This is a genomic window from Allobosea sp. FBZP-16, from assembly GCF_002831785.1.
Taxonomy (GTDB): domain Bacteria; phylum Pseudomonadota; class Alphaproteobacteria; order Rhizobiales; family Beijerinckiaceae; genus Allobosea; species Allobosea lupini.
This window is the reverse complement of the sequence record NZ_LNCQ01000045.1, coordinates 110852-223356: the sequence shown is the minus strand read 5'-3', so window position 1 is coordinate 223356 and position 112505 is coordinate 110852. Positions and strand designations below refer to the sequence as shown.

Annotated in this window: 103 protein-coding genes and 1 tRNA gene (2 of these 104 running past the window's edge); 61 read left to right on the top strand and 43 right to left on the bottom strand. The window is 67.1% G+C overall.

Annotated elements, in window-relative coordinates:
• The 4 genes from acnA to CXY91_RS23315 all read left to right on the top strand — a co-directional run.
• A protein-coding gene (acnA, locus tag CXY91_RS23330; protein WP_100963815.1) for an aconitate hydratase AcnA crosses the window boundary here: on the top strand, positions 1-1997 show its 3' portion. It extends 709 nt beyond the left edge of the window; 1997 of the gene's 2706 nt are visible here — the last part of the coding sequence; its start codon lies off the left edge, out of view; its stop codon occupies positions 1995-1997.
• The gene (locus CXY91_RS23325; protein ID WP_100963771.1) at positions 1994-3355 is read left to right on the top strand and encodes a dihydroorotase; all 1362 of its coding nucleotides are present in this window, start codon (positions 1994-1996) and stop codon (positions 3353-3355) included. The genes acnA and CXY91_RS23325 overlap by 4 nt, the downstream gene beginning before the upstream one ends.
• Positions 3356-3375: 20 nt before the next feature.
• Positions 3376-4107 carry an isochorismatase family protein gene (locus tag CXY91_RS23320; protein ID WP_100963769.1) on the top strand — a complete coding sequence of 244 codons (732 nt, stop codon included), beginning with the start codon at positions 3376-3378 and terminating at the stop codon, positions 4105-4107.
• 126 nt (positions 4108-4233) lie between these two features.
• Positions 4234-4632, top strand: coding sequence for a RidA family protein (locus CXY91_RS23315; protein WP_100963766.1), 399 nt, complete (start codon positions 4234-4236; stop codon positions 4630-4632).
• A 12-nt stretch (positions 4633-4644) separates the two neighbouring features.
• Here CXY91_RS23315 and CXY91_RS23310 read toward each other — a convergent pair whose 3' ends face one another.
• The 6 genes from CXY91_RS23310 to CXY91_RS23285 all read right to left on the bottom strand — a co-directional run bounded on the left by CXY91_RS23310 (position 4645) and on the right by CXY91_RS23285 (position 10852).
• On the bottom strand, positions 4645-5382 hold the full coding sequence (locus CXY91_RS23310) for a maleate cis-trans isomerase family protein (RefSeq protein WP_100963764.1): 738 nt from the start codon (positions 5380-5382) through the stop codon (positions 4645-4647).
• Between the two features lie 8 nt (positions 5383-5390).
• Positions 5391-6569 carry an FAD-dependent oxidoreductase gene (locus CXY91_RS23305; RefSeq protein WP_158673558.1) on the bottom strand — a complete coding sequence of 393 codons (1179 nt, stop codon included), beginning with the start codon at positions 6567-6569 and terminating at the stop codon, positions 5391-5393.
• A 93-nt stretch (positions 6570-6662) separates the two neighbouring features.
• Entirely contained in the window at positions 6663-7751 is a 1089-nt protein-coding gene (locus tag CXY91_RS23300; protein ID WP_100963761.1) for an ABC transporter ATP-binding protein, read from the bottom strand.
• An 8-nt stretch (positions 7752-7759) separates the two neighbouring features.
• Complete coding sequence (locus CXY91_RS23295) at positions 7760-8605, bottom strand: ABC transporter permease (protein WP_100963759.1); 846 nt, start codon at positions 8603-8605, stop codon at positions 7760-7762.
• Positions 8606-8608: 3 nt separating this feature from the next.
• Complete coding sequence (locus tag CXY91_RS23290) at positions 8609-9787, bottom strand: ABC transporter permease (protein WP_100963756.1); 1179 nt, start codon at positions 9785-9787, stop codon at positions 8609-8611.
• 27 nt (positions 9788-9814) lie between these two features.
• Complete coding sequence (locus tag CXY91_RS23285; protein ID WP_158673557.1) at positions 9815-10852, bottom strand: ABC transporter substrate-binding protein; 1038 nt, start codon at positions 10850-10852, stop codon at positions 9815-9817.
• 176 nt (positions 10853-11028) lie between these two features.
• On the opposite strand from CXY91_RS23285, the gene CXY91_RS23280 reads away from it, so the two are divergent.
• Positions 11029-12579 carry an aldehyde dehydrogenase gene (locus CXY91_RS23280; RefSeq protein ID WP_100963752.1) on the top strand — a complete coding sequence of 517 codons (1551 nt, stop codon included), beginning with the start codon at positions 11029-11031 and terminating at the stop codon, positions 12577-12579.
• Positions 12580-12602: 23 nt separating this feature from the next.
• Here CXY91_RS23280 and CXY91_RS23275 read toward each other — a convergent pair whose 3' ends face one another.
• On the bottom strand, positions 12603-13415 hold the full coding sequence (locus CXY91_RS23275; protein ID WP_100963750.1) for a GntR family transcriptional regulator: 813 nt from the start codon (positions 13413-13415) through the stop codon (positions 12603-12605).
• Between the two features lie 177 nt (positions 13416-13592).
• On the opposite strand from CXY91_RS23275, the gene CXY91_RS23270 reads away from it, so the two are divergent.
• Positions 13593-14897 carry an aspartate aminotransferase family protein gene (locus CXY91_RS23270; protein ID WP_158673556.1) on the top strand — a complete coding sequence of 435 codons (1305 nt, stop codon included), beginning with the start codon at positions 13593-13595 and terminating at the stop codon, positions 14895-14897.
• A 34-nt stretch (positions 14898-14931) separates the two neighbouring features.
• Here CXY91_RS23270 and hemC read toward each other — a convergent pair whose 3' ends face one another.
• Entirely contained in the window at positions 14932-15876 is a 945-nt protein-coding gene (gene hemC / locus CXY91_RS23265; protein WP_091836732.1) for a hydroxymethylbilane synthase, read from the bottom strand.
• Between the two features lie 334 nt (positions 15877-16210).
• On the opposite strand from hemC, the gene CXY91_RS23260 reads away from it, so the two are divergent.
• The 3 genes from CXY91_RS23260 to rpiB all read left to right on the top strand — a co-directional run bounded on the left by CXY91_RS23260 (position 16211) and on the right by rpiB (position 20387).
• Positions 16211-17116: an ABC transporter substrate-binding protein gene (locus CXY91_RS23260; RefSeq protein WP_158673555.1), complete on the top strand. Its 906-nt coding sequence runs from the start codon at positions 16211-16213 to the stop codon at positions 17114-17116.
• Positions 17113-19791, top strand: coding sequence for an ATP-binding protein (locus CXY91_RS23255; protein WP_100963744.1), 2679 nt, complete (start codon positions 17113-17115; stop codon positions 19789-19791). Before CXY91_RS23260 ends, CXY91_RS23255 begins: the two co-directional genes overlap by 4 nt.
• 146 nt (positions 19792-19937) lie before the next feature.
• Positions 19938-20387, top strand: coding sequence for a ribose 5-phosphate isomerase B (rpiB, locus tag CXY91_RS23250; RefSeq protein ID WP_100963742.1), 450 nt, complete (start codon positions 19938-19940; stop codon positions 20385-20387).
• Here rpiB and CXY91_RS23245 read toward each other — a convergent pair.
• From CXY91_RS23245 to CXY91_RS23225, 5 genes are all read right to left on the bottom strand, one after another.
• On the bottom strand, positions 20384-21100 hold the full coding sequence (locus tag CXY91_RS23245) for a response regulator (protein ID WP_100963740.1): 717 nt from the start codon (positions 21098-21100) through the stop codon (positions 20384-20386). The two genes, rpiB and CXY91_RS23245, sit on opposite strands and share 4 nt — an antisense overlap.
• Before the next feature lie 232 nt (positions 21101-21332).
• Complete coding sequence (locus tag CXY91_RS23240) at positions 21333-22277, bottom strand: ABC transporter permease (protein ID WP_100963738.1); 945 nt, start codon at positions 22275-22277, stop codon at positions 21333-21335.
• Positions 22243-23202, bottom strand: a complete 960-nt coding sequence (locus CXY91_RS23235) for an ABC transporter permease (protein ID WP_091836719.1) — start codon at positions 23200-23202, stop codon at positions 22243-22245. The genes CXY91_RS23240 and CXY91_RS23235 overlap by 35 nt, the downstream gene beginning before the upstream one ends.
• Before the next feature lie 146 nt (positions 23203-23348).
• A complete protein-coding gene (locus CXY91_RS23230) occupies positions 23349-25136 on the bottom strand; it encodes a peptide ABC transporter substrate-binding protein (protein ID WP_091836717.1) in 1788 nt (595 codons plus the stop codon).
• A 133-nt stretch (positions 25137-25269) separates the two neighbouring features.
• Positions 25270-26154, bottom strand: a complete 885-nt coding sequence (locus tag CXY91_RS23225) for a LysR family transcriptional regulator (RefSeq protein WP_100963736.1) — start codon at positions 26152-26154, stop codon at positions 25270-25272.
• A 144-nt stretch (positions 26155-26298) separates the two neighbouring features.
• Here CXY91_RS23225 and CXY91_RS23220 point away from each other — a divergent pair, with 144 nt between their 5' ends.
• The 25 genes from CXY91_RS23220 to CXY91_RS23100 all read left to right on the top strand — a co-directional run bounded on the left by CXY91_RS23220 (position 26299) and on the right by CXY91_RS23100 (position 53926).
• The gene (locus CXY91_RS23220) at positions 26299-27858 is read left to right on the top strand and encodes an ABC transporter substrate-binding protein (protein WP_091836713.1); all 1560 of its coding nucleotides are present in this window, start codon (positions 26299-26301) and stop codon (positions 27856-27858) included.
• Positions 27859-27886: 28 nt separating this feature from the next.
• On the top strand, positions 27887-28831 hold the full coding sequence (locus CXY91_RS23215; protein ID WP_100963734.1) for an ABC transporter permease: 945 nt from the start codon (positions 27887-27889) through the stop codon (positions 28829-28831).
• Positions 28828-29712, top strand: a complete 885-nt coding sequence (locus tag CXY91_RS23210) for an ABC transporter permease (protein ID WP_100963732.1) — start codon at positions 28828-28830, stop codon at positions 29710-29712. Before CXY91_RS23215 ends, CXY91_RS23210 begins: the two co-directional genes overlap by 4 nt.
• Positions 29709-30674, top strand: coding sequence for an ABC transporter ATP-binding protein (locus CXY91_RS23205; RefSeq protein WP_100963730.1), 966 nt, complete (start codon positions 29709-29711; stop codon positions 30672-30674). The genes CXY91_RS23210 and CXY91_RS23205 overlap by 4 nt, the downstream gene beginning before the upstream one ends.
• On the top strand, positions 30671-31543 hold the full coding sequence (locus CXY91_RS23200; RefSeq protein WP_100963728.1) for an ATP-binding cassette domain-containing protein: 873 nt from the start codon (positions 30671-30673) through the stop codon (positions 31541-31543). Before CXY91_RS23205 ends, CXY91_RS23200 begins: the two co-directional genes overlap by 4 nt.
• Positions 31530-33605 (top strand): hydantoinase/oxoprolinase family protein, encoded by a 2076-nt coding sequence (locus CXY91_RS23195; RefSeq protein ID WP_100963726.1) that lies wholly within the window; start codon positions 31530-31532, stop codon positions 33603-33605. The genes CXY91_RS23200 and CXY91_RS23195 overlap by 14 nt, the downstream gene beginning before the upstream one ends.
• Positions 33602-35344 (top strand): hydantoinase B/oxoprolinase family protein, encoded by a 1743-nt coding sequence (locus CXY91_RS23190; RefSeq protein ID WP_100963724.1) that lies wholly within the window; start codon positions 33602-33604, stop codon positions 35342-35344. The genes CXY91_RS23195 and CXY91_RS23190 overlap by 4 nt, the downstream gene beginning before the upstream one ends.
• A complete protein-coding gene (locus CXY91_RS23185) occupies positions 35341-36498 on the top strand; it encodes a DSD1 family PLP-dependent enzyme (protein WP_100963722.1) in 1158 nt (385 codons plus the stop codon). Before CXY91_RS23190 ends, CXY91_RS23185 begins: the two co-directional genes overlap by 4 nt.
• Before the next feature lie 565 nt (positions 36499-37063).
• Positions 37064-38815 carry an ABC transporter permease gene (locus tag CXY91_RS23180; protein ID WP_100963720.1) on the top strand — a complete coding sequence of 584 codons (1752 nt, stop codon included), beginning with the start codon at positions 37064-37066 and terminating at the stop codon, positions 38813-38815.
• Between the two features lie 24 nt (positions 38816-38839).
• Positions 38840-40171 (top strand): ABC transporter ATP-binding protein, encoded by a 1332-nt coding sequence (locus CXY91_RS23175; protein WP_100963719.1) that lies wholly within the window; start codon positions 38840-38842, stop codon positions 40169-40171.
• Positions 40172-40248: 77 nt separating this feature from the next.
• Complete coding sequence (locus CXY91_RS23170; RefSeq protein WP_100963717.1) at positions 40249-41325, top strand: sensor histidine kinase; 1077 nt, start codon at positions 40249-40251, stop codon at positions 41323-41325.
• Complete coding sequence (locus tag CXY91_RS23165) at positions 41318-41944, top strand: response regulator transcription factor (protein WP_100963715.1); 627 nt, start codon at positions 41318-41320, stop codon at positions 41942-41944. Before CXY91_RS23170 ends, CXY91_RS23165 begins: the two co-directional genes overlap by 8 nt.
• On the top strand, positions 41941-42861 hold the full coding sequence (locus CXY91_RS23160; protein WP_100963713.1) for a LysR family transcriptional regulator: 921 nt from the start codon (positions 41941-41943) through the stop codon (positions 42859-42861). The genes CXY91_RS23165 and CXY91_RS23160 overlap by 4 nt, the downstream gene beginning before the upstream one ends.
• A gap of 86 nt (positions 42862-42947) precedes the next feature.
• Entirely contained in the window at positions 42948-43781 is an 834-nt protein-coding gene (locus CXY91_RS23155; protein ID WP_091836682.1) for a DUF1932 domain-containing protein, read from the top strand.
• Positions 43778-44764: a Bug family tripartite tricarboxylate transporter substrate binding protein gene (locus CXY91_RS23150; RefSeq protein WP_100963711.1), complete on the top strand. Its 987-nt coding sequence runs from the start codon at positions 43778-43780 to the stop codon at positions 44762-44764. The genes CXY91_RS23155 and CXY91_RS23150 overlap by 4 nt, the downstream gene beginning before the upstream one ends.
• Positions 44765-44767: 3 nt before the next feature.
• The gene (locus tag CXY91_RS23145) at positions 44768-45868 is read left to right on the top strand and encodes a 4-oxalomesaconate tautomerase (protein WP_100963709.1); all 1101 of its coding nucleotides are present in this window, start codon (positions 44768-44770) and stop codon (positions 45866-45868) included.
• On the top strand, positions 45865-46587 hold the full coding sequence (locus CXY91_RS23140) for a PIG-L deacetylase family protein (protein WP_100963707.1): 723 nt from the start codon (positions 45865-45867) through the stop codon (positions 46585-46587). The genes CXY91_RS23145 and CXY91_RS23140 overlap by 4 nt, the downstream gene beginning before the upstream one ends.
• Positions 46584-47273, top strand: a complete 690-nt coding sequence (locus CXY91_RS23135; RefSeq protein ID WP_100963705.1) for a 4-carboxy-4-hydroxy-2-oxoadipate aldolase/oxaloacetate decarboxylase — start codon at positions 46584-46586, stop codon at positions 47271-47273. The genes CXY91_RS23140 and CXY91_RS23135 overlap by 4 nt, the downstream gene beginning before the upstream one ends.
• A gap of 51 nt (positions 47274-47324) precedes the next feature.
• The gene (locus CXY91_RS23130; RefSeq protein WP_100963703.1) at positions 47325-48497 is read left to right on the top strand and encodes an ABC transporter substrate-binding protein; all 1173 of its coding nucleotides are present in this window, start codon (positions 47325-47327) and stop codon (positions 48495-48497) included.
• 21 nt (positions 48498-48518) lie between these two features.
• On the top strand, positions 48519-49376 hold the full coding sequence (locus CXY91_RS23125; RefSeq protein ID WP_100963701.1) for a branched-chain amino acid ABC transporter permease: 858 nt from the start codon (positions 48519-48521) through the stop codon (positions 49374-49376).
• A complete protein-coding gene (locus CXY91_RS23120; protein ID WP_100963699.1) occupies positions 49373-50380 on the top strand; it encodes a branched-chain amino acid ABC transporter permease in 1008 nt (335 codons plus the stop codon). Before CXY91_RS23125 ends, CXY91_RS23120 begins: the two co-directional genes overlap by 4 nt.
• Positions 50377-51129, top strand: coding sequence for an ABC transporter ATP-binding protein (locus CXY91_RS23115; protein WP_100963697.1), 753 nt, complete (start codon positions 50377-50379; stop codon positions 51127-51129). Before CXY91_RS23120 ends, CXY91_RS23115 begins: the two co-directional genes overlap by 4 nt.
• Positions 51122-51829 carry an ABC transporter ATP-binding protein gene (locus CXY91_RS23110; protein WP_100963695.1) on the top strand — a complete coding sequence of 236 codons (708 nt, stop codon included), beginning with the start codon at positions 51122-51124 and terminating at the stop codon, positions 51827-51829. Before CXY91_RS23115 ends, CXY91_RS23110 begins: the two co-directional genes overlap by 8 nt.
• A gap of 31 nt (positions 51830-51860) precedes the next feature.
• Positions 51861-52970: a 5-methyltetrahydropteroyltriglutamate--homocysteine S-methyltransferase gene (locus CXY91_RS23105; RefSeq protein WP_100963693.1), complete on the top strand. Its 1110-nt coding sequence runs from the start codon at positions 51861-51863 to the stop codon at positions 52968-52970.
• Entirely contained in the window at positions 52967-53926 is a 960-nt protein-coding gene (locus CXY91_RS23100) for a catechol 2,3-dioxygenase (RefSeq protein ID WP_100963691.1), read from the top strand. Before CXY91_RS23105 ends, CXY91_RS23100 begins: the two co-directional genes overlap by 4 nt.
• A gap of 160 nt (positions 53927-54086) precedes the next feature.
• On the opposite strand, the gene CXY91_RS23095 is transcribed toward CXY91_RS23100, so the two are convergent.
• The 4 genes from CXY91_RS23095 to CXY91_RS23080 are packed head-to-tail and all read right to left on the bottom strand — an operon-like array spanning position 54087 to position 61170.
• Complete coding sequence (locus CXY91_RS23095; protein ID WP_100963689.1) at positions 54087-54758, bottom strand: AroM family protein; 672 nt, start codon at positions 54756-54758, stop codon at positions 54087-54089.
• A 58-nt stretch (positions 54759-54816) separates the two neighbouring features.
• Entirely contained in the window at positions 54817-56490 is a 1674-nt protein-coding gene (locus CXY91_RS23090; RefSeq protein WP_100963687.1) for an OPT/YSL family transporter, read from the bottom strand.
• 49 nt (positions 56491-56539) lie between these two features.
• Entirely contained in the window at positions 56540-60388 is a 3849-nt protein-coding gene (locus CXY91_RS23085; protein WP_100963685.1) for a hydantoinase B/oxoprolinase family protein, read from the bottom strand.
• The gene (locus CXY91_RS23080) at positions 60385-61170 is read right to left on the bottom strand and encodes an IclR family transcriptional regulator (RefSeq protein ID WP_091836648.1); all 786 of its coding nucleotides are present in this window, start codon (positions 61168-61170) and stop codon (positions 60385-60387) included. The genes CXY91_RS23085 and CXY91_RS23080 overlap by 4 nt, the downstream gene beginning before the upstream one ends.
• Before the next feature lie 408 nt (positions 61171-61578).
• Between CXY91_RS23080 and CXY91_RS23075 the strand changes: the two genes are divergently transcribed.
• The 11 genes from CXY91_RS23075 to CXY91_RS23025 are packed head-to-tail and all read left to right on the top strand — an operon-like array spanning position 61579 to position 71902.
• Entirely contained in the window at positions 61579-62271 is a 693-nt protein-coding gene (locus CXY91_RS23075; protein ID WP_100963683.1) for an MtnX-like HAD-IB family phosphatase, read from the top strand.
• Positions 62264-63712 (top strand): aspartate aminotransferase family protein, encoded by a 1449-nt coding sequence (locus CXY91_RS23070; RefSeq protein WP_100963681.1) that lies wholly within the window; start codon positions 62264-62266, stop codon positions 63710-63712. The genes CXY91_RS23075 and CXY91_RS23070 overlap by 8 nt, the downstream gene beginning before the upstream one ends.
• A 16-nt stretch (positions 63713-63728) precedes the next feature.
• A complete protein-coding gene (locus CXY91_RS23065) occupies positions 63729-64652 on the top strand; it encodes an arginase family protein (protein WP_100963679.1) in 924 nt (307 codons plus the stop codon).
• Positions 64649-65011, top strand: a complete 363-nt coding sequence (locus CXY91_RS23060; RefSeq protein ID WP_100963677.1) for an EamA family transporter — start codon at positions 64649-64651, stop codon at positions 65009-65011. Before CXY91_RS23065 ends, CXY91_RS23060 begins: the two co-directional genes overlap by 4 nt.
• Before the next feature lie 13 nt (positions 65012-65024).
• Positions 65025-65870 carry an alpha/beta hydrolase gene (locus CXY91_RS23055; RefSeq protein WP_100963675.1) on the top strand — a complete coding sequence of 282 codons (846 nt, stop codon included), beginning with the start codon at positions 65025-65027 and terminating at the stop codon, positions 65868-65870.
• Entirely contained in the window at positions 65867-67027 is a 1161-nt protein-coding gene (locus tag CXY91_RS23050) for a GNAT family N-acetyltransferase (RefSeq protein ID WP_100963673.1), read from the top strand. Before CXY91_RS23055 ends, CXY91_RS23050 begins: the two co-directional genes overlap by 4 nt.
• Positions 67024-67416, top strand: coding sequence for a DMT family transporter (locus tag CXY91_RS23045; RefSeq protein WP_100963671.1), 393 nt, complete (start codon positions 67024-67026; stop codon positions 67414-67416). Before CXY91_RS23050 ends, CXY91_RS23045 begins: the two co-directional genes overlap by 4 nt.
• Entirely contained in the window at positions 67413-67847 is a 435-nt protein-coding gene (locus CXY91_RS23040) for a DUF2147 domain-containing protein (RefSeq protein WP_100963669.1), read from the top strand. Before CXY91_RS23045 ends, CXY91_RS23040 begins: the two co-directional genes overlap by 4 nt.
• Before the next feature lie 40 nt (positions 67848-67887).
• Positions 67888-69615 carry a sensor histidine kinase gene (locus CXY91_RS23035; protein ID WP_100963667.1) on the top strand — a complete coding sequence of 576 codons (1728 nt, stop codon included), beginning with the start codon at positions 67888-67890 and terminating at the stop codon, positions 69613-69615.
• Positions 69612-70988 carry a sigma-54-dependent transcriptional regulator gene (locus CXY91_RS23030; protein WP_100963665.1) on the top strand — a complete coding sequence of 459 codons (1377 nt, stop codon included), beginning with the start codon at positions 69612-69614 and terminating at the stop codon, positions 70986-70988. Before CXY91_RS23035 ends, CXY91_RS23030 begins: the two co-directional genes overlap by 4 nt.
• Positions 70989-71011: 23 nt before the next feature.
• On the top strand, positions 71012-71902 hold the full coding sequence (locus CXY91_RS23025) for a MipA/OmpV family protein (protein WP_100963663.1): 891 nt from the start codon (positions 71012-71014) through the stop codon (positions 71900-71902).
• A gap of 8 nt (positions 71903-71910) precedes the next feature.
• Here CXY91_RS23025 and CXY91_RS23020 read toward each other — a convergent pair whose 3' ends face one another.
• The 6 genes from CXY91_RS23020 to CXY91_RS22995 form a co-directional block, all read right to left on the bottom strand.
• Positions 71911-72972, bottom strand: coding sequence for an ABC transporter ATP-binding protein (locus CXY91_RS23020; RefSeq protein ID WP_091836620.1), 1062 nt, complete (start codon positions 72970-72972; stop codon positions 71911-71913).
• 15 nt (positions 72973-72987) lie between these two features.
• Positions 72988-75174 carry an ABC transporter permease gene (locus tag CXY91_RS23015; RefSeq protein WP_100963661.1) on the bottom strand — a complete coding sequence of 729 codons (2187 nt, stop codon included), beginning with the start codon at positions 75172-75174 and terminating at the stop codon, positions 72988-72990.
• Between the two features lie 55 nt (positions 75175-75229).
• Complete coding sequence (locus CXY91_RS23010; RefSeq protein ID WP_091836615.1) at positions 75230-76267, bottom strand: ABC transporter substrate-binding protein; 1038 nt, start codon at positions 76265-76267, stop codon at positions 75230-75232.
• Between the two features lie 68 nt (positions 76268-76335).
• The gene (locus tag CXY91_RS23005; protein ID WP_100963659.1) at positions 76336-77136 is read right to left on the bottom strand and encodes an inositol monophosphatase family protein; all 801 of its coding nucleotides are present in this window, start codon (positions 77134-77136) and stop codon (positions 76336-76338) included.
• Entirely contained in the window at positions 77133-78137 is a 1005-nt protein-coding gene (gene iolG / locus CXY91_RS23000) for an inositol 2-dehydrogenase (protein ID WP_100963657.1), read from the bottom strand. The genes CXY91_RS23005 and iolG overlap by 4 nt, the downstream gene beginning before the upstream one ends.
• Positions 78138-78173: 36 nt before the next feature.
• Complete coding sequence (locus CXY91_RS22995) at positions 78174-78974, bottom strand: SDR family oxidoreductase (protein WP_248307610.1); 801 nt, start codon at positions 78972-78974, stop codon at positions 78174-78176.
• A 124-nt stretch (positions 78975-79098) separates the two neighbouring features.
• Here CXY91_RS22995 and CXY91_RS22990 point away from each other — a divergent pair, with 124 nt between their 5' ends.
• The 7 genes from CXY91_RS22990 (at position 79099) to CXY91_RS22960 (ending at position 86611) form a co-directional block, all read left to right on the top strand.
• Complete coding sequence (locus CXY91_RS22990; RefSeq protein ID WP_100963653.1) at positions 79099-79947, top strand: MurR/RpiR family transcriptional regulator; 849 nt, start codon at positions 79099-79101, stop codon at positions 79945-79947.
• A complete protein-coding gene (locus tag CXY91_RS22985) occupies positions 79940-81841 on the top strand; it encodes a bifunctional 5-dehydro-2-deoxygluconokinase/5-dehydro-2-deoxyphosphogluconate aldolase (protein ID WP_100963651.1) in 1902 nt (633 codons plus the stop codon). The genes CXY91_RS22990 and CXY91_RS22985 overlap by 8 nt, the downstream gene beginning before the upstream one ends.
• Before the next feature lie 11 nt (positions 81842-81852).
• Positions 81853-83694 (top strand): 3D-(3,5/4)-trihydroxycyclohexane-1,2-dione acylhydrolase (decyclizing), encoded by a 1842-nt coding sequence (gene iolD, locus CXY91_RS22980; RefSeq protein ID WP_100963649.1) that lies wholly within the window; start codon positions 81853-81855, stop codon positions 83692-83694.
• 14 nt (positions 83695-83708) lie between these two features.
• Positions 83709-84608, top strand: coding sequence for a myo-inosose-2 dehydratase (gene iolE, locus CXY91_RS22975; protein WP_100963647.1), 900 nt, complete (start codon positions 83709-83711; stop codon positions 84606-84608).
• 14 nt (positions 84609-84622) lie between these two features.
• Positions 84623-85426: a 5-deoxy-glucuronate isomerase gene (gene iolB / locus CXY91_RS22970; protein WP_100963645.1), complete on the top strand. Its 804-nt coding sequence runs from the start codon at positions 84623-84625 to the stop codon at positions 85424-85426.
• Complete coding sequence (locus tag CXY91_RS22965) at positions 85423-86175, top strand: hypothetical protein (protein ID WP_248307609.1); 753 nt, start codon at positions 85423-85425, stop codon at positions 86173-86175. Before iolB ends, CXY91_RS22965 begins: the two co-directional genes overlap by 4 nt.
• Positions 86176-86335: 160 nt before the next feature.
• Positions 86336-86611, top strand: coding sequence for a hypothetical protein (locus tag CXY91_RS22960; RefSeq protein ID WP_100963641.1), 276 nt, complete (start codon positions 86336-86338; stop codon positions 86609-86611).
• A gap of 17 nt (positions 86612-86628) precedes the next feature.
• Here CXY91_RS22960 and CXY91_RS22955 read toward each other — a convergent pair whose 3' ends face one another.
• The gene (locus tag CXY91_RS22955; protein ID WP_091836592.1) at positions 86629-87270 is read right to left on the bottom strand and encodes a hypothetical protein; all 642 of its coding nucleotides are present in this window, start codon (positions 87268-87270) and stop codon (positions 86629-86631) included.
• Between the two features lie 76 nt (positions 87271-87346).
• Positions 87347-87553 (bottom strand): hypothetical protein, encoded by a 207-nt coding sequence (locus CXY91_RS22950; RefSeq protein WP_091836590.1) that lies wholly within the window; start codon positions 87551-87553, stop codon positions 87347-87349.
• Positions 87554-87688: 135 nt separating this feature from the next.
• Between CXY91_RS22950 and CXY91_RS22945 the strand changes: the two genes are divergently transcribed.
• On the top strand, positions 87689-88144 hold the full coding sequence (locus CXY91_RS22945) for a hypothetical protein (RefSeq protein WP_091836588.1): 456 nt from the start codon (positions 87689-87691) through the stop codon (positions 88142-88144).
• Positions 88145-88214: 70 nt separating this feature from the next.
• Here the strand turns inward: CXY91_RS22945 and CXY91_RS22940 are convergent, their stop codons facing one another.
• The 3 genes from CXY91_RS22940 to CXY91_RS22930 form a co-directional block, all read right to left on the bottom strand.
• Positions 88215-89567, bottom strand: coding sequence for an amidohydrolase family protein (locus tag CXY91_RS22940; protein WP_248307608.1), 1353 nt, complete (start codon positions 89565-89567; stop codon positions 88215-88217).
• 189 nt (positions 89568-89756) lie between these two features.
• Positions 89757-90614, bottom strand: a complete 858-nt coding sequence (locus CXY91_RS22935) for a LysR family transcriptional regulator (protein ID WP_100963637.1) — start codon at positions 90612-90614, stop codon at positions 89757-89759.
• A 133-nt stretch (positions 90615-90747) separates the two neighbouring features.
• Positions 90748-90823: transfer RNA gene (locus tag CXY91_RS22930), tRNA-Ala, on the bottom strand.
• Positions 90824-90932: 109 nt separating this feature from the next.
• Here CXY91_RS22930 and CXY91_RS22925 point away from each other — a divergent pair.
• The 4 genes from CXY91_RS22925 to CXY91_RS31180 all read left to right on the top strand — a co-directional run bounded on the left by CXY91_RS22925 (position 90933) and on the right by CXY91_RS31180 (position 93172).
• Positions 90933-91223, top strand: a complete 291-nt coding sequence (locus tag CXY91_RS22925; protein WP_091836582.1) for a YggT family protein — start codon at positions 90933-90935, stop codon at positions 91221-91223.
• A 5-nt stretch (positions 91224-91228) separates the two neighbouring features.
• The gene (locus CXY91_RS22920; protein WP_100963635.1) at positions 91229-91543 is read left to right on the top strand and encodes a DUF167 family protein; all 315 of its coding nucleotides are present in this window, start codon (positions 91229-91231) and stop codon (positions 91541-91543) included.
• A 70-nt stretch (positions 91544-91613) separates the two neighbouring features.
• Positions 91614-92333: a carbonic anhydrase gene (locus CXY91_RS22915; protein WP_091836577.1), complete on the top strand. Its 720-nt coding sequence runs from the start codon at positions 91614-91616 to the stop codon at positions 92331-92333.
• Positions 92334-92512: 179 nt separating this feature from the next.
• Complete coding sequence (locus tag CXY91_RS31180; RefSeq protein WP_091836574.1) at positions 92513-93172, top strand: cold-shock protein; 660 nt, start codon at positions 92513-92515, stop codon at positions 93170-93172.
• A gap of 101 nt (positions 93173-93273) precedes the next feature.
• On the opposite strand, the gene CXY91_RS22905 is transcribed toward CXY91_RS31180, so the two are convergent.
• From CXY91_RS22905 to CXY91_RS22880, 6 genes are all read right to left on the bottom strand, one after another.
• Positions 93274-93813 carry an MOSC domain-containing protein gene (locus CXY91_RS22905; protein ID WP_100963633.1) on the bottom strand — a complete coding sequence of 180 codons (540 nt, stop codon included), beginning with the start codon at positions 93811-93813 and terminating at the stop codon, positions 93274-93276.
• A gap of 126 nt (positions 93814-93939) precedes the next feature.
• Positions 93940-94428 (bottom strand): bacterioferritin, encoded by a 489-nt coding sequence (gene bfr, locus CXY91_RS22900; protein WP_057191938.1) that lies wholly within the window; start codon positions 94426-94428, stop codon positions 93940-93942.
• 110 nt (positions 94429-94538) lie between these two features.
• Positions 94539-94826 (bottom strand): (2Fe-2S)-binding protein, encoded by a 288-nt coding sequence (locus tag CXY91_RS22895; protein WP_091836568.1) that lies wholly within the window; start codon positions 94824-94826, stop codon positions 94539-94541.
• Complete coding sequence (gene irrA / locus CXY91_RS22890) at positions 94823-95356, bottom strand: iron response transcriptional regulator IrrA (protein WP_100963631.1); 534 nt, start codon at positions 95354-95356, stop codon at positions 94823-94825. Before irrA ends, CXY91_RS22895 begins: the two co-directional genes overlap by 4 nt.
• A 171-nt stretch (positions 95357-95527) precedes the next feature.
• Positions 95528-97117 (bottom strand): DHA2 family efflux MFS transporter permease subunit, encoded by a 1590-nt coding sequence (locus tag CXY91_RS22885; protein ID WP_100963629.1) that lies wholly within the window; start codon positions 97115-97117, stop codon positions 95528-95530.
• A gap of 169 nt (positions 97118-97286) precedes the next feature.
• Positions 97287-98492, bottom strand: a complete 1206-nt coding sequence (locus CXY91_RS22880; protein ID WP_100963627.1) for an HlyD family secretion protein — start codon at positions 98490-98492, stop codon at positions 97287-97289.
• A gap of 149 nt (positions 98493-98641) precedes the next feature.
• Between CXY91_RS22880 and CXY91_RS22875 the strand changes: the two genes are divergently transcribed.
• On the top strand, positions 98642-99310 hold the full coding sequence (locus CXY91_RS22875) for a TetR/AcrR family transcriptional regulator (protein ID WP_100963625.1): 669 nt from the start codon (positions 98642-98644) through the stop codon (positions 99308-99310).
• Between the two features lie 25 nt (positions 99311-99335).
• Here the strand turns inward: CXY91_RS22875 and CXY91_RS22870 are convergent, their stop codons facing one another.
• Entirely contained in the window at positions 99336-100283 is a 948-nt protein-coding gene (locus CXY91_RS22870) for a DMT family transporter (RefSeq protein ID WP_244543877.1), read from the bottom strand.
• Positions 100284-100434: 151 nt separating this feature from the next.
• On the bottom strand, positions 100435-101469 hold the full coding sequence (locus CXY91_RS22865) for an aspartate-semialdehyde dehydrogenase (protein WP_100963623.1): 1035 nt from the start codon (positions 101467-101469) through the stop codon (positions 100435-100437).
• A gap of 449 nt (positions 101470-101918) precedes the next feature.
• Here CXY91_RS22865 and CXY91_RS22860 point away from each other — a divergent pair, with 449 nt between their 5' ends.
• Together CXY91_RS22860 and CXY91_RS22855 are read left to right on the top strand one after the other, a co-directional pair.
• The gene (locus tag CXY91_RS22860) at positions 101919-102995 is read left to right on the top strand and encodes a hypothetical protein (protein ID WP_158673554.1); all 1077 of its coding nucleotides are present in this window, start codon (positions 101919-101921) and stop codon (positions 102993-102995) included.
• 123 nt (positions 102996-103118) lie between these two features.
• Positions 103119-103424, top strand: a complete 306-nt coding sequence (locus tag CXY91_RS22855) for a hypothetical protein (RefSeq protein ID WP_091836552.1) — start codon at positions 103119-103121, stop codon at positions 103422-103424.
• A gap of 56 nt (positions 103425-103480) precedes the next feature.
• On the opposite strand, the gene CXY91_RS22850 is transcribed toward CXY91_RS22855, so the two are convergent.
• The 7 genes from CXY91_RS22850 to CXY91_RS22820 form a co-directional block, all read right to left on the bottom strand.
• A complete protein-coding gene (locus CXY91_RS22850) occupies positions 103481-104917 on the bottom strand; it encodes a homospermidine synthase (RefSeq protein ID WP_100963618.1) in 1437 nt (478 codons plus the stop codon).
• Positions 104918-105015: 98 nt separating this feature from the next.
• Positions 105016-105846: a phosphodiesterase gene (locus CXY91_RS22845; protein WP_100963616.1), complete on the bottom strand. Its 831-nt coding sequence runs from the start codon at positions 105844-105846 to the stop codon at positions 105016-105018.
• Positions 105847-105976: 130 nt separating this feature from the next.
• Entirely contained in the window at positions 105977-107311 is a 1335-nt protein-coding gene (locus CXY91_RS22840; protein WP_100963614.1) for an ABC transporter substrate-binding protein, read from the bottom strand.
• Between the two features lie 12 nt (positions 107312-107323).
• Positions 107324-108175 (bottom strand): carbohydrate ABC transporter permease, encoded by an 852-nt coding sequence (locus CXY91_RS22835; protein ID WP_100963612.1) that lies wholly within the window; start codon positions 108173-108175, stop codon positions 107324-107326.
• Positions 108172-109113, bottom strand: coding sequence for a carbohydrate ABC transporter permease (locus CXY91_RS22830; protein ID WP_100963610.1), 942 nt, complete (start codon positions 109111-109113; stop codon positions 108172-108174). The genes CXY91_RS22835 and CXY91_RS22830 overlap by 4 nt, the downstream gene beginning before the upstream one ends.
• A 159-nt stretch (positions 109114-109272) precedes the next feature.
• Positions 109273-109809, bottom strand: a complete 537-nt coding sequence (locus tag CXY91_RS22825) for a GNAT family N-acetyltransferase (RefSeq protein WP_100963608.1) — start codon at positions 109807-109809, stop codon at positions 109273-109275.
• A 228-nt stretch (positions 109810-110037) separates the two neighbouring features.
• Positions 110038-111183: a type III PLP-dependent enzyme gene (locus tag CXY91_RS22820; protein ID WP_091836537.1), complete on the bottom strand. Its 1146-nt coding sequence runs from the start codon at positions 111181-111183 to the stop codon at positions 110038-110040.
• Between the two features lie 666 nt (positions 111184-111849).
• On the opposite strand from CXY91_RS22820, the gene CXY91_RS22815 reads away from it, so the two are divergent.
• Positions 111850-112505, top strand: the beginning of a protein-coding gene (locus CXY91_RS22815; protein ID WP_100963606.1) for an OpgD/OpgG family glucan biosynthesis protein. Its footprint extends 922 nt past the window's final position; 656 of the gene's 1578 nt are visible here — the first part of the coding sequence; the start codon lies at positions 111850-111852; the stop codon falls past the right edge of the window.

Genomic DNA, 112505 nt, shown 5'->3' with positions numbered 1-112505 from the left:
TCTTCCCGGTGCCGGAATTCGTCGGTGTCAGGCTCGTCGGGGCTTTACCACCGGGCGCGACCACCACCGACCTCGTCCTCACCGTCACCGAGCGGCTGCGGCGCGAGCGCGTCGTCGCGACGGTGATCGAATATTTCGGGCCGGGCGCGGCGACTTTGTCGGTCCCGTCCCGGGCGACGCTCGCCAATATGGCGCCGGAATACGGCGCGACCGCCGGCTTCTTCCCGATTGATGCGCAGACGCTTCGCTATCTTTCCCGCACGCGCTCGCCGGAGCAGGCCGCCTTCGTCGAGGCCTATGCGCGGGCCAACGCCATGTTCCGCGAGCCGGGCCAGCCCGACCCGGACTATTCCCGCGTGATCGAGATCGACCTCGGCAAGGTTGGCCGCAGCGTCGCCGGGCCGCGCCGGCCGCAGGATCGGCTCGACCTTGCCGCCGTCGCGACGGATTTTGTAGGCCGGCTGCCGCAGCCGCTTGCGGACGGCGGTTTTGCCGCCGACCCTGCTGCGGCCGTTCCGGTTTCGACACCAGCGGGTTCGGCCGAGCTGCGGCATGGCGCGCTGGCGATCGCGGCGATCACCGCCTGCACCAACACCTCCAATCCGGCGGTGATGATGGCGGCCGGGTTGTTGGCGCGTAATGCGGTGGCTGCCGGGCTCACCGTTCCGGACTGGGTCAAGACCTCGCTGGCGCCGGGCTCGCGCGTGGTGACGCGCTATCTCGACGAACTCGGCCTGCTGGCGCCGCTGGAGCGGCTCGGCTTCGGCGTCGTCGGCTATGGCTGCACCACCTGCGGCGGCAAGTCCGGCCCGCTGCTGCCGGTGATGGCGCAGGCGATCGATGCCGGCGGGCTGGTCGCCGCCGCTGCGCTCTCGGGCAACCGCAATTTCGAGGGCCGCATCCATCGCCAGGTGCGGGCCAACTACATCATGTCGCCGCCGCTGGTCGTCGCCTTCGCGCTGGCCGGGCGGATCGACATCGATCTCGAAAGCGAGCCGCTCAACGGGGCGGATGCGCGGAACCCGGTCCGGCTCGCCGATCTCTGGCCGGACGAGACTGAGATCGCCACGCTGGCGGCACGTGCCGGCGATGCGCGCCTGTTCCGCGAGGTCTATGGCGACCTGCCGTCGAGTCTGCTCTGGGATGAACTCGCGGCGCCGAGCGGGCTGCGCTTCGGCTGGAACCCGCAATCGAGCTATCTGGTCGAGCCGCCCTTCCTGGAGCTTGCCCGCGAGCGGGCGCGCGAGGGTGTGCCGGAGCGCCTGACGGGTGCGCGCGTGCTCGGCGCCTATGGCGACTCGCTGACCACCGACCACATCTCGCCGAGCGGCGAGATCCCGGTCGACAGCCCGGCGGGGCGCTATCTGATCGGGCTCGGCATCGAGCCGAAGGCGTTCAACACCTATGTCGGCCGGCGCTGCAATCACGAGGTGATGGCGCGCGCCACCTTCGCCAACCTGCGCATCAAGAACCAGATGGTGCCCGGCCGCGAGGGCGGCTGGACCAAGCTCCAGCCGGAAGGCGAGGTCGTCTCCATCCACGAGGCCGCGACCGCCTATGGCGAGCGCGGCGTGCCGCTCATCGTGCTGGGCGGCAAGGACTATGGCATGGGCTCCAGCCGCGACTGGGCGGCCAAGGGCTCGGCCCTGCTCGGCGTGCGCGCCGTCATCGCCGAGGGCTATGAGCGCATCCACCGCTCCAACCTGATCGGCATGGGCGTGGTGCCGCTGCGCTTTGCCGACGGCGAAGGCTGGCGCCAGCTCGGGCTCGACGGCAGCGAGCGCTTCGATATCGAGGGGATCGTCGCCGCGATTGACGGGGCCGCCCCGGCCATTGTCATCGCCACCGGCGCTGCCGGTTCGATCCGCTTTTCGGTCACGGCCGATGTCTCGACCCGGAGCGAGCGCGCCTGCCTGCGCGCCGGCGGCATCATGGCCGAGGTCCTCGCCTTCTTCACCCGGCGCACTGCGCCGGCCCTGGTTACGGAGCATCCATGAGTTTCGATCTGTTGCTGGCGGGGGGCGAGATCGTCTTCCCGGGCGTCGGGGTCCGCACCGGCTCGGTCGCGGTCAAGGATGGGCGCATCGCCGCCCTGCTGGCGCCGGGCGAGCAGGCCAGCGCCAAAGAGGTGATCGACTGCCGCGGCAAATGGGTGATGCCGGGGCTGATCGACCCGCATACCCATATCGGCTTCGGCTCGAACGAGACCGATTTCGAGACGGAATCGCGCTCGGCTGCCATCGGCGGCGTCACCGGGATGATGACCTTCCACCGGTCCAACGATCTGCGCCAGTCGACCGGGCCGTGGAAGGAGCGCGGCGAGAGCCAGTCGCTGATCGATTTCGGCTTCCATTTCGGCGTCACCAGCAAGCTGCACATCGACACGCTGCCGGAATGCGCCGAGCGCTTCGGCGTGACCTCGATCAAGGTCTACCTGATGTACAAGGGCGCCTCGGGCGCGGCGAAGGGCTTCACCGAGATCGATGACGGGTTGCTCTACCGGGCGCTGCTGCAGGGGGCGCGCATCAAGGGCGGCGTCGTCGGCGTGCATTGTGAGAATGTCGAGGTCATCCCGGTCTTCCGCGAGCCGCTGAAGGCAGCCGGCCGCAACGACCTGCCAGTCTGGGACGAGCAGAGCCCCGGCTTCCTCGAGGCCGAGAACGTGTTCCGCGTGATCTATTTCGGCGAGAAGGCGCAGTGCCCGGTCAATATCGTGCACATGTCGAGCGCCGAGAGCCTGGAGATCGTGCGCCGGGCGAAGCGGCCGAGCCGGGCGCCGATCCATGTCGAGACCTGCAGCCATTACCTTTCGCTGACCAGCCAGTCGCCGATCGGCTTCCTCGGCAAGGTCAATCCGCCGCTGCGGTCTGGGAACGATGTCGAGGCGCTGTGGGAGGGCGTGCGCGACGGCACGATCTCGACCATCGGCTCCGACCATGTGCCGCGCAAGCGCGAGACCAAGGGGCCGGACATCTGGAAGGCCAGCGCCGGCTTCCCCGGCCTCGGCACGCTGCTGCCGATCCTGATCCATGAGGGCGTGCACAGGCGCGGGCTGCCGATCGAGCAGATCGCCGCCGCGACCAGCGCCAATGTCGCGAAGCTCTATTCGATCGCGAACAAGGGCCACATCGCCGTCGGCATGGATGCCGACCTCGTCGTCGTCGATCCCGACAGAGAAGTTCTGGTCGATCCGGCGACGCAGGAATCGCACTCCGACTACTCGCCTTATGAGGGCATGCGCTTCAAGGGCGCGCCGGTACGCACGATCCTGCGCGGCCGGATCATCGCCAGCGACGGCGCCGTCGATCCCGATGCCCGCGCGACGCCGGCCGGCCGCTACCTGCACCGCTCCTGAAGACCAAGGGCTCAAAGACGATGACCAAGCGAATCTGGGACGATTTCCTGACCGAGCGCGACAAGCAGGTCTATGCGCAGGCCGGCTATGGCAAGCGCGGCGGCTTCGGCAAGCGTCCGGCCCTGTTCATCATCGACGCCCAGTACAATTTCTGCGGCGACAAGCCTGAGGACATCCTGGAAGGTCTGAAGCAGTACCGCACCCATTGCGGTCCCGAGGCCTGGGCGGCGGTCGAGCACATCGTGCCGCTGCTGGAACTGGCGCGCGAGAAGAACATCCCTGTCTTCTACACCGAGAGCGCCCGCCGGCCGGACATGATCGATTCCGGCGTCCAGGTCGGCAAGAACCATCGCGGCACCGAGAAGACCTCGACCGAGGGCACGCACGCGACCCAGACCGTCGCGCCGCTGGCGCCGCGCCCGCAGGACATCCGCATCGGCAAGCGCAAGCCGTCCTGCTTCTTCGGCACCATCTTCATGAGCCATCTCAACTTCTTCGACGTCGATACACTGATCCTCACCGGCTGCACCACCTCGGGCTGCCTGCGGGCGACGGCGGTCGATGCCTATTCCTATAACTTCAAGGTGGTGATCCCGGAGGAGACCGCGTTCGACCGTTTCCAGGCGAGCCACGCGATCAACCTGTTCGACCTCAACTGCAAATATGCCGACGTGATCCCATCGGCCGAGGTCAAGGACTATCTCGGCGGCCTCGCCGTCCGCGACGACCTGCCGACCGGTGTGCAGGGCTGAAGCGCGGCCGTCATTCTTGGCCGAAGCGCAGCGCAGAGCCGGGAATCTCTGGACGAATGTGCTCCAGAGCCCCATTTGGCACGAGATGCTCGGAACAGGCCCGAGCATGACGCCTGAGAGGATTCAATGGCCGATCGCGAGATCATCGTCCCGGAATCGATGCGCGCCATCGTCGAGCGGGCCGGCTATGCGCCGGCGGTGCGCGTCGGCGAGATCGTCTATGTCGTTGGCCAGGTCGGTCGCACCGCCGATCTCCAGGTGATCGAGGACCCGGCGGAGCAGTTCGCCGCCGCCTGGGAGAATGTCCGGATCGTGCTGGAAGCCGCCGGCTGCAGCTTCGCCGACATGGTCGATGTCACGACCTACCATGTCGGGATGGCGCGCCACATGGACGTGTTCCGCGAGGTCAAGAACCGCCTCGTCCCGCGCGAAGGCTATGCCTGGACCCGGATCGGTGTCTCCGAGCTGGCCCATCCCGGCCTGCTGGTCGAGATCAAATGCATCGCCCATCGGCCTGGCGGCTGAGGCGGGCCTGGCTCAGTCCAGCGTCGCGCTCAGCTGTGAGCAGGCTCGCGCTAACAGCGCGCCGGGCTTCACGCCAGCCTGCTTCATCATCCACCAGGCACAGCAGAGATTGGACGAGAGCAGCGGCGGGGCCGAGCCCTCGGCGCGTCCCAGCATGGCCGGCAGAGTGATCATGCCGGTACCGCTCATAACGATGGCGTCGATGCCGGTGGTCTCGACCTGGCGCAAGGCGTCCTCGACCTCTTCCGTGGTCAGTTCATAGGCGCGGAAGGTCTCGGAGACCTTGACGACCTGCGCGACGGTGAAACCGGCGCCGGCCCAGTAGCTCGTAGCCTCCTCGGTCAGCCAGGCCGGATATGGCGAAAACAGGCAGATGCGCTTCGCGCCGATCGCCTTCAGCGCATGGCGGATCGCGCCGCTTGCGGTCTCTACGGGAAAGCCCGCTGCCTCGGAGAGGCATGCGGCCAGGGCATCGTCGGCGCTGGCGCCGAGCCGGTAGCTCGGCCCGGTCAGCGCGACTGTCGCGGCATCGAGCTTCAGGCTGCCGAAGCTCTTCAGCGCCGGCTGGTAGGAGGCGATATAGGCGCGGTTGCGCTGCTCCAGCGTCGTGTCCGGCATCACCGGCAGGCGCGTGGCGTAGACCCGCGCGCCCGAGGAGATCAGCCGGTTCATCTCCGGCTCGACGGTCGGGTTGGCCGGCGGGACGAGGACACCGAGCGCCGGCTGCGTGGCGAGTTGAGACAGATCCATGGCGTCCCTCAGGCGGCGCGGGCCGGGCGTTCGAGCATGTCGAGCATCGCGGCGGTGGCGAGATAGTCGATGGCGCTGCTGCGCGAGGCGGCGAGATCGCGCACCTTCTGCAGCCAGTCCGCGCCGCCGGCGACATTGCGGTCGGTGCGCGGGATCAGCATCTCCTCGGCGATGCGCTTGCGCTCGGTTGCGGCCGCAACGACGAGCTCCGGCCGGTGCTCGCGCAAGGCGCGGATCATCGCCTCGGCCAGCGCCTTCGCGTCGTGGATGCCGCAATTCATGTTCATGCCGCCGCGGGTGTTGGTGACGTGGGCGCTGTCGCCGGCGAGGAAGGCGTGGCCGACATGGTAGTGCGAGGCGACCCGGCGGCTGGCGCCGTAGACGTCGCGTCCCAGAACGGTCGGCGGCTTAGTCCAGCTCGGCATGACCTCGCGGATGCGGTCGGCGAACCAGCCGTCCTGCAGCGCGGTCTCGTCCGGCACGTCGCCGGGCACGCGGATGATGATGCGCCAGCAATCCGGCATCTTGAGGAAGCTCAGGGACTTCGAGCCATTGTGCAGATAGGTGATCGGCGCGATCCCCGGCAGCACGGTGTCGAGATCGTCCGAGGTCATCACGCGCAGGACCTTGTGCGGATAGACCATGCCGTCGAAGGCGATGCCGAGCGCCTCGCGCACGGCACTGCGGGCGCCGTCGGTGCCGAGCAGGTAGTCGGCTCTGATGGTTAGCGGCGCGCCATCGCGGTCGGCAGTGACGGTGACGCCATTCTCGTCTTGCGTCAGCGCCTCGAAACCGGCGCCGAACAGTACGCGGGCATTGGGAAGCGCTTCGATCTGCGCCAGCAGCAGTGGCGTCAGGCGGGCTTGCTCCAGATGCAGCCGGAAGGGGAAGGGGGTGCGCTCGGCGAGGTCGGCGAGGACGAACTCGGCGAAGGGGCCGTCCGGCGTACGGTACTGGATACGCTTGACGATCTCGCCCTCGGCCAGCATCGGCGCGAGCACGCCGAGCTCATCGAGGATCTCCAGCGTCGCTGGGTGGAAGGTCGAGGCCTTGGAGGCGGCTGTGAGGGCGGCGCGCTTTTCGAGCACGACGACGTCGACGCCCGCTTTGGCAAGGATCAGGGCGGCGACGAGGCCGACCGGCCCGGCGCCGGCTACGATCACTTGCGTTGTCAGGCTGGCAGTCATGAGCATCCTCCGCAGCGGCGCCATGCGTCGCGCATTTATTTGTATTAAGTATGCTACTTAATATGTTTTGGCAAGAGCGGCCGGGAGCGGCCCTCAGGTCTCTTCCGGGCCGAGCGCGAGGCAGTTCGCCGTTGCCCAGCCGACCGGGATGCGCTCGCCGCGCTGCAGAGCGGGCAGGCCGTCGCGGAAGGTCAGGCGGGCGGTGAAGCTGTCGGAGCCGCCGACGCGCAGGCGCAGGCGGGTGTGGTCTCCGTAATAAATGAGTTCCTCGATCACGGCATTGAAGCGGTTCTCGCCGGCGGCGGCGGGGCCGATCAGGACCTTTTCGGGGCGAAGCGCCAATACGGCTTGTGCGCCGACCGGCAGGTCGGTGCCGGCCATGGCGCGGACCTCGCTGCCATCGGAGAGGCGCAGGCGACACTGGGCGCCGTCGCGGGCGACAATGCTCCCGTCGAGCCTGTTGTTCTCGCCGATGAAGGAGGCGACGAAGGCGTTGGCCGGCTTCTCGTAGATCTCGTTCGGTGGCGCCAGTTGCTGGATGCGGCCATGATGGAAGACGGCGACGCGGTTCGACATGGTCAGCGCCTCGCCCTGGTCATGGGTAACGTAGACCACGGTGACGCCGAGCTGCTCGTGGATGTGCTTGATCTCGAGCTGCATGTGCTCGCGCAACTGCTTGTCGAGCGCGCCGAGCGGCTCGTCCATCAGCACGAGCTTGGGCCGGAAGACGAGGGCCCGGGCGAGCGCGACGCGCTGCTGCTGGCCGCCGGAAAGCTGCGTCGGGCGCCGATCGGCGAGATGGCCGAGCTTGACCATGTCGAGCGCGCCGCGAACCCGCTCCTCGCGCTCCGCCCGGCCGACGCTCTGCATCTCCATCGGGAAGGAGAGGTTGGCGGCGACGCTCATATGCGGGAACAGCGCATAGTTCTGGAAGACCACGCCGATGCCGCGCCGATGGGCCGGGACATTGTTAAGCGGGCGGCCGTCGAAGGTGATGGTGCCGCCGGACGGGTCCTCGAAGCCGGCCAGCATCATCAGCGTCGTGGTCTTGCCCGAGCCGGAGGGGCCGAGCAGCGTGACGAACTCGCCGCGCTCGACGGCGAAGTCGAGCGACTTCACGACCTGCGTCGTGCCGTCATAGCTCTTGGTGACCTTGTCGAAGACGATGATGGGGTCGCTCATGCCAATACTCATGCGGTCGGGCCGGAGGGGGAGGCCCCGCGTGCCTGCGCGCGCTTCCGGATGAATTCGTTGAGGGCCAGCAGCAGCACCGAGAAGAGGATCAGCAGCACGGCGGCGGCGGCGATGGTCGGGCTCAGGAATTCGCGCAGGCCGGCATACATCTGGCGCGGCAGGGTGAACTGGCCCGGGCTGGCGATGAACAGCGCCACGATCAGTTCGTCGAAGGATGTGGCGAAGGCGAAGAGCGCGCCGGTCGCTACGCCCGGCGCGATCAGCGGCAGCACGACGCGGCGGAAGGCGATCGCCGGATTGGCGCCGAGGCTGGCGGCGGCGCGCAGCAGGTTCTGGTCGAAGGTCTGCAGCGAGGCCAGCACCGTCAGCAGCACGAAGGGCACCGACAGCACGGTGTGGGCGAGGATCAGCCCGGTCAGCGTCGAGCCGAGGCCGACGAGCGACAGCGAGAAATACATGGCGATCGCGGTGACGATGACCGGCGTCACCATCGGCAGCGACAGGATGGCGAGCAGCAGCGCCTTGCCGGGGAAGCGGCCAAGGAAGATGCCGAAGGCGGCGAGCGTGCCGAGCAGGGTCGCCAGGATCATGGTGGCGATGCCGACGACGAAGCTGTTCCAGGTGGCACCGAGCCAGCGGCTCGACGTGAAGAAGTCCTCGTACCAGCGCAGCGAGTAGCCTGGCGTCGGCAGCACCAGCAACTCGCCCGAGGAGAGCGAGAGCGGGAAGACGACGACGATCGGCGCGACCAGGAAGAGCAGGATCAGGGCCGTGGCGAGCGCCAGTGCGAAGCGCCCGACCGAGAGCTTGCGCGCAGGGGAGGAGGGAGCGGTGCCTGCCATCGCTCAGACCTTCACATTGCCGGAGCGGAAGCCGGGCACGATCAGCCGCGCGACGATGACGAGCAGCGCGGTCATCGCCATCAGCAGCGTCGCGAGCGCGGCAGCCATGCCCCAGTTCACCGAGGTGTTGGTGAAGAAGGCGATGAAGTAGCTGACCATCTGGTCGCCGGAACCGCCGACGAGGGCGGGCGTGATGTAGAAGCCGACCGAGAGCATGAACACCATCAGCGATCCCGCAGCGACGCCCGGCATGGTCAGCGGCAGGTAGATCCGCAGGAAGCGGCGCCAGCCCGGCGCGCCGAGCGAAGCGGCGGCGCGCATATAGTCGGGCTTGATGCCCTTCATCACGCCGTAGAGCGGCAGGATGGCGAAGGGCAGCAGCACATGGACCATGGCGAGATAGACGGCAAAGCGGGTGAAGATCATCGTCAGTGGCTGGTTGACGATGTCGAACGCCATCAGCAGCGCGTTGATCGGCCCCTCGCGCTGCAGGATGATGAACCAGGCGGTGGTCCGCACCAGGATCGAGGTCCAGAACGGGATCAGCACCAGCATCATCCCGGCATTGGCCCAGCCCTGCGGCAGGATCGAGAGCGTGTAGGCGACGGGATAGGCCAGCAGCGCGCAGATCACCGTGACGATCAGGCTGATCTCGAAGGTGCGCCAGAACAGCGGCAGGAAGACCGCATCCTCGGCGCCGGCGTGGACGATGCCCTTGTCGGTCGGGCGCATATCGAGCGAACGCAGCAGATAGAGCGAGGTCCAGGGGCCGGTGGCGCGCTTGAACATGCGCCAGAGCTCAGGTTCGCCCCAGCGCGGATTGAGCGCGATCAGGCCCCCCTTGATCGGAGGAGCCAATCGTGCGGAGGCGCGGGCAGCCTGCAGCAACAAGCTGCGAAGGCCGGTCTCCTCGAAGTTCAGGCGGCTGAGGACGGCTCCGGCCTCCTGGTTCTGCTGCGCGGCGCGCAGTTCCTCGACGATGGCGGCGAAGGCTTCGTCGGGCGGCAGGTCCTTGCCGTCCCAGGCGCGTAGGAGCGCCGCGGTGCGGGGCAGGGCGGTCGAGAACTCGGAATCGTCGACCGCCCGATAGAGCGTCGCCCCGAGCGGGACGAGGAAACTCAGCGTGACCAGGAGCAGGAGGGGCGCGATCAGCGCCGCCGCCAGCAGGTTCCGTCGTGACATGCCGAGTCCCCGTGCCCGCGCGCCGGCTTACTTCGCCAGCCAGGCGTTGAAGCGGGCCTCGAGATCCTCACCGTGCTCGACCCAGAACTCGGTGTTGATGAAGAGCCCTTCCTTGGCGTGGTTGGCGACCATGCCGGGGTTCTTCTTGATGATCTCGGGGTTGTTGGCGACGGCGGCGTTGGCCGGCGACACCGCCCAGTCCTGCGCCAGGTTGGTCAGCGGCTTCTCGTCGGTCATGTAGCTGATCAGCTTCATGCCCTCGGCCTTGTTCGGCGAGTTGCGCACCACCGTCCAGTAGTCGAACGAGAACAGCAGCGTGTTCCATTGCACCGGGTACTTGGCGCCGCCCTCATTGGCGCGGATCGTGCGCCCGACATAGCCGACGGCATAGGCGGCCTCGCCCGAGCCGACCAGCTGGAGCGGCTGCGTGCCCGACTTCCACCAGACGACATGCGGCTTGATCTGGTCGAGCTTGGCGAAGGCGCGCTTCTGCCCGTCCGGCGTGGCCAGTACCTTGTAGACATCCGCGGCCGGCACGCCATCGGCGATCAGGGCGATCTCGAGCGTCATCTTGGCGCCGGAACGGAGCGAGCGCTTGCCGGGGAACTTCTGGACGTCCCAGAGCTCGGCATAGTTCGCCGGGCCGGTGGGATTCCGGGCCTGGTCGTAGAACAGGCTGACGCCCCAGCCGACGGCGCCGGCGCCGCAGGCGGTGGTGCCGCCGGGAATGAACTTCTTCTGGTCGATGACGCTCCAGTCGAGCTTCTCGAAGACGCCGTCCTCGCAGCCGCGGGCGAGCTCGGGCGCCTCGACCATGATCACGTCGTAGGTGACGTCGTTCGACTTCACCATCGAATAGATCTTGGCCATCTCGCCATTGTAGACGTCGTCGGCGACCTTGACGCCCTTTTCCGTCGCATAGCCCTGGAACAGGTGCTTGCGGGCATTGTCCTGAAAACCGCCCCCGAAGCCGACGACCATCAGGTCGCGTGCCTGGGCAGGAGCCGCTGCCGAGGCCAGTCCGAGCGCGAACAGCCCCGCGCAGGCAAATCTCGTCGTCTTCATGCTCATCCCCTCGTTCTTATGGATATCAAGCCCGGGTTTCGACGGCCATCGACGGTAGTCCTGCTGCCGCGTTAAGCCGCCTGCCACCCACGTGACAAGCGTATTGGTATTTTTGATATGATGATGATACATATCTGTCAACGGCTACCCGACGCCGTGCTCTCCAGGGACCTCCGATGACCGCAGCCACGCTCTCGCTCGATCCGATCTCGCCGGCGATCCGCCCGACCCAGCAGGATTCGGACCAGCGCTATCGCTATCAGCACTATATCGACGGGGCTTTCATCGATCCGGCGAGCAATGCGTGGCTGGAGACGTCGGACCCCGTGACAGGCGAGGACTGGGCCTGGGTGGCGCGCGGCGATGCCGCCGATGTCGAGCGGGCGGTCACGGCGGCGCATCGCGCCTTCTCGGAAGGAGCCTGGCCTGCGCTATCGGCTTCGGGGCGCGGCGCGCTGATGCGCAAGCTGGGCGACCTCATCACCGAGAACGCCGACTGGCTGGCGCGGGTCGAGATGCGCGACAATGGCAAGCTCTTCGCCGAGCTCACGATGCAGATGCGCTATATGGCGAACTATTATTACTACTATGGCGGGCTGGCCGATAAGATCGAAGGCACGGTGATCCCGACCGACAAGCCCGGCGTGTTCAACTACACCAGGCCGGAGCCGATCGGCGTCGTCGCCTGCATCATGCCGTGGAACTCACCGCTGCCGCTGACCAGCCTGAAATTGGCGCCGGCGCTGGCGGCCGGCTGCACCGTCGTGCTGAAGCCGTCCGAGTTCACCTCGGCCTCGCTGCTCGAATTCGTCAAGCTGGTCGAGGCGGCCGGCTTCCCCAAGGGCGTCGTCAACGTCATCACCGGCTATGGCGCCGAGGTCGGCGACGCGCTGATCAGCCACAAGCTGGTCGAGCGCATCGCCTTCACCGGCGGGCCCGAAGCCGGGCGGATGATCAACGAGAAGGCCGCCCGCCATATGAAGCGAGTGACGCTGGAGCTCGGCGGCAAGTCGCCGAACATCGTCTTCGACGACGCCGAACTCGACCAGGCGATCAAAGGCGCGGTCGCCGGCATCTTTGCGGCCTCGGGCCAGACCTGCGTCGCCGGCTCGCGCCTGCTGGTGCAGGACACGATCCACGACGCCTTCGTCGAGCGGCTGAAAGCCTTCATCGCCGATGTCAGGTTCGGCCATCCCTCCGATCCGGCAACGCAGGTCGCGCCGATCTCGACCAGGCCGCAGCTCGAGAAGATCAAGTCCTATGTCGAGATCGCCAAGTCCGAGGGCGCGCGCCTCGTCGCCGGCGGCGAGCCGGCGTCGGTGCCCGCTTATCCGAAGGGGCTGTTCTTCAAGCCGACCATCTTCGTCGACGTGAAGAACAGCATGCGCATCGCCCAGGAGGAGGTGTTCGGCCCGGTGCTGTCGGTGATCCGCTTCAAGGACGAGGACGAGGCGGTCCGCATCGCCAACGATACGCAGTTCGGCTTGGCTGCGGGCATCTGGACGCAGTCGATGCGCCGGGCGCTGACCATGGCGAACCGGGTCCGCGCCGGCACGGTCTGGGTCAACAACTACCGCTCGACCAGCACGACCTCGCCTTTCGGCGGCTTCAAGATGAGCGGCGTCGGCCGCGAGGGCGGCATCGCCGGCATCCGCGAGTACATGGAGACCAAGAGCGTCTGGATCTCGACGGCGACGGACATCCCGAACCCGTTCATCCGGCGCTGAAGCGCCAGCACGGGAGCGGCGTCCTAAGCGACGCCGCTGTCGGTGATCATTGCCTTCCAGGGCGTGCCCAGGTTCTGGCCGTCGATCGAGTACTGCACGCGGTATTCGTAGCGGTCGGGCCGGTAGAGCGCCTGCAGCAGTTCGATCAGCCGCGCGTTCTCGTCGCGGACATGGCGGGTCATCGCCACCAGTGGCGTGCCGATCGCAACGTCGAGATGCGGCGCCACATCGGAATCGGCGAGCACGGCCGTGATCTTCTCCTCGAACCGGGCGAGCTTGACGCCCGCGGCGGCGAGCGTGGCGGAGACCGGCAGCGACGAGATCGCGGTGCGCGGCACCAGCGGAGCGAGGTCGGCGGGGAGATAGCAGAGCGTGTGCGAGATCGGTGAGCGCTCGTCGCTGCGGACGCGCTCGATCCGCAGGAGTTCCATGCCTTCGGCGATCTCGAAGGTCTGGGCAAGCAACGGCGAGGGCCGGACGAAATCATAGGCTAGCAAAGCGACCTTCGTCTTGCGGGCGAGCGATATCTGGTTGTTGAGAAGCTGGCTCGCGGGCTCGCCCGCCTCGTTCGCCGGCGTCAGCGGAAAGGTGCCGCGACCGCGCTGGCGCAGGACGCGCCCCTCGCGCTCCAGCCTCTCCATCGCCTTGCGGATGGTGACCCGCGATACGCTGAAGGTCTCGGCGAGGTCGTCCTCGCTCGGGATCGGGGAGCCCTGCGGGTAGGAGCCGTCCATGATCTTCTGGAGCAGCATGACGTAGACGCGGTGATAGAGCGGGATGACGTCCCGTTCCGACGAAGGCCGCTCAGCCGCCGTACCCGTCTGCGGTCTCGCCATGGATTGCCTTTCCGGATTCGCCGTGGGGAATCGCTAGCATGTATGGTCTGGAATACCAATCAGGCCGCTGCTCGCGGAAGTATGTTGTATTATGTTTATATCATTGATACTTATTCTTCAGTTTTGATGCCCGATCGACGCCCGATCGACGCCCGATCGACGCCTATGAGAGATGCGATGAGTGACAGCCTCGACGCCGCAGACCGCCAGCGCTTCGCCGGCTCCTATGCGCATCGCAAGAGCGCGCTGTCCCATCTCGCCTATGGCGTCTCCTCGACCCCGCGTGCGACGCAGAACCCGGTGGCAATTGCGGTCGAGCGCGGCGAGGGCGCCCATCTCGTCGACGTCGACGGCAACCGTTTCATCGACTACGCCCTCGGCTACGGTCCGCTGATCCTTGGCCACACGCCGCCTTCGGTTATCGCTGCCGTCCAGGACGAGCTCGGCCGTGGCTTGCGGACGGCGAGCGTACATCGCGGCGAGGCGGAGCTGGCCGAGCTGATCGCGGCTTGCGTGCCATCAGCCGAGCAGACCAGCTTCGTCAGCACCGGCACCGAGGCGATCCAGCTCGCCTTGCGCGTCGCGCGCGCCACGACGGGCCGCGTCAAGATCATCAAGTTCCGGGCCAACTATCATGGCTGGGCCGACGGCATCCATGTCGGCAATGCGATCGGGCAGGACGGCGCCTCGGCGCTTGGCCAGGATCCGCAGGCGGCGCAGAGCGTGACGCTGGTGGATTGGGGCGATGCCGGGCAGGTCGAGGCGGTGCTCGATGCCAGTTTCGCTGCCGTCATCGTCGAGCCTGCCGCGATCAATGGCGGCTGCTTCGAGCCGCCTGCCGGCTTCCTGGAGCGCCTGCGGACGGCGACGCAGCGCTGCGGTGCGCTGCTGATCTTCGACGAGGTGATCACCGGCTTCCGCCTCGCCCTCGGCGGCGCGCAGGAACGCTATGGCGTGACGCCGGATCTCAGCGTGCTGGGCAAGGCGCTCGGCGCCGGCCTGCCGATCAGCGCGGTCTCGGGCAGCCGCGCAGCGATGGAGATCCTGTCGAGCGGCCGGCTGATGCATCGCGGCACCTTCAACGGCAATCCGCTCTCGGTGGCGGCGGCGATCGCCTGCCTCAAGGTGCTGCAGGCCGAGCGCGGGGAAATCTATCCGCGCATGGAGGGGTTTGCGGCGCAGCTATGCAGGTTCCTGAACGATCAGGCCATGCGTCGCGGCGTTCCGGTCCGGGCGCGCCAGGCCGGGGCGGCCTTTCAGATCTTTGCCGCCAACGGGCCGGTGGAGACGCTGCGCGACACGGCGAAGGTCGACAAGGACAAGACGCTGGTCTTCACCGGTGCCCTGCTCAGACAGGGGGTGATGACCCTGCCGCGCGGTCTCTGCTACCTGTCATCCGCCCACAGCCTCGCCGATATCGAGGCGACGGAAGCGGCGATCGCGGTGGCGATTGAGACGATGGCGCGATCGACGGCGGCGTGAAGCACAGCGTGTTCGGCCGGGTGCTGCCGCTGCCTCAGGACTGCAGCATCTTGAAGTGGCTGCAGTATTCTCGGTAGCTCGACTGCAGGATCTTCTCGCCGCCGCGGATCTTCAGCGTCTCGGCGACGGCGAGGCCGAGTTCCTTCGCCTGCTCTCCCGGCTCGTCCTGCGTCGCGACGACCCGCTCATGGCCGTCGAGCGAGGTGATCTGTGCCTGCAGGCTCAGCCGCTCGTCCTGCCAGTTGCAGACGGCGCCGACGGGCAGGCTGCAGCCGGCCCCGAGCGCATGCATCATCTCGCGCTCGGCATCGACCTCGGCCCTGGTCTTGCGGCACTCGATCGAGCGCAGGATCTCGACCAGCTCGGTATCTTCGCCGCGCGCCTCTATGCCCAGCGCCCCCTGGCCGACGGCATAGGGAAATGCGACCGGATCGAGGAATTCCGAAGAGCGGGCACCGAGGCCGAGGCGCTCCAGCCCGGCATGGGCCAGGATGACGGCATCGAGCGCATCGTCCCCCTCGATCTTGGCGAGGCGCGGGCCGATATTGCCGCGGATGGGGACGACGGTGACGTCGGGCCGCAGGCTCAGGATCTGCGCGCGGCGGCGCAGCGAGCCGGTTCCGACCCGCGCGCCTTCCGGCAGCTCTTCGAGCACCGAGCCGCACAGGACATCGCGCGGATCCTCGCGCTTGGGCACCGACGCCAGAACGAGTCCGTCGCGAAGGAGGGTCGGCAGATCCTTGAGGGAGTGGACGACGAAATCGACTTCCTTGCGGAGCAACTGCTCCTCATGCTCGGTGGTGAAGACGCCGATCATGCCGAACTGATGGAACTCGGAGACCCTGTCGCGATCGGCGACGGTCGAAATCGGGCAGATCTCGAATTCGATATGCGGATACAATGCCCGAATTGAACCAATTACAAAGTTGGTTTGCGTCATGGCAAGGGGACTGCGGCGGGTGCCAACGCGAAGAAGCATAATTCGTGTAACCTGTTTGCGCCGTGCACGCGCGATCGCGCACCGTCTAGCAGGTGCGATCCCGGAGTGAAAGTGCGGCAGATTCGCCGGCTCGGGAGCGCTCGCAAGGCGCTTTTCCGATGCCGCGCGCGCTGAAAATGCCGGGAAAGGCCACTCCCATCCCTCCGCCGCATCTCCCCTCGACGCGAACGGGCGCAGCATGCAAATTATCCCTCAGGGAGCGGCCGGCTCCTTCCTTCACCTGGTTCGCCGCATGCGTCGCCGCTCCTTCCTGGTTGCCCTGGCATCATGCGGTCTTGCCGTCTCGGCGCGCCCGGCGGAGCCACCGAAGAGGGTGGCCCTGCTGATCGGGCTGCCGCTCGACCATCCCGTCGTGAGCGCGCGCATGGCCGAGCTGTATCGGATGCTGGCCGAGCGCGGCTGGATCGACGGCAAGAATCTGCAGGTCAGCAGCAGGGTCTCAGGGGCGAGCGAGGCAGACCTTGCCCGCGCCGCGGCCAAAGTGGTCGCCGGCAATCCGGACATCATCATCGTCGGCTCCAGCACCGAGACTGCCGCCGTGCTGGCGAAGACACGGCGGATCCCCGTGCTGTTCTCCACAGCCTCCGATCCGGTCGGCAGCGGCTTCGTGCGCTCGCTCGAACGCCCCGACGGAAACGCGACGGGCTTCAGCAACAACGACCCCGCCATGTCGGAGAAGTGGGTCGAGCTCCTGACCGAGATCGCGCCGGCGACGCGGCGCATCGGGGTGGTCTTCAATCCTCACTCGACGCCGGCGGCCGGCGCGACCTATCTCGCCCGCCTGCAGGCGACGACGCCGGCGGGCGGGCCAGTCTTCGAGACGGTCCACGTGACCGAACCGTCCGGGATCGACAGGCAGATCGCGGGCTTTGCCGGCAAGGGAGCCGGCGGCGGCCTGGTCTTCCTGCCGGACAGCTTCACGTTCCGCAATGCCGCGATCTGTGCCGCCGCTGCCGCGCGCCTCGCCCTGCCCGCCGTTTATCCGTTCGACGCCTTCACCAAGCAGGGCGGGTTGATGTCCTATGCCGGCGCGCGCGAAGAGACGTCCGAGATGATCGCCTCCTATGTCGACCTCATCCTGCGCGGAGCCGACGTCGCCGAGCTTCCGGTGCAGTTCTCGCGCAGTTTCGAGCTCGTCATCAACGAGAAGGCCGCGGCGGCCCTGGGCCTGAGCCTGCCGGCCTCGCTGCGGATCCGGGCGCAACGGATCTTGTCGTGACGCAGCAGGATCGTTCGGCGGGGCAGGACGGTACGCCACGCCGGCGCGGCGAGCTCGCCCGCAAATATGCGCTGTTCGTCGGCCTTGCGATCTGCCTTGCCCTCGGGCTCAACACGGCGATCGCGACCTTCTTCGCCTTCTCGGACCAGCGGGCCCTGCTGGTCCGGGTCCAGGAGGAGCAGGCCAGGGCGGCGGCCCAGAGGATCGGCGCTTTCGTCGCCGACATCATGGGGCATCTCGACTGGGCCTCCCAAAGCGGCGCCAGCAGCAATTCGCCCGATGAGCGCCGGCTCGACGGCCTGCGGTTGATGCGGCAAGTGCCTGCCGTGCTCGAGCTGCGCCAGATCGACCCGGTCGGGCGCGAGCAGCTCCTGTTGTCGCGCTATGCACGCGACCGGGCGGATGGCGGCACCGACTGGTCGGCCGATCCCGGCTTCCAGCTTGCGCTGGGACAGGGCAGTTTTTACAGCGAGGTCGAATTCCGCCGCGGCTCGGAACCGCACATGGTGCTGCTCAAGCGGGCGTCGTCGCCTCCGCACTGGGTTGCGCGGGCCACCGTCAATCTCGTGTTCATCCGGGAGCTGGTCTCCCGCCTCAAGGTCGGCGAGGCCGGCCGCGCCTATATCGTCACCCGCTCAGGGCGCCTGATCGCTCATCCCGACCTGCGTTTCGTGCTGCGCAACACGAATCTCGCCGCGCTCGTGAGCGCGCATGAGGCAGCCGGAGCGGCCAGAGCCGGGCTTTCGGTGACGGATATCGAAGGCCGGCGTGTCCTGTCGGTGATGGCGCCGGTTCCAGCCCTCGACTGGAACGTGGTGATCGACCTGCCGGAAAGCGAAGCCTTCGCGCCGATCCATGCGTCGATCCTGCGCTCGCTCACGGTGCTGCTCGTGGCCCTGCTGGTCGCGGTGCTGGCCGGCATCATGCTCAGCCGCAGGCTGGTCGCGCCGATCAAGGCGCTCGGAGAGGGGGCCGCACGCATCGGCCGCGGCGAGCTCGAGGCGCGGATTGCGATCCGCACGGGCGACGAACTGCAGGAACTGGGCGAGCAGTTCAACGTGATGGCGGGGCAGCTGGCGGAAAGCCGTGCCGTATTGGAGGACAAGGTCGCCGAGCGCACTGCGGCCCTGGAGCAGGCGCTGCGGCTGGCCTCCGCCGGGCAGAAGGCGGCGGAGGAGGCGACGCGGGCCAAGTCCAGGTTCCTGGCGGTGGTCGGGCATGATATCCGCACGCCGCTCGCCGGCGTGCTCGGCGTTCTCGAACTGATCGACCGCCGCCGCATGAGCCAGCGCGACCGCCGCCTCGTCGCCATGGCCGCGACCTCGGGCGAGGCGCTGGTCGACCTTGCCAATGCGACGCTCGACCTGTCGCGGCTGGAGGCCGGGACCGAAGGGCTGGATCGGCGTGACTTCGACCTCGGCCCCCTCCTTGGCGCAGCAGTGGCGCTGATGCGCCCGCCCGCCGAGCAGAAGGGCCTTGTCCTGACGTTGCGCTCGCCGCCCGAAGGGCTGCGCCTGCACGGCGATGCCGGCAAGATCCACCGGATCCTGGTCAACCTGCTGCGCAATGCGATCAGCTTCACCGAAGCGGGCAAGGTGGAGCTCGGGGCCGACTTGCAGCGCGCCTCGGCGGGGAAAGGCCTCGAACTGACCTTGACGGTTCGCGATACCGGCATCGGCATCGATCCGGGCATGCAACGGCAGATCTTCCAGGATTTCGTGCAGGTCGATCCGGAAACCGGGCGGCGCAATGGTGGCGTCGGTCTCGGCCTGGCGATTTGCAGCAAGCTGGCCGAGCTGATGGGCGGCTCGATCTCCGTCGTCAGCGCCAGAGGTCAGGGCAGCACCTTCTCCGTCAGGCTGCCGGTAACGGCGGCCAAGGCTGCCGCCCGGCCGGGCGAGGCGGCGACGGGGCAGCTGCAGACGATTCTCGTGGTGGACGACGATCCGGTCACGCGGGAGGTCGCGCGGCTCATGGTCGGCAAGGCCGGCCACAAGGTGCAGGCCGCGGCTTCCGGCGAGGCCGCGCTGAAGACGCTGCGCCGGCGGTCCTTCGATCTCGTGCTGCTCGACATGCACATGACCGGGATCGATGGCATCGAGACTACACTGGCGATCCGCGAGATCACCGGCATCGCGCAGCCGCGCATTGTCGCGCTGACGGCCGATGTCTCGCCGGAGACGATGCGGCGCATGCGTGCGGCGGGATTGACTACGATCCTGTCGAAGCCGATCACCTCCGCCGCTTTGCTGCAGGTGATCGGGCGCGGCAGCAGCCGCGGTGGGCGGAGCAAGGTCGTGGCGCTTTCGGCGGATCAGCCTGTCGATGCGGCCTTCTTCGGGACTCAGCGCCGCCTGATCGGCCATGAGCGCACGAGACAGCTCGTGCTGCTGTTCGCGACCGTGTCCGGGACGATCCTGACCCAGATGCAGGCCGCCCTGCCGATGTTGGACCGCAGCGAGTTGAAGCGGCTGGCGCATCAATTGGGGAGCTCGGCCGGGGCGGTCGGGCTCGGGCAGGTCCTTGCGCTCGCAAACGCGCTCGAACGCGATGCGGCGAAAGCCGACCGGGGAGCGCTCGCGGCTGCGGTCGAAGCGCTCGGGCTGGCCCGCAGCGACGCCCTGGATGCCTTGGCCGGATTGGAGGAGGCACCGGCGACCGCCGACGCGGTGTGAGGCCAGATAGCCTCGGGTGCTTTTACGATCTGGCCGGTCCGCGAAGGTCCAAGGCATTGACGAGACAAGATGCGGGCGAGACAAGACGCGCCTGATCCAACCTGGCGCGGCCGCCGGGCGGCCTCGGGAAAAGGGACGACTTTGCCATGACAGCCAGCAACCGCATCGTCCTCTCCAGTGACCATGCCGCTATTCCGCTCCGTCAGGCCATTGCCGCTCATGTCGCGGCGCAGGGCTGGGCTGTGGTCGATATCGGGCCGACGACGCCGGAGAGCACGCCTTACCCCAAGCATGGCGAAGCTGCGGCACGGCTCGTTGCCTCCGGCGATTGCCGGCTCGGCATCATCCTGTGCGGCACCGGGCAGGGCATCATGATGGCGGCGAACAAGGTCAAGGGCATTCGCTGCGGGGTCTGCGCCGACACGTTCTCAGCCCGCATGATCCGTCAGCACAACGACGCCAACATGCTGTCGATCGGTGCGCGGGTTGTCGGTGAAGGGCTGGCGCTCGACATCGTCGATGCGTTCCTGAGCGCCGGGTTCGAGGGTGGCCGGCATGCGACGCGGGTGGAGATGATCGGGGCGCTGGAGGGCTAAATGCGCTCGACGGGGACGCCGATCTTGTAGCCCTTGCCGCTGACGGTCGCGATGATCCCCGATTTGTCGGTGTCCCCGAGCTTCTTGCGCAGGCGTGCGACCAGAGCATCGACGCTGCGCGCGTCGACATCGGTGAAGCGGTTGCTGATGACCTCGATCAGATAGTCGCGACTGAGAGGATGGCCATTGCTCTCGATGAGCGCGGCCAAGAGATCGAACTCGCCGCGCGTCAGGCGCATGGGCTCGCCGTTGTTCATCGCGAGCTCGCGGCGCAGCAGGTCGATCGTGAAGGGTCCAAAGAGCGCCACGGTGTTGCGGCGCGCCGTGTCGCGCTCGGTCCGGCGGCGGCGCAGCAGGGAACGGGCCCTGGCAAGCAAGTCGCGCAAGTCGACCGGCTTGCTGACATAGTGATCGCCGGCGAGCTCGAGCCCGACGATGCGATCGACATCGGCGTCGCGCCTTGTCACGAAAATGATGCCGGCATCGGAGGCCGATTGGAGTTCCCGGGCGAGCTCCAGGCCGTCGCCGTCCGGCAGGACGACATCGATGAAGACCAGGTCCGGCCTGAAGCGCCGCACCGCCTGCCTGGCCTGGGCGATGGTCTCGGCTTCCTCGACCCGGAAGCCCTGATCGGTGAAATAGCCGGCGATGACCGTGCGGGTGACGGGGTCGTCCTCGACGATGACGAGCCGGTCGCGGAAGGTCGCATCCATCAGCTCTGCTTCGCCTGTCGGCGCTCCGATTCCGGCACGATTCGGCCGAGCGGACGATTCTACAGGGACGGGTACCCCGCAAGCGGTCGAGCCTGCGGATGTTGACGGCTGTTCACCGCGCGGTCAAAGGCTGACCGGCTATCCACCGTCAGTTCCATCAGCGAGCTGCGGAGGAGATGAGGTCATATGCTGCCAAGCCGGGCTGCCGGCCTGGCGTTGTCGTATCGCGCGCTCAGATCACGCGGCGCGGGTCGAGCGCGTCGCGCAGGCCGTCGCCGATGAAGTTGATCGACAGCACGGTCAGGAAGATCGCCGCGCCCGGGAACAACGCCCAGTGCGGGGCGGTGTCGAGATGGTCCTTGGCATCGAAGAGCAGGCGCCCCCAGGTCGGGATATCCGGCGGAAAGCCGAGGCCGAGGAAGGAGAGCGTGGACTCCGCGATGATCGCAGAGGAGACCTCAATCGTCGACGCGACAATGACGGGCCCGAGCGCGTTGGGCAGGATGTGGCGCGTCATTTGCCGGAGCTTGGTGGCCCCCTGGGCCTTGGCGGCCTCGACGAACTCCTTTTCGCGCAGCGAGAGGAACTGCGCACGGACCAGCCGGGCGACCGGCATCCAGCGCAGGCCGCCGATGACGACGACGATCAGGATGAAGACGCCGCCTTCGACGCCGAACAGCGCCTTGAGCTGCTCGCGGAACAGGTAGATCACGAGCAGCAGCAGCGGCAGCTGCGGCAGCGACAGGAACAGGTCCGTCACCCACATCAGCACGGGGTCGGCGATCTTGCGCGACATGCCGGCCAGAGCGCCGATCACGACGCCGACGGTGGTCGCGACCACCATGGCGGCGAGGCCGACGGCGAGGGAGATCCGGCCGCCATACATCATCCGCGCCAAGATATCCTGGCCGAGATCGTCGGTGCCGAAGGGATGCGCCAGCGACGGGCCCTGCAACGTCGCCGAAAAGTCGATGTCGTTGATCGGGATGGTCCACACCCAGGGACCGACGACCACGCCGAGGATCAGCAGCGCCAGGATGAGAGTGCTCGCCATGGCGAGCTTGTGGCGGCGGAAACGCCGCCAGGTTTCGCGGCCGGGCGAGACCGATACGGTCGCGGCGGCCACTGCGGCCACGGCCGGGTCAGCCGAAGGAGATGCGAGGGTCGAGCCAGCCATAGAGCAGGTCCGCAATGAGGTTGAAGAGAACGACCAGGCAGGCGAAGACGAAGGTCACGGCCATGATCACGGGGGTGTCGTTGGCGAGGATCGCGTCGATCAGCAGCGAGCCGATGCCGGGGATCCGGAAGATCTGCTCGGTGACGATGGCGCCGCCGAAGACCGCTGGCATCTGCAGGGCGACGAGCGTCACGACCGGGATCAGCGCGTTGCGGGTGATGTGCCGCAGCGTGACCCGCTTCTCGCTGAGGCCCTTGGCGCGGGCCGTCGTGACATAGTCGAGCCGGATCACGTCGAGCACGGCCGAGCGGACATAGCGGGTATACGACGCAGCCTGGAACAGGCCGAGCACCGTGATCGGCATGATCGCCTGACGGAACATCTCCCAATACCAGCGCCAGCCGCTGGCCGCGATGTCGGAGCGATAGACGAAGGGGAACCAGTCGAGCTTGATCGAGAACAGCAGGATCAAGAGCAGGCCGGTGAAGAAGGTTGGCAGCGAGAAGCCGACGAAGGCGAGCGTGTTGGCGATCTGGTCGAAGACCGAATAGGGCCGCGTCGCCGCGTAGATCCCAACCGGCAGCGCGATGCACAGCGCCAGGATCTGCGAGGTGCCGACGACGAAGAGCGTGGTCGGCACTCGCTGCATGATCAGGGTGTCGACATCGATGCGGCTGGCGAAGGAGAAGCCCCAGTCGCCCTGCGCCATGGCCGAAAGCCAGCGCAGATAGCGCACCATGATCGGGTCGTTCAGGCCGAAGCTGGCGCGCAGCGCCTCGCGGACCTCGGGCGGGACATTGGGGTTGGTCGCCATCTCCGAGAACGGGTCGCCCGGCGCCAGCGCCAGGACCGTGAACAGGATCAGGCTGATGCCGAGCAGGCTCGGTATGGCGATCAGCAATCGCCGCAGAAGATAGGTCGCCATCAAGGATTCCCGTGAAGCGGGGTGTCGCTAAAGCGAGCCGCACGGGCTGATGGCAACGAGACGTCACCGGGCCGGGGCGGCTCGCGCGGAAGCGGGAAGGCCCGCTCGCGGACGGTATCGGTCGTCCGCGAGCGGCTTATCCAGCCTCAGCTGCGATACCAGGCAGCGACGTTCCAGGTGTCGACGTCCCAGCCGCTGTGGTCGTGCATCAGATTGGTCACCGAGGCGGCGACGCGGGTGCGCGAAAGCAGCGGCAGGATCACATTGGCTTCACAGAAGATCTCGTTGACCTTGATCAGGAGCGCGGCGCGCTTGGCCGGATCGAGCTCCTTCTGGGCGGCCTTGTAGGCCTCGTCGGCTGCAGGATCCGAATAGCGCGAGACGTTCCGGCCCAGCCACTTGTTCTCCTTGTTGGCGATCTCCCACGAGACGAACTGGTTGAGGAAACGCTCCGGATCGGGCTGCGGCTGCGTCGTCGTATACATCTCCATGTCGACATAGAGCTTGGTGTAGGTGTCGGGATTGGCGACGTCGGAGGAGAAGAACACCGATGCCGTCACCGACTTCAGCTCCAGGTCGATGCCGACCTTCTGGCAGGCCTGCTTAATGATCGCCTGCGTCTTCTGGCGCGGGGCGTTGATCGAGGTCTGGTAGACGTATTTGAGCTTCTTGCCGTCCTTCTCGCGGATGCCGTCCGAGCCCTTCTTGTAGCCGGCGTCGTCGAGGATCTTGTTGGCCTTGTCGACGTTGAACTCGTATTTCAGCTTCTGCGACTTGAACTGCTTGGGCTCGTTGACGAAGCTCGCCGTTGCGGTGCCGCCGCGGCCGTAGATGAACTTCTGGATCGAATCGCGGTCGATCAGCAGATTGATCGCCTCGCGCACCTTCGGATCCGACAGGGTCGGGTGCTTGGTCTTGACGCTGGAGCGCTCGCCGTCGACCTCGGTCCACGGATCGGTGGTGTTGAGGATGATGAACTCGATGTCGCCCGACGCGACCGCGCTGACCTTGCCGCGGCCGCCGGTCTCCATCTTCTTCAGCACCTCGTCCTCGACCTGCAGGTTCCAGGCGTAGTCGAACTCGCCGGTCTGCAGGACGGCCCGCGCCGCCGAGACCGCATCGCCGCCGCCCTTGACTTCGATCGTGTCGAAATGCGGCTGGTTCTTGACGTGGTAATCCTCGTTGCGCGCGCCGGTCAGGATATCGCCCGGCTTGAAGTCGACGAACTTGTACGGACCGGTGCCGACCGGCTTGAGATTGGCCGGGGCCTCGCGCGATTTGGCACCCTTGTAGTCGCCGAAATGGTGCTTCGGCAGGATCTGGCCGACGACGCCGACGAAGGGATCGGCCCAGAACGGCGTCGGCTCCTTGAAGATGACCTTGACGGTGTGGTCGTCGACCTTTTCGACCTTGATGTTGGTGTAGGAGCCGGTGGTGTAGGCGGCTGTCGCCGGATCGGCGGCATATTCCCAGGTGAAGACGACGTCGTCGGCGGTGAACGGCTTGCCGTCATGCCATTTGACGCCCTGCTTCAGCTTCCAGGTCACGACCTTGCCGTCTTCGGAGAGGCCGCCATTGGCCCGGCTCGGCACTTCGGCGGCGAGCTGCGGGGTGAGGTTGCCGTCCTTGTCCCAGCCGGCGAGCGGCTCGAAGAAGATGCGCCCGGCGATCTGGTCCTTGGTGCCGCTGGCGAAGTGCGGGTTGAGCAGCGTCGGCGCCTGCCAGAGCAGGATCTTCAGCGGCCCGCCGCCGCCGGCCTTGGTCGGCTTGTACTGCAGCGACGCCTGCGCCATGGCGACGTCGTTCCAGGCCAGGATCTGCGAAGCGATCGGCGCCGTGATGCCGACGGCAGCCAGTCTGCGAATGAAGGAGCGGCGGGAGATCGCGCCGTCCTTCACGTTCTCGATCAAGCTGCTCAGCGTACGCTCGTCCATCATATTCCCCTGTTCTAGCCGGCCTATTATGAGATGGCCTGGAGGGCAGCCTAATGCATGCTCGGCTCGGGGGCTATGCCCTGTTTTGGCCGCAAATCCGGCATTCCGCCTGGATAAGGGGCATGTCCCAGCGTCAGGCGGTCGCGATTTCGCGAGCGAGATTGGCGAGATAACCGCACTCGTCGGCGGATTCGTTGTTCCACCACATAGCGCAAAGATTGTGCGAAGGGATCGGCGGATCGGCTTCGAGCACGCGCAGCGCCAGCTTCTCGCCGGAGAGGTGGATCATCTCGCGCGGGATCATCGCCGCGCCGGTGCCGGCGCTGGCGAGGCGGGCGATCACGGTCAGCGGATTGCAGGTGTTGAGGCGGCGCGGCTTCAGGCCATGTGCGCCGAACCACATCTGTATCGTGGTGAACAGGCCGGACGGAGAGCTGTTGGTGAAGATCGGCAGGTCTACCAGGTTGTCCGGCGTCGCAACGCTGCCCGTGAATGCCAGGCCTTCGCCCACCACCCAGACGAGATCGATCAGCCAGAGCGGGACGATGGTGATCCTTTCATGGGCACGCGGCTGCGAGAGGAAGGCGATGTCGATCGAGCGATCGAGTAGGAGCTGTTCGAGCTTCGTGCTGAAGTCTACGGTGACGTCGACCTGTAATTCGGCATGGCGGCGCGCCAGCTGGGCGAGCAGCTCCGGCAGGATGGCGGCGGCGAAGGAATCGGCAGCGCCGATGCGCAGCAGGCTCCTGCCGCGGAGGCCGTCCTTGCTGTGGCGCTGCACCTGCTCGGCATGGGCCAGCATGCGCTCGACATCGGCATAGATCGCATTGCCGAGCGTCGTCGGCACCGGGCGATAGAGCGAGCGGTCGAAGAGCTCGCCGCCAAGGATGCGCTCGAGCTCCTTGATCCGCAGGCTGACCGTCGGTTGCGACAGGTTGAGATGCAGGGCGGCGGCGCGGAACCCGCCGAGCCGGGCCACCCAATAGAACGCTTCCGCTTGACCGAAGGTATAGCGCATCGCCTGAGACGATAGCCTGAGGCAATCGAGCGGCAAGCACTTCTTATTTTTAATCGCCGCCCCGGCGCTCTAGCTTTCTCATGTTCGGCGCGGCGCCGGTCTCCGGCGCCGCCAAGGCATTGCCAAGAAAACAGGGGAGCTCCGATGCTGACCGTGCCGACAAATCGCCGTGCGTTTCTCGCAGCTGCAGCAGGCGGCGCCCTGGGCGGCCTCTTGCCCGCGAGCCTGCTCCACGCCCAACCGAACAATGGCAAGACGCTGACCGTCGTCCTGCCGAGCAATCCGATCACCATCGATCCGATAAACCAGCTCAATCACGACGCCATGGTGCTTGGCCAGGCCGTGTTCGAGAACCTGGTCGAATACGATGTCGACGGCGTGCTGAAGCCGCAGCTTGCCAAGGCCCTGCCGGTGATCTCGGCCGACAAGAAGACCTACACCTTCGAATTGCGCGACGACGTCACCTTCCACAACGGCAAGAAGATGACCGCGGAGGATGTGAAGTACTCCTTCGACTACCTGCTCGACCCCGCCAACAAGGCAGCACGCCGCTCACTCTTCACCCGCATCACCAAGGTCGCGGTACTGGATCCGCTCAAGGTCCAGTTCGAGCTCTCCGAGCCTTACGGCCCCTGGCTCTATTTCCTGACCAAATACATGGGCATCTACCCCGCAGGCTCGCGCAAGGAGCATGGCGACGACTATTTCAAGTCGCGTCCCGCCGGCGTCGGCACCGGCTTCGGCGTCTTCGAGGAGTGGAAGCCGAACGACTATATCAGCTTCAGGAAGAACCCGAACTACTGGCGCAAGGGCCTGCCGCACTGGGACCGGCTCGTCGTCAAGATGATCCCGGAGGACGCGACCCGCGTCGCCTACCTCCTCACCGGCCAGGTCGACCTGATCAGCGCGCCGCCGCCGCGCGAGTTCAACCGGCTGAAAACCATGCCGGGCATCACCGGCGCCTCGCGCCCGACGCTGGGTGGCGCGCTGCTGATGTACACCAACAATCTGAAGGCGCCTTTCGACGACGTGAATTTCCGCAAGGCGGTTTCCGCTGCGATCGACCGCAAGACGATCGGCGAGAAGGTCTATTACGGGCTGCTCGATCCCTCGTCCGTGCCGGCGCCACCCCGCGGCTGGTGGTTCAATGCCGAGGCGGACAAGGAGCTCGGCTTCGATCTCGACAAGGCGAAAGCGCTGCTCGCCAAATCGAAATACGCTTCGGGCGCCGAGTTCGACCTGAGCATCCAGGCCGAGCCCTACCTGCTCGACACCAAGGATGCGGCGATCTTCGTACAGGCGCAGCTCGCCAAGATCGGGATCAAGGTCAATCTCAAGGTCTACGAGTTCTCGGTGCTGATCCAGCAGGCGATCCGCGGCGAACACCAGGCGGCGCTGCAGGTCTTCATGTCGCCGGGCGAGCCGAGCTACATCATGCAGGTCTGCCTGACGCCGGAGCAGGTGCTGTCCAAGAGCACCGGCTACAACAATCCCGAGTTCAACCAGACGCTGGCGGCTGCCTTCGCCGAGACCGACGAAACCAAGCTCAAGGAGCTCTACGGCAAGCTGCAGGCGCTGGCCGCCCGCGACGCGCCGCTCGGCGTGCTCGGCTATGTCCACGCTTCCAACCTGTGGCGGCAGGCTCTGCAGGATGTGAAGGTCAACCAGGGCCTGACCATCGCGCCCGGCGAGGTCAAGGTCTAACGCGACCACGGATTAGAGCGAGCCCGCCATGCTCCGCCTCGTCGCAGGCCGCATTGTATCCTCGATCGGCACGCTGCTCTTCGTCGGCCTCGCGCTGTTCGCGCTGACGCGCTCCGGTCCGGGCTCCCCGGCCCGGATCGTGCTCGGGGCGGATGCGACCGCCGAGCAGATCGCGCAGTTCGAGCAGGCGCACGGCCTCGACAGGCCTTTCCTCTCGCAATACGCAGCCTGGCTCGGCGACGTCACGCGCGGCGATTTCGGCAAGTCCTTCGTCACCGGCCGCGACGTCGCTGCCGAGATCGCCAATGCACTGCCGGTGACGCTGGCGATCGTGCTCTTCGCCTTCCTGATCGCGCTCGTTTTCGGCATCGGCGTCGGCGTGCTGGCGGCGCTCAAGCCGGGCGGCACCTTCGACCGGGTCAGCCGCTTCGCCGCAGTATTGGGCCTGTCGATCCCGGCTTTCTGGCTCGGCATCGTGCTGATCCGCTTCCTTGCCGTCGATCTGCGCCTGCTGCCGCCGGGCGGCTATTCTCCGCTCTCGGCCGGCCTCAAGCTGCACCTGCAGAGCATCCTGATGCCCGCGCTTTCGCTGGCGGTCTATTACATCGCCGTGCTGGCGCGGATGACGCAGGCGAGCCTGCAGGACACCTTGCGTGGCGACTATGTCCGCACCGCCCGCGCCATGGGGCTCTCCGCACGCCAGGTCGTGTTCTATGCGCTGGTCAACGCGCTGCCGCCGGTGGTCAATCTCGGGGCGCTCTCCTTCGGCTACATGTTCGGCTGGGCGCTGATCATCGAGCAGGTCTTCAACATCCCCGGACTGTCGCGCGCTCTCCTGAACGCGATCTCGCAGCGCGACTTCCTACTGCTGCAGGGCATCGTCTTCCTGTTCACCGCGATCTTCGTCGTCGCGAATCTGAGCGCCGACCTGATCAACCGCGTGCTCGATCCTCGCCAGAGGGCGGCAGCATGAGCGATCTGCGCAAAGCCCTTAATGGCCTCGACTGGAGCGGGTGGCTCGGTGCCGGCATCGTCGGGCTGATCGTGCTCGCCGCGATCTTCGCGCCGCTGATCGCGCCTTATGACCCCCTCGCGCTCAACATCGAGGACAGGCTGGCGGCGCCCGATGCCAGCCATTGGCTCGGCACCGATCAGGGCGGGCGCGACGTGCTGAGCCGCATCCTGTTCGGCGCGCGCGCCTCGCTCTCGGTCGGCATTGGCGCGGTGCTGATCGGCGCCCTGATCGGCGTCTCGGCCGGCATCTTCGCCGCCTACAAGGGTGGGCTCGGCGAGCAGGCCGTGATGCGCATCGTCGACGGCGTCGCCTCGATCCCGCTGCTGGTCTGGGCGATCGCGATCGTCGGCATCCTCGGCGTCGGGCCGTTGCCGGTGGGCCCGCTGCTGCTGCCGAACGAGGTCAAGATCATCGTCCTCGTCGGCTGCCTGTTCTCGCCGGTCTTCGCCCGCGTCACCTATGCGGTCGCCAAGCGCATCGCCGGGGCCGACTATGTCCGCGCCCGCTTCCTGCAGGGCGCCTCGCATTGGCAGATCGTCGTCGGCGACGTGCTGCCGAACTGCCTGTCGCCGATCATCGTGCAGGGTACGCTGCTGGTCGCGATCGGCATCGTCATCGAGGCCTCGATCAGCTTCGTCGGCCTCGGCGTGCAGCCGCCGCAGCCGAGCTGGGGCACCATGCTCTCCGATGCCCGCAGCGCGATCTATTCCGGCGAATGGTGGTTGCCGGTCTTCCCGGGCCTCGCCATCTCGCTGACGGTGATCGGCTTCAATCTCTTGGGCGACGCCGTGCGCGAATTGTTCGATCCGCGCAGCGAAGCCAGGACGCTGGTCGCATGAGCCCGGCTTTGCTCAGCGTCGAGGGCCTGCGCGTCGGCTTCCGCACGGCCGACGGCGGCATGGTCGAGGCGGTGCGCGGCGTCGACTTCTGCGTCGCGCCGGGCGAGGCCGTCGGTATCGTCGGTGAATCCGGCTCCGGCAAGAGCCTCAGCATGCTCGCGGTGATGCGGTTGCTCGGTGCGCCGGCCCGCGCCATTGGCGGGCGGGCGATCTTCGACGGCGAGGACCTGCTCGCCGCCGACGAAAAGCGCATGAGGGCGCTGCGCGGGCGCGACATCGCCATGGTGTTCCAGGACCCGCAAAGCTCGCTCAATCCGGCGCTGACCATCGGTCGTCAGATCACCGACGTGGTGCGGGCTCATCGCGGCGTCTCGGCAGCCGAGGCACGGCGCATCGCGGCGGAAGCGCTCGAGCGCGTCGGAATCCGCGATGCCGGCCGGCGCCTCGCCTCCTATCCGCATGAATTCTCCGGGGGCATGCGCCAGCGCGCCCTGATCGCCATGGCGATCGCCTGCCGGCCGCGCCTCTTGATCGCGGACGAACCGACCACGGCGCTCGACGTCACCGTGCAGGCGCAGATCGTCGACCTGATCGCCGAGCTTCGCCGGGAACTCAACCTCGCCGTGGTCTTCATCTCGCACAACCTCCAGCTTGTCGCCGAGATCGTCGACCGCGTCGTGGTGATGTATGGCGGCAAGGTCGTCGAGGACGGGCCTGTCGAGGCGATCGAGCTTGCGCCGCGCCATCCCTATACCAGCCTGCTCAAGGCCTGCGTGCCGAGCCTGACCGGGCCGGCCGGCCCGCTGACCGCGATCGAGGGCGCGCCGCCGCGGCTCGGCCGCCTGCCGGCCGGCTGCCCGTTCTCGCCACGCTGCCCTGACGCGGCCGAAAGCTGCAGCCATCAGATGCCGCCGCTTATCGATGAAGCCGGGCACCGCACCGCCTGCTGGAGGCCGCGATGACCGGCCCGATCCTGTCACTGCGCGGCGTCTCCAAATCCTTCCCGCAGGGCGGCCTGCTCGATCGCCTGCTCGCCCGCGACAGCCGGATCGTCGCGCTCGACGATGTTAGTCTCGACGTCATGCGCGGCGACGTTGTCGGCATCGTCGGCGAGAGCGGCTCGGGCAAGTCGACGCTGGCCGGGCTCGCGGTCGGGCTGGCGCGGCCGACCTCCGGCGAGGTTCTGCTCGATGGCCAGTCGATGGCGGAGCTGATGCGCGACCATGCCGGGCGGTGGCGCCGGCGTGTCCAGATGGTCTTCCAGGATTCGAGCAGCGCGCTGAATCCGCGCAAGAGCGTGGCGCGTTGCCTCGGCGAGACGCTGGCGCTGCGCGGAGTGCCGAAGGCGCAGCGCGACAGCGAGATCGCCGAGCTGCTGACGCTGGTCGGCCTCGGCCCGGAGATCGGCCCGCGCCTGCCGCATGAGCTTTCGGGCGGCCAGCGCCAGCGCATCGGCCTGGCGCGGGCGCTGGCGATGAAGCCGGAGGTGTTGATCGCCGACGAGCCGGTCTCGGCGCTCGACGTCTCCCTGCAGGCGCAGGTGATCAATCTGCTCTCGCGCCTGACACGCGAGCTCGGCCTGACGCTGCTCTTCATCAGCCACGACCTCGCTCTGGTGCGCACGTTGTGCAGCCGCATCGTCGTGATGCGCAAAGGGGTGATCGTCGAAGAAGGCTCCTGCCTCGACGTCCTCGATCGGCCGCAGCACCCCTACACCCAAGCCCTCATCGCTGCCGTGCCTAAGGGCCTCGCCGGCCGGCGCACGCCGTTGCCCGTGCGAGCCGAAGCGGCGGCTCCAGAAACCCGGGAAGACATCCATGGCGCAGCATAGCTACCGGATCGGCATCGACATTGGCGGCACCTTCACCGATGTCGTGGTCGCGCGCGACGACGGGTTGATCGAGACCCGCAAGGTGCCCTCGACGCCCGACGATTACAGCCGCGGCATCGCGCAGGCACTCAAGGCGCTGGTAGAGGAATACCAGACCACGCCCGACCGCATCACCGGCATCGTCCACGCGACCACGGTCGCGACCAATGCGATCCTCGAATACAAGGGCGCCCGCACCGGCCTGCTGACGACCGAGGGCTTCCGCGACGTGCTCGAAATGCGCCGCCTGCGCATCCCGGTGCTCTACGACCTGCAATACGACAAGCCGAAGCCGCTCGCGGCGCGGCGCCTGCGGCTTGAAGCGCGCGAGCGGCTCGCCGCGGATGGCTCGGTGCGGATCCCGCTGTCGAGAGTGGATGTCGTCGCAGCGGCGCGGCGCTTCCGCGAAGAGGGCGTCGAGGCTGTCGCGATCAGCTTCCTGCACGCCTACGCCAATCCTCGGCACGAGATCGAGGCCGAGGAGATCCTGCGCGCCGAGCTCGGCGACGGCGTCTATATCTGCCGCGGCTCGGAGATCCTGCCGGAGATCCGCGAATACGAGCGCACCTCGACCGTTGTGGTGAACGCCTATATCGGCCCGGTCGTGCGCAACTATGCCAGTGCGCTGACGGCGCGGCTCGCCTCGATCGGCGTCACCTGCCAGGTCGAGATGATGCATTCCGGCGGCGGCATCATGCGGCTGGGCTCGGCGGTGAAGCGCGCGGCGTCGCTGGTCGAATCCGGTCCGGCTGCCGGCGTCATCGCCTGTGCGCGGCTGGTCTCGGGAAGCGACGAGCCCAGCATCATCTCCTTCGACATGGGCGGCACCACCGCCAAGGCGGCGCTGATCGAGCATGGCGAGCCGGCCCGCACCACCGAATACGAGGTCGGTGCCGGCATCAATCTGTCGAGCAAGCTGGTCAAGGGCGGCGGCTATCCGATCAAGATGCCGTTCATCGACGTCTCAGAGATCGGCGCCGGCGGCGGCAGCGTCGTCGCGATCGACCGGATGAACCAGGTCTCGGTCGGCCCGCAGAGCGCCGGAGCCTATCCCGGGCCGGTCTGCTACGGGCTCGGTGGCCGGCAAGCGACGCTGACCGACGCCTTCCTGACGCTCGGCTACATCAACGACATCGCGCTCGCCGGCGGCAGCTTTCCGCTCAAGGCCGATGCCGGCCGCGCCGCGCTGAACGACCAGGTCGCGCGCCCGCTCGGCCTCGACCTCCAGCAGACGGCACGCGGCGTGCTGACGCTCGCGGTCACCACGATGACGCGGGCGGTCAAGGCGGTCTCGACCTATCGCGGCCGCGATCCGCGCCAGGCGACCCTGGTCGCCTTCGGCGGCAATGGTCCGGTGGTCGCGGCCGAGGTCGCGATGGCGCTCGGCATCCGCCGCGTCATCGTTCCGCGCGCCGCCGGCGTCTTCAGTGCGCTCGGCCTGCTGCGCTCCGATGTCGAGCAGGAGTTCGTACGGCCGTCGCGGCGGCGGGCGGACGAGCTCGACGATGCCGGGCTGGAGCAGCTCTTTGCCGCGCTCGGCGCCGACGCCCGCCGCATCCTCGCGCTCGAAGGCTACGACCTTGGGCAGGCGGAATTCCGCTATGCCGCAGACCTGCGCTATGTCGGCCAAGCCTATGAGCTCACCGTTCCGGCGAGGCGGTTCGACATCGCCGAGCTCAGCGAGCTGTTCCACCGCGAGCATGAGCGCACCTATGGCCACCGCTCACAGACGGACGCGGTCCATCTCGTCAATGCCCGCCTGACGGTCCGGCTGCCGCTGGTCGCGCCGCGCCACCAGTTCGCGGCGGAGGCGCCGATGCGGCGGGCCGACCGGGCCGTCTCCTTCAACGCCAGCGGATCCGCTGCCTCGATCGCCGTGATCGGCCGGGCCGATCTCGACGCGACGGCGCGGCGGGGGCCCTTCGTCATCGAGGAATACGACTGCACTTGCGTCGTCGGCCCCGGCCAGAGCGCGCGGCTCGATGAGGCCGGCAATATCGACATCGCCCTGGAGGCCGCATGAGCGCGCAGGCAATCGACCCGATCACCCTCGAAGTGATCCGCAATGCGCTGGCCTCGACCGCCGACGAGATGGCGCTGATCGTGATGCGCTCGGCCTATTCGCCCGTGGTGCGCGACATCATGGACTATTCGACCGCGCTCTGCGACGCGAAAGGCCGGGTGATCGCGCAGGGGCTGACCCTGCCGATCCAGCTCTGTTCCTTCCCGCGCATCATGGGCTTCGTCCGCGAGCGCTATGGCGACAGGCTGAAGCAGGGCGACGTGCTGATCGCGAACGACCCCTACGGTTCCGGCGGCCAGCATCTGCCGGATATCTACATCCTGAAACCGATCTTCGTAGACGGCCGGCTCTCAGGCTTCGCCGCGACGGTGGCGCATCACACCGATCTCGGTGGCATCGTGCCGGGCAGCGTCGCGATCTACGCCACCGAGATCCAGCAGGAAGGCCTGCGCCTGCCGCTACTAAAGCTCTATGAGGCCGGACAGCCGGTCGAGGCCGTCTTCCGCATCCTCGAGGCGAACACCCGCTCGCCGATCGAGGTGCTCGGCGACATCCGCGCCCAGATCGCCGCCTGCAACGTCGCCGAGGAGGGGCTGAGGGCGCTGATCGGCCGTTACGGCGCGCAGGAACTCGACAGCTATATCGACGCGCTGCACGACCATGCCGAGGCGATGATGCGCGACGTCATCCGCGCTCTTCCGAACGGCGTCTATCGTGCCACCGACTATATCGATGGCGTCGGCGAGAACCCGCAGCCGCTGCCGATCGTCGCGACCGTCACCGTCGCCGACGACACGATCGACATCGATTTCACCGGCACGGCAGATCAGGTCGCGGCCTCGATCAACTGCCCGATCTCGCTGCCGGAATCGGCCGCCTTCTGCGCGATCCGCTGCCTGTCGCAGCAGGATATACCCAATTGCGAGGGGTACCTGCGGCCGATCACAGTCAGGGCGCCCGAGGGCTGCCTGGTCAATCCGCGCTATCCGGCAGCCTGCGGCGCGCGCGGCGTCGTCGGCTACCGCGTCTTCGACGCGATCATGCAGGCGTTGGCGCAGATCGTGCCCGAACGGGCCATGGGTGGCTCCGAGGGCGGGCCCTATCTGCTGGCCGCCGGCGGCACGCATGAGGGGCGCCCGTTTGTGCTCAACGAGATGGTGGTCGGTACCTGGGGCGCCCGCGCCGGCAAGGACGGGATCGAGGGCATCTCCAACCCTGCCGCCAATCTCTCCAACCAGCCGGTCGAGATGATCGAGGCCGACATGCCGGTCGAGGTGCTGCGCTATGGCCTCGTGCCCGATACCGGCGGGCCGGGCGAGTTCCGCGGCGGCCTCTCCTTCATCCGCGAATTCCGCTTCCTGGCGCCGATCCGTTTCGTGCTGCGCGGCGACCGGCGCGACCACCCGCCCTTCGGCTTCGAGGGCGGCAGCCCAGGTGCTCCCTCCGCTCACATCCTGCTCCGCGCCGACGGCACTGAGCAGAGCCTGCCGACCATGCCGATGGAGAGCTTCAACGCCCGCGCCGGCGATGTCTTTCGCCTGATCGGGGCGGGTGGGGGCGGCTATGGCGATGCATTGCAGCGCGATCCGATCCGGATCGAGGACGATCTGCGCGAGGGCAAGGTCACGGCGGCGGGCGCGGCTCGCGACTACGGCGTGGTCTTCGCGGCCGATGGCGTGAGCATTGATCGCGACGCCACCGCACGTCGTCGCGCTGCGCTTGCGGAGGCAAGGACATGAGCGACGCCCTGTTTGGCGCGGCTGCCCTCAACGAACAGCTCGTCGGCGTTCCTGGCAGCCGGGCGCGGCTGGAGACGCCGGCGGCCGTGCTCGATCTCGACCTGTTCGAGCACAATATCGCGCTGATGGCAGAGACCTGCCGGCAGGCCGGGTTGCACCTCAGGCCGCATGCGAAATCGCATAAATGCGCCGAGATCACCCGCCGGCAGATGGCTGCGGGAGCGCTCGGCAATTGCTGCGCCAAACCGGGCGAATTGCTGGCGCTGTTCGATGGCGGCGTCCGCGACCTCCTGCTCAGCGCCCCGATCGCCAGCCCGGCGAAGATCGACGCGCTGGCGCGCGCTGCGGCCGCGGGCGGGCGCATCGGCGTCGTCGTCGACCGGGCCGATCTGGCCGCTGCCTATGCCGATGCGGCACAGCGGCACGGCACCGCCTTCGACGTGCTGGTCGATCTCGATGTCGGGCTGAGGCGCAGCGGCGTCGCGACGCCGGCCGAGGGGGTCGAGCTGGCGCGACTTGTCTCCGGGCTGGACGGGCTGCGTTATCGCGGCGTCCAAGCCTATCAGGGCCGCGTGCAGCATATCGACGACTTCGCCGTGCGCCGCGCCGCCAACCAGGAGATGGGCCGGCTGCTCGCCGCCATGATCGCTGCGCTACGCGAGGCCGGCTTCGCGCCGGAGATCGTCTCGGGTGGCGGCACCGGCAGCCATCTCCTCGACGGCGAGGATCGGTTGCTGACCGAGATCCAGGCGGGCTCCTACGTCTTCATGGACGAGGCCTATGACAGCGTCGACATGCATGGCCGGGGCGGACCGGAGTTCAAGCCGGCGCTGCGCATTGCCGTCACCGTGATCGGGCAAAGCTCGCTCGGCTTCGCCATCACCGATGGCGGCAGCAAGAGCTTCGCGCTCGACGGGCCGCCGCCGCGCGTCTTCCGGAACGGCGAGCCGGTCGGGCGGATCGAATGGTGCGGCGACGAGTTCGGCCGCATCCTGCCTTTGGAAGGGCAGGGCGCCTTGCCGATCGGCACGGTCGTCGAATGCACGGTCCCGCATTGCGACCCGACGATCAACCTCCACGACATCCTGCACGTCGTCCGCGGCGCCGACCTCGTCGCGCAGTGGCCGGTCGAGGCGCGGGGCCGCGCCGATTGAACCAGGCCCGCCGGATGCGGCGCTGGCGGCGCTATACCAAGGTATCGGCCCCGATCCCATCGTCCGATTGATCGCCATCGCCTCGGGGCGCAGAGAGGCGATGACTTCGCGGCGCTGACCGCGAGGCGCTGTCGCAACTACCGGCTTTCCGTCGCAGGGACATGGCCATGCCGACCGATCGCATGCAGCCATCGCTGCGGCGTGGGTCGTCGTGTGCGCCCGTTCGCGCGTCGGACAGCCCCACCGGGACCGAAGAGATGGGCCATGAACAACGTCGTCGCGTTTCGGCACTCTGTAATCTCGCGAGCGCTGGCCTGGCCGAACTTGCGCCCGAGCAACGGCACTCTCCTGCGCAGGGCTGCACAGAAGCGATCAGGGCTGGTTGCCGAATGGCGCATCAATGCAGCTGACGGGCGCCTGGAATGCCGCTGGCGCAGCGAGGGCGGGGAGCAGCGCGACGATGACGGCAGTTGCCGCTCAGGGTGCAGGCGTGCCGCCTGACCAAGTCGCTCAGCCAGCAAGGCCGGCCACCGGCCGCAGTCACCTCCATCCCGCCGAGGTTCCCATGGCGTTTCTGTCGAACCGCGATACGAGGTCCAGTGCGCTCGCCGCGCTGACGCGCAATCGTGTCCTGCCCAACCTCTATGATCTGGCGGCGTTCGCGCTGCTCGCTGCATTAGCTGTGCTGGCGCTGCATGGCGCAGCGGCGATGCGCGCGCCACTATCCGGCCTCGCCACCGAGCCGGTCGTGCTCGATCCGGCGCTGCTGCCGGACTATGCGCTGCGCACGACGATGCGGATGTTCGCCGCGATCATCGCCTCGCTTGCCTTCACCTTCACGATCGCGACGCTGGCGGCCAAGAGCCGGCGCGCCGAGAAGGTGATCATCCCGGCGCTCGACATCCTGCAATCGGTGCCGGTGCTCGGCTTCCTGACTTTCACCGTGGCCTTCTTCATGGGGCTGTTCCCGGGCAGCCAGCTCGGCGCCGAATGCGCCTCGATCTTCGCGATCTTCACCAGCCAGGCCTGGAACATGGCCTTTTCGTTCTACCAGTCGCTGCGCACGGTCCCCCGCGATCTCGACGAGGTCAGCCGCAGCTTCGGCCTGTCGTCCTGGCAGCGCTTCTGGCGGCTGGAGGCGCCCTTCGCCATGCCGGGCCTGGTCTGGAACACGATGATGTCGATGTCCGGCGGCTGGTTCTTCGTCGTCGCCTCCGAGGCGATTACCGTCGGCGACACCACCGTGCAGTTGCCGGGCCTCGGCTCCTGGCTGGCGCTCGCGATCAAGGAGCAGAATTTCGCAGCCGTGGCCTGGGCCGTGCTGGCGATGGCGATCGTGATAGGTCTCTACGACCAGCTGCTGTTCCGGCCGATCGTCGCCTGGGCCGACAAGTTCCGTTTCGAGCAGACCGCCGGCCAGCGGAAGCCGCGCTCCTGGGTGCATGAGCTCGTCCGGCGCACCCGCCTGTTCAAGCGCCTGACAGCTCCGCTCGCCTGGCTGGGCGGCCGGCTGCTGCTGGTGCGGTTCCGCAGTGCGCCGCCGCTGCGCTATGAGGTCAGCGCGGGGACCAGCAAGACGCTCGACCGGGCCTGGCTCGTCCTGATTCTCGCCATCGGTTCCTGGGCGATGTGGACCGCCATCGCCTATCTCGGGCAGAACCTGTCCTGGTCAGATGCCTGGGATCCGCTGGCGCGCGGCCTCGTGACCTTGCTGCGCGTCACCCTGCTGATCGCCGTCGCCAGCGTGATCTGGATCCCGGTCGGCGTCTGCATCGGCCTGCGCCCGGGAATCGCCGAGCGCGTCCAGCCGGTGGCGCAGTTCCTCGCAGCCTTCCCGGCGAATGTGCTGTTCCCCTTCGCCGTCGTCGCCATCGTCGCGACCGGCGCCAGCCCCGACATCTGGCTCTCGCCGCTGATGGTGCTCGGCACGCAGTGGTACATCCTGTTCAACGTCATCGCCGGCGCGAACGCCTTCCCCACCGATCTGCGCGAGGCGGCGAGCGTCTACCAGTTGCGCTCGTGGACGTGGTGGCGGCGCGTCATGCTGCCGGGGATCTTCCCCTATTACGTCACCGGCGCGCTGACCGCGTCCGGCGGCTCCTGGAACGCCAGCATCGTCGCCGAAGTCGCGAGCTGGGGCGACACCAAGCTCGAGGCCTATGGCCTCGGCGCCTACATCGCCAACGCGACAGAGGCCGGCGACTTCCCGCGTGTCGTGCTCGGCATCGCCGTCATGTCGCTCTTCGTCACGCTCTTCAACCGCCTGCTCTGGCGCCCGCTCTATGTGATGGCGGAACGCCGGATGCGCCTCGACTGAACCTTTCCGCAGGAGGATGCCGCCATGAACGAGATCATCGCGACCCGCGATTTCAAGGCCGGGAATGCCACTCCGCTCGTCAGTGCCAAAGAGGTCTGCCAGAGCTATGACAAGGGCGCGGCCGGCTCGCTCGTCGTGCTCGACAAGGTCGATGTCGAGCTTCGGCCTGGCGAGATCGTCGGCCTGCTCGGCCGCTCGGGCTCGGGCAAGTCGACGCTGCTGCGGGCGATCGCGGGACTGATCCAGCCGAGCGGTGGCACCGTCACCTTCGAGGGTCGGACCGTGACCGGGCCGAGCTCGGGCGTCGCCGTGGTGTTCCAGAGCTTTGCGCTGTTCCCCTGGCTGAGCGTGCTGGAGAATGTCGAGCTCGGCCTGGAGGCGCAGGGCGTCGCGCCGGCCGAACGGCGCAAGCGCGCGCTCGCCGCCATCGACCTGATCGGCCTCGACGGCTTCGAGAGCGCCTATCCGAAGGAGCTCTCCGGCGGCATGCGCCAGCGTGTCGGGCTCGCCCGCGCTTTGGTCGTGCACCCCAAGGTTCTGCTGATGGACGAGCCGTTCTCGGCGCTCGACGTCCTCACCGCCGAGACGCTGCGCACCGATCTGCTCGATCTCTGGTGCGAGGGGCGGATGCCGATCGAGGCGATCCTGATGGTGACGCACAATATCGAGGAGGCGGTGCTGATGTGCGACCGCATCCTGATCTTCGGCTCCAATCCGGGCCGCGTCATCGCCGAGCTGAAGGTCGAGCTGCCGCAGCCTCGCGACCGTCTCGATCCCGCCTTCCGCACCTTGGTCGAGGACATCTATGCCCGCATGACCGCGAAGGCCGGCGCGCCGGCACGTGACGGCTTCTTTCCCGGCACCGGCATCGCCATGGCGCTGCCGCGGGTCTCGACGAATCTGATGGCCGGGCTGATCGAGACGATCGCGGGCGCGGCCTACAGGGGGGAGGCCGACCTGCCGCCGCTCGCAGCCGAACTGCACCTGGAGATCGACGATCTCTTCCCGGTGGCCGAGACGCTGCAGCTGCTGCGTTTCGCCGATCTCGAAGGCGGCGACATCAGGCTGACCGCCGCGGGCTTGCGCTTCGCCGACGCCGATGTCGACGGACGCAAGCGCCTCTTCGCCCAGCAGCTCGCGGCCTATGTGCCGCTCGCCGCCCATATCCGGCGGGTGCTCGACGAGCGCTCCAGCCACAGGGCGCCGGCGCCACGCTTCCGCGACGAGCTCGAAGACCACATGTCGGAGGACTATGCCGCGATGACGCTGAAGGCGGTGACGAACTGGGCCCGCTATGGCGAATACTTCGCCTATGACGAGGATGCCGACCTGTTCACGCTGGACAATCCGAGCTGATACACGGGCTGGACAGAGCGCTCGGCCATCTGTCTTGTCGGGGCTGGCGACCGGATGAGCAGGCGAAGGGCTAACGCATGATGCGCGATCGCGAGCGCATGCGCATCGAAAGACCATGGCTCTGGCTCGGCCTGATCGCGGCGATGGCCGCGATCTTCTTGGCCGACACCTTCACCAGCCTGGAGATTGCGGTCGCCGTCCTCTATGTCGCGGTGATCCTGATCTCGGTCAGGTTCGACGGGCCGGCGGTCGTCGTCTCGTTCGGCGCCGGCAGCGCCGTTATGACGGTGCTGAGCTATCTGCTGACGCCGCGCGGAATCCAGGAGACCGGCCTGGCGAACGGAGCCCTGAGCTTGATCGCCATCGGCGCGACCACCTATCTGGCCTTGCGGATCGGGGAGGCGGAGGCGCGCATCCGCCAGACACAGGCCGAGCTGGCCCATATGGCGCGCGTCACCACCATGGGCGAGCTGGCCGCCTCGATCGCGCATGAGGTCAGCCAGCCGTTGGCCGGGATCGCCGCCAGCGGCCATGCCGCCCTGCGCTGGCTCGCGGCGACACCCCCCGATACCGGCGAGGCCAAGCGGGCCCTGCAGCGCGTCGTCGCCGATGCCGATCGCGCCGGCGAGGTGATCGGGCGCGTACGCAACCTCGTGGCCAAGGCTCCGCCTTCGCGTGACCGGCTCGATATGGTCGCGTTGATCGAGGAGGTTCTGGCCCTGACCCGCGGCGAATTGCGCAGGCGCCGCGTGATGCTCCAGACCGATCTGGCCGATGACCTGCCGCAGCCGCTGGGCGACAAGGTTCAGCTCCAGCAGGTCGTGCTCAACCTGGTGATCAACGCGGCCGAGGCGATGGGCGGCCTGGAGACCGGGCCGCGCGACCTGCTGGTCGGCGCTGCCAGCGACGGCCGCGCGATCACGGTGAGCGTCCGCGACACCGGCGTCAGCCTGGCGCCGGCGGCGATCGAGCAGGTGTTCGAGGCCTTCCACTCGACCAAGCCGGGTGGGATGGGCATGGGCCTCGCGATCAGCCGCTCGATCGTCGAGGCGCATGGCGGGAAGGTCTACGCCGCCGTCAATCATCCCCGTGGCATGGTCTTCGGCTTCACCTTGCCGGTGGCGGGCACAGAATCGGACGAACGCCATGGATAAGCCGGCCACCGTCTTCGTCGTCGACGACGATGTCTCGGTCCGCGAGGGGCTCGACAGCCTGCTCCGCTCGGTCGGCTATGCGGTCTCGGTTTTTGCCTCGGTGCGGGAGTTCGCGCTGGTCCGGCGTCCCGACACGCCGTCCTGTCTCGTCCTCGACGTCCGGATGCCAGGCCCGAGCGGCATGGATTTCCAGGCCGAGCTGGCCACGCTGAACGATCCGATCCCGATCGTTTTCCTCACCGGCCATGGCGACGTGCCGATGGCGGTGCGGGCGATCAAGCTTGGGGCAGTCGAGTTCCTGCTGAAGCCGTTCCGCGAGCAGGACCTGCTGGATGCGGTGCGTGTGGCGATCGGGAAGGACGAGGCGAGGCGCAAGGACGAGACGGCGCTTGCCGAGCTGAAAGAGCGCTTCGCGACGCTGACGGTGCGGGAGAAGGAGGTTCTCGCCTTCGTCGCGCAGGGGCGCCTCAACAAGCAGATTGCCGCCGATCTCGGCCTGAGCGAGGTGACCGTGAAGGTGCATCGCGGCCAGGTGATGCGGAAGATGGGCGCCGCGACGCTGGCCGAGCTGGTCCGGCTTGCCGATCTCATCGCCGGACAGGAGCGTGCGATCCGATGAGGGTGGACGTTCTCGGGCTGCAGGCCTTCGTCAGCATCGCAGAGCGCGGCAGCTTCCGCGCCGCCGCCTCGCATCTCAACCTGTCGCAGACGGCGCTCAGCCACCGCATCCGCAAGCTCGAGGAATCGCTGGGAACGCCGCTCTTCCTGCGCACGACGCGGCAGGTCTCGCTGACCGCGGCCGGCACCACCCTGCTGCCGCGGGCGCGGCGCATCTTCGAGGACCTTGGCTTCGCCATCAACGAGGTCAGGGTCGACCTGCGCGAGGGCGACGAGCAGGTTTCGCTCGGCTGCCTGCCGACGGTCGCGGCCCATTGCATGCCGGCAGTGATCGCAGCTTTCGCCGCGCGCCATCCCGGTGTCGGCGTCCGCATCCACGACAACTCGGCGTCCGAGATCGCCGACAAGGTCCAGTCGGGCGAGGCCGAGTTCGGCGTCACCATCGTCGCCGCCAATCGCTGGGACCTCGAGCTGAAGCCGGTCGTCAAGGAGCCGTTCGTGCTGGTCAGCCATCGCTCGATGCCGCTGGCGCAGGAGGCGTCGCTGACCTGGGCGCAATTGCAGGACGAGCCGCTGGTGCGGATCAGCGCCGAGACCGGCAACCGCATCCTGATCGACGATGCGCTCGGCGCCAGGCGCGAGAGCCTGACCTGGCGCTACGAGGTCCAGCGCGTCGTCACCGCGGTCAGCCTGGTGCGCTCGGGCATCGGCTACGCGGTGGTGCCGCAGCTTTCGCTCGATATCGTCGATGCCGGCGAGCTCGTCGCGATCCCGCTGCGCTCCCCGGCTGTGACCCGCACGCTCGGCATCATCACGCGCAAATCGGTGCCGCTGCGCCCGGTGACGCGTGACCTGATCACGCTCTTGAGCCAGGCGCTGAAGCGCAGCGTCGTGCCGCGACGAGATGAAGAAAAGTAATCAATCGCTGCATTCTTATCATTTGATGGCAGAATGGCTTTGGCCGACCCTCGCGGCGGGATGAAACGCGCGAGGAGAAGCCAGCAATGGCAGGCGCCAACACGACGGCGATCGCCTTCATCGGCTTCGGCGAGGTCGGCCAGACCTTCTCGCGCGGCCTGCTGGCCAATGACGGCGTCGCCATCCGCGCCTATGACCTGCTCTTCGGTAGCGACGCCGGCGCCCGCCTTGAAGCGGCGGCGCAGGAACTCGGCGTCGTCCGCGCACCCTCGGCGCAGGAGGCCTGCTCAAACGCAACCTTCGTCTTCTCGGCCGTTACTGCCGACCGCGCCGAGGCGGTGGCTACCGAAGCTGCGGTCTGGCTGAAACCGGGCCAGGTCTTCGTCGATGTCAATTCGGCCGCGCCCTCGACCAAGCAGCGGGCGGCGCAGGCGGTGACCGCAAGTGGTGCCGACTATCTCGAGGCCGCGGTGATGGCGCCGGTGCTGAAGCCTGGCCTCAAGGTGGCGATCCTTTCCGGAGGGCCGCAGGCGCAGGCTGCGTCCGAGGCTCTGAATGAGCTCGGCATGAACCTGACGCCGGTCTCGGAGGTCTATGGCCGGGCCTCGGCGATGAAACTCTGCCGCTCGATCGTGATCAAGGGGCTGGAGGCGCTGATGGTCGACTGCGCCGCCGCCTGCGAGGCCTGGGACGTCAAGGACCCAGTCTTCGCCAGCCTCAACGCGACCTTCCCGTCGATCGATTTCCATGCGCTCGCCGCCGACATGCGCGAGCGCGTCGCCACCCATGGCGTGCGCCGCTCGGCCGAGATGCGCGAGGCGGCGGAGATGCTGGCTGCGGCGGGGCTGCATCCCGGCGTTGCCCAGGCGGTCGCCGACGCGCAGCTGCGCGGGGCTCGGCGAAAGGAGGGGACGCGATGATGCTGGATCGTCGCTCCGTCCTTGCCGGCATAGGGCTCACTGGCTTCGCCGGGCTTACGTCGGTGCGCGCCCAGCCGGAGTGGCCGAGCCAGCTGATCCGGATCGTCGTGCCGTTCACACCCGGCGGCAGCACCGACGTGCTGGCGCGACTGATCGCCAGCAAGCTCGAGCGCAGCATTCCAGGCAAGGGCTTTGTGATCGAGAACCGGCCGGGCGCCGGCGGCATGACGGCCTCGGGGCAGGTCGCCAAATCCGATCCCGATGGGCACACGCTGATGATGGGCCATATCGGCACGCTCGCCTTCGCGCCCTCGCTCTACCCGAACGTGCCCTATGACCCGGTCAAGGATTTCCAGCCGGTGGCGCTCGTCGCCATGCTGCCGAACATCCTGGCGATCAATCCGAAGCTGCCGGCCAAGACGCTCGCCGACTTCATCGCCTATGCCAAGGCGAACCCCGGCAAGCTGAACTACTCGTCGGGCGGGCAGGGCAGCGCCGCCCATATCGCCACCGCCTATTTCTGCCATCGCGCCGGCATCGAGGCGACGCATGTGCCCTATCGCGGCACGGCGCCTTCGGTGAACGATCTCGTCGCCGGCAACATCCAGTTCACGCTGACGGGCGGGCCGGCGGTTCTACCCTTGGCGGAAGGTGGTCAGCTCAGGGTGCTCGGCGTCGCGGCGCGCGAGCGCGTCGGCTTCGCGCCTGACCTGCCGACGCTGTCCGAGAGCGGCCTGCCGGGTTTCGAGGCGGTGCAATGGTACGGGATCGTGACGCCGGCGCGCACGCCACGTCCCGTCGTCGAGCGGCTTAGCCGCGAGATCAACGCGCTGCTCGGCCAGCCGGATTTCGCCGCGGCGCTGGCCAAGGACGGTGCCATCGCCCGGCCTGAGACGCCGGAAGGCTTCGGCAAGCTGATCGGCTCGGAACTCGAGCTCTGGCGCGAGGTCATCACCCGTTCCGGCATCAAGGCGGCGGAGTGAGCGATGGGCCAGCTCGCCGTCCCCTGCATGCTGATCCGCGGCGGCACCTCCAAGGGCGCCTATTTCCTGCGCGATGATCTGCCGGCCGATATCGCCGCACGCGACGCTGTCCTCCTTGCGGTGATGGGCTCGCCCGACAAGCGCCAGGTCGACGGGCTCGGCGGCGCCCATCCCCTGACCAGTAAGGTCGCGATCGTCTCGCCCTCGGACGAGCCGGGATGCGACATCGACTTCCTGTTCGCGCAGGTCGGTATCGAGACGGCTTCGGTCGATACCACCCCGAACTGCGGCAATATCCTCGCCGGGATCGGGCCGTTCGCACTGGCACGCGGACTGGTCAAGGCGAGCGGCCCGCGAACCACCGTCCGGGTCCGGACGATCAACACCGGCACGATCGCCGACCTGACCATGGATACGCCGGACGGGCAGGCGAGCGCCGAGGGTGCAGCGCGCATCGACGGCGTGCCGGGAACCTCGGCGCCGATCGATATCGGCTTTCTCGATGCCGAGGGCTCGGTCTGCGGCGCGCTCTTGCCGACCGGCAATGTCGTCGACGTGATCGAGGGCGTGCCCTGCACCCTGATCGACAACGGCATGCCGGTAATCGTGATGCGGGCGGCCGATGTCGGGCGCACCGGCTACGAGCCGCGCGACCAGCTCAACGAGGATGCCGAGCTCAAGGCCCGGATCGAGGCCATCCGCCTCGCTGCCGGGCCGCTGATGAATCTCGGCGACGTCGCCAGGAAGGTCGTGCCGAAGATCGCGCTGGTCGCGCCGCCGCAGGCCGGCGGGGCGATCTCGACCCGCAGTTTCATCCCGCATGAATGCCATGCCTCGATCGGCGTCTTCGCAGCCGTGACGGTCGCCACCGCCGCCGTCTTGCCGGGCTCGCCTGCGGCTTCGGTCGTCGTGATGCCGGAGGGACGCGAGCGGGCGCTTTCGGTCGAGCATTCGACCGGCGAGTTCACGGTGACGCTGACGGTCGGTGGAACCGCAGAGCAGCCGGTGGTCGAGCGGGCCGGGCTGCTGCGCACCGCCCGCATCCTGATGGCAGGGCAGGCCTTCGTGCCGGCCGATAGAGTGCAAGAGGAGCGCATGCCATGAGCGCCCAGAAGACAGGCCTGGTGATAACAGCCCATCCCGGCGATTTCGTCTGGCGCGCCGGCGGAGCTATCGCGCTGCACGCCGGGCGCGGCATGCGCGTCAAGATCCTCTGTCTGTCCTATGGCGAGCGCGGCGAGAGCCAGTTTGCCTGGAAGAAGGCGGGCGTGCAGATGGCGGAAGTCAAGGCGCAGCGCCGCGAAGAGGCGGAAGCTGCTGCGGCAGCGCTCGGCGCCGAGATCGAGTTCATGGATGCCGGCGATTATCCGCTGCGGACAACACCGGAGATGCTCGACCGAGCGATCGACATCTTCCACGGACTCAATCCGAGCTTCGTGCTGACCCATGCGCTCGAAGACCCCTATAATGTCGACCATCCCGAGGCGACGCGCTTCGCCCAGGAAGCACGCATCATCGCACAGGCGGCCGGCCACAAGCCCGATCCCAGCCGCGCCTATGCCGCCCCGCCGGTTTTCCTGTTCGAGCCGCACCAGCCCGAGCAGTGCAATTTCAAGCCGAACGTCATCCTCAACATCGACGAGGTCTGGGAGCAGAAGCGCAAGGCGTTCGAGATCCTCGCGGCGCAAAAGCACCTCTGGGAATACTACACCCGCGTCGCGCTCAACCGCGGCATGCAGGGCGGCCGCAACTCCGGCAAGGCGATGACCTATGGCGAGGCCTATCAGCGCCTCTTCCCGGAAGCGCTGGAGACGCTGGCATGAATCCCGTCGTCATCCGCACCAGCAAGCGTGCGCCCGCCGCGGCGATCGCCGATCTCGCCGCGCTCGGCGTCTCCACCATCCATGAGGCGATGGGCCGGAGTGGGCTGCTGAAGCCCTATATGCGGCCGATCTATGCCGGCGCGCAGATCGCCGGTGGGGCGGTGACGGTGCTGGCCCAGCCCGGCGACAACTGGATGATCCATGTCGCGATCGAGCAGGTGCAGCCCGGCGACGTGCTCGTCGTCGCCTGCACGACCGACAATACCGACGGGATGTTCGGCGACCTGCTGGCGACATCGCTGAAGGCGCGGGGCGGCGTCGGCCTCGTCATCGATGCCGGCGTCCGCGATGTTCGGACGCTGACCGAGATGGGCTTTCCGGTCTGGTCGCGAGCGATCTCGGCCAAGGGCACGGTCAAGGCGACGCTGGGGAGCGTCAACGTTCCGGTGGTCTGCGCCGGGGCGCTGATCCATCCCGGCGACGTGATCGTCGCCGATGACGACGGGGTTGTTGTCGTGCCCAGGCGCGATGCCGAGGCGGTCGCCGCCGCCGGCCGCAAGCGCGAGGCCAATGAAGACGAAAAGCGTAGACGCCTGGCTGCTGGCGAACTCGGCCTGGACATGTACGCTATGCGCGACGGCCTCGCCAAAGCGGGCCTCGTCTATCGCGACGATGACGGCGACTAATCCAACGAAAGCCCCGGCAAGGGGATTGGCCAAACACTCGGGAGGAACGACATGACCATTCGCAGGACGGTTCTTAAAGGAATGCTCGGCCTGGCTCTGGCCGCCTCGGTCAGCGGCGCGGCTCTGGCGCAGGACGCGGTCAAGATCGGCCTGATCCTGCCGATGACCGGCCCCTTCGCCTCGACCGGACGGCAGATCGCCGCGGCGGCCAATCTCTATATCCAGGAGAAGGGCGCGACCGTCGCCGGCAAGAAGGTCGAGCTCATCGTCAAGGACGACACCGGCACGGCCGACGTCACCCGCCGCATCGCGCAGGAGCTGATCGTCAACGACAAGGTCACCGCGATCGCCGGCTTCGGCCTGACGCCGCTGGCGCTCGCGACCGCGCCGCTGGCGACGCAGGCGAAGACGCCAATGGTGGTGATGGCGGCGGCGACCGCGATCATCACCGAGCGCTCGCCCTTCATCGTGCGCACCAGCCAGGTCGTGCCGCAGATCGCCGCGCCGTTCGGGACCTGGATCGCCAAGCAGGGCACCAAGCGCGTCATCACCATCGTCTCCGACTTCGGCCCGGGCCATGACGTCGAGAGCTCGTTCTCGGAGGCGTTCAAGGCCGGCGGCGGCCAGGTCGAGAACATCCGCGTGCCCCTGCAGAACCCCGATTTCTCACCCTTCCTGCAGCGCGTCGCCGACGCCAAGCCCGAAGCGCTGCTGGTGTTCGTGCCATCCGGCGTCGGAGCCCAGTTTATGAAGCAGTTCGTCGAGCGCGGCCTCGACAAGAGCGGGATCAAGCTGATCGGCACCGGCGATCTGACCGATGACGACATTCTCAACGGCATGGGCGATGTCGCGCTCGGCGTCATCACCGCCCAGCACTATTCCGCCTCGCATGACAGCCCCGAGAACAAGGCCTTTGTCGAGGGCTTCAAGAAGGCCAATCCGGGCCTGCGCCCGAACTTCATGGCGGTCGGCGGCTATGACGGCATGCACGCGCTCTATGAGGGACTGAAGAAGACCAAGGGCGAGGGCGGGCAGGCGCTGGTCGACGCGATGAAGGGGATGAGCTGGACGAGCCCGCGCGGGCCGATCTCGATCGATCCCGAGACCCGCGACATCATCCAGAACGTCTACATCCGCAAGGTCGAGCGCGTGAACGGCGAGCTCTACAATCAGGAGTTCGAGACGATCCCGAACGTCAAGGACCCAACCAAGGCCAAGAAATAAGCCTGGCAGGGCGGACTCGACGTGCTCACCATCCTGTTCGACGGCGTCGCCTACGGCATGATCCTGTTCGTGCTGGCCTGCGGGCTGTCCGTGACCATGGGGTTGATGAACTTCGTCAACCTCGCCCACGGCGCCTTTGCCATGTTCGGCGGCTATGTCACCGTGCTGGCGATGCAGCGGCTCGGCCTGCCGTTCCTGTGGGCGCTGCCGGCGGCCTTCCTCGCCGCTGCGCTCGCGGGCTTGCTGCTGGAGCGGCTGGTCTACCGGCCGATGTACGCCAAGAGCCATCTCGACCAGGTGATGTTCTCGATCGGGCTGGTGTTCATGGCCGTCGCCGGTGCCGACTACCTGATGGGCTCGAGCCAGCAATTCGTGCAGTTGCCGGCCTGGCTGAGCGGGCGCTTCGATCTCGCCGGCATCGGCGTCGGCCGCTACCGGCTCTTCATCATCCTGCTCTGCGGCGCGCTCGCCTTCGCCATGCAATGGGGCTTCACCCGCACACGCTTCGGCAGCCGGCTGCGCGCCGCCGTGGACGACGCCAGGGTGGCGCGCGGCCTCGGCATCCCCGTCAACCGGCTGTTCGCCCTGACCTTCGCCTTCGGTTCCGGTCTTGCTGGCCTCGGCGGCGCGCTCGGCATTGAATTGATGGGGCTCGATCCGACCTTCCCGCTGAAGTTCATGATCTACTTCTTGATCGTCGTGACCGTCGGCGGGACCTCGACCATCTCCGGCCCGTTCTTCGCGGCGATGCTGCTCGGGGTCGCCGATGTCGCCGGCAAGTATCTCGTGCCGCAGCTCGGCGCCTTCATCATCTACGCGCTGATGGTCGTCCTGCTGATCACAAGGCCGCACGGGCTCTTCGCGAGGAGCCGGGCATGAAGGCCGACAGCATCGAGGCGCGCGTCCGGCGCTCGCTCTATGGCGCACGGCGCTGGCATCCGGCCGAGATCGTGTTCTGGGTCCTGGCGCTGGCGGCCTTCTTCCTGCTGCCACGCCAGCTCCTGATCCTCAACGAGATCGCGATCCTCGGGCTGTTCGCGCTCTCGCTCGACCTGATCCTTGGCTATGCCGGTATCGTCTCGCTGGGGCATGCCGCCTTCTTCGGCTTCGGCGCCTATGCGGCCGGGCTCTTCGCCAAGCACGCGAGCGCCGATCCGCTGGCGGGGCTCGCGGTCGGCATGGGAGCCGCCGGCCTGCTCGGGCTGATCAGCAGTCCGCTGATCCTGCGCGGCAGCGACCTGACACGCCTGATGGTGACGCTCGGCGTCGCGCTGATCCTGGGGGAACTGGCGAACTCGCTCGGCTGGCTCACAGGCGGCGCCGACGGGTTGCAGGGCATCATGATGGGGCCGGTGCTCGGCCTGTTCGAGTTCGATATCTTCGGCAGCGTCGCCTATCTCTATTCGCTCACCGTGCTGTTCGTGCTGTTCGTGCTGGCGCGCCGCATCGTCGGCTCGCCCTTCGGCCTCTCGCTGCGGGCGATCCGCGACAACCCGCTGCGCGCTTCCGCCTCGGGCGTGCCGCTGCACTGGCGGCTCGTCGCGGTCTATACGCTCGCGGCCGCCTATGCCGGGGCGGCGGGGGCGCTGCTCGCCCAGACCACGCAATTCGTCTCGCTCGACGTGCTCGCCTTCCATCGCTCGGCCGACCTGATGCTGGTGCTGATCATCGGCGGCGCCGGCTATCTCTATGGCGGGCTGATCGGCGCGGTTGCCTTCAAGCTGCTGCAGGACGTGATCGCGAGCTTCACGCCGCAATACTGGATGTTCTGGATCGGGCTGTTCCTTGTGCTCTTCGTCCTCGGCGGCCGCGAACTGATCCATGGCGGGATCAAGGCGGTTGTCGGCCGGGTCGCGCGCCTCGGCCGGAGGGCGCCGACATGAGCGTGGCGCTCCAGACCTTCGACCTCTGCAAGAGCTTCGGCGGCATCACCGCGACCGACCATGTCGACTTCACGCTGGCAAAAGGCGCGCGCCACGCGCTGATCGGTCCCAACGGCGCCGGCAAGACCACCTTCGTCAACCAGTTGACCGGGGTGCTGCGCCCGAGTTCCGGCCGGGTCGAATTGATGGGCGAGGACATCACCACGCTGCCCCGCGAGGCGCGGGTCGGGCGCGGGCTGGCGCGGACCTTCCAGATCAACCAGCTCTTTGCCACGATGACGCCTGTCGAGATGATCGCGCTCGTCACCTCCGAGCGGCTCGGCCGCGGCCGGCAGCCCCTGCGTGCTCTCGACAGGGACAAGGAACTCGTCGCCGAGACGGCCGAGATCCTCGCCCGCTTCAGGCTCGACGACATCATGGACGAGCGGATCGCGACCTTGCCCTATGGCAAGCAAAGGCAGATCGAGATCGCCGCCGCCTTCGCCGCCAAGCCGAGCGTGCTGCTGCTCGACGAACCGGCGGCGGGCGTGCCCGAGGCCGAGCGGCGCGAGCTGATGGCGATGGTCGCCGGACTGCCGGAGGACGTCTCGGTCCTGCTGATCGAGCACGACATGGACCTCGTCTTCCGCTTCGCGACGCGCATCACGGTGCTGGTCAATGGCCGCCTGCTCGCCGACGGCACGCCGAGCGAGATCGCCAATGATCCGGCCGTTCGCGCCGCCTATCTCGGGGAGCATAGCCATGGCTGAGCTCCTCGAAGTCGAACGCCTCAGTGCCGGCTATGGCGAGGCCCAGGTGCTGTTCGACATCGATCTTTCGCTCGCCGAGGGGCGCTCGCTGGCGCTGCTCGGCCGCAATGGCGTCGGCAAGACCACCCTGGTCAACAGCATCATCGGCGTCACCCGCCGCCGCGGCGGTCGGATTGTGCTTGCAGGGCGCGATCTCACCACGGCGACGCCCGAGCAGCGTGCCCATGCCGGCATCGGCTGGGTGCCGCAGGAGCGCAACATCTTCAAGTCGCTGACCGTGCTGGAGAACCTGACTGCCGTCGCGACGCCGGGCGCCTGGACGACCGAGCGCGTCTTTTCGATGTTCCCGCGCCTCGCCGAGCGCAAGGCAAATCTCGGCAACCAGCTCTCCGGCGGCGAGCAGCAGATGCTGGCGATCGGCCGGGCATTGATGCTCAATCCGAAGCTGCTGCTCCTGGACGAGCCGACCGAGGGGCTGGCGCCGATCATCGTCGAGGAATTGCTGCGCGCACTGAAGCGGCTCGTCCGCGATGAGGGGCTCTCGGCGATCGTGATCGAGCAGCACGCCCGCAAGATCCTCGAGCTCACCGACGAGGCGATCGTGCTCGAGCGCGGCCGCGTCGTCCTCGCCGCGGGGAGCGCCGAGCTCCTCGCCGACCCGTCACGGCTGGAGCGCCATCTCGGCCTCGCAGCCGCCTGAACCAACGACAGAACCAGTGAAAGGAAACGCCATGAGCCAGAGACAGAAGCCGCCGTTCCGGGGCGACATGGTCGGCAGCCTGCTGCGCAGCGCGCCGGTCAAGGACGCCCGCGCCAAGCTCGCGGCCGGTGAGATCGATCAGGCCGAACTGACCGCGATCGAGGACGAGGAAATCAGGAAGCTCGTGCGCAAGCAGGAGGAGGTCGGCCTGCAGGCGGTGACCGATGGCGAGTTCCGCCGCGCCTTCTGGCATTTCGACTTCCTCGACGGACTCTCCGGCGTCACCAGCTTCGAGACCGATTCAGGCATCCAGTTCAAGGGCGTCACCACCAAGGGCCATGCCGTCCGCGTCACCGGCAAGCTCGACTTCCCGGACGATCATCCGCATCTGGCCCATTTCAAGTTCCTCGCCTCGACGACCAGCCGGGTGTCGAAGATGACGATCCCGAGCCCGTCCATGCTGCACTATCGCGGCGGCCGGAAGGCGATCGATCCGAGTGCCTATCTGCGGATCGAGGACTATTACGAGGATCTCGGCAAGGTCTACGCCAAGGCGATCAAGGCCTTCTACGATGCCGGCTGCCGCTATCTGCAGCTCGACGATACCAGCCTGTCCTATTTCTGCGATCCCGAGCAGCGCAAGATGCTGGCCGAGCGCGGCGACGACCCGGAACAGCTGGTCTTCATCTATCGCGACGTGCTCAACGCGGCGCTGAAGGCCAAGCCCGCCGACATGCAGATCACCACCCATACCTGCCGCGGCAATTTCAAGTCGACCTTCATCGCCTCTGGCGGCTACGAGCCGGTTGCCGAGATGGTCTTCAACGAGATCAATGTCGACGGCTATTTCATGGAGTGGGACGATGACCGCTCCGGTGGCTTCGAGCCGCTGCGCTTCCTGCCCAAGGGGGACAAGCAGGTCGTGCTCGGGCTGGTGACCTCGAAGTTCGGCGAGATCGAAAGCAAGGACAATCTGAAGCGCCGGATCGAGGCAGCGTCCAAATACGCGCCGCTCGAGCAGCTTTGCCTGTCGCCGCAATGCGGCTTCGCCTCGACCGAGGAAGGCAATGTCCTGGCCGAGGACGAGCAATGGGCCAAGCTCTCGCGCATCCTGGAAGTTGCCAAGGAAGTCTGGGGATGAGCAGCGAGCCCTGCTTCGACATCGCCCATCTCGGCCATGTCGAGCTCTTCACCAACAAGCCGCAGGAGAGCCTCGACTTCTTCGTCGAGATCTTCGGGCTGACGGAGAGCGGGCGCGAGGGCGACAGCGTCTACCTGCGTGCCTGGGACGATTACGAATTCCACACGCTGAAGCTCACCGCGGCGAAGACCACCGGCGTCGGCCATATCGGCTATCGCGCCTCAAGCGAGGCGGCGCTCCTGCGCCGCGTCGCGGCGATCGAGGCGATGGGCTGCGGCATCGGCTGGAGCGAGGGCGATCTCGGCCATGGCCGGGCCTATCGCTTCCGTGATCCGGACGATCATGTCTTTGAGATCTATTTCGAGACCAATAAGTATGCCGCTCCTGAAAAGGAACGGCCGGCCCTGAAGAACCAGGCGCAGCGCAACCATGGCCGGGGCTGTGCCGTGCGCCGGCTCGACCATCTCAACCTGCTGGCGCAGGACGTCGCGGCGATCCGCGATTTCATGCCGAAGGCGCTGGGCAGCCGGGTGACCGAGCAGATCGTGCTCGACTCAGGCGAGGTCGGCGGCTGCTGGTTCACCGTCAACAACAAGAGCTACGACATCGCCTATACCCGCGACCACACCCCGGCGCGCGGGCGCTTCCACCATGTCACCTATGCCGTCGACCAGCGCGAGCACATATTGGAGGCGGCCGATCTCTTCCTCGAGAACGGCGTCTTCATCGAGACCGGGCCGCACAAGCACGCGGTGCAGCAAACCTTCTTCCTCTATGTCTACGAACCCGCCGGAAACCGCGTCGAGATCGCCAATGCCGGCGCGCGCCTGATCCTCGATCCGGACTGGCAGACGGTGACCTGGACGGAAGAGGAGCGGAAGAAGGGCCAGGCCTGGGGGCTGAAGACGATCGAGAGTTTTCACACCCACGGCACGCCGCCCTCGGCGAAGGGGTAGGGCGCGCGCTATGTTATTCAACGCGAGTCGTCCCGGGCGTAGCGAAGCGAAGACCCGGGACCCATTCCGGAACCTCTTTCGGATAGGCTCCGGAATGGATCCCGGGTCAAGCCCGGGATGACAGCGTTTTTCCGTGAGAGCTCAGCAGGCTTGGGGACGATCACACCACTTCCGAGACGATCTTGGCGATCAGCGCGTTCGACAGGATGACCGGGAGGCCAGCTGCGGCCGCCTCCTGGCGATGCTGCTCGACGAAGCCCATGCAGTCCATCAGCAGGATGTTGGCGCCGCGCTCGGCGAGGGCTTCGGCGGCCTCCGCGACCGTCAGGCCGCCGCCGCAATAGGGCGAGGCGGCGGCATAGATCGGTGCGCGGGCGAGCGGCGCCCATTTCCCGGCCTCCGAGGCGATCTGCTCGGCGAGCGGCACGATGATGCCGAGCTGGGCATCCTGGACCAGTGCCGCGACCGTCGGCGGCAGGATGCGGTCCGGCTCGATCAGCCGGGCGCGCTCCGTGCGCAGGCTGACGAAATGGCCGGTGCAGAGCATCAGGATCGTGCTGCAGCCGGTGGCTTCGAGCGCGCGGAGCTTGGCCTGCGCCGCCTGCTCGGTACGCTCGCGGTCGATGACCACCGCGGTTCCGTCGAGCAGCCTGGTGATCAGGAGCGCGCCGTCCGGCTCGGGCGCGAAGTCGCGGTCGATCTCCGCGCGCGACAGGCCGTCGAGCACGCCGGCATGGTGGCGCGGCAGCTCCGAGCCCAGCACGGCATCGAGGATCGGCGTGATGTCGGCGCGCGGCGCCTGGCCGATGGTGAGGGTGCCGAGCTTGGCCATGGCGCTTCCTTCCGGATGTGAAGCGGCTCGGGCCGGTGCCGGCCCGAGCCTTAAGCCCTCATGGCTTGTTGAAGTTCTTCAGGACGGAGTCGAAGAAGGAGAAGATCGCATCGCCGGCGATGACGCCTGCGGCGAAGACCTCCATGTCGCCGTCGCCATCGGCGCCGCGCAACTTCTCCCAGACCAGCCGGCAGAGGATGCCGGCCAGCACCGCCCAGCCCGCCATCGGGAAGTTGATCAGGAGGCCGGTGGCAAAGAGCACGCCGATCTGGCGCTTCGGCCCGCCTATGAGTTGCAGGATCGCGCCGGGGATCGCCCAGAGGAAGAGCTGCCAGGCGACGCCGGGCGCGACGCCGGCCTTGATCGTCGCGGCATAGACCTTGTCGACGGGGGCGACGAGGTTCCGGTCGAAGAAGGACTGGTAGGAGACCAGCACGACCGCGCCGGCGATGACGAAGGCGAACATCGCGGCGAAGAGCTGCTGGCGGCGGCCTTCGCGCTCGAAGGCGGGATCGACGCCGTTGCCGCGCAGGAGATAGCCGGCCTTGAGGTCGTAGCCCATGTCGGCGAAGGCGGGGCCGGTCGCGGCCGAAAAGCCGACGAGCAGCGCCAGCGCCGGCATCGGGAAGCCGAGCAGCATGCCGATGATCAGGGTGATCAGCGCCACCGCGAAGGCCGGGAACCAGCCGGAATGCATGGCGGCGAGGCCGACGATCAATTCGTGCACATAGGCCGCGAAGGCGGCGTAGAGCACGAACAGGATCAGCATGCCGATCGACATGTCGGTCATGAGTCCACCGACCAGAGCAAGGAAGACGGCGATGACGAGATAGCCGATGGTGCCGAGCCCGAGCGCGCGCTTCACTTCGGCATCGGTGGTGCCGGAGGCGGCTTCGGCCTGCCTCTGCGCCTCATTGCGGCGGAAGAGCAGGAGGCCGACCTGGAGCAGTGCGACGAGGCCGGCGCCGATCATGAAGCCGTGCGGGATATAGGCGGCCATCAGGTCGCCCTTGGGGATGATCGTCTCGAAGAGCGGGCCGCCGAAGATCGGGCTGGAATAGCCACGCAGCAACAGACCGACGCCGAACATAGCCAGCGCCCAGATGTTGCCGATGAAGGCGACGCCGAAGGCCGACATCGGAATGCTCGACATCGCCGCCGAGCCGGCGAAGCCGATCCAGGCCAGCGGCACCTTGACGAAGCCGACGAGGATCGCCGTGACGAAGCCGACGCCCATCAGCACCGCCTTGCGCCCGCCCTCGTCGCCGGCCTTGATCGCCTCGGCGGCGGCGACGCCCGGCGGCCAGGCGCCGGTTGCCGGGAAGACGCGGGAATCGAACATCCGGTAGAGCAGGTAGCCGTCGAGCAGCATGGCGAAGAAGGCGCCGGCCAGCATCGGCAGGACGAGGTCCGGCCGGCCGAGCAGCCAGGGGATGCCGACCGGCAGGAGCAAGCTGTTCGCGGCGCCGAAGGTGGCCGAGGAGATCGCGCTCTGGGCCAGGTTCTGGACGTGGATCGAGCGATAGCGCGCGAAGATCGCGAGCGGCACGCGCGCCAGAGCCATGGCGGCGAGCGCGCCGATCAGCGAGGTGTTGGCTGTGATGCCGAGCGATACCAGCAGCTGCATCCCGATGATCGCGCCGAAGACGCAGAGGATCGCGATCAGCGCCAGCGTCGCCGGCTCGAACAGGCTGGGGTGCCGCTGAGGCACTCCGTCATTCTGCGTCGTCATGCCTTACGTCCCCTTATTGGCCCTCAGCGGGCGTCTTTCGCTTGATCGGTCAGGCAACAAGGATGCCGGTCTTGGCTTCGCCGACATCCTGGGAGGCATGGGCGGCATGCATGCCGTAATCGCGCCTGGCCGCTTCCGGTGAGACGAGGCCGAGCGCGATGTCGCGGGCGATCGCCTCGCGGGAGCGCTCGGAAGCCGGGCCGTAGCCGGCGCCGCCGGCGAGCACGAGTTCGACGATCTCGTGCGGCTGCCTGACCTGGACGAGCTCGCCGGTGCCGACGTCCTTCAGCACATGGCCCAGCTCGTCGATGATCCGGCCGGAGGCGCCGCCGCCGGCCTTACCCTCGAACAGGCCCGGGATCGGGTTGTTGACCCCTTCCGGATAGAGCGAGACCAGGGTCGGCAGGCCGTCATCGGAGAGCTTGCGCAGGCGCACGCGCTGGCCGAGGCCGCCGCGCTGGCGGCCAGCGCCGCCGGAGTCGGTCAGATAGGTCTTCTCGACCACCAGCACCGGCACCCGCGATTCGAAGGTCTCGATCGAGGTGTTGGCCGCCGAGGTCGGGTAGAGCAGGCCGGACTTGCCGTCGCCATGGGCCGAGCCGCCCTGGCCGCCGCCGACGAAGAGCATGTCGGAATAGGTGTCGCCGGCCTGGTCGCGGCCATAGACGCTCGCCGCCACCGGCAGGCCGGTGAAGGCCTGCACCTGCTTGGGCGCCGCCTGCGACAGGGCGCGGAAAATGTTCGGCGCCAGGTACCAGCCGGTGCGGGTGCGCAGGTTGACCGCCAGCGGCTTGTCGCAGTTCAGGATCGAGCCCTTGGGCGCATCGATCGAGAAGGCGCGATAGCAGCCGGCATTGCCGCGCACCGACGGCGTCAGCATGCACTTCAGCGGGTAGGTGGCGTGCGCCATCGTGTAGTTGAGCGTGCAGTTCAGCCCGCCCTGCGGCAGCTGTGGCGGCGCGCCGGCAAAGTCGAGATGGATGGTGTCGTCCTTCACCGTCAGCGCCAGCGGATAGGTCATCGGCGTGCCGAGCGGATTGTTCGAAACGGTGCCATGATAGGTGCCGTCCGGCAGCGCCCGGATCGCGTCGCGCATCGCCTTCTCGGAGCGGCTCTGCACGACATGGGCGAGGGCGCGCAGGTCCTGCATGCCGTAGCCGGTGAGGAAGGACTGCAGCCGCTCGGCGCCGATGGCGTTGGCGGCGACGAAGGAGTGCAGGTCGCCGAGCACCTGCTCGGAATTGCGCACGTTCTCGGCGAGCAGGCGGACCAGCGTCTCGTTGATCCTGCCGGCCTCGTAGAGCTTCATCGGCGGGATCTGGAAGCCTTCCTCGTAGATCTCGCGGGCGCGCAACGAATCCTTGGTGCCGCCGATGTCGGAGACATGGCCAACGGTGCCCATCAGGCCGACGACGCGGTTCCCCAGGAAGACCGGGGTGACGATGGCGATGTCGAAGAGATGACCGGCGCAGAGCCAGGGATCATTGGTGATCAGCACGTCGCCGGGCTTCAGCGTCTGCGCCGGATAGCGCTCCAGCAGCGCCTTGACCGCGCGCGGCAGCGTCAGGTTGAAGACCGGCATGGCGCGTGGGCTGTGCGCCAGCGTCTCGCCTTCGGGGTCGAGCAGTTCGCAGGCGAAGTCCTGGGCTTCCGAGATCACCAGCGAGAAGGCGGTGCGGCAGACGGTCAGCCACATCTCCTCGACGACGTTGATCATGCGGCTCCACATGATCTCCAGCGAGATCGGATCGGCCTCGATGCGGCGCGCGGCCTCGGCGAGGGGCATGTCGGCGGTGATCGTGGTCTCGGCCGCATTGGCCTGGCCGACATGGATAATCAGGTTCAGGACCTCGTCGATCGTGACGCTGTCGCCGGGCGGCACGATCGTGGTCGCCTCGCGCTCCTCGATGATCGCCGGGCCCTTGATCGTGTCTCCGGAGCGCAGGGCGTAGCGGTCATAGACCTCCGCCTCGCTCCAGCCGCCCTCGAACCAGGCACGGCGGCTGCCCTTGACCTTGTTCGTGGCGTCGCCGCCGCCGGCAGCGCCGGAGAGCGAGAGCGTCGGCACCGGGCCGGCGCAGCGGACGCGGAAGTTGATCGCTTCCAGACGGGCGCCCTCATAGACCGAGGTGTAGCGGGCCGAGTAGGCCTTGCTGAAGGCGGCGCGGATCGCCTCCAGGCTGGAGGCGTCGATCGCACCTGACGGCAGCGGTACGGCAATGTCGTGCATCTGGCCGACGAGGCGCATATCGGCCGAGCGTTCGACCGTGACGTCGCCGGGCTTCACGCCGGCCTCGATCAGGTGCTTGCGGCCTTCTTCCTCCAGATCGGTCAGCACGCGGTTGACCGCGGCGGCGTCGAAGCCTTCGGAGAACTCGACCGGCAGCGAGCGCACCATGTCGAAGGAGAGCGGCGCGGCGAGGAAGCCGAGCGCCGAGGCCGCGCCGGAAGCCGGCGGTATGATGACCTGCCTGACGCCGAGCACGCGGGCGACATCGACGGCATGGGCGGGGCCGGCGCCGCCGAAACCGACCATGGCGTAATGGCGGGGGTCCTTGCCCTTCTCGACGAGATGGACGCGGGCGGCGGCGCCCATGCTCTCGACCACGACCTTGTGGATGCCCCAGGCGGCTTCCTCGATCGAGAGGCCGAGCGGCTCGGCGACGGTGGCGACGGCCTTGCGCGCTGCGTCGAGATCGAGCGCCATGCGCCCGCCGAGGAAGAAGCCGGGATCGTAGTAGCCGAGCACGAGATTGGCGTCGGTCACGGTCGGCTTCGTGCCGCCCATGCCATAGCAGGCCGGGCCGGGATCGGAGCCGGCCGAATGCGGGCCGACCTTGAGCAGGCCGACCTCGTCGATCGCCGCGATCGAGCCGCCGCCGGCACCGATCTCGATCATGTCGATCACCGGCGCCTTGATCGGCAGGCCAGAGCCCTTGGCGAAGCGGTTGACGCGGCCGGCTTCCAGCATCGGCGCGATCTCGGCGCGGCCGTCCTCGATCATGCAGGCCTTGGCGGTGGTGCCGCCCATGTCGAAGGAGATCACGTCCTTGTGGCCGGCGAGCTCGCCGAACAGGGCCGTGGCGAGGCCGCCGCCGGCCGGACCGCTCTCGAGCAGGCGGATCGGGAAGGTGCGGGCCGTCTCGGGCGAGACCAGGCCGCCGGCCGAATGCATCAGCCGGAGCGCGCCGGTGAAGGAGCGGGCGGCAAGCTCGCGCTCAAGCCGCTCGAGATAGCGCCGCATCAGCGGCTGGACATAGGCGTTGGCGGCGGTGGTGACGAAGCGCTGGTATTCCCAGATCTCGGCGACGACCTCGCTCGACAGCGAGACCGTGAGTTCCGGGCAGGTCTCTCGCACGATGCGCCCCGCTTCCTGCTCATGGGCGGGGTTGCGGTAGCTGTTGAGGAAGCAGATCGCGATCGCCTCGCAGCCGGCGGCGGCGAGCTCGCGGGCGGCCTTGCGCACCGCTTCGGCGTCGAGCGCGGTCACGACCTTGCCGTCGCGGTCCATGCGCTCGGGCACTTCGAGGCGATGCTCGCGCGAGACCAGCGGATCGGGGAAGGTCAGGAAGAGATCGTAGATGTCGTAGCGCTGCTCGGTCCCCATTTCGAGGATGTCGCGGAAGCCCTTCGTGGTGATCAGGCCGAGCCTGGAGCCCTTGCGCTCGATCACGGCGTTGGTGACGAGCGTCGTGCCGTGGACGATGTCGCCGACATCGGCGAGCGTGATCCCGGCCATCTCGACGAGTTCCCCAAGGCCGATCAGCGCTGCCTCGGACGGATCGTGCGGAGTGGTCAGGCGCTTGTGCAGAAGGACCGAGCGCTTCTCACCGTCATAGAGGATGAAGTCGGTGAAGGTACCGCCGATGTCGAAGCCGATGCGCCAGCGATTGCTCATGGAGCGGTCTCCGAAGATGAGAGGTTCAAGGGGAAGAAGCGCTTGTCCTGGGTCAGGGCCGCGATCTCGGCGGCCCCTTCGGCCAGGGAACGGATGATGGAAAGGCGCTCACTCGGCTCGACCGTCGCAGCCGGGAAGGAGATGCAGAGCGCGACCTCGTCGCCGGTGGCGGGATCGCCGAGGCCGACCGAGATGGCGCGCACGCCGCGCACCGCCTCGTCATGGGACTCGGCAAAGCCGTTGCGGCGGGTCTCGGCCAGCCGCGCCAAAAGCTCGTCCATGTCGCGAGGCGCGGTCTCGGACGGCGCGACGAAGCCCTCAGGGTAGAGCGCGCGGACCTCGGCGTCGGGGAGCCTGGCGAGCAGAGCGCGGCCGGTGCTGGAGGCGAAGGCGGGGATGCGGTCGCCGATCGACGTGACGACCCTGAGCGCATGCCGGCCGGGATGGGCGGTGACGCCGATGATCTCGGTGCCGCGGCGCACGCTGATATAGCCGGTGTGGCCGATCTCATCGGAGACGCGTCCGACCACGGCGTCGGCGCGATCGATCAGCGAAGCGGCGAAGCGATAGAGCTGGCCGATCTGGGCGAGCAGCAGCGCCGGGCGATAGCGCTTGCTGTCGCCGACCGTCTCGAGAAGCCCCTCGTCGCGCATCGCCCTGAGCAGGCGCGAGGCGTTGCTCTTTGGCATGCCCAGGAGAGTCACGAGATCGGTCACGGTCACGTCGTGACGCGTGCTGGAGAAGCAACGAAGCACGTCTGCGGCTGCCGTCAGAATGGACATCCGGATCGCTTCCGAAGAAGTTCCATAAAATGGAACTTAAGTTTCAATAAAAGGAACATTACGCCGGCTTGACAGTGAGTCAAGACCGTTTGTGTCGGCGATGGATCTCAGGCGGTTCGAATCGTTCGCGCGGGGAGGCGAGATCGGTCCTGCGGGACCCTAGATGCGGGGCGTCTTTCGCGAGAGGCTGTGGTCCTGCGACCTGCTCTGCCCGCCGTATGAGACGCAATCCTCAGGCAAGCTCACCGCTTATAGACTGGATGCGAGGCTCCAAAAAATGGAGCCTCCTTCAAAAGGCGCAGGCCGCGACCCAGAACTGCGGCTCTCTTCTTCTCGATATTTCAAGGGCTTGGTGTGTGGCACGAGGGTTGCTGAGGCGGCGCGCGGACTGGCTGGAGCGCAGCAGGCATGAATTGGCAGGCAATCGTCGATTTCGACGGGACCATCTCACGCGAGGATACGACCGACCGTGTGCTGCAGCGTTTCGCGGAGCCGGGCTGGGAAGAGATCGAGGCGGACTGGGTCGCCGGCAAGATCGGCTCGCGCGAATGCATGCAGCGCCAGGTCGCGCTGCTGCATGCCTCGCCCGACGTGTTCGACACCTTCGTCTCCTCGCTGGCGATCGACTGGGGCTTCGCTGCCTTCGTGCGGCTGTGCCAGCGCGCCGGGATTCCGGTGACGGTGGTCTCTGACGGGCTCGACCGCACGATCCATGCGCTTTTGGGCCGTGCCGGCCTCAGCGGCCTGACCGTCGTCGCCAACCATATCGAGCAGTTGCCCGGCGATCGCTGGCGGCTGACCTCGCCGCATGCCGACCCCTCAGGCGGCTGCGCCAGCGGCACCTGCAAGTGCCGCGTCGCCAGCAGCCTTTCCCGGCCGCTGACCCTTTTGGTCGGCGATGGTCGCTCGGATTTCTGCGTCGCCGGCCAGGCCGACCTCGTCTTCGCCAAGAAGAGCCTGATCGCGCATTGCCGCGAGAACGGCATCGGCCACCGCCCGTTCAACACATTCTCGGAGGCCGTCGGCCTCCTCGAAACCCTGCTGTCGGAAACCACGAGCGAACCGGCGGCCCCTGCACGCAAGGACATGATCAATGGATGACGGCTTCACCCTGCTCGACCGCGCCGAGCAGGTCGATATTTCCTCCGCGCCGGCAGCGACGCTGGCCGATGAGGAAGCCCGCCTTCTCGCGCTTGAGGCGCAGTACTGCTCGCATGGCGACACCGTCCACTACACGCAGTTCCCGAAGATCTTCTCGGGCTGCGAGGGCTCGTTCATGCTCGATGCGGCGGGCAACCGCTTCCTCGACTTGCAGATGTGGTACTCGGCCGTCAATTTCGGCTACGCCAATCCGCGCCTGAACACTGCGCTGAAGCGCCAGATCGATACGCTGCCGCAGGTGGCGAGCCAATATCTGCACCGCGAGAAGATCGAGCTCGCGGCGATGATCGCGCAGGATGCGCAGCGCAAGTTCGACGCCAAGGGGCGCGTCCATTTCAATGTCGGCGGCGCCCAGGCGGTCGAGGATTCACTGAAGCTCGTGCGCAATGCCAAGAAGGGCAAGAGCCTGATGTTCGCCTTCGAGGGCGGCTATCACGGCCGCACGCTCGGCGCCTCGGCGATCACCTCGTCCTATCGCTATCGCCGCCGCTTCGGCCATTTCGGCGAGCGCGCGCATTTCATCCCGTTCCCCTACCATTTCCGCGGCCCCAAGGGGATGAGCAAGGAGGAGTACGGGCATCACTGCGTGCAGCAATTCGCCCGGCTGTTCGAGAGCGAATACAACGGTGTCTGGGATCCCAAGGTCGGCGAGGCCGAGTACGCGGCGTTCTATGTCGAGCCGTTGCAGGGCACCGGCGGCTACGTCATCCCGCCGCCGAACTTCTTCATCGAGCTCAAGAAGCTGCTCGACCAGCACGGCATCCTGCTGGTGGTCGACGAGATCCAGATGGGCTTCTACCGGACCGGCAAGCTCTGGTCGATCGAGCATTTCGGCGTGCAACCGGACGTGATCGTCTTCGGCAAGGCGGTGACCAACGGGCTGAACCCGCTCTCCGGCATCTGGGCCAAGGAAGAGCTGATCAACCCGACCGTGTTCCCGCCGGGCTCGACCCACTCCACCTTCAACGCCAACCCGCTCGGCACCGCCGTCGCGCTGGAAGCGATGAAGATGATGGAGGAAGAGGACTACGAGAGCATGGTCATGGCCAAGGGCAAGTATTTCCTCGACGGGCTGCAGGGGCTGAAGCGCCGCCACAGAATCGTCGGCGAGGTCGACGGTCTCGGCATGGCGCTGCGGATCGAGATCTGCGAGCCGCATGACAGCTTCACCCCGTCGAAGCGGCTGGTCGACCTGATGTGCGACGAGGGCATGAAGGCCGACCTCGAGGTCGGCGGCAAGCGCTACGGTCTCGTGCTCGATATCGGCGGCTACTACAAGAACGTCATCACCCTCGCCCCGGCATTGACCATGAGCTATGCCGAGATCGACCTCGCGATCGAGCTGCTCGACCAGCTCTTCGCCCGCGTCGCCGGCGCCTGAGCCGCGGAGACGGGCCTTGCGCCTGCGCGTGATCGACCTCGACGGTAGCGTGGCGGCCCAGGAGCCGCTGCGCCGGCGCATCGACGCCGGCACGGCCGCGTGCATCGACGCCGCCGACCTCGCCGGCGCCATGCGCATCGTCGCGAGCCGCCGGGCCAAGGTCGAGCTGCTGCAACGCCTTGGTCAATGTGACGGCGAGGGAAAGGGCGTGCCCGTCTTCTTCTACGGCTCGGGTGATTTCCATCACGTCACCTCGGTGCTGCTGGGCCGTGTCGAGGAGCCAGTCACGGTCGTGCACTTCGACAACCATCCCGACTGGGTCAGCTTCCCCGCCACGGTGAATTGCGGCGCCTGGGTCAACCGGGCGCTGGAGCTGCCACAAGTCCACAAGGTCGTGACGATCGGCCCGTGCAGCGACGATCTCGTGCGTCCCGAATGGCAGTTCGCAAACCTGCGGGCCGTGGCCGAGGGGCGGATCGCGCTCTATCCCTGGCGGCACGAGCCCTCGCGGGTGTGGGGACGCTATGGCAAGACCGCGAGCTTCCGCCAGGAGAGCGGCCATCTGCATTGGCGCAACCTCGCCGACGAGGACTGGTCGGATTTCCTCGACGAGCTGATCACGGCGATCCCGACCTCGTCGGTCTGGCTGACGATCGACAAGGACGTGCTCGGGCCGGGCGACGCCTGCACCAACTGGGACCAGGGCGAATTGCCGTTGCGCCATCTGCTGGCGGCTGTGGAGCGGCTGGCAAGCGAGCGCCGGATCGTCGGTGCCGATGTCTGCGGCGACTGGTCGGAGCCGCGCTTCAGCGACCCTTTGCGTGCGACGCTCGCCTATTTCGACCATCCGCCGCGCTTCAGGCCGACGCCCGAGCAACTCTCCGTCAATGCCCGCATCAATGCGAGCCTGATCGACTGCTTCCAGCGGGTGCTGTCATGAACACGACGATCATCCTCTGGTTCGTGGCGTCGATCATCTGCGACGTCGCCGGCCAGATCTTCTTCAAGATCGGCGCCGACCGGCTGCCGCAGGGCGCCGATTTCCGGGCCACGGCGGCGGCAGTGGCGCGCTGCGGCTGGATCACTGCTGGGCTCGCGACCTATGTCGCCGAGTTCTTCATCTGGCTGCGCATTCTCGCCGAAGTGCCGCTTTCGATCGCCTTCCCGATCGCGAGCGCCAATTTCCTCGCCATCACCCTGGCCAGCGCCGTCTTCCTCGGTGAGCGCGTCGGCCGGCGGCAATGGCTCGGCTCCTTCCTGATCACTTGCGGCGTTATCATCGTCGCCAGAACAGCCTGACGGACATGTTCCGATGACCAAGCGCGATTTCAGTGTCCGCCTCGCCGGGGACCGCACCGGCTTCCTGCTCATCCACGGCCTCGGCGGCACCCCGGTCGAGCTGCGCTTCGTCGCCCGTGCGCTGCACCGGGCCGGCCATACCGTGCACTGCCCGCAACTCGCCGGGCATTGCGCCGGGGAGGCGGAGATCCTCGCCACCGACTGGCGCGACTGGACGCAGAGCGTCTTTGACGAGCTCGAGCGCATGCGCGAGATCTGCGACACGGTCATCGTCGGCGGCCTATCCATGGGCGCGGTGCTGGCGATGCATGTGGCCGCCCAGCGCCCGAAAGAGGTCGATGGGCTCGCGCTCTACGCACCGACACTCTGGTATGATGGCTGGTCGATCCCGCGCTATGCCTTCCTGCTGAAATGGTTCATCAACACGCCGTTCGGGCGGCGCTACAGCTTCGTCGAGCGCGAGCCCTATGGGCTGAAGGACACGCGCTCCCGGGCCCTCGTGGTCTCCTCGCTGACGAGCGGCGATAGCTCGACCGCCGGCCTGCTCGGCACGCCGTCCGGCGCGCTGAAGCAGATGTGGGACCTGATCGCGGTCACTCGCCGCGAGCTCCCGCAGGTCAAATGCCCGGCCCTGCTGGTCCATCCGCGCGAAGACGATATCGCCGACCTCAGGAACGCCTTCGAGATCCAGCGCAAGCTCGGCGGGCTGGTCGATGCGGGGATCCTCGACGACAGCTATCACCTCGTCACCATCGACCAGCAGCATGACATCGTGATCGAGCGCTCGCTGGCGCTGGCTGCGCGGCTTGCCAAGGCCCACCGCCCGGTGACGCCGCTGCGTGTCGTGGCAGCCGAATGAGCGCGCCCGAAGGCCATATCCTGGCCGGCATCGCGGATGTCTCCGCTGCCGCCTGGGACGGCTGCCTGCCCGGCGAGGCCGAATGCCATGCCTATTACACGGCCTGCGACGCGGTCGCCGCGCAGGCCGGTGTCGGCCTGCGCATGGCGGCCGCCTGTGCGGGATCCGACGGCGAGATCGTCGCGGTGGTGCCGTTCTTCCGGCTGAACTATCGGCTCGACACGCCGCTGCAGGGCAAGCTCAGGAGCTTCGGCGACGCCCTGTTCCGCCATGTGCCGGGACTGGTCACGCTGAAGGTGCTCTGCGTCGGCTCGCCCTATGCCGAGCGCTGCCATCTCGGCTTCTCGCCGAAGCTCGATGCGGCAGGTCGTGCCGCCGCCTTCCAGGAGCTCGCCGCCACGCTGGAGCGGCAGGCCGCCGAGGAGAAGGCGCATCTCGTGGTCTGGAAGGATCTGGCACCGGTCGAAGAAGAGGGCTTCGGCGGCGCCCTGAAGCAGGCCGGCTTCGCCCGGCTCGGCAGCCTGCCGATCGCGCTGCTCGACCTGCCCTTCAAGGATGAAGCCGCCTATCTCGCTTCGCTCTCCGCGGCGACGCGCAAGGACATCAGGCGCAAGCTCGCCAAGGCGAGCGAGGTCCGCATCGCCTTCCATACCGACATCACCGGGCTGGAGCCGACGATCGACGCGCTCTATGAGGCGACGCGAGCCCAGAGTGGGCTGGATTATGGCGATCTCGAAGTGCTGCCGCCCGGCTATTTCGGCGCGGTTTCGCGTGCGCTCGGCGAGCGGGCGGTGTTCGTGCTCTACTGGATCGGCGAGGAGCTCGCCGCCTTCAACCTGCTGCTGGTCGAGCCCGACCGGGTGATCGACAAGTTCCTGGGCATGCGCTACCCGCTGGCCCGCGAGCACAATCTCTACGCCGTGAGCTGGATGGCGAATGTCCGCTTCTGTCTGGAGCGCGGCATCGGAAAGCTCCAGAGCGGCCAGACCGCCTATGCCTCGAAGCTGCGCTTCGGCAGCCGGCTGGTGCCCTCGACCCTGCATGTCCGGCACCGGCTCGCGCCGCTGCAATGGGCGCTGCGGTCCTTGAGCCCCTGGCTCGGCTTCGAGCGCTTCGACCCCGATCTCGCCGCAATCGCCCGAAAGAAGGCCGCATGAGCAGCAGCTCGCCACCGGCAAGCAATGCATGGGGCCGTCAGCTGGCGATCTGGCTCGCCTTCATCGTGCTCGACACCGGTACCCAGCTCGCCTTCAAATGGGGCGCTGACGGGCTCGGCGACATGGACTTCGGCCTCGCCATGATGGCGAAGGCGGTGTCGCTGCCGGGCGTCTGGCTGGCGACGCTCGGCTATATCGGCGTCTTCGTCGTCTGGATGGTCATCCTGCGCGACATGCCGCTCAGCCGCGCCTTCCCGATGACGGGATTGGTCTATGTCACAGTTCCGCTGTTCGCCTGGTTCACCTTCGACGAACATATCGACCTGGTTCGTGCAGGCGGAATCGCGCTGATCATCGCGGGCGTGTTCCTGCTCGGAGGGGACGAATGAAACGTGGAGCTGGCCTTGGACTCGGCCTGATCGTGCTGGTTGCGACTGCGTGGATGGCGGCACTGCCGGCCCTGGCCGATCCGATGACCGACATCGTCGGGCGCTGGCGCGATTCCGACGGGGAATCCGAGATCGCGATCAGCCGCTGCGGCCCGGCACTGTGCGGCAAGATCGTCTGGCTGAAAGAGGAGCGCTTCGACATCTACAATCCCAATGAGGGGCTGCGGAAGCGCTCGCTGATGGGAATCCAGGTGCTGTCTGGCTTCAAGCCGGCTGCGAAAGGCGGCCTCGAGGGCGAGGGCTATAATCCCGCCGATGGCAAGACCTATCGCACGACGCTCGAACTGGCTTCCTCCGGGAGCCTCGTCATGCGCGGCTGCGTACTCGGCGGTCTGATCTGCGACGACGACACCTGGTCGCGGCAGCCATGACGGTGGCCGGCGGCCGGAGGTGAGGGAAACGAGATCCGGCATGTCGACGCGGATGGCATCGCTCAGGTTCAGGCTGGTGATCGGCTTCATGCTGGTCAGCGTGCCGGCGATGCTGGCCTCCGCCTTCATCGCCGCCAGGCTGATCTCAGATGCCTTCGAGGACAATGTCGAGCAATGGCTTGGCGATACCTCGCGCTTCTTCGCGCTCGAGATTGCCGAGGCGACGCAGGAGGCGCAGCGGGTCGCCGGCGTGATCGGTCACCGGCTCGAGCAATCGAGCAGCGACCAGAAGATGCAGAAGACCGTCGAGCGCGAGTTCGCGGTGCTGAACTCGGTCGGCTACGACCTGATCGCGATCTATCGCCCGGGCGGCGAAGTGCTGTTCAAGACGCGAGATTTCAGCAGCCTCACCCCGTTGCCGACCGAGACCAGCCTCGGCCTGTTCCGCATCGAGACCGACGGCAAGCGCTGGATCATGGCAGGCTCCGTCCAGGCCGTGCAGATCGGCGGCCAGCCGGCCAACCTCCTGGTCGGGACCTGGCTCGACGAAAGCTCCTTCGGTGGCATCAAGGTGGTGACGGCGCTGGAGATCCGCTTCTTCGCCCTGTTCGACGGCAAGCCCGAACTGATCATGCAGACGCATTCCGACCGCACGGCCGTCATACCTGCGGCCATACGGGCGAGATTGGAGGCCGGAGAGGACGGGATCTTCGATCCCGATGCCGATGGCGGCGCCTATCGCGCCGTCTATGCGGGACTGCGCGGCATCGACGGCCAGCTCGCGGCGATCAGCTTCATCGGCATGCGCAGCGAGGCGGGCTTCTTCGAGCAGCTCGGCCGCGAGAGCCTGTTCCTCGGCATCTTCCTGCTCGGCAGCGCGATCTCGATCGTCGTCGGTATCCTGACCTCGGACCTGCTGGTGCGGCCGCTGCGCGCTTTGACCCATGGCGTGCGCGCGATCGCGGCCGGGGATTTCGGCCAGCGCGTCTCGGCGGGCGGCGGGCGCGAGATCGTCGAGCTCGCCACCGGCTTCAACGGCATGGCCGAGCAGCTCGGCAAGCTGCAGGAGCTCGAGGCCGAGCTCAGGCGAAAGGACCGGCTCTCGGCGCTCGGGCAGGCGGCAATGGTGATCGCCCATGAGGTGCGCAACCCGCTCGGGATCATCAAGACCTCGACGGAGGTCGTCCGCAACCGCGCCAAGCTCGGTAATGCCGAAGAGAAGATGCTGGGCTACGTCATCGACGAGGTGCGCCGCATCGAGACGCTGGTCCGCGACTTCCTCGATTTCGCGCAGCCCAAGCCGCCGGTGAAGATCGAGATCCCCTTGCGTGCAGTGATCGATCGCGTCGCGGCGATCGCGGCGCCCGAGTTCTCTCGCCGGAAGATTAAGCTGACCGTCGAGGATACGAGCGGCGGGGCGACCGTCCTCGGCGACCCCGATCAGCTCTACCAGGCCTGTCTCAACCTCGTCCTCAACGCGATCGACGCGATGCCCGAGGGCGGCACGATCCAGGCCAGCGTGCGCGCCACCGGGGAGGGGGTCTCGCTGACGATCAGCGACGAGGGCGCCGGCGTGCCGGATGCGATCCGGCCGGAGATCTTCAACCCGTTCTTCACCACCAAGGCCAAGGGCTCAGGGCTCGGGCTCGCAAAGGTGCAGACCGTGGCGGAGGCCCATGGCGGCAGCGCCACCTGCGTCTGCGAACCGGGGCGGGGCGCAGCCTTCACCATCGCCCTGCCGCGGGCGAAACCGGGAGCACCGGCATGAGCCATTCCATCCTGGTAGTCGACGACGAGGTGCGGCTCGCCGACGTGCTGGCGGCAGCGCTGGAGGATCTCGGCTTCCGCGCCACGGCCGTCCACAGCGCGCGTGCTGCACTTGGCGAGCTCGAACAGGCGCGCTTCGACCTGGTGCTGACCGATCTCAGGCTGCCGGTGATGGACGGACGCGAGCTGTTGCGGGAGGTTCGCAGCCGCTGGCCCGAGGTGCCGGTCATCATCATCACGGCCTTTGCAGCGGTGCGCGACGCGGTCGACCTCGTCAAGGAAGGTGCGTTCGACTACATCGCCAAGCCCTTCGAGATTGACGACGTTTCGGCCACGATCAGGCGGGCACTGCGCCTCGCCGATGTGGTGCGCGACAATGAAAGGCTGCGCAGCGAGCTCGAAGGTCGCTACAGCTTCGACACCCTGGTCGGCAACAGCGCCTCATTCCGCCGCGTGATCGAGCAGGTCACTGAGGTCTGCGAGACGAAGGCAACCGTGCTGCTCAACGGTGAGAGCGGCACCGGCAAGGAGCTGGTCGCCAAGGCGATCCACTTCAACAGCCCGCGACGCGACAAGCCCTTCGTCGCGGTCAATTGCGCGGCGATCCCCGAACCCCTGCTGGAGAGCGAGCTCTTCGGCCATGTGAAGGGTGCCTTCACCGGGGCGCTCGCCAACCGTACCGGGCGCTTCGCCGCGGCCGATGGCGGCACGCTCTTCCTCGACGAGATCGGCGATATGCCGCTCCCGATCCAGGCCAAGCTGCTGCGGGTAATCCAGGAGCGCAGCTTCGAGCCGGTCGGCGCGACCCGGACCCAGACGGTCGATGTCAGGCTGGTCGCGGCGACGCACAAGGATATGCGCCAGGCCGTCGACAAGGGCAGCTTCCGCGAGGACCTGTTCTACCGGCTCAACGTCTTCCCGATCGTGCTGCCGCCGCTGCGGGACCGCGCCGACGACGTCCCGCTGCTGGCCACGCATTTCCTGGCCGAGCTGGCTGAAGCGATGGGCAAGCGAGCGAGCGGCTTCTCGCCGGCCGCCCTGGCTGCCATGACCGCCTATGACTGGCCGGGAAACATCCGCGAGCTGCACAACTGCATCGAAAGGGCGGTGATCGTAGCCAAGGCGCCGACGATCGATGCTGGCGATCTGCCGCAGGATCTGTTCAACGCCGCGCGCCGGGGCGATCGCGACAGCTTGCCGCGCGATCTCGACGCCGAACTCGAGCGGATCGAGCGCGATTTCATCCTCGAGGCGCTCAGGCGCAGCGACGGCGTGCAGGTCAGGGCTGCGAAATTGCTAGGCATAGCGGAAAGAAGCCTTTGGCACCGCATTAAGAAACTCGGTATTAGGCTGGGCCGCGCGATCGCGGACTGACGACCCATGGGACGACCCTCTCCATGCTTGCTCTCGTACGTCACGAACGTCCAGCCCGCGGCCGGCGCCGGCACGTCGCCGTCCTGGCCGGGATCGCCGCGCTGCTCGTCCTCTCCAACGGGGTGGTGCGCGCGAACGACGATGACGACGACGACGATGACGACACCAAGAAGATCCTGACCGATCCGACTCCGGCCAAGGGCTGGATCGTGACGCTGGGCGGCTCGTTCCAGGTCGGCCCGAAATATGACGGAGCAAATTCCGCCGGGCCGTCTTTCATGCCGTCGCTTTCCTGGCGCCGCGCCGGGGAGCCGGCCGGGTTCAGCGCCCCCGACGACAGCTTGGACTACGCCATCTACGACACCGATCGCTTCGATGTCGGCGTGGTCGGCGCCTATCGCTCCGGTCGTTACTCAGGCTCTAATATCCGGCTGCTCGGCATGCGCGACGTGCCCTGGGCGATCGAGGCCGGCGTCTTTGCCGAGTACTGGGTCATCCCCGAGCGGTTGCGCACCCGTGTCGAAGTCCGCCAGGGCTTCAACGGGCATCATGGCGTGGTCGCCGATTTCTCGGCCGACTGGGTCGAGCGCTTCGGCGCCTTCACCTTCGCCGTCGGTCCGCGTGCCTCGCTCGGCAGCGCTTCCTATATGCGCCGGAATTTCGGCGTGCTGCCGGGAGAGGCTGCGCTCAACGGCACGATTTCCGCCTACAAGCCCGGTGCCGGCGCCAAATCGGTCGGTCTCGCCTCGTCGCTGGAATATGCGTGGTCGCCGAGCTTCTCGACCACGCTGTTCACCCGCTACGACCGGCTGGTCGGGGACGCCGGCAACTCGCCGCTGGTCGACAGGCTGGGGCAGCGCAACCAGTTCTCGGTCGGCATCGGCGCGAGCTATTCCTTCAACATCGGCGGTTGAGTAGACACTCAGGGCACCAGGATCACGCCCGAGCTGGCGAAGGAGAGCCAGACAGGCGTGCCCGGCAGCAGCATGTCGTCGACATCGTGGCTGATGACGAAGAGTTCCCCGACCGCGGTCTCGATCATCAGGTCGAGATGGTTGCCGAGATAAGCGCATTTGCGGACGCTGCCCGGCAGTGTGCCCTGGCTTTCATGGCGCGAAACCAGCAGGCTCTGCGGCCGGATGGCTGCCTTCGCGGGGCCCGGCTGCAGGCCGCGCGCTGCCAATGAGACGTTCGCCGGACCGATCGCGACGGCAGCCCGCCCGTCGGCGACTGATTTCACGGTGACGTCGACCATGTTGGCGTCGCCGATGAAGTCGGCCACGAAGGCGTCGGCGGGTTCCTCATAGAGCTGGCGCGGCGTGCCTTCCTGGGCGATGCGGGAATTCGACATCACGATGATGCGGTCCGAGACGGCGAGCGCCTCCTCCTGATCGTGTGTGACATAGGCGACGGTGAGGTTGAGCGTCTGCTGCAGTTCGCGAATCTCCTCGCGCACGCGCCGGCGCAATTTGGCATCGAGATTTGAGAGCGGTTCGTCGAATAGCAGGACCTGTGGCTCCAGCACGAGGGCGCGGGCCACGGCGACGCGCTGCTGCTGACCGCCCGAGAGCTCCGAGGGAAAACGCTTCTCGAAGCCCTTGAGGCCGACCAGCGCCAGCTTCTCCAGCGCCATCTCCTGCGCCTTGGCCTTGGGCAGGCCCTTCACGGTGGGGCCGTAGGCGGCATTCTCGAGCACGTTCATATGCGGGAAGAGCGCATAGGACTGGAAGACCATGCTGACGTCGCGATCGGCGGCGGAGAGCCGGGTGACGTCCTTGTCGCCGATCAGGATCTGGCCCTCGCTGGCGATCTCCAGCCCAGCGATCATGCGCAGCGTCGTTGTCTTACCGCAGCCGGAGGGGCCGAGCAGCGTGACGAGCTTGCCGGCCTCGATCGAGAAGCTGACATTGTCGACCGCCGTCACCGCGCCGTAGCGCATGCTGACATTGCGGAACGCGACTGAGGCGGGGCCGGCCTTGGGCATGGCTGCAAGGTATCCTTACTTGATCGGCTCGGCCGCGGAGGAGGCGAGGGCGGGCGGGGTGCTGCGCCGGCCGAGCTTGCGCTCGCCGACGCCGAGCTGGATCAGGCTGATGCCGAGCGCCATCACCATGATCAGCACCGAGGAATAGGCGATGGCGAGGCCGAACTCGCCGGCTTCGACGCGGCCGACGATATAGGCGGTGGCGAGATTGTACTCGGCCGAGACCAGGAAGATCACGGCGCTCACCGTCGTCATGCTGCGCACGAAGCTGTAGATCAGCGCGGCGACGAGGGCCGGGCGCAGCAGCGGCAGCACCACCCGCCAGAGCGTCGTGAAGCTGCGGGCCGACAGCGTCGCCGAAGCCTCGTCGAGGCTCTTGTCGATCTGCGACAGCCCGGCGATGCCGGAGCGCACGCCGACCGGCATGTTGCGGAAGACGAAGGCGATGACCAGGATCAACCCGGTGCCCGTGATCTCGACCGGCGGCACGTTGAAGGCGAGGATATAGGCGACGCCGAGCACGGTGCCGGGAATGGCGAAGCTCAGCATGGTCGCAAATTCGAGCGCGCCACGTCCGGCAAAGCGCTGGCGCGTCAGGAGATAGGCGGTGAGCAGGCCGATGATCGCGGTCAGCGGCGCCGAGATCGCCGCGAGCTTCAGCGTGGTGAAGAAGGACGGCCAGGCCGAGCCGTCGAAATAGAGCCCGCGGCTGAAGTCGATCGAGAAGCCGGTGATGTAGTGCTGCAGCGTCGGGGTGTGGTCGCGCCCCATCGTCTTGACGAAGCCGCCCATCAGGATGACGACGTAGATGACAGCGGTCAGCGCCACCCAGGGCCCGATCACGAGGGCCGAAATCCAGGTGATCCGGCGCGGCAATGGCGTCGGCAGGCCGGAATCGCCCTTGCCGGTGACGGTGGTGTAGGACTTGCCGCCGAGCCAGTATTGCTGCGCCCAGAAGGCGGCGAGCGTGAAGCCGAGCAGGACGATGGCGAGCACCGCCGCCTGGCCCTGGTTATGTGCGGCGCCGACAACGGCGAAGAAGATCTTGGTCGAGAGCACCTCGAAATTGCCGCCGAGCACCAGCGGATTGCCGAAGTCGGCCATGCTCTCGACGAAGCCGAGCAGGAAGGCGTTGGCAAGGCCCGGTCGCAGCAGGGGCCAGGTCACGGTGCGGAAGGTGGTCCAGCGCTTGGCGCCGAGCGTCTGCGAGGCCTCTTCCAGGCTCGGCGCAATGCCCTGCACGACGCCGATCAGCACCAGGAAGGCGATCGGGGCGAAGGCGAGGACCTGGGCGAGCAGCACGCCGGGCAGGCCGTAGATCCAGCGCGAGCGCGGAATGCCGAACCAGTCGAACAGGAATGTCGAGAACAGGCCGGAGCGGCCGAAGAGCAGGATCAGCGCCAGGCCGATGACGAAAGGCGGCGTGATGATCGGCAGCACTGTGAGCAGGCGCATGGCCCGCTTGCCGGGCATGCCGGTGCGCAGGATCAGAAGGGCGCAGGCGAGCCCGAGCAAGGTGGTGATCAGCCCGGTCAGCACCGCCAGGATCAGCGTGTTCCAGGCGACGCCGCAATTGGTGTTGGCGGACAGGCAGCCCAGCCCCCAGATCGTCGAAGAGAACAGGCGCTCGACGAACTCGCCGAGGACGATGGCGCCGCTGGAATCGACCAAAGCGCTGCGCAGGATCACTGCGACCGGCAGGAAGATGAAGGTGACGATCAGCATGATGACGATGCCGATCGAGGATGTGGTGAAGAGGTCGCCACGGCACAGGCCGCGATAGGCAAGGCCGTGGCAGAGCAGCAGGAGCAGCGAGACAAGCGTGACGAGCGCGCCGAAGCCCATGCCGGGTTGCGATGCGCCAGCCCCGCCGAGCAGGGCGGCCAGCGCCGGCATGCCCTGGTCCTTGAGCGTGACAGCGAAGCCCTGGGCGAAGAAGACTGCGAGGCCGGCAAAGCCGATCCAGGCCAGGAGCTTGCCGGTGCCGGCATTTTCCTGCCGGAGGCTGAGCAGGCTCGCGAGGAGAAGGGCGATGCCGATGGGCAGGAGCCAGGGCGCAGCCCCCGAGAGCACGAGCGCCAGCGCCGTGCCGGACTTGCCGAACGGATAGCCGGACAGGCTCATCCCCTCGGGCAGATACCAAGGGATGAGCGCATAGCCGAGCCAGCCGGCCAGCAGCGCGAGCCTCGTCGCGGGACGCATCGTCTCTCGCCTCTCGTCTCAGATGTCAGCGGTCAGCGTGCGCTCACTTGCGCGATCACTTCGGCAGCGCCTTGATCTCCTTGTCCCACTTGGTCAGCAGCCGGACCCGCTCGGCCGAGGAGCCGTATTTGACGAAGTCGTACTTGATCAGCTTCATGTCCGACATCTTCGGAGCCTGGGCCGGAACGGGCGCGTTCTTGTTTGAAGGCACCTGATAGGACTTGGCCGGTGCGGCGAGCGCCTGGGCGGCCGGGGTCAGGGCCCAATCGTAGAACTTCTTGGCGTTGTCGAGATTGCGCGCGCCCTTGACGATCGACATCGAGCCGATCTCGTAGCCGGTGCCCTCGCAGGGGGCGACGGCCTTGATCGGGTCGCCCTGCACGGCGAAGACGACGGCGTCATGGATGAACACGATGCCGACGGCGGTCTCGCCGAGGCTCGCCGCCTTGGCCGGGGCGGCGCCCGACTTGGTGTACTGGCTGATGTTCTTGTGCAGGGCCCTGAGATAGTCGAAGCCCTTGTCCTCGCCCATCAGTTGCACGACCGTGGCGAGCAGGTTGTAGGCGGTGCCCGAGGAGTTGGGGTCTGCGACCTGGACGTCGTCCTTCAGCTTTGGATCGAGCAGGTCGGCCCAGCATTTGGGCTCGTTGAGGCCCTTGGCCTTGATCTGCTGGGTGTTGTAGCCGAAGCCGAGAGCACCGGCATAGATGCCGACCGAACGCTTCTTGGCGGCCTCCCACTGGGCCAGCGCCCATTCGTGCAGGTCCTTGTTGGCGGGCGATTCGTATTCCTGGGTCAGGCCTTCCTCGGCCGCCTGCAGATGCGGGTCGCCGGTGCCGCCCCACCAGATGTCGCCGCGCGGATTGGACGATTCCGCCTTGAGCTGGGCGTAGATCTCGCCGGCGGACTTGCGGGTCATCGCGACCTTGATGCCGGTCTCCTTCTCGAAGGCGCCGCTCATGGCGCGGCACCATTCCTCCTGCACGCCGCAATACATGACGAGCGAGCCCTGGGCCTGGGCCGGAGCGGCGGCGAAGGCCGCGCTCGCCGCGGCGGCGAAAAGTCCGGCGCGAAGCCAGTGGTGTTTCTGCATGGTCTTCCTCCCGATATCTGGTTCTGTCTGTTCTTGTTGGGTCGATAGTGACCGGTCGTCGGCAAAGATCAACGGCTATTGTGCCGGCTTACTATTCCGGTGATGCGTTCCAGCTCGCCCGTCAGCTCCGGGGTGCAGCATAGCACCGGGTTGCCGGCCTTGATCGCATCGCCCGCGAAGAAGTCGTTGGCGTCGGCGCCGGCCTCGGTCGCGATCACCAGTCCGGCAGCGACGTCCCAGGCATTGATGTGCAGTTCGGCATAGGCTTCGGTACGGCCGATCGCGACATGGCAGAGGCCGAGCGCGCCGGAACCCGAGCGCTTGACCGAGGCGCCGGCGGCGAAGCCGCGGCCGACCGTGGCGAGATAATCCTCGGTGGGGATGCGGGTCGACCAGCCGAATTCGAGATAGGCGCGGCGGATGTCGGCGGTGCCGGAGACCTTGATCGGCTCGCCGTTCATGGTCGCGCCACGGCCGCGGCGGCCGAGATAGACCTCGCCCAGCGCCGGGGCCGAGATGATGCCGATCTCGGGAATGCCGTTGAGCAGCAGGCCGATCGAGATGCACCAGGTGCGATCGCCGCGGGCGAAGTTCGAGGTGCCGTCGATCGGGTCGATGATCCAGACCGCATCGGCGGCTTCGCCGCCGCCTTCCTCGCCGATCACCGCATCGCTCGGGAAGAGCACGGCAAGGCGCTCGCGCAGGAAGACCTCGACCGCACCGTCGGCGACAGTGAGCCAATCCTGCGCGCCCTTCATGCTGATGCCGAGGCTGTCCTTGCGGCCGAAATAGTCGAGCGCCAGGCGGCTCGCCTCGTCGACGAGACCGAGCACGGCGTACTGGCGCAGGTCGAGTTCGGCTGGCGTCATCCCAGCGATTCCAGCGAGACGGCGACCGGCTTGCCGGTGCGACGGGATTCTGTCGCAGCGTCGGCGAGAATCTGGGCCTTCAAGCCGTCGAGGCCGGAGGGAGAGGGCGCGCGCTTGTCGCGGCAGGCGCTGACGAAGGCGTCGAGCTCGGCGCGATAGGCTGCGGCATAGCGCTCCAGGAAGAAGTTCTGCACGGGGTCGGCGCGGAAGCCGGCGCCGGTCGCGATCTCGACCGTGGTCTCGTGGATGTTGCCGGCGCGCAGCATGCCCTTGGACCCGTGGACCTCGATGCGCTGGTCGTAGCCGTAAGTGGCGCGGCGCGAGTTCGAGATCTGGGCGATGCGCCCGCTCCCGGTGCGCATCAGCACGGCGGCGGTGTCGACGTCGCCGGCCTGGCCGATCGCAGGATCGACCAAAGCCGAGCCGAGCGCGAAGACCTCGACCGGCTCCTCGGCGAGGAGAAAGCGCGCCATGTCGAAATCATGGATCATCATGTCGCGGAACAGGCCGCCGGAGCGCTTGACGTACTCGACCGGCGGCGGGCCAGGATCGCGCGAGATGACGCTGACGATCTCGATCGCGCCGGCCTCGCCGGCGCGCAGCCGGCCCTCCAGAGCCGCGAAGTTGGGGTCGAAGCGACGGTTGAAGCCGATCATCAGCGGCTTGCCGGACTTCGAGACGACCTCGAGGCAGCGGCGGATGCGCCCGGCGTCGAGATCGACCGGCTTTTCGCAGAACACGGCCTTGCCGGCGGTGACGGCGGCCTCGATCAGGTCGGCATGGGTGTCGGTCGGCGTGCAGATCACCACGGCGTCGATGCCGCCATCGGCGAGGATCGCCTCCGTGCTCGCGACCCTGGCGCCGGACGCCTGGGCGAGCGAGGCGGCTGCCTCGGCGGACGCGTCGGAGAGCGCAACCAGTTGCGCATCGGCACGCGCCGCGACGTTGAGCCCGTGAATGCGCCCGATGCGGCCGGCGCCCAGCAATCCAAATCTCATCACGTCCGTGGTCCTGCGGTTCGAGAATGCTCCGGCGGCTCAGTCGTGCGCGCCGAGAATGGTCTGGTCGAAGTCGATATTGGCGCCCGTCATCAGTCCCGATTCGGCCGACGCCAGATACGCGACTGCCTTGGCGACCTCGCGCGGGTCGATCAGGCGGCCGAAGGGGCGGCCGGCCTCAGCCTGCTCCAGCCAGCCATCCTGCGCATCGTGACGCAGGCGCATGATCGCGTCCTCGCCGGGCGTCGCCATCCAGCCGATATTGAGGCCATTGACGCGGATGCGGTCGGCTAACAGCCCATAGGCGGCGTTCTTCGTCAGCGTCGCCAGCGCGCCCTTCGAGACGCTGTAGGCGGCCAGGAAGGGCTGGCCGCCATGGGCCGACATCGACTGGATGTTGACGATCGAACCCCGGATATCCTGCCTGCGCATCAGGGTCGCGGCGCCCTGGATCAGGAAGAACGGCGCGGTCAGGTTGACCGCCATGATCCGGGCATAGAGCTCCGGGCTCGTATCGAAGATCGTGCCGCGGTCGGTGTCGCCGGCGGCGTTGACGAGGATGTCGAGGCGCCCGAAAGCTTTCTCCGCGGCCGGGATGATCCCGCGGACTGCTTCGAGATCGGCAAGATCGGCGGCGTGGAAGAGTGCGTGGCAGCCTGAGGCCTTCAGCTTGCTGGCAACCGCCTCGCCACGCTCGCGGTTGCGGCCGGTCAGGACGAGGCCGGCAGCGCCGCGCGCGGCGAATTCGCGAGCGATCGCCTCGCCCAGGCCTTGGCTACCGCCGGTGACGACGGCGACCTTGCCGTCGAGGTCGCGGCGAAAGTCGGTTGGCTCGGACAACGTATGTCTCTCCCTGGGAGTGCCATTGTCACAATGGCACATTATTTTTATTGCGCTTGACTAATGGAACAAACATTCCATTCTCTGGCGGCGCAAGTCAAGGCCGCGAGAGCCCCTGTTCCCGATGACATCGCCAGTGCAGCAGGAAACGCCTAAGGACGATTTCGACGGCTTCGTCGCCCTGCTGCGCGAGCGGGGGGCGAGCCTGCCGAAACGGCTACGGCAGGTCGCAGATTATGCGCTCGCCAATCCCGACGACATGGCGCTGAGCACGGCGGCGCAGGTGGCACAGCAGGCCGGCGTGCAGGCTTCGACGCTGGTGCGCTTTGCCCAGGCGCTGGACTATTCCGGCTTCAGCGAATTGCAGCAGCTCTTCCGCTCGCGGCTGCGCCAGCAATTCCCGGATTATCGCGACCGGCTGGCAGCGCTGCGCGACGAAGGCGCGGCCGGGCCGAACATGGCGCAGGTGCTGCTGGACGGCTTCGTCGAGGCCAGCCGCAGCTCGCTGACGCGGCTGCAATCGACCGTGAAATACCATGACGTCGACCGGGCGACCGACCTGCTCGCCGGGGCGGAGACGATCATCCTCATCGGCGCGCGCCGGATGTTCGCGGTGGTGTCCTATCTCGCCTACGCCTTCGGCAAGCTCGGCATCCGGGCGGTGCTGGTCGACAACATCGCCGCGCTCGGCCCCGAGCAGGCGGCGATCGCGCGCGAGGGCGACGTCGTCGTTGCGGTGAGCTGCGCGCCCTATACGCCGACGACGGTCGGAATCGCGGCGCAGGCCCATGCCAAGGGCATCCCGGTGATCGCGATCACCGACAGCGCGCTCAGCCCGCTCGCCCAGCATTGCTCCCTGTGGCTCGAGGTCGAGGAGGCCGATTACGGCGCCTTCCGCTCGATGTCGGCCACTTTCGCGCTCGCCATGACGCTCGCCGTCGGCACCGCAGAGAAAGCCCGCCCCGATGCCTGAACCCGTGCTCGACCTGATCTCGATCGGCCGCTCCTCGGTCGACCTTTATGGCCAGCAGATCGGCGGCCGGCTCGAGGACATGGCCTCGTTCTCCAAGGCGGTTGGTGGCTGCCCGACCAATATCGCGATCGGCACCGCCCGGCTCGGCCTGAGATCGGCGGTGATCACCCGCGTCGGCGACGAGCAGATGGGCCGCTTCATCCTGGAGCAGTTGCAGCGCGAGGGCGTCGAGACCAGGGGCGTCGTCGTCGATCCCAAGCGCCTGACCTCGCTCGTGATCCTCGGTGTGCGCGACGAGAAGACCTTCCCGCTGATCTTCTACCGTACCGATTGCGCCGATGCGGCGCTCGACGAGAGCGAGATCGACGAGGCCTTCATCGCCTCGGCCAAGGCGGTGGTTGTCACCGGCACGCATTTCGCCATTCCGAACGCCGCCAAGGCGCAGCGAAAGGCGATCGCGCTCGCCCGCAAGCATGGCCGCAAGGTCGTGTTCGACGTCGACTACCGGCCCAATCTCTGGGGCCTTGCCGGGCATGGCGCCGGCGAGGAGCGCTATATCCGTTCCGACAGCGTCACCCAGCATCTCCAGGCGATCCTGCCGGAGTGCGACCTGATCGTCGGCACCGAGGAGGAATTGCACGCCGCTGGCGGCTCGGAGGATACGCTCGCCGCGATCCGCAACATCCGCGCGCTGAGCCAGGCGACGATCGTCTGCAAGCGCGGGCCGATGGGCTGCGTGGTTTTCCCAGGAGCCATCCCTGCCTCGATCGAGGACGGGATCAAGGGGCCGGGCTTCCCGGTCGAGGTCTACAATGTCCTGGGCGCCGGCGATGCCTTCATGTCGGGCTTCCTGCGCGGCTATCTCAGCGACGAGCCGATCGAGACCTGCTGCACATGGGCCAATGCCTGCGGCGCCTTCGCCGTCTCGCGCCTGCTCTGCTCGCCGGAAAGCCCGACCTTCGCCGAATTGCAGTTCTTCCTGAAGAATGGCTCGCCGCACCGGGCGCTGCGCCATGACGTGGCGATCAACCATGTCCATTGGGCGACGACACGCCGGCCGCAGGCGGCGACGCTGATGGCGCTCGCGATCGACCACCGCTCCCAGATCGAGGCGATGGCGGACGAGGCCGGCGTGCCGCGCGAGCGCATCGCAGCGTTCAAGCGGCTCGCCGTCGATGCCGCGGCGCGGATTGCCAAGGGTGCCGAGGGCTTCGGCATGCTGCTCGACGGGCGCCATGGCCGCGAGGCGCTATTCCGCGCCGGCGATCACGGTTTCTGGGTCGCACGGCCATTGGAGGTGCCGGGCTCGCGACCGCTCAGGCTCGAAACCGATGCCGATGGTTCGCTCGGTGCGGTGCTGAACGAGTGGCCGGTCGACCATGTCGTCAAGGTGCTGGCCTTCTATCATCCCGACGACGACGCGGCGCTGAAGGCCGAGCAGGAGGCGACCTTGAAGCGCGTCGCGCTCGCCTGCCGGCAGGTCGGCCGCGAGCTGCTGGTCGAGATCATCTGCTCGAAGAACGGTCCGGTTGGCGACGACACCATGGCGGCAGTCATGCGCCGGCTCTACGACATCGGGATCAAGCCGGACTGGTGGAAGCTCGAGGGGCAGCCGAGTGCAGCGGCCTGGGCGGCGGTCGATGCCGCGATCGCCGAGAACGATCCCTATTGCCGGGGCGTCGTGCTGCTCGGGCTCGACGCGCCGCTGCCGGAGCTGGAGGCTGCGTTCCGGCTGGCGCAGACCGCCAGGACGGTGAAGGGTTTCGCGGTCGGCCGCAGCATCTTCGGAGAGGCCGCGCGCGGCTGGCTCGCCGGCAAGCTCGATGACGAGGCTGCGACCGCGATGATGGCCGAGCGCTTCGGCCGGCTGGTCGACGCCTGGCAAGCGCGCTGAGGAGACAGGTCATGAGCACGATCAGGCTCACCATGGCGCAGGCGCTGGTGGCGGCGCTTGCCGCGCAGAAAACGGTCGTCGGTGGCCGCACGCTGCCGCTCTTCGCCGGCGTCTGGGCGATTTTCGGCCATGGCAATGTCGCGGGCTTGGGCGAGGCGCTGCATGGCGCCCGCGATATCCTGCCGACCTTGCGCGCCCATAACGAGCAGGCGATGGCGCATTCGGCGATCGCCTTTGCCAAGGCCTCACGCCGGCGCCGGATGATGGCGGTGACGAGCTCGATCGGCCCCGGCGCGACCAATATGGTGACGGCCGCCGCGGTCGCGCATGTCAACCGCCTGCCGCTATTGTTGCTGCCGGGCGATGTCTTCGCCGGCCGGCGGCCCGATCCGGTGCTGCAGCAGATCGAAGATTTCGGTGACGGCACCGTCTCGGCCAATGACTGCTTCAAGCCGGTCTCGCGCTATTTCGACAGGATCACCCGGCCGGAGCAATTGATCCCCGCCTTCCAGCGGGCGATGCAGGTGCTGACCGATCCATCTGAGTGCGGGCCGGTGACTTTGGCCCTGTGCCAGGACGTGCAGACCGAGGCTTTCGACTACCCCGAGGGCTTCTTCGCCGAGCGGATCTGGCAACCGCGCCGGACGCGTCCGGACGAGGCGGAACTGGCGCAGGCGGTCGCGCTGCTGAAGGGCGCGAAGCGACCATTGGTCGTCGCCGGCGGCGGCACGCTCTACAGCGAGGCAGAAGGCGAGCTCGCGCGCTTCTGCCTGGCGCACGGTATCCCGAGCGCCGAGACCCAAGCCGGCAAGAGCGCCCTGCCGCATGATCACCCGCTTAATCTCGGAGCGATCGGCGTCACCGGCACTGGCGCGGCCAACGATGCCGCGAAGCATGCCGATGTGGTGCTCGCGGTCGGCACGCGCCTGCAGGACTTCACCACCGGCTCGCGCGCGCTCTTCGCCGATCCGGAGTGCCGAATCATCGGGCTGAACACGCAAGGATTCGATGCCGGCAAGCATGGCGCGCAGCCGCTGGTTGCCGATGCCAAGGCCGGGCTCGCCGAGCTGGAAGCCCCACTGGCGGGGTGGAAGGCGCCGGCAGGCTGGAGCGCGCAGGTGCAGGCATCGCGTGATGCCTGGCTTGAAACCGCCGCGCGTTACACAGCGATGAGCAACCAGGCCCTGCCGAGCGATGCACAGGTTGTCGGCGCGGTACAGCGCCAGAGCCGGGCGAGCGATGTCGTGCTCTGCGCCGCCGGCGGCCTGCCGGGCGAATTGCACAAGCTCTGGCAGGCCGGCGCGCCCGGCGGCTACCATATGGAATATGGTTATTCCTGCATGGGCTACGAGATCGCCGGGGGCTTGGGGGCCAAGCTCGCCGACCCGGCGCGAGAGGTCTTCGTCATGGTCGGCGACGGCTCCTATCTGATGATGAACTCGGAGATCGCGACCTCGGTGATGCTCGGGATCAAGCTCACCATCGTCGTGCTCGACAACAGAGGCTTCGGCTGCATCAACCGTCTGCAGAACGCGACCGGCGGCGCCTCCTTCAACAATCTCCTGCGCGATACCCGCCATGAGACGCTGCCGGAGATCGATTTTGCCGCGCATGCCGGCGCGATGGGCGCGATCTCGCGCAAGGTCGCCGGTTTGGCTGAACTTGAGACCGCACTGGCGGAGGCGCGCGGCCATGATCGTACCAGCGTCATCGTCATCGATACCGATCCGCTGATCTCGACCGATGCCGGCGGGCATTGGTGGGAGGTGGCGGTGCCCGAGGTCTCGGTACGCGACGAGGTCAAGGCAGCGCGCAAGCGCTATGACGGCGCACTTGCCGCGCGCGACAACTGATCAAAGAGGACGACATGCCTATCCGTATCGGCGCCAACCCCATCGGCTGGTCGAATGACGATCTGCAGGACATCGGCGGCGCGACGCCGCTCGAAACCTGCCTGGCCGAGGCCCGCGAAGCCGGCTTCGTCGGCATGGAACTCGGCCACAAATTCCCGCGCGAGCCCAATACGCTGAAGGCGGCGCTCGATCCGTTCGGCATGGCCTGTATCTCCGGCTGGTATTCGGCCGAATTGCTGAAGCGCGACGCTGATGAAGAGATGAAGCATTTGCGTGCCCATCTCGACCTGCTCAAGGCGATGGGCTCGACCGTGCTGGTCTTTGCCGAGACCTCGAACGCGATCCATGGCGACCGCTTGAAGCCTTTGTCGCAGCGGCCGGTTCTGGAAGCGGGCGATTGGGCGCAGTTCGGCCGCAGGATCACCGAGGTCGCCGAGCGCACGCTCGCCGAGGGCGTCCGGCTGGTCTACCACCACCATATGGGCACCATCGTCGAGAGCGAGGCCGACATCGACGCCTTCATGGCCGCGACGGGCGAGGCGGCGCATCTCCTGCTCGATACCGGCCATGCGACCTGGGGCGGGGCCGACCCGGTCAAGCTCGCGCAGCGCTACCGTGCCCGCATCAGCCATGTCCATGCCAAGGATGTGCGCAAGGGCGTGATGGAGCAGGCGCGCAAGGAGGACTGGAGCTTCCTCGACGCCATCCTCGGCAAGGGGCAGGAACTTGGCGTCTACACCGTGCCGGGCGACGGCATGGTCGACTACCCCGCCGTCTTCAAGGCGCTGCCGGGCTATTCCGGCTGGGTCGTGGTCGAGGCCGAGCAGGATCCGCAGAAGGCGCATCCGCTGACCTATGCCAAGAAGGGCGTCGCCCATCTCGAGAAAAGCCTGAAGGAGGCCGGGCTCGCCTGAGCTCGGACACGATCATGTCGAAGCTGCTGGTCAAGCCGCAGGCGCCCGATGCCGAGGGGCGCATCCATGAGGTCACGCCCGAGACGGCCGGCTGGGAGCATGTCGGATTCGCCGTGCACAAGCTGGCCGCCGGGCAGAGCCTGTCGCGTGAGACCGGGGACAGGGAGCATTGTCTCGTGCTGCTCTCGGGCAAGGTTGCGGCCAGCGCCGGAGGTCAGGATTTCGGGGTGATCGGCGGGCGCTCCTCGCCGTTCGAGCCCGATCCCTGGTCGCTTTATGTGCCGGCCGGCTCGAACTGGAGCCTCACCGCACAGGGGCAATGCGAGCTTGCGATCTGCTCGGCGCCAGGTGCGGCCGGGGTGCGACCTGCCCGCATCATCGGCCCGGCCGATGTCGGTTCGCTGACGCGCGGGGAGGGCAGCAACACCCGCCATGTCCGCAACATCCTGCCGGAGACGGAAGCCGCCGACGGCCTGCTCGTCGTCGAGGTGATCACGCCTTCGGGGTGCTGGTCGAGCTATCCGCCGCACAAGCATGATCAGGACAATCTGCCGGCGGAATCGCTGCTGGAGGAGACCTATTACCACCGGCTCGACCCGCCGCAGGGCTTCGGCTTCCAGCGCGTCTATACCGACGACCGCTCGCTCGACGAGACCATGGCGTTCTCGGATGGCGATGTCGTTCTGGTGCCGAAGGGCTACCACCCCGTCGGCGCGCCGCATGGCTACGAGCTCTATTATCTCAACGTCATGGCCGGGCCGAAGCGGGTCTGGAAGTTCCACAACGACCCTGCGCATGAGTGGATGCTGAAGGCGTGAGCGAGGCGAGCGGGATCGAGCTGATCGGCGACGAGGATCTCGCCTATCTCAAAAGCCGCACGGCCTTCGTTGCAGGTGCCGGAATGGCGCTCGACGATAGCTACCGCCTGGCGCATCTGCCGCTGATCGACCCTGCCCATCCCGGGGCGATCGCGCGCAAGGACGGCACGCATTACGACAACGGTCGGCACCCGCCGATCTATTCACTGGTGGTGCCGACGCTGGGCTTGCAGGAGGCGCCGGCTTACCAGGAGCTGGAGCGCGAGCTGCGCGCGTCGCTGCTCGCGGGCAAGATCGCCTGGGACATCGTCAGCCGGCGGCAGGCGAAGCTGCATGCGACGGTGTGCGGCTCGCTGTCGGTCGGTGCGCCGCCGCTGATCGATCCTGCGGCGCGAGAGGCGCTCTCGCGCATCGGGCCGGTCGACATGGAGCTGCGCGGCCTGTTCTCGGGCAACGTCAATCGCGGCCGGCTCTATCTGCGACTGTACCCGGAACGCCGCGACGGGCAGAACATGCTCCACCTTCTCCAGCGGGCGCTCGGGCGGCCGACCAGTGATCTCTATGTTGTCGGCATCTGGAACCTGAGCGACGATCTCGACGTGGCCGAGACTGCAGCGCTTGCTGGTCTGATCGAGCGCTGGTGGGACAGGCCGATCCTGCGCTTCACAGCCGACAGCCTGTGGCTGATGGGGGCCAGCGACGACCTCGTGCTCGACTCGCAGATCGTCGAGACACTGAGTCTGACATAGGCTGCGTCTCGTCCTTGGCGCCGTTCCGGCTTGCCTTGCCGGCCTGACAGGTCTACCTCGCGGCCATCGCTTTCTGCCGCCGCTCGCGCGGCTCCGCGATCTCTCGGCCCGCCATCGAGCGCTGCGGCCGGGCAGATCGCTCAACCAACAGGACTGAACCATGGCCCGCAAGAAATCAAAGCCGCTCGACGCGGCCTTCGTACTGTTCGACGTGTTCTATGAGGACGGCTCGCGCAGCTCCAATCGCCGCGTCCCCACCGAGCTGCTCGGCGGGATCGATGGCGACGATCCCGCGCTGGAGGCAATTCAGGAGCAGGACCGCATCATCGCCGAGAGGTCGGGCAAGCCGCCGCTGACGATCCGGAGTGTGGTGCGGGCCGGCGATGCCGAGAAGCAGGCGGCTCGCCAGGCGGAGAAGGCCTCGCGCCGGGGCTGAGCCGCCCAGTCGATCGGTTACCGCTTGGCCCGGCGGCGGGCGGCAGGTTGCGACTGGCCGCTGCTGCCGCTGCTGCTCAGAAGAGAGCCAATCACATAGAGCGCCAGTCCGACGCCGACCACAGCGGCAAGGGGCTCGCGCTCGCCGCGACGCATGAGCATCTGGCCGCCTTCACGGGCGTAATCGCGGCCCATGTCGAGATATTCCTGCCCGCGGCTGGCATAATCGCGGCTGCGATCGAGCTGTTCGCGGCCACTGCCGACGAGATCGCGCCCGGCGCGCAGCGCCTGGTCGCTGTAGTCGCGCAGCATGCGTGTCCAGCCTGATGTGTCGGGTTGCCAGCTCGACCGGCGTGGCGTCATCGCCCAGGCGAGCAGGCCCACGCTGACCGCGCCGATGGCAAAGGCCGCGAGCGGGTGGCGGTTGACCGTCTCGACTGCCGCCTCGCCGGTTTCCTGGGCATAGCGGCCGGCGTCGCGCAATGTGTCGCGGGGATCGATCTCGGCCAGCTTCTCCTTGGCCCGTCCATAACCGTCCTTGACGGTTTCCGCCGTGCGGTTGGCGAGGTCTGCGGCCCGAGCCGCGACGCTACCCGTCGCACGGTCGATCTCATCCTCGTGCGAGGGTACGTCCGGCGGCAGGCGCTTGTCGTTGTCCATCGTTCGACTCCATGGGCTCGAATGGCTTCATGGTCGAAACGAAGGAGCGGCGGTAGGGTTCCGCCGCCGATCGCGTTTAGCGCACCGCCCGTCGCGTGGTGCGAGCCACTGTCGGGCCGGTGACGGCGCCGGCAGCCCCGCCCACGACGGCGCCGACCGGCCCGGCGACGACCGCGCCGGTTCCAGCACCGACGGCCGCGCCGCCGATACGCTCTTCCGTGGTCGAGCACGCGCCCAGACCCATGGCCATGACGGCAAGGGCGGCGAGAGTGAATGTCTTCATGGCTTGATCCTCTTTCAATGACCGGGCTGTAAACGCTCGACACGCCAAGAAGTTGCCGCAAGGCAATGGCAGAGATTCCCGGCGTTGGTTAAGCTCGCTGCGGCGAGCTCGATTCATCGCCCAGGGAGACTGCACATGAAGACGCTTCTGTTCTCCACCGCCCTTGCTTTGATGACCATGGGCCTTGCCGGCGCGCCGGCCTCGGCCCTGACGATGAAGGAGTGCAGCGCAAAGTATCAGGACGCCAAGAAGGCGAACACGCTGAAGGGCCAGAAGTGGAACGATTTCCGCAAGGCCAACTGCGCCGACGACGACGCCTCCGAGAACGATGCGGCCGCGGCGGTGACGGACGCTCCGGCGGCGACGCCGGCTGCGGCGACCCCGGCGAAGCCCGCGGGCAAGGCCAAGGCCGCGGTGTTCCCGAAGGCAGTCGCGACGAAATATTCGGATGAGACCGCCGGCCGCGCGCGCCTCAAGACCTGCGCCGACCAGTACAACGCCAACAAGGCCGCCAACGCCAATGGCGAGTTGAAGTGGATCGAGAAGGGCGGCGGCTATTGGAGCCAGTGCAACGCCAAGCTGAAGGGCTGAGCAGAGATCAGCGTGGCGCGCCCGATTTCCGGGCGCGCCTGCATCTCGACTTTATGAGCGCCGGGCCGTCTCAGGCTTTGCCGACGCTGCCATAGACCATCCGGCCCTTGTGGAAGGTGGCGCTGCGCGCCGGAATGCGCGCGACCGCCTCGGCGGAGCAACTCGCGCCGACCAGCGTGAAGCCGGCGGTGTCGCCGACCTTCGGCCAGGCGCGCTTTCCCTCGTCGTCGAGGGGCAGGACGCCGCCAGTAGCGATGGCGAGCGAGCGCGACAGACGGAATTCGTCCGAGTTCCGATAGACCTGCGCGTAAAAGTAGGACCGCTCCAGCATGTCGCCGCTGCCGAAGGGCGACCAGTGGTCGATCACACTGTCGGTGCCGGTCATCACGAAGACGCCCTTGTCCTGCAATTGCGGCAGCGGCATCGTCAGGGCGCCGAGCGGCACGGTCGAGGCGATCGTCATCTGCTGGGCCGATAGGCGCTGAATCGTCTCCGCCTGCAGGCCGGGCGCCATCGTCGCCAGCGCGAAGCCATGGCTGATCGTCACCTTGCCGCGCAAAGCCGGATTCTTCTCGACCGTGTCGATCATGTAGGTGACAGCCGCGGTGCCGGACGCGCCGGTCTCGTGCAGGTGAATGTCGACGCCCTTGCCGGTGTCGAGCGCGATCTGGAACATCGCGTCGAGCGATTTCTCCATGGCCTTGTCGACATTGGTCGGGTCGAGGCCGCCGACATAGTGCACGCCCATTTGCATGGCCTCGCGCATCAGCCCGTCGACCTTGGAGTGCAGCAGGCCGTGCTGCGGGAAGGCGACGATCTCGCAGGAGAAGTCGTCGCGGTGCTTTTCGAGCGCGAGCAACAGGTGCTCCAGGCTCTTCAGCCCGCTGACCGGATCGATGTTGCAATGGCTGCGGGCGGTGGTGGTGCCCTTCGATTGCAGCAGGGCGATCAGGCCCTCGGCGCGCTCCTGCGAGGTCGGCAGCAGCTTGGGGATCAGCTTCTCCTCCAGCGCGATCATGTCCATGATCGTCTTGCCCTGGCGCGGGCGCGGCGCCTGCCAGGGGCCGCCATAGAAGGTCTTGTCGAGGTGGATGTGCATGTCGCGCATCGCCGGGAGCGCCAGCTGGCCGCCGGCATCGTAGCGCGGCAGCGCGGCGGAAAGGGTCGCGCCGGCCGGATGCAGGGCGGCGATCGTCCCGTCCTTGATCTCCAGCGTGTAGAGCCCGGTGCGGGTGCCGACCACGATGTCGCCGTCATAGTCGAAGCCGTCTTCGAGCCGGACGCCACCGAGATAGTAGTGGCGGTCCGTCAATGTTGTGATGCCGGTCTTGGCATCGTCCTTCCCAGCCTTAGCGGGCGCTGCCTCGGCGCTACCGGCCAGGCCGATAATCGCGGCTGACGTGGTGAGCTGGCCGGTCTGCATGAGAAAGCCCCTGCGGCTCTGGTGCGGCACGCTGCCCATGGTGTTTCCCCGATCTGACTGTGAGCTTGTGGCTCCGATCTACGGGACGAGGGCAAGCATTGGCAGCGATGTTTGCCCATGATGATCATTCGATTCGGCAATGATCATCATGTTCAGCCGGATAGCCAAAGCCGAGCGGCAGGGCGCGCGCTACGGATGGAGGCCACAGAGGGCGCTGAGTTGTCCGGCGAGAGCGATGGTCGCGTCCGGAGCATTGTCGCGGTAGTAGAGCGCCAGTTCGAAGCCGGTCACGTCCGGCAGGCCTTCAGCAGCCCCGAGCACGCGGTGGCCTTGCTGCCGGCAGCTCGCGGGAAGCAGGGTCAGGCCGAGACCGGCGGCCGAGGCGGCGATGAGGGCTGCCAAGCTCGTGCTGGCATAGCTGACGCGCCAGCGTATGCCGAGACCGTCCAGCGCCTCGCACAGTTCCTCGCGGTAGAGCCCGTTGAGCGGGAAGACCGCCAGCGGCACCGGCGCACGCTCGATGGCCGGGTGGGCCAGGCTGTCGAGCCAGAGCAGCGGCTCGGGTCGCGCGGCGCGCGGTGGCTGGCGGCGGCGCTGCTTGACCAGGACGAGGTCGAGCTCTTCGCGCTCATAGGCGCTGTAGAGATCGGCGCTGAGGCCGCTCGTGACGTCTAGCCGCAGATGCGGCTCCGCCAGACTGAACTGCGCGAGCAAGCCTGCGGTCGGCACGGTGAAATCCTCGGGCATGCCGAGCCGCAGGACACCGTCGCGCCAGAAGCCGGTCAGCGCGTCATGTGCCTCTTCGTGTAGAGCGAGGATGCGCCTTGCATAGCTGAGCAGCCGGCTGCCCTCCTCGGTCAATTGCACCTGATGCGGATTGCGCTCGAACAGAGGCTTGCCCAGCATCTCCTCCAGCCGCCGGACTTGCTGGCTGACGGTCGATTGCGATAGCGAGACCCGCTCGGCGGCGCGCGTGAAGCTCATGCTCTCACAGACCGCGACGAAGCTCTGCAGCAGCTGCGGGTTGAACATGGGGTAGCGGGTCATCGTCGCGCTGCCGGGCGGTTCGAGGCGTGTCGCCCGATACTAGGCAGCGCAAGCGCCGGCAGCCAAGGCGAGGCCATCGCTCAAGCGGCTTCAGCGGCATGATTTTGGGAGATCAACGATCAGTCGTTAGGCCTGGTGGAGCTGAGGGGATTCGAACCCCTGACCTCTGCAGTGCGATTGCAGCGCTCTCCCATCTGAGCTACAGCCCCCAAGGCGCTGGCCTTCTAGGCCCTGCGTTGCGCTCCTGTCAATCGCTTGCGGCAGGAGTTTTGTGGGTGCTCGTCGCGGAGCGCCTGGCCTTCTCGGAGATGCTGCTCGATGCGTGCCGTTCTCGACGTCGTGATGCTGGCGCTGAACCTCTATGTCTGGATCCTGATCGCCTCGGCCGTGCTGAGCTGGCTGATCGCCTTCAACGTCGTCAACACGCGCAACCAGTTCGTCTCGACGGTCTGGGATTTCCTCTACCGCATCACCGAGCCGGCGCTGCGGCCGATCCGCAACATGCTGCCCAATCTCGGCGGCATCGACATCTCGCCGATCATCCTGCTGCTGCTGATCTTCTTCATCCAGAGCGTGATCACCCGCTACATCTACCCTAACGTTTTCTAGGCTGGATGGCCGCCTGGTCGGTCACGCCGGACGGGCTCGCGCTTTCCGTCCGCCTGACGCCGCGCGGCGGGCGCGATGGCCTCGACGGCGTCGAGACGCTGGCCGACGGGCGCGACGTGCTGAAGGCCAGGGTCCGGTCAGCTCCGAGCGAGGGCGAGGCCAATGCCGCGCTGATCGCATTGCTGGCCAAGGAGTTGTCGGTCTCCCGCTCCCGGGTTTCGCTGACGGCAGGCGCGAGTGCGCGATTGAAGCGCATTCTGATTCGCGGCGACGCGCAGGCGCTGGCGGCGCAACTGCAGAAGCAGTTTTGCGAGATTTGATGCTGCGTTGCAGCAGAATCAGCTGGACGGGCTCTTGACGAAGGCCGTCGGCTTCTGGCCCAACTGAAGCATGGACCAGCAAGCTCCCGAGCCGTTCCCGCAGCGCCTGACGGAGGGCTATCGCGCCTTCCTCGACGATCGCTTCGTGCGCGAACAGAGTCGTTACCAGAAACTCGCAGAGAGTGGGCAGACGCCGAAGATCATGCTGATCGGCTGCTGCGATTCGCGGGTCTCGCCCGAGGTCATCTTCGATGCGAGCCCAGGCGAGATGTTCGTGGTCCGCAACATCGCCAATCTGATCCCGCCCTTCTCGCCCGACGACCAGCTGCACGGGACCTCAGCTGCGCTGGAATACGGCGTACAGGCGCTCAAGGTCGAACATATCGTCGTGCTCGGCCATGGCCGCTGCGGAGGCATCAGAGCCTTCGCCGACGATACGCAGGGGCCGCTGTCGTCCGGCGACTTCATCGGCCGCTGGATCACGCTGGTCGAACCCGCGGCCAGGCGCTCGGGCGGGCGCGGCCGAAACGAGACCCTGGACGATTATGTCGAGCGCCTCGCTTTGCTCTCGGTCCAGCAATCGCTCGCGAACCTGCGCACCTTCCCCTGCATCAACATCCTCGAGAGCAAGGGCAGGCTGCACCTGCATGGCGCCTATTTCGCTGTCGCGACCGGCACGCTGATGCTCCTCGATCCGCAGACCGGACAGTTCGTCCCGGCGGTCGGCGAGATGCCCAAAAAGGTGCAGATGATCCGCTGCTCGGAAGCGGAGCCTGGACAGGACGGTTGACGTCTGCTCCGGAACGGGTGAGTTTTAGTCGATCCGCCGCTTGAAACGGCGGTCGCTGGGGAAAAAATTTGCAATCCGGCATGATTTCGCCGGACAAGCATTTTTGCTGCGCCGCACCGATGACGAACCCAGAAGCTTGCGCTAGATTGCGCGCTCCCGGTCACTATCGTTGAAGCTGCATGTTCGATCGTCGTAAGCCCGCCGCCCCGGCGCCCTTCGTCACCCACGAGAATATCGAAGCCAAGGTCAAGTGGTTCGATCCGGAGAAAGGCTTCGGCTTTGCCTCTCCGGCGGACGGCTCCGGCGACGTTTTTCTCCACATCTCGGCCATCGGCCCGCAGGATCCGCAGGACCTGCAGCCCGGTGCGACCATCATCTGCGATCTCGGCGAAGGCCGGCGCGGCCTGCAGGTCGTCTCCGTCCACGAGATCGATGCCTCGACCGCAGCCCCCGCCGCGCCGCGTGGCGCCGGCGGTCCGGGAGGCGGTGGCCGTCCGTTCTCGCCGCGCCCGCCGCGCGACGATTTTGGTGGCGGCTATGGGGGTGGCGGCGGCTATGACCGCGGCGACCGTGGCGGCTTCGACCGCGGCGATCGCGGCGGCTTCGATCGTGGCGCCAGCGCCCCGATGGAAGGTCCGTTCGACGGCGCCGTGAAGTTCTTCAATACCGATCGCGGCTTCGGCTTTATCGCCCCCGACAAGGGAGGGCCGGACGTGTTCCTGCATGTCTCGTCGCTGAGCCGCAGCGGCCTGCAGCCGCCGATGGACGGGCAGCGCGTGCGCTTCTCGATCCGCGCCGGCAAAAAAGGCCCCGAAGCCGCGAACATCAGCTTCCTCTGAGAAGCTGTCGCGAGCGCATATCGCTGGTCAGGCTGCCTCAGCCTGACCAGTCAGTGATCTTCACGCTTCGATGAGGCGGCGGGCCGAAAGGCTCCGCCGCCTCAAACGCGTTCGAGGGCCCGGTGCGGCAAAGCGGGCAAGCTGATCTCGATTGAATCGCCGGGACGGACCTCTCCCCCCTCCAACACGATTGCCATGATTCCGGCTTTGCGGATCAGCCCGCCATTCGCATCGCGACCGAGCACGGCCTTTAGCAAGCCGGGCTGGAAGGCTTCGATCTGGACGCAAGGATTGCGCAGGCCCGTGATCTCGACGAGTGCGTTGGGGCCGAGCCGCAGCTGGGCACCGGTGGGCAAAGCGAGCAGGTCGAGCCCGCGCGTGGTGACATTCTCGCCCATATCGCCAGGCCGTAGCGAGAAACCGCGGGCCGCGAGTTCCTCGAACAGCTCTGCCTGGATCAGATGGACCTGACGCAGATTCGGCTGCGTCGGATCGACGGCGACACGCGAGCGATGCTTCACCGTCTCGCCGCAATGGGCGTCGCCTTCGACGCCGAGGCCGGCGAGCAGGCGAATCGCCGGCAGCAGCGGCTTGCTGAAGCGGTGGCCTTCATCCCGAGCTACGGCGACGATCTCAGCCATTCGTTCCTCCCTACTGGTCGCCGCTCTCTGACACGCGCTGCCGTATTTGGGGAGGCAGCTGCGCAACAAAAAACCGGGCCTGTCACCAGGCCCGGTCGATCGCCCCTTGGAAACAGCTGCCGCAGGTCAGTGCTCGTCGCCCTCGAGCCCGCCGACATGCTTCTGGGTGTAGAGTTCGAGGCCGATGCGGCCGATCAGGTCGAGCTGGGTTTCGAGGAAGTCGATATGGCCTTCCTCGTCCTTCATCAGGGCCTTGAACAGGTCCTCGGACGGGTAGTCGCCGACGTCGCGGCAATACTTCGCCGCTTCCTGATAGAGGGAGCGTGCCTCGACCTCGGCCTTGAGGTCGCATTCGATCACTTCCTTGACGTTCTCGCCGATGCGCAGCGCGTCGAGGGTCTGGAGATTCGGGAAGCCTTCGAGGAAGAGGATGCGGTCGACGAAACGGTCGGCATGGACCATCTCCTCGATCGATTCCTTCTTCCAAGTCTTGGCCATGTCCTTCAGCCCCCAATTATCGAGCATCCGGTAGTGCAGCCAATACTGGTTGATGGCCGTGAGCTCGGAGCGCAGGCCCTTGTTGAGGTATTCGATGACCTTCTTGTCGCCCTTCATGCCGCGCTCCTCGCAATCGACTACATTAGAATGATCCTAATGTAGAGCGCCTCGCTCGGAAAGGGAAGGAGAGATTGCGCGCCAGGCGCGAGAAAACGCGCCGTGCCGGATCAGGCGGCGACGCGGTCGTCGTTCTCCTCGATGCCGGCCATCATCAGGCCGACCGAGACATGCACGGCGCATTCGACATCGTGGCTGGCGCAGCTATGGCACTGGCTGGCGCAAGCGGCGCGCGCCTCGACGAGCAAGGAGCGGACCTCGCGGGCACAACGTCCGCAATCCGGGCTGCAGCCGAGGCAGTCATAGGCCTCGCCCGCCGTGCGCGGACCGCTGCCGTCAGGGGCGATCGTGCCCTTGATCTGCCGGCAGGACAGGACGTTGCAGGAGCAGACGATCACGCCCGGTGACCCCCGGCGACCTTCGTCACCGTCTCCTCGCCATCGGCGCGACGCAGGCGCACGATCACCTCGACCGAGGAGATCATCATGCCTTCCGGCGCGACCGGCAGGCCCGAGACGTGAATCTCGGAACCGGGGATGTCGACGACGGTCTCGTCGTCCTCGTTGTAGAAGTGGTGATGCTCCGAGACATTGGTGTCGAAGAAGGTCTTCGGCCCGGAGACCGAGACCTGGCGCAGCAGGCCAGCCTCGGAGAACTGACGCAGCGTGTTGTAGACGGTGGCGAGCGAGAGCGGCTCGCGGGCGCGCAGCGCCTCCTCGTAGAGCATCTCGGCGCTGACATGGCGGTCGCCCTTGGCGAAGAGCAGCCAGCCCAGCGCCATGCGCTGGCGTGTCGGGCGCAGGCCGACGCTGCGCAGGCGCGCCTTGACCGCGCTGATGGGGCAAGCAGCCGGGGCCTTCTTGGGCCAGGGGATCTGTTCCGCCTGGGCCCGCGCCGGGATGCCATCCTTGAGGGACAGAATGCTCATGAACGCCTTCCAACTCGAAGATCGGTGTCATTGTAGTTTAGAATTTATCTAAACTACTGATATTATTGATATTTTTGCCTTCTCCGAAACCAGCTGTCAATCTCCTCGCACCTGCGGCAAGACGCATCAGGGGGTTGTCCACGGTGCAGGGGGCCTCAATTTGGGGCGTCTTTAGTGGCCACCGCCTGCGGCTCCTGGCTTGGCAGCCGGCGGCTTGGTCATGAAGAGGGACAGCAGCACCAGGGCGCCGAAGATCACGGTCAGGCCGAGGAAGACGTCGCCGAAGGCCATGACCAGCGCCTGCTTGTGGGCCCGCTGCGTCAGCAGCTTCAGCGCCATCGACTGGGCGGCGTCGCCATACTCGATGAAGCGCTGCGTCATCGAGGCGAGGTTCTCCTCGGCGATCTGGCGGCCGGCGGCGACGGCCTCATGCAACCGGGCGATGTGCAGGTCGGTGCGGTTGTTGAGCAGGGTGTTGATGACGGCGAGCCCAACCGCACCGCCGAGATTGCGGGTGAGATTGTAAAGGCCGGAGGCGTTCTTGAGCTGCTGTGGCGGCAGGGTCCCGAGCGCCAGGTTGTTGATCGGCACCATGCACAGCATCAGCGAGCAGCCGCGCAGGATCTGCGGCACCAGCAGCTCGTGGAAATCCCAATCGGCGGTGATGGCCGAGGCGAGGTAGGTGCCGAGTGCGAAGCCACCAAAGCCGATCATCATCATGATGCGCGGGTCGAGCTTGGTCGACAGGCGCCCGGCGATCGGCGCCGTCAGGAACATGGCGAGGCCGGTGACGAACATGGTCTCTCCGATCATCAGCGCGTCATAGCCACGGATGCGCCCGAGATAGACCGGGTAGAGATAGGTCAGTCCGTAGAGGCCGATGCCCATCGTGAAGGAGAACAGCGAGCCGAAGGCGAAGTTGCGGTTCCTGAAGGCATAGAGATCGACCAGCGGGTCGTTCCGCGTCAGCGCCCGCCAGAAGAACAGCACGGCGCCAATGATCATCACGAAGGTGAAGAGCACGATCTCGTGGCTCTCGAACCAGTCGAGCCGCGTCCCTTCCTCGAGCACGTATTCCATGCTGCCGAGGAAGGCGGCCATGGCGCCGAGTCCGACCCAGTCGAAGCGCTTGAGCAGGCTGTGGTCCGGCTTGTCGAAGTCGATCAGGTTCCAGGCCGCGATGGTGACGGCGATGCCGGGCACGAGATTGACCAGGAAGAGCCAGTGCCAGGAGAAGGCGTGGCTGAGATAGCCGCCGACGGTCGGGCCGATCGTGGGGGCGAGCGTCGCGATCAAGCCGATCAGCGGCGAGACGATCGGCCGCTTCGAGGCCGGGAAGATGGTGAACGCCGCGGCGAACACGCCGGGGATCATGCCGCCGCCGATGAAGCCCTGGATCGCCCGCCACAGGATCATCTCATTGATCGAGCTCGACATGGCGCAGAGCACGCTCGCAATGGTGAAGCCGGCGGCGGCGATCGAGAAGAAGACGCGGGTCGAGAGCGCCCGGCTGAGATAGCCGGACAAGGGGATCATGATGACTTCGGCGATCAGATAGGCGGTCTGGACCCAGGCGATCTCGTCGCTCGACGCGGACAGGCCGGCCTGGATCTCCGCCAGCGAGGCCGAGACGATCTGGATGTCGAGGATCGCCATGAACATCCCGAAGACCATCGCCATGAAGGCGAAGATCCGGCGCAGCGGAATGGCGTCTGGCGCCGGCGCGGCGCCGGCCGGAATGGTCGTCGTGGCGGTGGCCATACCGGCCTCCTCGACTGGGGATTTCAATCTGGTCTGCGGAACCGGGCCCCCGGCCCGAGGAGCGCCGTGAGGCGCGGTGCGCTTTGGCCCAGAAGGGGCGATTGAACCTTGGCACATCGCCATTTCCCGGTCGGAAATGGCTCCTCGGGTCGAGGGCCCGGACGTCTGGTTATTTCTGCGCGCTCGGGCGCGGGTCGATCGAGACCACGACCGACATGCCCGGGCGCAGAATGTGCTTGCCGGCCGATTCCGGCGACAGGGCGATGCGGACGGGCACGCGCTGGACAATCTTTGTGAAGTTACCGGTGGCGTTGTCGGGCGGCAGCAGGGTGAAGACCGAGCCGGTGCCGCCGGCGATGCCGCTGACCGTGCCGTCGAAGACCTGGCCGGGCAGGGCGTCGACGGTGATCTTCGCCTTGTCGCCGATCTTCAGCGGGCCGACCTGCGTCTCCTTGAAGTTGGCGTCGACATAGACCTGGTCGAGCGGCACGATCGACATCAGGCGCTTGCCGGCGCTGACGAGGTCGCCGAGCTGCATGTTGGTATTGGCGACGAGGCCATCGATCGGCGCCGAGATCGACATGAAGGAGAGGTCGCGCGCAGCCTTGTCCTCGGCGACCTTGAGCTCGTCGATCTGGCGGGCGGCCTCGACGCGCTGGGCTTTGAGCACCTCGATATTGGCCTGCGCCTGCACCACGCCGGCCTTGGCGCTGGCGAGCGAGGCGACGGCCTGGTCGCGCGCGGCGGTGGCGGCGTCGAGCGTCGCCTGCGAACCATAGGACTTGGCGGCGAGGTTGCTGGCGCGCTCGAAATCGGCGGTGGTGCGGGGGACGGCGGCCTCGGCCGAGGGCTGCTGTGCCTGCGCCTGCTGCAGACTGGCGCGGGCAGCCTCGATCTGCGCGTCGATGCGCGAGAGCGTGGCCTTGGCGGTGGCGCTCTTGGCCTGGGCACTCTCCAGCGCGATCCGCTGGTCGCCATCGTCGAGCTTGACGAGAGGCTGACCGGCCTTGATCTCCTGGTTCTGCGTCACCGCGATCGCGGCGATGTTGGCGGGCAGCTTGGCCGAGATCGTCGCCATCTCGGCGCCGACATAGGCGTCATCGGTCGAGACGATGAAGCGGCCATTGCGCCACCAGTCGATGCCGTACCAGAGGCCGGCCGCAAGCGCCGTGCCGGCGACGAGGATCAGCGCGACGCGCTTGACGCCGCTGCGCTTGCGTGCCGGCTTCTCGGCAGCCTGGGGCGGGGCGGCAACGTCCTCGCTCGCCTTGCGGCCTTCGACGGGCGCGGGAGTCTGTTCAAGCGCCGGATCGACTAGCTTCAGACGGTCGCGGCGTGGCTCAAGGCGCTTTTCAACGGTGGTTTCGGCAGTCATGGTGACAATGCCCTGACAATCTGGTTTCGAACCGCTCGGTTCGATTGTGCTTGAAATAGCGCCGTACGAGGTGCATATCAAGAGGAAATCGAACCGCTCGGTTCGATTATTTTTGCAAGCGCGAACATGCGCGGGACGGATGGAACATAATGAGCGCGACGCTCGAGCCGCGACATGTCAAGGCGATCTCCCGCAACCGACGGGTCGCGGGTGCCGATCCCGAGAAGCGTCACCAGATCCTGGAAGGGGCGCATGCCGTGTTCACGGCCCGCGGCTTCGACGCCGCCAGCATGAACGACATCGCTTCGGCCGCGAACGTCTCCAAGGGCACGCTCTATGTCTATTTCGAGGACAAGGAGCATCTCTTCGTCGCGCTGATCGAGCGCGAGCGCGAGAAGCAGAAGCAGGGCATGTATGCGGCCCTGGCCGAAGAGCCCGATCTCACGCTCGCGCTGACGAATTTTGGCAGCGGGCTGGTGCGCCTGCTGACCAATCCTTTTGCGCTGAGCGCCCATCGCATCGTGCTCGGGGTCGCCGAGCGCATGCCCGACCTCGGCCGCGAGTTCTATGAGCGCGGCCCGATGCAGGGTGCACAGCAGCTTGCCGCTTTCCTCGCTCGCCGTGTGGCGCAGGGCGAATTGGCTATAGCGGATACGGCCCTGGCGGCGGCTCAGTTCGTCGATCTCTCGCAGTCGACCCTGATGCGCCCACGCCTGTTCAATGCCGAGCGCGTGCCGCCGAGCGAGGACGAGATCGCCTATGTCGTCGGCGAGGCGGTAGCGACCTTCATGGCGCGCTATGGGGCCAAGAAGGCCTGAGGCGGCTCCGTGAGCCTCGCCGGAATCAGCGCCCGATCACCCTGCGGGCCCTGATGCGTTCGCGATGGGCGGTATAGAGCCCTGATGCGATGATGATCGCCGAGCCGAACCAGGTCACGGCGTCGGGTAGCACCGAGAACAGGATGAAGCCGAAGGCCGAGGCCCAGAGCAGCTGCACATAGGAGAAGGGCGCCAGCAGCGAGGCGTCGGCATGCCGGAAGGCCTGGATCACGAACCAGTGGCCGACGGTCGAGGAGACGCCGATGAACAGGCCGACCAGCAGCGCTTCAGTCGAGAGTGGCTGCCAGGTCAGAGGCTGGAGCGCCGAGAGCACGATCCAGCCGACGACCGCCGACCAGGCGAGCGTCGTCACGGGGTTCTCGGTTGCGCTCATCATCCGGGTGACGATCAGCGCAAAGGCCCAGGTCACGGCCGAGAGCACCGGCAGTATCGAGGCTGCCTGGAAATCGCTGCCGCCGGGACGCACGACGATCAGCACGCCGATCAGGCCGACGGCGGTCGCGGTCCAGCGCCGCCAGCCGATCTTCTCGCCGAGGATCGGGATCGACAAGGCAGTGACGAAGAGCGGCGAGACGAAGCTCGTCGCGGTCGCGTCGGCGATCGGCAGGTATCTCAGCGACGAGACGAACAGGATCGAGGAGACGGTGACGGCGACGCCGCGCAGGATCTGCATGCCCGCGCGCCGCGGCTTCAGCTGTTTGAAGCCGCCGGGAGCGGCGACAGCCAGCATGATCAGGGCGAAGGCGGCATAGCGCAGCCAGACGACCTGGATCGCCGGCGTCGTGGCCGTGAGGTATTTCGAGGCGACGTCGGCGGCCGACAGAAAGACGCTGCCGAGCAGCATCAGACCGATGCCGCGCAGGCTGTTGTCACGTCGCGGCGCGGGACGTTGCGGCGGCTCGGCCGGGGCTGGTTCGACCGGCAGAGGCACTCTGGTCAGGGTGTCGGGCAAGGTCTTCGGTGAATCTCTAGGAGAAGCCGACCCTAGCCGATGATCGGGGCGATCCCTCGCGCAAATCCGGCACGGCCGCCATGCGTGCGCGCAAGAAAAAGGCGGGCATGACGCCCGCCTTGAAATTTTCTTTAAAGGAAGCGCGGTGAACTCAGGCGGCTTGCTTGCGCGGCTGGATCAGCTTGCGGTTGACCAGCACCTCGGCGATCTGGACCGCGTTGAGCGCGGCGCCCTTGCGCAGATTGTCCGAGACGCACCAGAAGGCGAGGCCGTTCTCGACCGTGGCGTCCTCGCGGATGCGCGAGATATAGGTCGCATCCTCGCCGGCTGCCTCGTGCGGGGTGATGTAGCCACCGGGCTCGTGCTTGTCGATGACAAGGATGCCGGGAGCGGTGCGCAGCACCTCGCGCGCCTCGTCGGCGGTGATCGGCTTCTCGCATTCGATGTTGACGCTCTCGGAATGGCCGATGAAGACCGGCACGCGCACGCAGGTGGCGGTCAGCTTGATCTTCGGATCGAGGATCTTCTTGGTTTCCGCCATCATCTTCCACTCTTCCTTGGTGAAGCCGTCTTCCATGAAGACGTCGATGTGCGGGATAACGTTGAAGGCGATGCGCTTGGAAAACTTCTTGGCCTGGACCTCGCCGGCGGCAAAGACCGAGCGGGTCTGGTTGAAGAGCTCGTCCATCGCCTCCTTGCCGGCGCCGGAGACCGACTGATAGGTCGAGACGACGACGCGCTTGACGCCGAAGCGCTCATGCAGCGGCTTCAGCGCCACGACGAGCTGCGCGGTCGAGCAGTTCGGGTTGGCGATGATGTTCATCTTGCTGAAGCCGGCAGCGGCCGCGGCGTTCACCTCCGGCACGACCAGCGGCACGTCGGGATGCATGCGCCAGGTCGAGGAGTTGTCGATCACGACGGCGCCCTGCGCACCGATCTTCGGCGACCATTCCTTCGAGACCGCGCCGCCCGCCGACATCAGGCAGATATCGGTGTCGGAGAAATCGTAATGCTCGAGCGCCTTCACCTTCAGCGTCTTGTCACCGAAGGAGACCTCGGTGCCGACCGAACGGGAAGAGGCGAGCGCCACCACCTCGCTGACGGGGAAAGCACGCTCGGCGAGGATGTCGAGCATTTCATGGCCCACATTGCCCGTGGCGCCGACGACCGCGACCTTGAAGCTCATCTCTAAGAATTCCTTCTGGCGAAACCGGTTGTGCCTCCCCGGGGAGGCCGTCGCCGCTCATCTCGATCGCGGGTTCGGCCGGTTGACCCCGGCCGGGGGGGAGATCCCGGAATCGAGGCGACGTGTCAGTGCGACGTCCGGGTTTTCCCGGCCGTCGTTTTGGTCGTGGTTTTCGTCGTCAGACGGAACGTCACAGAGCCAACCTGAACATCATCGCGAAGCCGGGAGATAAGTGCCCGGCGCGCAATCCCAAACACAAGCTGCCGTGAAAAGTCAATCGTCCTGCTGCAGCGCCGGCATTAACCCTGCCTCCTTACCTGCCATTGACCCTGTTTCGCGATGAAGCACGTCCGGTAACGGCCTGCTCATCACGGCCGGCGAAAGCTCGCCTGCGAGTGGGACGAAGCGGCTTGCAGCAGTGCGGGCCGTCTAACGGGTTGGGTATTGTCGTGTCCGGGGACGAGATCAGCGCCATCTGGCAGCGACTCAAGCTGCGCCTGCAGGACAGCGGGCAACGCCTTCAGCCGCGCCTGCAGGGCCTGGCCAACGCCGCACCGGGCCGCTTCGATCTCGCGGCCCGGCTGGTCGATCTCGCCGACGCGACCGAAGCCGGCTTTGCGCGGATCATGCGGCCCGTGCTGCGCTTGCTGCGCTCCGGCGCGATCGGCTTGACGGGCGGCCTCGTCTGGCGCGGCCTCGCCGCGCTGACCGGAGTGAGCCTGACTGCGATGCTCGTTGCCGGTCTTTCTTCCGGTTCGTCGGAACCTGCGCTCGCCAATCTGGCCTCGACGGAGGCCGTAGCCGCTCCGCTGGTACGCGATGTTCGCCTCCAGGCGCTACCGATGGCCGCCGGACAGGACGGCTGGGTGATGATCGGTCGTCCGATCGCGCTGTTCGGCCTGGAGTCGCCCGAGCTCGACAAGCGCAGCGCCTATGAGGCGCGGCGCAGCCAGGACGGCCAGCGCCGCGAGGACATGCTGAGCTTCGGCGAATTCGGCGACAGCAAATCCTTCCTGGCGCTCAAGTTCCAGGTCAACCGTGATGCACAGGTGCAGAAGGCACTCGCCGGGCAGGCGCAACCCTTCGTGATCACGCTGGTGCGCGAGAGTGCGGCGCGTGGCCTCTCGGTCGGGCGCAGCGGTGCGGCGACCACGATCGAGACCAAGTTCGGCACCGTCGAGACCGCCGATATCGGTCTGAGCGACGGCAAAGCCGGGCGAGCCTGCATCGCCTTCCGCCATCTCGACGGGGCGGCGCATCTGTCCTTCTCCGGCTGGTGGTGCGGCAGCGAGGCGCGACCGGCCGACAGGGCGCAATTGATCTGCCTGATCGACCGGATCGATCTCCTGAGCGCCGGCGACGATCCCGAGCTGCGCAGCAATTTCGCCCGCACCGAGCTCAACCGCCGGCAGGGCTGCTCGGTGCCGCGGCTTGCGGCGACCGGCCGAAAGGGCTCCTGGCTCGACGCCGACGGCAAGGCCCCGGCGCTGCGGCCGACCAGCAGCAAGCAGGCGCAGGCGCGGTAACGGCCTCGTGTGGCCGCCCTGCACTGGCAAGGCGCAACAAAAGCATTAACTCGGGAATTGTATCGTCTGCGATAGCCGATCCGCCGGCAACTTCGGCGGGGGCAACCGCTTCAGGAGATCGTCATGCGTTCGCTTTCCCGTCTCGCCGCTGGTCTCGCCCTGTCGGTCGCAGCGGTCACCTTTGCCGCCTCGGTGGCCGAGGCGCAGCAACAGCGCAAGCCTTTGCGTGTCACCGTCCAGAAGCGCAGCTATTTCGACGCCGGCAATGTCGTACCGGTCGGCAGCATGAACCGCTATGCCTCGCAGCATTTCGTGGCGAGCCCGGTCTATTCGGCTGCGGGCGAGCTCTATGGCGAGGGCACGCTGCCCTCGCGCATCGGCTCGGGCGCCAACCCCTTCGCCAACAGCTTCTCGACGCCGCGTTTCTGAGCGCAGCGTTCGAAATGAAAAAGGCCCGCCGTGAGGCGGGCCTTTTGCTGTGACGATCAGCGCACCAGGATGTTCTTGAACTGCCAGGGGTCGGAGGTGTCGATATCCTCCGGGAACAGGCCCGGGCGGCCGTCGAGCGGTGTCCAGTCGGTGTAATAGCCCTGCACCGGCCCGAGATAGGGCATCTGGATCGAAAGGCAGCGGTCGAGATCCATCTCCTCGACCTCGACGATGCCGGCCTTGGGGTTCTCCAGCGCCCAGACCATGCCGGCGAGCACGGCCGAGGTGACCTGCAGGCCCGTCGCGGTCTGGTAGGGAGCGAGCTTGCGCGCCTCCTCCGTCGAGAGCTGCGAGCCGAACCAGTAGGCGCCCTTGTCGTGGCCGTAGAGCAGCACGCCGAGTTCGTCGATGCCGTCGATGACCTCGTTTTCCTCGAGGATGTGGTGCTGTTCCTGCGGCCGGCCGGCATTGCCGAACATCTCGTGCAGCGAGAGCACGGCGTCGTTGGCCGGGTGATAGGCGTAGTGGCAGGTCGGCCGGTAGATCGCCTTGCCGGCCTCGTCACGCACGGTGAAGTAGTCGGCGATCGAGATCGACTCGTTGTGCGTCACCAGGAAGCCGTATTGCGGACCCGGGGTCGGGCACCAGCTGCGCACCTTCGTCTCAGCGCCGGGCTGCATCAGGTAGATCGCCGCCTGCGAACCGGTCTCGTGGGTGCGGGCATTGTCCGGCATCCACTTCTCATGAGTGCCCCAGCCGAGCTCGGCCGGCTGCACGCCCTCGGAGATGAAGCCTTCGACCGACCAGGTGTTGACGAAGACGCCCGGCGGCTTGGGGTTCTTCGAGCGCTGCGTGTCGCGCTCGGCGATATGGATGCCCTTGACGCCGACCTGCTTCATCAGCCCGGCCCATTCCTCGCGGGTGGTCGGCTGCGGCACGTTGAGGCGCATGTCGGAGGCGATGTTCAGCAGAGCCTTCTTGGCCAGCCAGGAGGCCATGCCGGGATTGGCGCCGCAGCAGGAGACGGCCGTGGTCGAGCCCGGCGCGCGGGCGCGCTTGGCGGCGAGAGTCATCTCGCGCAGCGCATAATTCGAGCGCTCGCCCGGACCCTTCGTCTCGTCGAAATAGAAGCCGAGCCAGGGCTCGTTGACCGTGTCGATATAGAGCGCACCGAGGCTGGAGCAGAGCTCCATGATGTCGCGCGAGCCGGTGTCGCAGGAGAGGTTGACGCAGAAGCCCTGGCCACCGCCCGCGGTCAGCAGCGGCTCCAGCATGGTCTTGTAGTTCTCGAGCGTCACGGCTTCCTGGATGAAGCGGATGCCGCGCTCGTCCAGCAAAGCGCGGTTGTCGTCGTCGGGTGCGATCACCACGAACCGGCTCTTGTCGAATTTGAGATGCCGCTCGATCAGCGGCAGCGTCCCGCGGCCGATCGAACCGAAGCCGATCATCACGATCGGGCCGCTGATCTCGCCGTATACGGGCCAATCCGTCATTCTTTTCAACTCCTGGGTCGTGCCTTGGTGGATCAGCGGACGCTGGTATGGCCTGGCGTCCCCAGGGTCAACCGGAAGGGGGCGACAGGCAGGCGGTCTCAGGCGTGCGCGCCGGGATAATCGGCGTCGAGCACGAAGGGGTAGGGACCCGGATAGCGCTCGACATAAGCCATGTGGCTTACGAGCCCTGTGCCGGGCCGATAGCTGTGCAAGTAGTAAGCCGGCGGCTCCATATGGAAGGTTGCCGGACCTTCGGGCGCGAGATCGAGCGTGACCTGATGCGTCACGCTCGGCGCGATCTGGGCTATCGTGCCGGCGAAGCGCGTCGTGATCGGCCGGTGATGGTGGCCGCAGAGAATGCGCTCGACATTCGGATAACGGGCGACGATCTCGCGGAAGCCATCAGCGCCTTCGAGCAGGCGAATTCGGTCCATGTGGATGATGCCGCAGTCGAAGGGCGGGTGGTGCATGAAGATGACGACCGGCTTGCCGTTCGCACCGGCGAGCGCCTTCTCCAGGAAGCCGAGGCGCTTGTCACAGAGCGCGCCGGCGCTCTGGCCGGGCAGCAGGGTGTCGAGGCCGATCAGCCTGACATCGCCGAGGTCGGCGCTGAACTGGACGAAGCCGTCGTCGAGCAGGGCGTGCGGTCCGAGCGTCAGGCCGGCCGTCAAGGTCTCGCGGCGATCGTGATTGCCCGGCAGCAGCAGCACCGGCACCTCGATCCGTTCCAGCAGGTTGGCCAGCAGCCCATATTCCTCGGCGAGGCCGCAATCGGTGAGGTCGCCGGTGATCACCAGCGCATCCGGCTGCGGGCGCAGGGCCGCGACGACGTCGAGCGCGCGCTCGGTCAGGGCATTGGTCTCGGAGACGCGATAGGCCGGCTTGCCGAGCGGGCGGATGTGCAGGTCGGTGATGTGGGCGATCAGCATGGCGTTACGATCCGGGTCTTGGTTCCCCGTCATGCTCGGCCTTGTGCCGAGCATCCACGTCTTGCGACGTGGATGAAGGGAGGACGTGGATGGTCGGGACAAGCCCGACCATGAAGATGGCGATCGCTCTTTACTGCGTCGGCAGCTTGAGGGCGGTCTGCTCGACATAGGGCTTCATGATCTCGTCGGCGGTCTTCTGGGCCGAGACGAGTGCTTCCTTCGGCTGCTTCTTGCCGGAGAGGACGGCCTGCAGCTCGTCCTCGATCGCCTTGCGGACCGGAACCGTCTTATAGGTGGCGAACCAGGGCTTGGCATAGGCGAGCTGGCTGACGGCGATGCCGGCATCCGGGTTCTTGGCGATGAACTCCTTCATCTCCGGCAGCTCGTAGGCGGCCATGTTCGGCGCGAAGTAGCCGGTGGCGCGGCTCCACCAGCCGGACTTCTCCGGCGAGGTCATCCAGTTGATCAGCGTCCAGGCAGCCTTGCGGCGCTCGCCTTCGACGCCAGTCGGGATGACAAGCGAGGCGCCGCCGATCGGCACCTCGTTCTTCACGTTCTTCGGCACGAACGCGACCTTGTAGGGGAACTTCGCGTTGGTGCGGATATGAGTCAGCGAGCCGGTCGAGAGCAGTATCATCGAGGCCTGGCCGGAGAGGAAAGCGGTCGAGACCGCGCCCCCCGCCTGGACCCCGGCCGGGTGGACCTTGTGCTTGGCGACGAGGTCCGACCAGAAGGTCAGGGCGCCGAGCATGGACGGGCTGTCATAGTAGACCTCGCCGCCGTAATCGACATTGAACCACTGGCCGCCGTTCGACTGGGTCAGGGCCTGCAGGATCCAGCCGCCGTAATCGTAGTTCGAGGGCGCCATGATGCCCCAGCGGGTGACGCGGTCGCCCTCGCGCCTGGTCAGCTTCTTGGCGGCGGCGGCGAGCTCTTCCCAGTTCGTCGGCAGCTTCTCCGGATCGAGGCCAACTTCCTTGAAGTGGTCGGCGTTGACGTAGAGCAGTGGCGTCGAATTATGGAAGGGGACGCCGTAGACCGAGCGGTCTAGCACGGCGTTGCCGTGCAGGGCGCGGAAGAACTGGCCCATATAGGCGTCGTTGCTCTTGCCGTCGGCCTTGATGAGGTCATCCAGCTTCTGGATCTCGCCCTCGATCTTGAGATCGAGCAGGAAGTTGGCCGACATGATCACGGCGGCCGGCGGCTTGCCGGCCTTCATCGCGGCGCGGGTCTTGATCAGCGTCTCGTCATAGGAGCCGGTGTAGACCGGCGTCGCCTTGATCGCAGGGTTCTTCTCGTTGAACTCCTTGATCAGCGCGGTCATGTCACGGGCGAGCTGCCCGTCGACCGGGACGGGGAAGAACAGCTCGATCTCGGTCGGCGCCTGCGCGAAAGCGGGTGTGACCGCGAAGGAAGCGGCAAGTGCCGCGCCGGCGAGGACCGATCTGCGGGTGGTGCTGGTCATTGTCTGGACCCCTTACTTGATGCCTGACGAGACGAAGGAATTGACGAAGGCGCGCTGGAACAGCGCGAAGGCGATCAGCAGCGGAGCGCTGACCATCAGGGTGCCGGCGGCGATGACGCCCCAGGCCTGCGCACCCTCGGCGCCGCGCGTGAACGAGGCGAGGCCGACGGTGAGGGGGCGCAAATCCGGCGAATTGATCACCATCAGCGGCCAGAGGAACTCGTTCCAGTGGCTGGTGACGGAGACGATCGAGAAGGCGATCAGCGAGGGCTTCGCCAGCGGCAGATAGATGAAGCCGATGCGCTGCCAGACGCTGGCGCCGTCGATCAGCGCCGCGTCCTCGAGCTCGCGCGGGATCGCCAGAAACGCCTGGCGCATCAGGAAGGTGCCGAAGGCGGAGGCGAAATAGGGCGCCATCACGCCGAGCAGGCTGTCATAGAGGCCGAGCCGGGCGATCGTCGCGAGGTTCGGTACGATCAGCACGACCGGCGCCAGCATCAGCTGCAGCAGGAAAAGATAGAAGCAGAGCGTCCGGCCGGGGAAGTCGATGCGAGCGAAGGCATAGCCCGCCAGCGTGATGGTGACGATCTGCACGGCCAGGATGCCGAAGCTGATGATCGCGGTGTTGAGGCCGTAGCGCGGGAAATCGGCCGAGGCCCAGGCTTCGGCGAAGTTGCCGAGCGTCGGCAGATAGGACGGCACCAGCGAGGCCATGCCCGAGCCGCCATAGGTGTGCGGGTTGAAGGCGGCGACCAGCATCCAGAGAAACGGCACCATCCAGAGCGCCGCCAGCAGCAGGGTCGTGGCATAGCCGAGCTTTGGCGTGATCTCGCGGTTGGCGACGCCGGTCGAGGCCTCGATCATCGGTCGCGCTCCCCGAAGGAGCGCTCGATCGTGCGGAGCGAGCTTGCCGAGATGACGAGGAGCAGCGCCAGCATGACGAGCGTGCCGGCGGCAGCGCGACCGGCATCATAGCTCTCGACCGCCTGCTGGTAGACGTAGAACAGCAGCAGGTTGGTGGAGTCGGACGGGCCGCCCTTGGTCAGCACGAAGACGTGGTCGACCTGGGTGACGACGTTGATCAGCCCGATCACCAGCACGAAGCCGATCGTCGGCTTGATGTAAGGCAGGGTGACGTAGCGCAGGCGCTGCCAGGGATTGGCGCCATCGAGGATCGCCGCCTCATAGGCGTCGGCCGGCACCGCCTGCAGGCCGGCGAGGAAGAACAGCATGTAGTAGCCGGCGTTCTTCCAGATCGTCAGGCCCATGATCGAATACAGGGCGATGTCGGGATCACCCAGCCAGTTCGGGCCGGAGATCGCGAGCTTGGCGAGGTGGTAGTCGAGCAGTCCGGCATTGGGCAGGAAGATGAACAGGAAGACCGAGGCGGCCGCGACGAGCGGGATCAGCACCGGCAGGAAGAAGAGCGAGCGGAACAGCGCGTTGACGCGGCTCGACCGGACCAGCGCCATGGCGAAGCCGAGCGCCAGCACGAGGCTCGGGATCACGGTGCCGACGGCGTAGAGCAGGTTGTTGGCGAGAGCCTTGCGGAAGGCGGCGTCGGCGAAGAGGGCCGCGAAGTTCGCGAGCCCGACAAAGCCCTGCGGGCCGCCGACCTTCTGCTGGTTGTGCAATGATTGCCAGAAGACCTGAGCGACCGGCCAGTAGGTAAACAGTGTCAGCAGGATCAGCGAGGGGGCCAGCAAGCCGAAGGCGAGCAGCGTCGACCGGCGAGGTCGCGAGGAAGCGAGCTGCAGCACCCGCGGCTTTGCCAATCTGTTCGTCAGAACCGTGTCTGCCATTGTTCCCGCCTTCGCGGCGGGTGATGGCGATGCCGGACGACAGTCCGGTGAAGGCAAGATGACGTTTCGGCGACAAAGCCGGTGAAATAACAATCGCCCAAACGCAGAACGGGCAGACCCTAAGGCCTGCCCGTCAAGGATGGTGCGGTGTCCGGGCGCTCAGGCTGCGCGACGTCGGAGTCCGTCCGTTTCGGCGGCCGGCACGAGCGCCCCCGTGGCCTTGAGAACGCCGCTCGCGCCCTGGAGCGCACCATCGCGCAGCTCGAGGCCGAGGAAGCGCTCGCGCTCGAACGGGCCTGGCATGGCAAGTTCGGCCATCGGCTCAGGCGTGAAGCCGAAGCGCTCGTAATAGGGCGCATCGCCGACGAGCAGGATCGCGCCATGGCCGCGGCAGGCGGCGCGCCAGATCGCCTCGCGCATCATCGCCTTGCCGAGACCCTCGCCCTGCAGGTCCGGCGAGACCGCAAGCGGGCCGAGCAGCAGCGCCGGCTTGCCGTTGGCCTCGACATGCCAGAGCCGCACGGTCGCGACGATCGCGCCATCGCGCTCGGCCGTTAGGGCCAGGCCTTCCGCCGGCATGCGGCCTTCGCGCAGGCGCTCGCTCGACTTCGTCGTGCGGCGCTCGCCGAGGCAGCGGTCGAGCAGGACCTCGCGGGCTGGAATATCGGTCTCGATCTCGTCGCGGATCGTGATCATGACGCACCTCCTGCCGGAGCGCCCGCCGTCTCGCGGACCTTCCCGGCGCCGCGCGGACGCGGCCACAAACAAAGGATTGTGTGGAAGAGGGTCCGGCGGGAGCCACGCCCGCGCTCCATTCTTGGAGGCACGAACGCTCCGCCCGGTTTCCCGGGCAGCCTGCCGATCGTGGCAGGGCGCTTCGCCGGACCCGATGAGTGAGGGAGGGCAGCGAGCCCTCCCGTTTCGTCAGATGACGTACTGCTTCAGCGGCGGGAAGCCGTTGAAGGCGACGGCCGCATAGGTCGTCGTATAGGCCCCGGTACCCTCGATCAGGACCTTGTCGCCGATCTCCAGGCTGAACGGCAGCATGTACGGGGTCTTCTCGTACATGACGTCGACCGAATCGCAGGTCGGGCCGGCGAGCACGCAGGGAACCGTGGCGTCGCCGTCCCGGATCGTTCGGATCGGGTAGCGGATCGCCTCGTCCATCGTCTCGGCAAGACCGTTGAACTTGCCGATGTCGAGATAGACCCAGCGGACCTGGTCGTCCTCGCTCTTCTTCGAGATCAGAACGACCTCGGCCTCGATCAGACCGGCTTCGCCGACCATGCCGCGGCCCGGCTCGATGATGGTCTCCGGCAGGCGGTTGCCGAAATGCTTCGACAGCGCCTGGAAGATCGCATCGCCATAGGCCGGGACGCCCGGGATCGGCTTCAGGTAGCGCGCCGGGAAACCGCCGCCGAGATTCACCATCGACAGCGACAGGCCACGCGTGGCGCACTCCTTGAACACGGCCGAGGCCGAGGCCAGGGCCGAATCCCAAGCGTTCACATTAGCCTGCTGCGAGCCGACGTGGAACGAGATGCCATAGGCCTGCAGGCCGAGGCGATGGCCGTGCTCGAGCACGTCTGCGGCCATTTCAGGCACGCAGCCGAACTTGCGCGAGAGCGGCCAGTCGGCACCGGCGCCGTCGCAGAGGATGCGGCAGAAGATGCGCGCGCCTTCGGACTTGGTGGCCTGGGCGGCGCGGGCGACCTTCTCGACCTCGGCCTCGCAATCGACGGCGAACAGGCGCACGCCGAGCTCCATGGCGCGGGCGACGTCGCGCTCCTTCTTGATGGTGTTGCCGAAGGAGATGCGGTCGGCCGTGGCGCCGGCCGACAGCGCCAGTTCGATCTCGACGACCGAGGCGCAATCGAAGCAGGAGCCGAGCTTGGCCAGCAGGCGCAGCACTTCCGGAGCCGGATTCGCCTTGACCGCGTAGAAGACGCGGGTGTCCGGCAGTGCCCGGGAGAAGGCGACATAGTTCTCGCGCACGACCTCGAGGTCGATCACGACGCAGGGGCCGTCCTCGCGGCGGTCACGCAGAAACTCACGGATGCGCTCGGTCATGAGACGCTGCTCCTCTTCGGCGCAAGCGGCGCCGATACGACGTGTAGCCGGTTGAAACGACCGCGACCCGAGGCGCTGTGGAGACGCCTTAGGACTGCGGACGAGACGTCCGGACCCGAAACGCCGTCGATTGGGAGATTAACCCCGCACGCCCGGCAATGAAGGACAAGCCTCTTCGGTGTTGGCCTTTGGAGGACCAACGAGACCAAAAAAGCCCGCTCCGTCGTTGCTTTAAGCTACGTCCCCCGTGGAGATTCGGGGTTCGCCGGTTTCGCCTCCGGCTGCTGGTCGCTGTTCGGGAGCGGCCTTCTTGCGAAAGCCGGGAGCGTGATTTGAGGGGATATCCATCCCCCTCCATCCGTTTCCCATCCCTGGCGGCTGTCCGGCCTCTTGTCCGGATGCCCACCGACCAGCACGCGGCCACAGGCACGTGCGAATTGGGTGAGCTGCATATACGGGCGCGGACTCCGCGCTTCAAGTTTTTTCTGACGGCCGGGACCGGATTTTTTACAGGACGGGGCGGGGGGAGAAGGGCGGCGCTCGCGTTTCCTTTCAACACTGGCCTGCGCAGGCGATGGCTGTGCCCTAGACCAGCCCCATTTCATCGCCTAAGTCGTTGGCGCAGCGCGCCTTCGCGCGTTTATATCCAAGGGGCAAGCTTCGATCATGACGGTTACCGATCGCCGCCGGGTTCTGGCCGGGCTGAGCGCCGCATTGTGCGCCAACGCTGCGCCGCAGGCTTTGCTGGCGCAGCAGCCGGAACAGGCGCCGCCGCAGCCGCGATTCGGCTTCGACGAGGTGGTGCGCCGGGCCCGCGAGATCGCGGCCGTACCCTATGAAGCAGGGCCGGCCTTGCCGGAGGCGCTGACGCGGCTCGATTTCGACGCCTGGCGCGAGATCCGCTTCCGGCCGGAGCGGGCGCTGCTCGCCCAATCGAATTCCGGCTTCCGCATGCAGATGTTCCATCCCGGCTTCCTGTTCACCCGGCCGGTAACGGTGAACGTGATCCGCGACGGCGTACCGACGCCGGTGCCCTATGCCACCAATCTCTTTGATTACGGGCGAACCAAGTTCGACAAGCCGCTGCCGGTCAATCTCGGCTTCGCCGGCTTCCGGCTGCATTACCCGCTCAATGATCCGCGCGTCTTCGACGAGCTGATCTCCTTCATCGGCGCGAGCTATTTCCGCGTGCTCGGGCGCGGGCAGCGCTATGGCCTCTCGGCGCGTGGCCTTTCGATCGGCGCAGGCGTGCCGGGCGGCGAGGAGTTTCCGATCTTCCGCGAGTTCTGGGTGGAGACGCCGGCAGCCGACGCCGAGCGCAT

Coding starts and splice junctions, on each gene's coding strand:
- CXY91_RS23050 (WP_100963673.1), top strand. CDS start 65,867: ATGAGCGCGCCCGAAGGCCATATCCTGGCCGGCATCGCGGATGTCTCC.
- CXY91_RS23145 (WP_100963709.1), top strand. CDS start 44,768: ATGGGCCAGCTCGCCGTCCCCTGCATGCTGATCCGCGGCGGCACCTCC.
- CXY91_RS23200 (WP_100963728.1), top strand. CDS start 30,671: ATGACCGGCCCGATCCTGTCACTGCGCGGCGTCTCCAAATCCTTCCCG.
- CXY91_RS22985 (WP_100963651.1), top strand. CDS start 79,940: ATGCCTGAACCCGTGCTCGACCTGATCTCGATCGGCCGCTCCTCGGTC.
- CXY91_RS23245 (WP_100963740.1), bottom strand. CDS start 21,100: ATGGATGCGACCTTCCGCGACCGGCTCGTCATCGTCGAGGACGACCCC.
- CXY91_RS23075 (WP_100963683.1), top strand. CDS start 61,579: ATGAATTGGCAGGCAATCGTCGATTTCGACGGGACCATCTCACGCGAG.
- CXY91_RS22905 (WP_100963633.1), bottom strand. CDS start 93,813: ATGGCTGAGATCGTCGCCGTAGCTCGGGATGAAGGCCACCGCTTCAGC.
- CXY91_RS23210 (WP_100963732.1), top strand. CDS start 28,828: ATGAGCGATCTGCGCAAAGCCCTTAATGGCCTCGACTGGAGCGGGTGG.
- iolD (WP_100963649.1), top strand. CDS start 81,853: ATGAGCACGATCAGGCTCACCATGGCGCAGGCGCTGGTGGCGGCGCTT.
- CXY91_RS23230 (WP_091836717.1), bottom strand. CDS start 25,136: ATGGACGAGCGTACGCTGAGCAGCTTGATCGAGAACGTGAAGGACGGC.
- CXY91_RS23225 (WP_100963736.1), bottom strand. CDS start 26,154: ATGCGCTATACCTTCGGTCAAGCGGAAGCGTTCTATTGGGTGGCCCGG.
- CXY91_RS23140 (WP_100963707.1), top strand. CDS start 45,865: ATGAGCGCCCAGAAGACAGGCCTGGTGATAACAGCCCATCCCGGCGAT.
- CXY91_RS23195 (WP_100963726.1), top strand. CDS start 31,530: ATGGCGCAGCATAGCTACCGGATCGGCATCGACATTGGCGGCACCTTC.
- CXY91_RS23030 (WP_100963665.1), top strand. CDS start 69,612: ATGAGCCATTCCATCCTGGTAGTCGACGACGAGGTGCGGCTCGCCGAC.
- CXY91_RS22825 (WP_100963608.1), bottom strand. CDS start 109,809: ATGATCACGATCCGCGACGAGATCGAGACCGATATTCCAGCCCGCGAG.
- bfr (WP_057191938.1), bottom strand. CDS start 94,428: ATGAAGGGCGACAAGAAGGTCATCGAATACCTCAACAAGGGCCTGCGC.
- CXY91_RS23155 (WP_091836682.1), top strand. CDS start 42,948: ATGGCAGGCGCCAACACGACGGCGATCGCCTTCATCGGCTTCGGCGAG.
- CXY91_RS23085 (WP_100963685.1), bottom strand. CDS start 60,388: ATGAGCAATCGCTGGCGCATCGGCTTCGACATCGGCGGTACCTTCACC.
- iolB (WP_100963645.1), top strand. CDS start 84,623: ATGTCGAAGCTGCTGGTCAAGCCGCAGGCGCCCGATGCCGAGGGGCGC.
- CXY91_RS23290 (WP_100963756.1), bottom strand. CDS start 9,787: ATGTCACGACGGAACCTGCTGGCGGCGGCGCTGATCGCGCCCCTCCTG.
- CXY91_RS22830 (WP_100963610.1), bottom strand. CDS start 109,113: ATGGCAGACACGGTTCTGACGAACAGATTGGCAAAGCCGCGGGTGCTG.
- CXY91_RS23325 (WP_100963771.1), top strand. CDS start 1,994: ATGAGTTTCGATCTGTTGCTGGCGGGGGGCGAGATCGTCTTCCCGGGC.
- CXY91_RS23070 (WP_100963681.1), top strand. CDS start 62,264: ATGGATGACGGCTTCACCCTGCTCGACCGCGCCGAGCAGGTCGATATT.
- CXY91_RS23150 (WP_100963711.1), top strand. CDS start 43,778: ATGATGCTGGATCGTCGCTCCGTCCTTGCCGGCATAGGGCTCACTGGC.
- CXY91_RS23010 (WP_091836615.1), bottom strand. CDS start 76,267: ATGCAGAAACACCACTGGCTTCGCGCCGGACTTTTCGCCGCCGCGGCG.
- CXY91_RS23105 (WP_100963693.1), top strand. CDS start 51,861: ATGAGCCAGAGACAGAAGCCGCCGTTCCGGGGCGACATGGTCGGCAGC.
- CXY91_RS23215 (WP_100963734.1), top strand. CDS start 27,887: ATGCTCCGCCTCGTCGCAGGCCGCATTGTATCCTCGATCGGCACGCTG.
- CXY91_RS23175 (WP_100963719.1), top strand. CDS start 38,840: ATGAACGAGATCATCGCGACCCGCGATTTCAAGGCCGGGAATGCCACT.
- CXY91_RS23040 (WP_100963669.1), top strand. CDS start 67,413: ATGAAACGTGGAGCTGGCCTTGGACTCGGCCTGATCGTGCTGGTTGCG.
- CXY91_RS23080 (WP_091836648.1), bottom strand. CDS start 61,170: ATGTCCATTCTGACGGCAGCCGCAGACGTGCTTCGTTGCTTCTCCAGC.
- CXY91_RS22855 (WP_091836552.1), top strand. CDS start 103,119: ATGCGTTCGCTTTCCCGTCTCGCCGCTGGTCTCGCCCTGTCGGTCGCA.
- CXY91_RS22840 (WP_100963614.1), bottom strand. CDS start 107,311: ATGACCAGCACCACCCGCAGATCGGTCCTCGCCGGCGCGGCACTTGCC.
- CXY91_RS23055 (WP_100963675.1), top strand. CDS start 65,025: ATGACCAAGCGCGATTTCAGTGTCCGCCTCGCCGGGGACCGCACCGGC.
- CXY91_RS22945 (WP_091836588.1), top strand. CDS start 87,689: ATGAAGACGCTTCTGTTCTCCACCGCCCTTGCTTTGATGACCATGGGC.
- CXY91_RS22955 (WP_091836592.1), bottom strand. CDS start 87,270: ATGGACAACGACAAGCGCCTGCCGCCGGACGTACCCTCGCACGAGGAT.
- CXY91_RS23190 (WP_100963724.1), top strand. CDS start 33,602: ATGAGCGCGCAGGCAATCGACCCGATCACCCTCGAAGTGATCCGCAAT.
- CXY91_RS23310 (WP_100963764.1), bottom strand. CDS start 5,382: ATGGATCTGTCTCAACTCGCCACGCAGCCGGCGCTCGGTGTCCTCGTC.
- CXY91_RS22850 (WP_100963618.1), bottom strand. CDS start 104,917: ATGACGGATTGGCCCGTATACGGCGAGATCAGCGGCCCGATCGTGATG.
- CXY91_RS22845 (WP_100963616.1), bottom strand. CDS start 105,846: ATGCTGATCGCCCACATCACCGACCTGCACATCCGCCCGCTCGGCAAG.
- CXY91_RS22880 (WP_100963627.1), bottom strand. CDS start 98,492: ATGACTGCCGAAACCACCGTTGAAAAGCGCCTTGAGCCACGCCGCGAC.
- CXY91_RS23095 (WP_100963689.1), bottom strand. CDS start 54,758: ATGGCCAAGCTCGGCACCCTCACCATCGGCCAGGCGCCGCGCGCCGAC.
- CXY91_RS23005 (WP_100963659.1), bottom strand. CDS start 77,136: ATGACGCCAGCCGAACTCGACCTGCGCCAGTACGCCGTGCTCGGTCTC.
- CXY91_RS22960 (WP_100963641.1), top strand. CDS start 86,336: ATGGCCCGCAAGAAATCAAAGCCGCTCGACGCGGCCTTCGTACTGTTC.
- CXY91_RS23170 (WP_100963717.1), top strand. CDS start 40,249: ATGATGCGCGATCGCGAGCGCATGCGCATCGAAAGACCATGGCTCTGG.
- CXY91_RS23315 (WP_100963766.1), top strand. CDS start 4,234: ATGGCCGATCGCGAGATCATCGTCCCGGAATCGATGCGCGCCATCGTC.
- CXY91_RS22990 (WP_100963653.1), top strand. CDS start 79,099: ATGACATCGCCAGTGCAGCAGGAAACGCCTAAGGACGATTTCGACGGC.
- CXY91_RS23305 (WP_158673558.1), bottom strand. CDS start 6,569: ATGACTGCCAGCCTGACAACGCAAGTGATCGTAGCCGGCGCCGGGCCG.
- CXY91_RS23295 (WP_100963759.1), bottom strand. CDS start 8,605: ATGGCAGGCACCGCTCCCTCCTCCCCTGCGCGCAAGCTCTCGGTCGGG.
- CXY91_RS23165 (WP_100963715.1), top strand. CDS start 41,318: ATGGATAAGCCGGCCACCGTCTTCGTCGTCGACGACGATGTCTCGGTC.
- CXY91_RS22835 (WP_100963612.1), bottom strand. CDS start 108,175: ATGATCGAGGCCTCGACCGGCGTCGCCAACCGCGAGATCACGCCAAAG.
- CXY91_RS31180 (WP_091836574.1), top strand. CDS start 92,513: ATGTTCGATCGTCGTAAGCCCGCCGCCCCGGCGCCCTTCGTCACCCAC.
- CXY91_RS22875 (WP_100963625.1), top strand. CDS start 98,642: ATGAGCGCGACGCTCGAGCCGCGACATGTCAAGGCGATCTCCCGCAAC.
- CXY91_RS23035 (WP_100963667.1), top strand. CDS start 67,888: ATGTCGACGCGGATGGCATCGCTCAGGTTCAGGCTGGTGATCGGCTTC.
- CXY91_RS23020 (WP_091836620.1), bottom strand. CDS start 72,972: ATGCCCAAGGCCGGCCCCGCCTCAGTCGCGTTCCGCAATGTCAGCATG.
- CXY91_RS23220 (WP_091836713.1), top strand. CDS start 26,299: ATGCTGACCGTGCCGACAAATCGCCGTGCGTTTCTCGCAGCTGCAGCA.
- CXY91_RS23280 (WP_100963752.1), top strand. CDS start 11,029: ATGACCGCAGCCACGCTCTCGCTCGATCCGATCTCGCCGGCGATCCGC.
- CXY91_RS23100 (WP_100963691.1), top strand. CDS start 52,967: ATGAGCAGCGAGCCCTGCTTCGACATCGCCCATCTCGGCCATGTCGAG.
- iolE (WP_100963647.1), top strand. CDS start 83,709: ATGCCTATCCGTATCGGCGCCAACCCCATCGGCTGGTCGAATGACGAT.
- CXY91_RS23235 (WP_091836719.1), bottom strand. CDS start 23,202: ATGGCGACCTATCTTCTGCGGCGATTGCTGATCGCCATACCGAGCCTG.
- CXY91_RS23130 (WP_100963703.1), top strand. CDS start 47,325: ATGACCATTCGCAGGACGGTTCTTAAAGGAATGCTCGGCCTGGCTCTG.
- irrA (WP_100963631.1), bottom strand. CDS start 95,356: ATGAGCATTCTGTCCCTCAAGGATGGCATCCCGGCGCGGGCCCAGGCG.
- CXY91_RS22865 (WP_100963623.1), bottom strand. CDS start 101,469: ATGAGCTTCAAGGTCGCGGTCGTCGGCGCCACGGGCAATGTGGGCCAT.
- CXY91_RS23205 (WP_100963730.1), top strand. CDS start 29,709: ATGAGCCCGGCTTTGCTCAGCGTCGAGGGCCTGCGCGTCGGCTTCCGC.
- CXY91_RS23180 (WP_100963720.1), top strand. CDS start 37,064: ATGGCGTTTCTGTCGAACCGCGATACGAGGTCCAGTGCGCTCGCCGCG.
- CXY91_RS23300 (WP_100963761.1), bottom strand. CDS start 7,751: ATGAGCGACCCCATCATCGTCTTCGACAAGGTCACCAAGAGCTATGAC.
- CXY91_RS23060 (WP_100963677.1), top strand. CDS start 64,649: ATGAACACGACGATCATCCTCTGGTTCGTGGCGTCGATCATCTGCGAC.
- rpiB (WP_100963742.1), top strand. CDS start 19,938: ATGACAGCCAGCAACCGCATCGTCCTCTCCAGTGACCATGCCGCTATT.
- CXY91_RS23120 (WP_100963699.1), top strand. CDS start 49,373: ATGAAGGCCGACAGCATCGAGGCGCGCGTCCGGCGCTCGCTCTATGGC.
- CXY91_RS22915 (WP_091836577.1), top strand. CDS start 91,614: ATGGACCAGCAAGCTCCCGAGCCGTTCCCGCAGCGCCTGACGGAGGGC.
- CXY91_RS22920 (WP_100963635.1), top strand. CDS start 91,229: ATGGCCGCCTGGTCGGTCACGCCGGACGGGCTCGCGCTTTCCGTCCGC.
- CXY91_RS22820 (WP_091836537.1), bottom strand. CDS start 111,183: ATGACCGAGCGCATCCGTGAGTTTCTGCGTGACCGCCGCGAGGACGGC.
- CXY91_RS23270 (WP_158673556.1), top strand. CDS start 13,593: ATGAGTGACAGCCTCGACGCCGCAGACCGCCAGCGCTTCGCCGGCTCC.
- CXY91_RS23090 (WP_100963687.1), bottom strand. CDS start 56,490: ATGACGACGCAGAATGACGGAGTGCCTCAGCGGCACCCCAGCCTGTTC.
- CXY91_RS23015 (WP_100963661.1), bottom strand. CDS start 75,174: ATGCGTCCCGCGACGAGGCTCGCGCTGCTGGCCGGCTGGCTCGGCTAT.
- CXY91_RS23160 (WP_100963713.1), top strand. CDS start 41,941: ATGAGGGTGGACGTTCTCGGGCTGCAGGCCTTCGTCAGCATCGCAGAG.
- CXY91_RS23185 (WP_100963722.1), top strand. CDS start 35,341: ATGAGCGACGCCCTGTTTGGCGCGGCTGCCCTCAACGAACAGCTCGTC.
- CXY91_RS23320 (WP_100963769.1), top strand. CDS start 3,376: ATGACCAAGCGAATCTGGGACGATTTCCTGACCGAGCGCGACAAGCAG.
- CXY91_RS23110 (WP_100963695.1), top strand. CDS start 51,122: ATGGCTGAGCTCCTCGAAGTCGAACGCCTCAGTGCCGGCTATGGCGAG.
- CXY91_RS23135 (WP_100963705.1), top strand. CDS start 46,584: ATGAATCCCGTCGTCATCCGCACCAGCAAGCGTGCGCCCGCCGCGGCG.
- CXY91_RS23115 (WP_100963697.1), top strand. CDS start 50,377: ATGAGCGTGGCGCTCCAGACCTTCGACCTCTGCAAGAGCTTCGGCGGC.
- CXY91_RS22940 (WP_248307608.1), bottom strand. CDS start 89,567: ATGCAGACCGGCCAGCTCACCACGTCAGCCGCGATTATCGGCCTGGCC.
- CXY91_RS22925 (WP_091836582.1), top strand. CDS start 90,933: ATGCGTGCCGTTCTCGACGTCGTGATGCTGGCGCTGAACCTCTATGTC.
- CXY91_RS23285 (WP_158673557.1), bottom strand. CDS start 10,852: ATGAAGACGACGAGATTTGCCTGCGCGGGGCTGTTCGCGCTCGGACTG.
- hemC (WP_091836732.1), bottom strand. CDS start 15,876: ATGCTTCTTCGCGTTGGCACCCGCCGCAGTCCCCTTGCCATGACGCAA.
- CXY91_RS23045 (WP_100963671.1), top strand. CDS start 67,024: ATGAGCAGCAGCTCGCCACCGGCAAGCAATGCATGGGGCCGTCAGCTG.
- CXY91_RS23240 (WP_100963738.1), bottom strand. CDS start 22,277: ATGGCTGGCTCGACCCTCGCATCTCCTTCGGCTGACCCGGCCGTGGCC.
- CXY91_RS22950 (WP_091836590.1), bottom strand. CDS start 87,553: ATGAAGACATTCACTCTCGCCGCCCTTGCCGTCATGGCCATGGGTCTG.
- CXY91_RS22885 (WP_100963629.1), bottom strand. CDS start 97,117: ATGGCCACCGCCACGACGACCATTCCGGCCGGCGCCGCGCCGGCGCCA.
- CXY91_RS23275 (WP_100963750.1), bottom strand. CDS start 13,415: ATGGCGAGACCGCAGACGGGTACGGCGGCTGAGCGGCCTTCGTCGGAA.
- CXY91_RS22935 (WP_100963637.1), bottom strand. CDS start 90,614: ATGACCCGCTACCCCATGTTCAACCCGCAGCTGCTGCAGAGCTTCGTC.
- CXY91_RS23025 (WP_100963663.1), top strand. CDS start 71,012: ATGCTTGCTCTCGTACGTCACGAACGTCCAGCCCGCGGCCGGCGCCGG.